This window comes from Bradyrhizobium sp. LTSPM299 (assembly GCF_000938235.1).
GTDB lineage: Bacteria > Pseudomonadota > Alphaproteobacteria > Rhizobiales > Xanthobacteraceae > Bradyrhizobium.
The window spans coordinates 172,896-285,477 of record NZ_JYMU01000007.1; the positions used below are offsets into that span (position 1 = coordinate 172,896).

111 protein-coding genes, 2 tRNA genes and 2 pseudogenes (1 of these 115 running past the window's edge) are annotated in these 112,582 nt (G+C 64.1%); 50 read left to right on the forward strand and 65 right to left on the reverse strand.

The genetic code is table 11. The features are described from left to right. The 4 genes from UP10_RS05275 to UP10_RS05290 form a co-directional block, all read left to right on the forward strand. Positions 1–1,417, forward strand: the 3' portion of a protein-coding gene (locus UP10_RS05275) for a PAS domain-containing sensor histidine kinase (RefSeq protein WP_044586316.1). Its footprint begins 1,085 nt before the window's first position; 1,417 of the gene's 2,502 nt are visible here — the last part of the coding sequence; its start codon lies beyond the left edge, outside the window; it ends in the stop codon at positions 1,415–1,417. Continuing rightward, positions 1,414–2,937: a tRNA (adenosine(37)-N6)-threonylcarbamoyltransferase complex ATPase subunit type 1 TsaE gene (gene tsaE / locus UP10_RS05280; protein WP_044586317.1), complete on the forward strand. Its 1,524-nt coding sequence runs from the start codon at positions 1,414–1,416 to the stop codon at positions 2,935–2,937. The genes UP10_RS05275 and tsaE overlap by 4 nt, the downstream gene beginning before the upstream one ends. An 85-nt stretch (positions 2,938–3,022) precedes the next feature. Further along, positions 3,023–3,340, forward strand: coding sequence for a PilZ domain-containing protein (locus UP10_RS05285; RefSeq protein WP_044586318.1), 318 nt, complete (start codon positions 3,023–3,025; stop codon positions 3,338–3,340). A gap of 124 nt (positions 3,341–3,464) precedes the next feature. After that, positions 3,465–4,187, forward strand: coding sequence for a nucleotidyltransferase family protein (locus UP10_RS05290; protein ID WP_044586504.1), 723 nt, complete (start codon positions 3,465–3,467; stop codon positions 4,185–4,187). Positions 4,188–4,207: 20 nt separating this feature from the next. Here UP10_RS05290 and UP10_RS05295 read toward each other — a convergent pair whose 3' ends face one another. After that, positions 4,208–5,221 (reverse strand): DUF2891 domain-containing protein, encoded by a 1,014-nt coding sequence (locus UP10_RS05295; protein WP_044586319.1) that lies wholly within the window; start codon positions 5,219–5,221, stop codon positions 4,208–4,210. Beyond that, positions 5,218–6,036: a hypothetical protein gene (locus UP10_RS05300; RefSeq protein WP_245321665.1), complete on the reverse strand. Its 819-nt coding sequence runs from the start codon at positions 6,034–6,036 to the stop codon at positions 5,218–5,220. Before UP10_RS05300 ends, UP10_RS05295 begins: the two co-directional genes overlap by 4 nt. A 194-nt stretch (positions 6,037–6,230) precedes the next feature. On the opposite strand from UP10_RS05300, the gene UP10_RS05305 reads away from it, so the two are divergent. The 4 genes from UP10_RS05305 (at position 6,231) to trxA (ending at position 14,298) form a co-directional block, all read left to right on the forward strand. Then, positions 6,231–7,151, forward strand: coding sequence for a LysR family transcriptional regulator (locus tag UP10_RS05305; protein ID WP_044586320.1), 921 nt, complete (start codon positions 6,231–6,233; stop codon positions 7,149–7,151). A 90-nt stretch (positions 7,152–7,241) separates the two neighbouring features. Beyond that, positions 7,242–10,388 (forward strand): double-strand break repair protein AddB, encoded by a 3,147-nt coding sequence (gene addB, locus UP10_RS05310; RefSeq protein WP_044586321.1) that lies wholly within the window; start codon positions 7,242–7,244, stop codon positions 10,386–10,388. Beyond that, entirely contained in the window at positions 10,382–13,861 is a 3,480-nt protein-coding gene (gene addA, locus UP10_RS05315; RefSeq protein ID WP_044586322.1) for a double-strand break repair helicase AddA, read from the forward strand. Before addB ends, addA begins: the two co-directional genes overlap by 7 nt. A 116-nt stretch (positions 13,862–13,977) precedes the next feature. Next, positions 13,978–14,298 (forward strand): thioredoxin, encoded by a 321-nt coding sequence (gene trxA / locus UP10_RS05320; RefSeq protein WP_044586323.1) that lies wholly within the window; start codon positions 13,978–13,980, stop codon positions 14,296–14,298. Between the two features lie 82 nt (positions 14,299–14,380). Here trxA and UP10_RS05325 read toward each other — a convergent pair whose 3' ends face one another. The 3 genes from UP10_RS05325 to UP10_RS05335 all read right to left on the reverse strand — a co-directional run bounded on the left by UP10_RS05325 (position 14,381) and on the right by UP10_RS05335 (position 17,298). After that, the gene (locus UP10_RS05325) at positions 14,381–15,964 is read right to left on the reverse strand and encodes a solute symporter family protein (RefSeq protein ID WP_044586324.1); all 1,584 of its coding nucleotides are present in this window, start codon (positions 15,962–15,964) and stop codon (positions 14,381–14,383) included. Between the two features lie 12 nt (positions 15,965–15,976). Next, entirely contained in the window at positions 15,977–16,267 is a 291-nt protein-coding gene (locus tag UP10_RS05330) for a DUF485 domain-containing protein (protein WP_044586325.1), read from the reverse strand. Positions 16,268–16,347: 80 nt separating this feature from the next. After that, positions 16,348–17,298, reverse strand: coding sequence for a LysR family transcriptional regulator (locus tag UP10_RS05335; RefSeq protein WP_044586326.1), 951 nt, complete (start codon positions 17,296–17,298; stop codon positions 16,348–16,350). Positions 17,299–17,462: 164 nt separating this feature from the next. Here UP10_RS05335 and UP10_RS05340 point away from each other — a divergent pair, with 164 nt between their 5' ends. Then, a complete protein-coding gene (locus tag UP10_RS05340) occupies positions 17,463–18,530 on the forward strand; it encodes a carbon-nitrogen hydrolase family protein (protein ID WP_044586327.1) in 1,068 nt (355 codons plus the stop codon). Here UP10_RS05340 and UP10_RS05345 read toward each other — a convergent pair. From UP10_RS05345 to rpsA, 10 genes are all read right to left on the reverse strand, one after another. Beyond that, positions 18,523–19,263 (reverse strand): metallophosphoesterase family protein, encoded by a 741-nt coding sequence (locus tag UP10_RS05345; protein WP_044586328.1) that lies wholly within the window; start codon positions 19,261–19,263, stop codon positions 18,523–18,525. The genes UP10_RS05340 and UP10_RS05345 overlap by 8 nt on opposite strands. A 144-nt stretch (positions 19,264–19,407) precedes the next feature. Beyond that, positions 19,408–20,751 carry a bifunctional folylpolyglutamate synthase/dihydrofolate synthase gene (locus UP10_RS05350; RefSeq protein WP_044586329.1) on the reverse strand — a complete coding sequence of 448 codons (1,344 nt, stop codon included), beginning with the start codon at positions 20,749–20,751 and terminating at the stop codon, positions 19,408–19,410. Further along, on the reverse strand, positions 20,748–21,689 hold the full coding sequence (accD, locus tag UP10_RS05355; RefSeq protein ID WP_044586330.1) for an acetyl-CoA carboxylase, carboxyltransferase subunit beta: 942 nt from the start codon (positions 21,687–21,689) through the stop codon (positions 20,748–20,750). The genes UP10_RS05350 and accD overlap by 4 nt, the downstream gene beginning before the upstream one ends. Before the next feature lie 105 nt (positions 21,690–21,794). Beyond that, a complete protein-coding gene (gene trpA, locus UP10_RS05360; protein ID WP_044586331.1) occupies positions 21,795–22,631 on the reverse strand; it encodes a tryptophan synthase subunit alpha in 837 nt (278 codons plus the stop codon). Beyond that, the gene (trpB, locus tag UP10_RS05365; RefSeq protein WP_044586332.1) at positions 22,628–23,845 is read right to left on the reverse strand and encodes a tryptophan synthase subunit beta; all 1,218 of its coding nucleotides are present in this window, start codon (positions 23,843–23,845) and stop codon (positions 22,628–22,630) included. The genes trpA and trpB overlap by 4 nt, the downstream gene beginning before the upstream one ends. A gap of 120 nt (positions 23,846–23,965) precedes the next feature. Then, the gene (locus UP10_RS05370) at positions 23,966–24,667 is read right to left on the reverse strand and encodes a phosphoribosylanthranilate isomerase (protein ID WP_044586333.1); all 702 of its coding nucleotides are present in this window, start codon (positions 24,665–24,667) and stop codon (positions 23,966–23,968) included. A gap of 76 nt (positions 24,668–24,743) precedes the next feature. Beyond that, the gene (locus tag UP10_RS05375) at positions 24,744–25,136 is read right to left on the reverse strand and encodes a LapA family protein (protein ID WP_044586505.1); all 393 of its coding nucleotides are present in this window, start codon (positions 25,134–25,136) and stop codon (positions 24,744–24,746) included. Between the two features lie 69 nt (positions 25,137–25,205). Next, positions 25,206–25,529, reverse strand: a complete 324-nt coding sequence (locus UP10_RS05380) for an integration host factor subunit beta (protein WP_044586334.1) — start codon at positions 25,527–25,529, stop codon at positions 25,206–25,208. Between the two features lie 172 nt (positions 25,530–25,701). After that, positions 25,702–26,679, reverse strand: coding sequence for a signal peptide peptidase SppA (gene sppA, locus UP10_RS05385; protein WP_044586335.1), 978 nt, complete (start codon positions 26,677–26,679; stop codon positions 25,702–25,704). 198 nt (positions 26,680–26,877) lie between these two features. After that, on the reverse strand, positions 26,878–28,587 hold the full coding sequence (gene rpsA / locus UP10_RS05390) for a 30S ribosomal protein S1 (protein WP_044537906.1): 1,710 nt from the start codon (positions 28,585–28,587) through the stop codon (positions 26,878–26,880). Between the two features lie 499 nt (positions 28,588–29,086). Between rpsA and UP10_RS43980 the strand changes: the two genes are divergently transcribed. Beyond that, positions 29,087–29,260, forward strand: coding sequence for a hypothetical protein (locus UP10_RS43980; protein WP_156179674.1), 174 nt, complete (start codon positions 29,087–29,089; stop codon positions 29,258–29,260). 90 nt (positions 29,261–29,350) lie between these two features. Here the strand turns inward: UP10_RS43980 and cmk are convergent, their stop codons facing one another. After that, complete coding sequence (gene cmk, locus UP10_RS05395; RefSeq protein ID WP_044586336.1) at positions 29,351–29,980, reverse strand: (d)CMP kinase; 630 nt, start codon at positions 29,978–29,980, stop codon at positions 29,351–29,353. Further along, positions 29,977–31,314 carry a 3-phosphoshikimate 1-carboxyvinyltransferase gene (gene aroA, locus UP10_RS05400; protein WP_044586337.1) on the reverse strand — a complete coding sequence of 446 codons (1,338 nt, stop codon included), beginning with the start codon at positions 31,312–31,314 and terminating at the stop codon, positions 29,977–29,979. Before aroA ends, cmk begins: the two co-directional genes overlap by 4 nt. A gap of 146 nt (positions 31,315–31,460) precedes the next feature. Here aroA and UP10_RS05405 point away from each other — a divergent pair, with 146 nt between their 5' ends. Both UP10_RS05405 and UP10_RS05410 read left to right on the forward strand, forming a co-directional pair. Beyond that, complete coding sequence (locus tag UP10_RS05405; RefSeq protein WP_044586338.1) at positions 31,461–31,871, forward strand: TIGR02300 family protein; 411 nt, start codon at positions 31,461–31,463, stop codon at positions 31,869–31,871. A gap of 93 nt (positions 31,872–31,964) precedes the next feature. Beyond that, positions 31,965–32,040 (forward strand) — tRNA-Ala (locus UP10_RS05410). 96 nt (positions 32,041–32,136) lie between these two features. On the opposite strand, the gene UP10_RS05415 is transcribed toward UP10_RS05410, so the two are convergent. After that, a complete protein-coding gene (locus tag UP10_RS05415) occupies positions 32,137–32,598 on the reverse strand; it encodes a MarR family winged helix-turn-helix transcriptional regulator (protein ID WP_044586339.1) in 462 nt (153 codons plus the stop codon). Positions 32,599–32,761: 163 nt separating this feature from the next. Between UP10_RS05415 and UP10_RS05420 the strand changes: the two genes are divergently transcribed. The 8 genes from UP10_RS05420 to UP10_RS05455 all read left to right on the forward strand — a co-directional run bounded on the left by UP10_RS05420 (position 32,762) and on the right by UP10_RS05455 (position 39,961). Then, a complete protein-coding gene (locus UP10_RS05420) occupies positions 32,762–33,187 on the forward strand; it encodes an organic hydroperoxide resistance protein (RefSeq protein WP_044537911.1) in 426 nt (141 codons plus the stop codon). Between the two features lie 168 nt (positions 33,188–33,355). Continuing rightward, complete coding sequence (locus tag UP10_RS05425) at positions 33,356–34,558, forward strand: CaiB/BaiF CoA transferase family protein (RefSeq protein ID WP_044586340.1); 1,203 nt, start codon at positions 33,356–33,358, stop codon at positions 34,556–34,558. Between the two features lie 196 nt (positions 34,559–34,754). Further along, positions 34,755–36,074, forward strand: coding sequence for a sn-glycerol-3-phosphate ABC transporter substrate-binding protein UgpB (gene ugpB, locus UP10_RS05430; protein ID WP_044586341.1), 1,320 nt, complete (start codon positions 34,755–34,757; stop codon positions 36,072–36,074). 64 nt (positions 36,075–36,138) lie between these two features. Further along, positions 36,139–37,020, forward strand: a complete 882-nt coding sequence (gene ugpA, locus UP10_RS05435; RefSeq protein WP_044586342.1) for a sn-glycerol-3-phosphate ABC transporter permease UgpA — start codon at positions 36,139–36,141, stop codon at positions 37,018–37,020. After that, on the forward strand, positions 37,020–37,868 hold the full coding sequence (ugpE, locus tag UP10_RS05440) for a sn-glycerol-3-phosphate ABC transporter permease UgpE (protein WP_044586343.1): 849 nt from the start codon (positions 37,020–37,022) through the stop codon (positions 37,866–37,868). Before ugpA ends, ugpE begins: the two co-directional genes overlap by 1 nt. 16 nt (positions 37,869–37,884) lie before the next feature. Continuing rightward, positions 37,885–38,964: a sn-glycerol-3-phosphate import ATP-binding protein UgpC gene (locus UP10_RS05445; protein ID WP_044586344.1), complete on the forward strand. Its 1,080-nt coding sequence runs from the start codon at positions 37,885–37,887 to the stop codon at positions 38,962–38,964. A 251-nt stretch (positions 38,965–39,215) separates the two neighbouring features. Then, the gene (locus tag UP10_RS05450; RefSeq protein ID WP_044537917.1) at positions 39,216–39,641 is read left to right on the forward strand and encodes an Hsp20 family protein; all 426 of its coding nucleotides are present in this window, start codon (positions 39,216–39,218) and stop codon (positions 39,639–39,641) included. A 50-nt stretch (positions 39,642–39,691) separates the two neighbouring features. After that, positions 39,692–39,961 (forward strand): BQ00720 family protein, encoded by a 270-nt coding sequence (locus tag UP10_RS05455; protein WP_044537918.1) that lies wholly within the window; start codon positions 39,692–39,694, stop codon positions 39,959–39,961. A 127-nt stretch (positions 39,962–40,088) separates the two neighbouring features. Here the strand turns inward: UP10_RS05455 and UP10_RS05460 are convergent, their stop codons facing one another. The 9 genes from UP10_RS05460 to UP10_RS05500 all read right to left on the reverse strand — a co-directional run bounded on the left by UP10_RS05460 (position 40,089) and on the right by UP10_RS05500 (position 48,937). Next, positions 40,089–40,373, reverse strand: coding sequence for a hypothetical protein (locus UP10_RS05460; protein WP_044586345.1), 285 nt, complete (start codon positions 40,371–40,373; stop codon positions 40,089–40,091). Positions 40,374–40,385: 12 nt separating this feature from the next. Beyond that, positions 40,386–40,601: a hypothetical protein gene (locus tag UP10_RS05465; protein WP_044586346.1), complete on the reverse strand. Its 216-nt coding sequence runs from the start codon at positions 40,599–40,601 to the stop codon at positions 40,386–40,388. An 81-nt stretch (positions 40,602–40,682) separates the two neighbouring features. Beyond that, positions 40,683–40,925, reverse strand: coding sequence for a hypothetical protein (locus UP10_RS05470; protein ID WP_044537920.1), 243 nt, complete (start codon positions 40,923–40,925; stop codon positions 40,683–40,685). 59 nt (positions 40,926–40,984) lie between these two features. After that, the gene (locus UP10_RS05475; RefSeq protein ID WP_044586347.1) at positions 40,985–42,283 is read right to left on the reverse strand and encodes a glycoside hydrolase family 130 protein; all 1,299 of its coding nucleotides are present in this window, start codon (positions 42,281–42,283) and stop codon (positions 40,985–40,987) included. Positions 42,284–42,316: 33 nt separating this feature from the next. Continuing rightward, positions 42,317–44,602: a glycosyltransferase family 4 protein gene (locus UP10_RS05480; protein WP_044586506.1), complete on the reverse strand. Its 2,286-nt coding sequence runs from the start codon at positions 44,600–44,602 to the stop codon at positions 42,317–42,319. 262 nt (positions 44,603–44,864) lie between these two features. After that, positions 44,865–45,137, reverse strand: a complete 273-nt coding sequence (locus tag UP10_RS05485) for a hypothetical protein (protein WP_044586348.1) — start codon at positions 45,135–45,137, stop codon at positions 44,865–44,867. Between the two features lie 217 nt (positions 45,138–45,354). Beyond that, positions 45,355–46,893, reverse strand: a complete 1,539-nt coding sequence (locus UP10_RS05490) for an AMP-binding protein (RefSeq protein WP_044586349.1) — start codon at positions 46,891–46,893, stop codon at positions 45,355–45,357. Between the two features lie 61 nt (positions 46,894–46,954). Further along, positions 46,955–48,085 (reverse strand): DUF5938 domain-containing protein, encoded by a 1,131-nt coding sequence (locus tag UP10_RS05495; protein WP_044586350.1) that lies wholly within the window; start codon positions 48,083–48,085, stop codon positions 46,955–46,957. Positions 48,086–48,133: 48 nt separating this feature from the next. Next, the gene (locus UP10_RS05500) at positions 48,134–48,937 is read right to left on the reverse strand and encodes an SDR family NAD(P)-dependent oxidoreductase (protein ID WP_044537925.1); all 804 of its coding nucleotides are present in this window, start codon (positions 48,935–48,937) and stop codon (positions 48,134–48,136) included. Between the two features lie 333 nt (positions 48,938–49,270). Here UP10_RS05500 and UP10_RS05505 point away from each other — a divergent pair, with 333 nt between their 5' ends. Then, positions 49,271–49,888 (forward strand): TetR/AcrR family transcriptional regulator, encoded by a 618-nt coding sequence (locus UP10_RS05505; protein ID WP_050043575.1) that lies wholly within the window; start codon positions 49,271–49,273, stop codon positions 49,886–49,888. A 71-nt stretch (positions 49,889–49,959) separates the two neighbouring features. Here UP10_RS05505 and UP10_RS05510 read toward each other — a convergent pair whose 3' ends face one another. The 10 genes from UP10_RS05510 to UP10_RS05555 all read right to left on the reverse strand — a co-directional run bounded on the left by UP10_RS05510 (position 49,960) and on the right by UP10_RS05555 (position 58,073). Beyond that, complete coding sequence (locus tag UP10_RS05510) at positions 49,960–50,304, reverse strand: HepT-like ribonuclease domain-containing protein (RefSeq protein ID WP_044586352.1); 345 nt, start codon at positions 50,302–50,304, stop codon at positions 49,960–49,962. Next, a complete protein-coding gene (locus UP10_RS05515; RefSeq protein ID WP_349643956.1) occupies positions 50,305–50,619 on the reverse strand; it encodes a nucleotidyltransferase family protein in 315 nt (104 codons plus the stop codon). Between the two features lie 47 nt (positions 50,620–50,666). Then, positions 50,667–51,128: a PTS IIA-like nitrogen regulatory protein PtsN gene (ptsN, locus tag UP10_RS05520; RefSeq protein WP_044586353.1), complete on the reverse strand. Its 462-nt coding sequence runs from the start codon at positions 51,126–51,128 to the stop codon at positions 50,667–50,669. A 230-nt stretch (positions 51,129–51,358) separates the two neighbouring features. Next, positions 51,359–51,958, reverse strand: a complete 600-nt coding sequence (hpf, locus tag UP10_RS05525) for a ribosome hibernation-promoting factor, HPF/YfiA family (protein ID WP_044586354.1) — start codon at positions 51,956–51,958, stop codon at positions 51,359–51,361. Between the two features lie 180 nt (positions 51,959–52,138). Further along, entirely contained in the window at positions 52,139–53,785 is a 1,647-nt protein-coding gene (rpoN, locus tag UP10_RS05530) for an RNA polymerase factor sigma-54 (protein WP_044586355.1), read from the reverse strand. Between the two features lie 91 nt (positions 53,786–53,876). Continuing rightward, positions 53,877–54,860 (reverse strand): LPS export ABC transporter ATP-binding protein, encoded by a 984-nt coding sequence (gene lptB / locus UP10_RS05535; RefSeq protein WP_044586356.1) that lies wholly within the window; start codon positions 54,858–54,860, stop codon positions 53,877–53,879. Between the two features lie 330 nt (positions 54,861–55,190). Continuing rightward, complete coding sequence (locus UP10_RS05540) at positions 55,191–55,835, reverse strand: LptA/OstA family protein (protein ID WP_044586357.1); 645 nt, start codon at positions 55,833–55,835, stop codon at positions 55,191–55,193. Positions 55,836–55,849: 14 nt separating this feature from the next. Further along, positions 55,850–56,581 (reverse strand): LptA/OstA family protein, encoded by a 732-nt coding sequence (locus UP10_RS05545; protein ID WP_044586358.1) that lies wholly within the window; start codon positions 56,579–56,581, stop codon positions 55,850–55,852. Further along, positions 56,578–57,306 (reverse strand): LPS export ABC transporter periplasmic protein LptC, encoded by a 729-nt coding sequence (lptC, locus tag UP10_RS05550; RefSeq protein WP_044537935.1) that lies wholly within the window; start codon positions 57,304–57,306, stop codon positions 56,578–56,580. Before lptC ends, UP10_RS05545 begins: the two co-directional genes overlap by 4 nt. A gap of 152 nt (positions 57,307–57,458) precedes the next feature. Next, complete coding sequence (locus UP10_RS05555; RefSeq protein WP_044586359.1) at positions 57,459–58,073, reverse strand: ribonuclease D; 615 nt, start codon at positions 58,071–58,073, stop codon at positions 57,459–57,461. A 237-nt stretch (positions 58,074–58,310) separates the two neighbouring features. Here UP10_RS05555 and UP10_RS05560 point away from each other — a divergent pair, with 237 nt between their 5' ends. The 5 genes and pseudogenes from UP10_RS05560 (at position 58,311) to UP10_RS05580 (ending at position 62,121) form a co-directional block, all read left to right on the forward strand. Continuing rightward, the gene (locus UP10_RS05560; protein ID WP_044586507.1) at positions 58,311–59,582 is read left to right on the forward strand and encodes an MFS transporter; all 1,272 of its coding nucleotides are present in this window, start codon (positions 58,311–58,313) and stop codon (positions 59,580–59,582) included. Positions 59,583–59,681: 99 nt separating this feature from the next. Next, complete coding sequence (locus UP10_RS05565; protein WP_044586360.1) at positions 59,682–59,936, forward strand: type II toxin-antitoxin system ParD family antitoxin; 255 nt, start codon at positions 59,682–59,684, stop codon at positions 59,934–59,936. After that, positions 59,933–60,232, forward strand: coding sequence for a type II toxin-antitoxin system RelE/ParE family toxin (locus UP10_RS05570; RefSeq protein ID WP_044586361.1), 300 nt, complete (start codon positions 59,933–59,935; stop codon positions 60,230–60,232). Before UP10_RS05565 ends, UP10_RS05570 begins: the two co-directional genes overlap by 4 nt. Before the next feature lie 90 nt (positions 60,233–60,322). After that, a pseudogene (locus UP10_RS05575) lies at positions 60,323–61,186 on the forward strand (translation factor GTPase family protein); the annotation flags it as partial. A 155-nt stretch (positions 61,187–61,341) separates the two neighbouring features. Beyond that, the gene (locus tag UP10_RS05580; protein ID WP_044586362.1) at positions 61,342–62,121 is read left to right on the forward strand and encodes an outer membrane protein; all 780 of its coding nucleotides are present in this window, start codon (positions 61,342–61,344) and stop codon (positions 62,119–62,121) included. A 129-nt stretch (positions 62,122–62,250) separates the two neighbouring features. Here UP10_RS05580 and UP10_RS05585 read toward each other — a convergent pair whose 3' ends face one another. Beyond that, complete coding sequence (locus tag UP10_RS05585; protein WP_044586363.1) at positions 62,251–62,976, reverse strand: helix-turn-helix transcriptional regulator; 726 nt, start codon at positions 62,974–62,976, stop codon at positions 62,251–62,253. Positions 62,977–63,096: 120 nt separating this feature from the next. Between UP10_RS05585 and UP10_RS05590 the strand changes: the two genes are divergently transcribed. Beyond that, positions 63,097–63,519 carry a nuclear transport factor 2 family protein gene (locus tag UP10_RS05590; protein WP_044586364.1) on the forward strand — a complete coding sequence of 141 codons (423 nt, stop codon included), beginning with the start codon at positions 63,097–63,099 and terminating at the stop codon, positions 63,517–63,519. Between the two features lie 211 nt (positions 63,520–63,730). Here the strand turns inward: UP10_RS05590 and UP10_RS05595 are convergent. Beyond that, positions 63,731–63,817, reverse strand: a tRNA-Leu gene (locus UP10_RS05595). A gap of 144 nt (positions 63,818–63,961) precedes the next feature. Between UP10_RS05595 and UP10_RS05600 the strand changes: the two genes are divergently transcribed. After that, a complete protein-coding gene (locus UP10_RS05600; RefSeq protein ID WP_044586365.1) occupies positions 63,962–64,930 on the forward strand; it encodes a complex I NDUFA9 subunit family protein in 969 nt (322 codons plus the stop codon). Between the two features lie 151 nt (positions 64,931–65,081). Here UP10_RS05600 and UP10_RS05605 read toward each other — a convergent pair whose 3' ends face one another. Beyond that, positions 65,082–65,888 (reverse strand): undecaprenyl-diphosphate phosphatase, encoded by an 807-nt coding sequence (locus tag UP10_RS05605; RefSeq protein ID WP_044586366.1) that lies wholly within the window; start codon positions 65,886–65,888, stop codon positions 65,082–65,084. 435 nt (positions 65,889–66,323) lie between these two features. On the opposite strand from UP10_RS05605, the gene UP10_RS05610 reads away from it, so the two are divergent. From UP10_RS05610 to UP10_RS05620, 3 genes are read left to right on the forward strand one after another with little or no spacing between them, the layout of a single operon-like run. Continuing rightward, positions 66,324–67,016 (forward strand): glutathione S-transferase family protein, encoded by a 693-nt coding sequence (locus tag UP10_RS05610; protein WP_044586367.1) that lies wholly within the window; start codon positions 66,324–66,326, stop codon positions 67,014–67,016. Next, positions 66,965–68,152, forward strand: a complete 1,188-nt coding sequence (gene queG, locus UP10_RS05615; protein WP_044586368.1) for a tRNA epoxyqueuosine(34) reductase QueG — start codon at positions 66,965–66,967, stop codon at positions 68,150–68,152. The genes UP10_RS05610 and queG overlap by 52 nt, the downstream gene beginning before the upstream one ends. A gap of 34 nt (positions 68,153–68,186) precedes the next feature. Next, the gene (locus UP10_RS05620; RefSeq protein WP_044586369.1) at positions 68,187–68,984 is read left to right on the forward strand and encodes an acyl-CoA thioesterase domain-containing protein; all 798 of its coding nucleotides are present in this window, start codon (positions 68,187–68,189) and stop codon (positions 68,982–68,984) included. Positions 68,985–69,083: 99 nt separating this feature from the next. On the opposite strand, the gene UP10_RS05625 is transcribed toward UP10_RS05620, so the two are convergent. Then, the gene (locus tag UP10_RS05625) at positions 69,084–69,551 is read right to left on the reverse strand and encodes a nuclear transport factor 2 family protein (RefSeq protein WP_044586370.1); all 468 of its coding nucleotides are present in this window, start codon (positions 69,549–69,551) and stop codon (positions 69,084–69,086) included. 25 nt (positions 69,552–69,576) lie between these two features. After that, positions 69,577–70,404, reverse strand: coding sequence for an alpha/beta hydrolase (locus tag UP10_RS05630; RefSeq protein WP_044586371.1), 828 nt, complete (start codon positions 70,402–70,404; stop codon positions 69,577–69,579). A 222-nt stretch (positions 70,405–70,626) separates the two neighbouring features. Between UP10_RS05630 and infC the strand changes: the two genes are divergently transcribed. After that, positions 70,627–71,166 (forward strand): translation initiation factor IF-3, encoded by a 540-nt coding sequence (gene infC, locus UP10_RS05635; protein ID WP_044586509.1) that lies wholly within the window; start codon positions 70,627–70,629, stop codon positions 71,164–71,166. Between the two features lie 109 nt (positions 71,167–71,275). On the opposite strand, the gene UP10_RS05640 is transcribed toward infC, so the two are convergent. Then, a complete protein-coding gene (locus UP10_RS05640) occupies positions 71,276–71,716 on the reverse strand; it encodes a hypothetical protein (RefSeq protein ID WP_044586372.1) in 441 nt (146 codons plus the stop codon). 251 nt (positions 71,717–71,967) lie between these two features. Here UP10_RS05640 and rpmI point away from each other — a divergent pair, with 251 nt between their 5' ends. Together rpmI and rplT are read left to right on the forward strand one after the other, a co-directional pair. Beyond that, the gene (gene rpmI / locus UP10_RS05645) at positions 71,968–72,168 is read left to right on the forward strand and encodes a 50S ribosomal protein L35 (protein ID WP_044537947.1); all 201 of its coding nucleotides are present in this window, start codon (positions 71,968–71,970) and stop codon (positions 72,166–72,168) included. A gap of 78 nt (positions 72,169–72,246) precedes the next feature. Continuing rightward, positions 72,247–72,606, forward strand: a complete 360-nt coding sequence (gene rplT / locus UP10_RS05650; RefSeq protein ID WP_044537948.1) for a 50S ribosomal protein L20 — start codon at positions 72,247–72,249, stop codon at positions 72,604–72,606. 2 nt (positions 72,607–72,608) lie between these two features. Here the strand turns inward: rplT and UP10_RS05655 are convergent, their stop codons facing one another. After that, positions 72,609–73,142 carry a hypothetical protein gene (locus UP10_RS05655; protein ID WP_349643957.1) on the reverse strand — a complete coding sequence of 178 codons (534 nt, stop codon included), beginning with the start codon at positions 73,140–73,142 and terminating at the stop codon, positions 72,609–72,611. Between the two features lie 30 nt (positions 73,143–73,172). Here UP10_RS05655 and pheS point away from each other — a divergent pair, with 30 nt between their 5' ends. From pheS to UP10_RS05675, 4 genes are all read left to right on the forward strand, one after another. Beyond that, the gene (pheS, locus tag UP10_RS05660) at positions 73,173–74,255 is read left to right on the forward strand and encodes a phenylalanine--tRNA ligase subunit alpha (protein WP_044586373.1); all 1,083 of its coding nucleotides are present in this window, start codon (positions 73,173–73,175) and stop codon (positions 74,253–74,255) included. Positions 74,256–74,364: 109 nt separating this feature from the next. Next, a complete protein-coding gene (pheT, locus tag UP10_RS05665) occupies positions 74,365–76,773 on the forward strand; it encodes a phenylalanine--tRNA ligase subunit beta (RefSeq protein ID WP_044586374.1) in 2,409 nt (802 codons plus the stop codon). Between the two features lie 202 nt (positions 76,774–76,975). Next, positions 76,976–77,752: a sulfite exporter TauE/SafE family protein gene (locus UP10_RS05670; RefSeq protein WP_044586375.1), complete on the forward strand. Its 777-nt coding sequence runs from the start codon at positions 76,976–76,978 to the stop codon at positions 77,750–77,752. A gap of 39 nt (positions 77,753–77,791) precedes the next feature. Then, on the forward strand, positions 77,792–78,733 hold the full coding sequence (locus UP10_RS05675) for an MBL fold metallo-hydrolase (RefSeq protein ID WP_044586376.1): 942 nt from the start codon (positions 77,792–77,794) through the stop codon (positions 78,731–78,733). Positions 78,734–79,167: 434 nt separating this feature from the next. On the opposite strand, the gene UP10_RS05680 is transcribed toward UP10_RS05675, so the two are convergent. Both UP10_RS05680 and UP10_RS05685 read right to left on the reverse strand, forming a co-directional pair. Beyond that, positions 79,168–79,845, reverse strand: a complete 678-nt coding sequence (locus tag UP10_RS05680; RefSeq protein WP_044586377.1) for a Dph6-related ATP pyrophosphatase — start codon at positions 79,843–79,845, stop codon at positions 79,168–79,170. Then, positions 79,845–81,260 carry a flavin monoamine oxidase family protein gene (locus tag UP10_RS05685; protein WP_044586378.1) on the reverse strand — a complete coding sequence of 472 codons (1,416 nt, stop codon included), beginning with the start codon at positions 81,258–81,260 and terminating at the stop codon, positions 79,845–79,847. The genes UP10_RS05680 and UP10_RS05685 overlap by 1 nt, the downstream gene beginning before the upstream one ends. A 211-nt stretch (positions 81,261–81,471) precedes the next feature. On the opposite strand from UP10_RS05685, the gene UP10_RS05690 reads away from it, so the two are divergent. Together UP10_RS05690 and nikR are read left to right on the forward strand one after the other, a co-directional pair. Then, entirely contained in the window at positions 81,472–82,359 is an 888-nt protein-coding gene (locus UP10_RS05690) for a YiiX/YebB-like N1pC/P60 family cysteine hydrolase (protein WP_245321668.1), read from the forward strand. 85 nt (positions 82,360–82,444) lie between these two features. Next, a pseudogene (gene nikR / locus UP10_RS05695) lies at positions 82,445–82,880 on the forward strand (nickel-responsive transcriptional regulator NikR). 6 nt (positions 82,881–82,886) lie between these two features. Here the strand turns inward: nikR and UP10_RS05700 are convergent. Then, positions 82,887–83,834: a hydroxymethylglutaryl-CoA lyase-like TIM-barrel protein gene (locus UP10_RS05700; RefSeq protein WP_044586380.1), complete on the reverse strand. Its 948-nt coding sequence runs from the start codon at positions 83,832–83,834 to the stop codon at positions 82,887–82,889. A gap of 7 nt (positions 83,835–83,841) precedes the next feature. After that, positions 83,842–85,011, reverse strand: coding sequence for a CaiB/BaiF CoA transferase family protein (locus UP10_RS05705; RefSeq protein ID WP_044586381.1), 1,170 nt, complete (start codon positions 85,009–85,011; stop codon positions 83,842–83,844). A gap of 106 nt (positions 85,012–85,117) precedes the next feature. On the opposite strand from UP10_RS05705, the gene UP10_RS05710 reads away from it, so the two are divergent. The 3 genes from UP10_RS05710 (at position 85,118) to UP10_RS05720 (ending at position 88,446) form a co-directional block, all read left to right on the forward strand. After that, a complete protein-coding gene (locus UP10_RS05710) occupies positions 85,118–86,044 on the forward strand; it encodes a LysR family transcriptional regulator (protein WP_044586382.1) in 927 nt (308 codons plus the stop codon). 124 nt (positions 86,045–86,168) lie between these two features. Further along, a complete protein-coding gene (locus tag UP10_RS05715) occupies positions 86,169–87,587 on the forward strand; it encodes an MFS transporter (protein ID WP_044586383.1) in 1,419 nt (472 codons plus the stop codon). A 106-nt stretch (positions 87,588–87,693) separates the two neighbouring features. Further along, positions 87,694–88,446 carry a sulfate transporter family protein gene (locus tag UP10_RS05720; protein WP_044586384.1) on the forward strand — a complete coding sequence of 251 codons (753 nt, stop codon included), beginning with the start codon at positions 87,694–87,696 and terminating at the stop codon, positions 88,444–88,446. Here UP10_RS05720 and UP10_RS05725 read toward each other — a convergent pair. The 6 genes from UP10_RS05725 to nth all read right to left on the reverse strand — a co-directional run bounded on the left by UP10_RS05725 (position 88,443) and on the right by nth (position 95,249). Further along, on the reverse strand, positions 88,443–89,927 hold the full coding sequence (locus UP10_RS05725; RefSeq protein WP_050043572.1) for a DHA2 family efflux MFS transporter permease subunit: 1,485 nt from the start codon (positions 89,925–89,927) through the stop codon (positions 88,443–88,445). The genes UP10_RS05720 and UP10_RS05725 overlap by 4 nt on opposite strands. A gap of 62 nt (positions 89,928–89,989) precedes the next feature. Next, on the reverse strand, positions 89,990–90,502 hold the full coding sequence (locus tag UP10_RS05730) for an isoprenylcysteine carboxyl methyltransferase family protein (RefSeq protein WP_044586386.1): 513 nt from the start codon (positions 90,500–90,502) through the stop codon (positions 89,990–89,992). Continuing rightward, on the reverse strand, positions 90,499–91,551 hold the full coding sequence (locus tag UP10_RS05735; RefSeq protein ID WP_044586387.1) for a type III polyketide synthase: 1,053 nt from the start codon (positions 91,549–91,551) through the stop codon (positions 90,499–90,501). Before UP10_RS05735 ends, UP10_RS05730 begins: the two co-directional genes overlap by 4 nt. A gap of 109 nt (positions 91,552–91,660) precedes the next feature. Next, on the reverse strand, positions 91,661–93,301 hold the full coding sequence (locus UP10_RS05740) for an MFS transporter (protein ID WP_044586388.1): 1,641 nt from the start codon (positions 93,299–93,301) through the stop codon (positions 91,661–91,663). Next, a complete protein-coding gene (locus tag UP10_RS05745) occupies positions 93,288–94,424 on the reverse strand; it encodes an HlyD family secretion protein (RefSeq protein WP_044586389.1) in 1,137 nt (378 codons plus the stop codon). The genes UP10_RS05740 and UP10_RS05745 overlap by 14 nt, the downstream gene beginning before the upstream one ends. 66 nt (positions 94,425–94,490) lie before the next feature. Then, positions 94,491–95,249 carry an endonuclease III gene (nth, locus tag UP10_RS05750; RefSeq protein ID WP_044586512.1) on the reverse strand — a complete coding sequence of 253 codons (759 nt, stop codon included), beginning with the start codon at positions 95,247–95,249 and terminating at the stop codon, positions 94,491–94,493. A gap of 22 nt (positions 95,250–95,271) precedes the next feature. On the opposite strand from nth, the gene UP10_RS05755 reads away from it, so the two are divergent. Together UP10_RS05755 and UP10_RS05760 are read left to right on the forward strand one after the other, a co-directional pair. Further along, positions 95,272–95,823, forward strand: coding sequence for a DUF2244 domain-containing protein (locus tag UP10_RS05755; RefSeq protein WP_044586390.1), 552 nt, complete (start codon positions 95,272–95,274; stop codon positions 95,821–95,823). Positions 95,824–95,936: 113 nt separating this feature from the next. Then, a complete protein-coding gene (locus tag UP10_RS05760) occupies positions 95,937–96,833 on the forward strand; it encodes a methylated-DNA--[protein]-cysteine S-methyltransferase (protein WP_044586391.1) in 897 nt (298 codons plus the stop codon). A 96-nt stretch (positions 96,834–96,929) separates the two neighbouring features. On the opposite strand, the gene UP10_RS05765 is transcribed toward UP10_RS05760, so the two are convergent. From UP10_RS05765 to dnaK, 8 genes are all read right to left on the reverse strand, one after another. Next, positions 96,930–97,553, reverse strand: a complete 624-nt coding sequence (locus tag UP10_RS05765; protein WP_044586392.1) for a 2,3-bisphosphoglycerate-dependent phosphoglycerate mutase — start codon at positions 97,551–97,553, stop codon at positions 96,930–96,932. Between the two features lie 26 nt (positions 97,554–97,579). After that, complete coding sequence (gene dapB / locus UP10_RS05770) at positions 97,580–98,392, reverse strand: 4-hydroxy-tetrahydrodipicolinate reductase (protein WP_044586393.1); 813 nt, start codon at positions 98,390–98,392, stop codon at positions 97,580–97,582. A gap of 59 nt (positions 98,393–98,451) precedes the next feature. Continuing rightward, entirely contained in the window at positions 98,452–98,748 is a 297-nt protein-coding gene (locus UP10_RS05775) for a DUF1330 domain-containing protein (protein WP_044586394.1), read from the reverse strand. An 18-nt stretch (positions 98,749–98,766) separates the two neighbouring features. Beyond that, entirely contained in the window at positions 98,767–99,477 is a 711-nt protein-coding gene (pyrF, locus tag UP10_RS05780) for an orotidine-5'-phosphate decarboxylase (protein WP_044586395.1), read from the reverse strand. A 6-nt stretch (positions 99,478–99,483) separates the two neighbouring features. Continuing rightward, on the reverse strand, positions 99,484–100,062 hold the full coding sequence (locus UP10_RS05785; RefSeq protein ID WP_044586396.1) for an NADPH-dependent FMN reductase: 579 nt from the start codon (positions 100,060–100,062) through the stop codon (positions 99,484–99,486). 45 nt (positions 100,063–100,107) lie between these two features. Continuing rightward, positions 100,108–100,707 (reverse strand): class I SAM-dependent methyltransferase, encoded by a 600-nt coding sequence (locus UP10_RS05790; RefSeq protein WP_044586397.1) that lies wholly within the window; start codon positions 100,705–100,707, stop codon positions 100,108–100,110. Positions 100,708–100,799: 92 nt separating this feature from the next. After that, positions 100,800–101,939 carry a molecular chaperone DnaJ gene (gene dnaJ / locus UP10_RS05795; RefSeq protein ID WP_044537974.1) on the reverse strand — a complete coding sequence of 380 codons (1,140 nt, stop codon included), beginning with the start codon at positions 101,937–101,939 and terminating at the stop codon, positions 100,800–100,802. 158 nt (positions 101,940–102,097) lie between these two features. After that, entirely contained in the window at positions 102,098–103,999 is a 1,902-nt protein-coding gene (gene dnaK, locus UP10_RS05800; RefSeq protein ID WP_044586398.1) for a molecular chaperone DnaK, read from the reverse strand. A 592-nt stretch (positions 104,000–104,591) separates the two neighbouring features. Between dnaK and UP10_RS05805 the strand changes: the two genes are divergently transcribed. After that, complete coding sequence (locus tag UP10_RS05805; protein ID WP_044586399.1) at positions 104,592–105,530, forward strand: hypothetical protein; 939 nt, start codon at positions 104,592–104,594, stop codon at positions 105,528–105,530. Between the two features lie 203 nt (positions 105,531–105,733). Next, the gene (gene pncA / locus UP10_RS05810) at positions 105,734–106,456 is read left to right on the forward strand and encodes a bifunctional nicotinamidase/pyrazinamidase (RefSeq protein WP_044586400.1); all 723 of its coding nucleotides are present in this window, start codon (positions 105,734–105,736) and stop codon (positions 106,454–106,456) included. A gap of 53 nt (positions 106,457–106,509) precedes the next feature. Here pncA and grpE read toward each other — a convergent pair whose 3' ends face one another. Then, on the reverse strand, positions 106,510–107,115 hold the full coding sequence (grpE, locus tag UP10_RS05815; RefSeq protein WP_044586401.1) for a nucleotide exchange factor GrpE: 606 nt from the start codon (positions 107,113–107,115) through the stop codon (positions 106,510–106,512). Positions 107,116–107,304: 189 nt separating this feature from the next. Continuing rightward, entirely contained in the window at positions 107,305–108,393 is a 1,089-nt protein-coding gene (hrcA, locus tag UP10_RS05820; RefSeq protein WP_044537979.1) for a heat-inducible transcriptional repressor HrcA, read from the reverse strand. A gap of 261 nt (positions 108,394–108,654) precedes the next feature. Between hrcA and rph the strand changes: the two genes are divergently transcribed. From rph to hemW, 3 genes are read left to right on the forward strand one after another with little or no spacing between them, the layout of a single operon-like run. Further along, positions 108,655–109,368 (forward strand): ribonuclease PH, encoded by a 714-nt coding sequence (gene rph, locus UP10_RS05825; RefSeq protein ID WP_044537980.1) that lies wholly within the window; start codon positions 108,655–108,657, stop codon positions 109,366–109,368. 11 nt (positions 109,369–109,379) lie between these two features. After that, the gene (gene rdgB, locus UP10_RS05830; RefSeq protein ID WP_044586402.1) at positions 109,380–110,015 is read left to right on the forward strand and encodes an RdgB/HAM1 family non-canonical purine NTP pyrophosphatase; all 636 of its coding nucleotides are present in this window, start codon (positions 109,380–109,382) and stop codon (positions 110,013–110,015) included. Beyond that, positions 110,002–111,159, forward strand: a complete 1,158-nt coding sequence (gene hemW, locus UP10_RS05835; RefSeq protein ID WP_044586403.1) for a radical SAM family heme chaperone HemW — start codon at positions 110,002–110,004, stop codon at positions 111,157–111,159. The genes rdgB and hemW overlap by 14 nt, the downstream gene beginning before the upstream one ends. A 5-nt stretch (positions 111,160–111,164) precedes the next feature. Here the strand turns inward: hemW and UP10_RS05840 are convergent, their stop codons facing one another. Next, the gene (locus tag UP10_RS05840; RefSeq protein ID WP_044586404.1) at positions 111,165–112,364 is read right to left on the reverse strand and encodes a penicillin-binding protein activator; all 1,200 of its coding nucleotides are present in this window, start codon (positions 112,362–112,364) and stop codon (positions 111,165–111,167) included. Positions 112,365–112,582 lie beyond the last annotated feature (218 nt).

Here is a 112,582-nt window from a genome sequence, read left to right on the forward strand (position 1 = left end):
CCGGCGGCTCGCCTTCTACAATGAGTCCTATCGGCGGCTGTGGGGCCTCGATGAGGCCTTCCTCGACGGCAATCCCGATGATTCCAGCATCCTCGACCGGCTGCGCGCCAACCGCAAACTGCCAGAACAGCCGGATTTCCGCGCCTGGAAGGCCAAGCTGCATGAGGCCTATCGCGCGGTCGAATCGGAGACCTACACCTGGTTCCTGCCCGATGGCCGCGCGGTCAGCGTCGTCACCACGCCGAACCTCGAGGGCGGCATCACCTATCTGTTCGACAACGTCACCGAAAGCCTCGACCTCGCGCGCCGCTTCGACGGCCTGACGCGGGTCCAGCGCGAAACCCTCGACAACCTCGCCGAGGCGGTCGCGGTGTTCGGCAGCAACGGCCGTGCCCAACTGTTCAATCCGGCGTTCGGCAAGATGTGGAAGCTGTCGTCCGACGCGCTGCACGGGGAGCCGCATATCGAGGCGGTGGAAGCGCTGTGCAAGCCGCTCTATGACGATGCGCTGACCTGGCGCGCCTTGCGCGAATCGGTCACCTCGATCGAGAACCGAGCGCAGGTCGCACTCAAGCTGGAGCGCAAGGACGGCAGCGTGCTGGACTGCATGACCATCCCGTTGCCCGACGGCGCGACGCTGCTCACCTTCCAGGACATCACCGACACCGAAAATATCGAGCGCGCGCTGCGCGAGCGCAACGAGGCGCTGGAGGCGGCCGACCAGATGAAGGTGGACTTCGTCCACCACGTCTCCTACGAGCTGCGCGCGCCGCTTACCACCATCATCGGCTTCGCGCATTTCCTCAGCGATCCCTCGACCGGGCCGCTGACGCCGAAGCAGGCCGAGTATCTCGACTACGTCACCAAATCGACCAACGCGCTGCTGGCGCTGACCAACAACATCCTCGATCTCGCCACCATCGACGCCGGCGCGATGCGGCTCGAGCTCGGCCCGGTCAATATCGGCCAGGCGATCGAGGCCGCCGCGGAGGGTATCCAGGACCGGCTCGCGACCGATCGCATCGCGCTCAAGGTCAACGTCGAGCCCGGTACAGGCGGCTTCGTCGGCGACGAACGCCGCGTGGTCCAGGTGCTCTATAATTTGCTCGCCAACGCCGTCGGCTTCTCGCCGCACGACTCGACCGTCACGATCAGCGCGCAGCAGACCGAGCACAGCGTCGTGTTCGCCGTCACGGATTCCGGGCCGGGCATCCCGCCCGAGATGAAGGACAAGGTCTTCAACTGGTTCGAGAGCCATTCCCACGGCTCGCGGCACCGCGGCGCAGGGCTCGGCCTGTCGCTGGTGCGCTCCTTTGTCGAACTGCATGGCGGCCAGGTGCGCGTCGATTCGACCGTCGGCAAGGGCACCACCGTGACCTGCGACTTTCCGACCGCGCACCGCAACGCTGCGGAATGATCGCGACCTCGACATTCTCGGTCGCGCTCGCGAACGAAACCGCGACATCAGAGCTGATGGCCGACCTCGCGCTGCTGATCGGCGCCGGCGACGTCATCACGCTCTCGGGCGATCTCGGCGCCGGCAAGACCGCAGCGGCCCGCGCGCTGATCCGTTACCTAGCCGACGACGAGACGCTCGAGGTACCGAGTCCGACCTTCACGCTGGCGCAAAGCTACGAGCTGCCGTCATTTCCGCTTGTCCACGCCGACCTCTACCGCATCAACGATCCAAGCGAGCTGGAAGAGATCGGGCTGGCACCGCTGCCGGACGACATCGTGGCGCTGATCGAATGGCCGGAGCGCGCGCCCGATGCATTGCCCGAGGACCGCATCGACATTGCGTTCAGCCATCGCCCGGCGCTGGGATCGAACGCGCGCGCAGCCGAGATCACCGGCCGCGGCACGGCCGCGGCGAAAGTGACGCGGCTGAAGTTGTTGCGTCATTTCCTCGACAAATCGGGCTATCTCGCTGCCAGGCGCGAGCGGATGCCCGGCGATGCCTCGACGCGCTCCTATGCGCGGCTGCACGACGACAATGGCAGCGTCATCCTGATGAACTCGCCGCGGCGACCGGATGGTCCGGCGATCTATCACGGAAAGTCCTACAGCGCGGCGGTGCATCTCGCCGAGGATGTCAGGCCGTTCGTCGCGATCGGAAATGGCCTGCGCAAGCACGGCTTCTCCGCGCCCGCGATCCGGCACACCGATCTCGAATCCGGGCTTCTCATCACCGAGGATTTCGGCAACGCCGGCGCGATCGAAGGCGATCCGCCGCGGCCGGTCGCCGAGCGCTATGAGGCGGCGATCGACATGCTGGCGGCGCTGCATCGCGAGACTCTGCCCGAGACGCTGCCGCTGACGGCCGAGGTGAGCTACGACATTCCGGTTTTCGATGTTGACGCCTGGCTGATCGAAATCGGGCTGATGATCGAATGGTACATGCCCGATCGTGGCGTGCAGCCGAGCGAACAACTCCGCGCCGAATTTGTCGCGATGTGGCGCGCATTGCTGGAAAAGCCCGCCGCCGCACCACGGACCTGGGTGATCCGCGATTTCCATTCGCCGAACATCATCTGGCTCACTGAGCGCACGGGGATCCTGCGCGTCGGCATCATCGACTTCCAGGATGCGTTGCTGGGGCCCGCGGCCTACGATGTGGTGTCGCTGCTGCAGGACGCGCGGATCGACGTCCCCGAACAGCTCGAACTGTCGCTCCTGACCCGCTACATCAAGGCGCGGCGCACGACCGACGAGAGCTTCGATCCGGCCAGCTTTGCCGAGCTCTACGCGATCATGTCGGCGCAGCGGAACACCCGTCTGCTCGGCACCTTCGCCCGGCTCAACCGGCGCGACGGCAAGCCGCAATATCTCAAGCACCAGCCGCGGATCTGGACCTACCTCAACCGGTCCCTGGCCCACCCCGCGCTCGCCGCGGTCCGGGACTGGTATGCGGTCAACGTCCCTCCTCCGGTACCGTAGTTTACCGATTGTTAGCCAAGGGCCGCCTAATCTGACGCCGGCTGTGTTCCATTCAGGGGCCGCCGGTTTGGAGCAGGACCACACGATGGCGGCGGAACGACGCAGGGGCGAGCGCGTCACATTTGAGCGCGGGTTTGCGGCTCACATGATGGGCATCGACGGCACCTGGCGGCGCGACTGCACCATGGAAGACGTGTCGGAGACGGGCGCCAAGCTCACCGTCGAGGGCTCGGTCGTAGGCCTGCATTTGAAAGAATTTTTCCTGCTGCTGTCGTCCACAGGATTGGCCTATCGCCGCTGCGAGCTGGCATGGGTCAATGGCGATCAGATCGGCGTCAATTTCCTGAAACAAGGCGACAAGAAGAAGAAAGCGGCCAAACGCGGCGCGCAAGCTGACGTTTGAACCTCTATCGCCGTTGCCGTCTTAAGGCCGTCATGTCCGATGACTATGGCGTCTGATCGATATGCTTGCCGAATCGCCGTGATATGATCGGCGTAGAGAGATCATGATCGAGACTGTCCGGAAGATGCACGTCACCCCCCACAAAGCCATGGTGCTTGCCGCGGGCCTCGGCGTGCGCATGCGCCCTTTGACCAACACGATGCCGAAGCCGCTGGTGAGCGTGGCGGGCCAGCCGCTGCTCGACCACGTGCTCGACAAGCTCGCCGGCGCCGGCGTCAGCGAAGCCGTTGTCAATGTGCATTACCTGCCCGACCAGATCATCGAGCACGTCAAGACCCGCAGCCGCCCGCGCGTGATCATCTCCGACGAGCGCGACCAGGCGCTCGGCACCGGCGGCGCGGTCGTCAAGGCGTTGCCGCTGCTTGGCGAGGCGCCGTTCTATCATCTCAACGCCGATACGATGTGGATCGACGGGGTACGCTCCAATTTGGCGCGGCTCGCCGAAGCCTTCGACCCCGCGCGGATGGACATCCTGCTGCTGATGGCGCCGACCACCTCAAGCATCGGCTATAGCGGCCGCGGCGACTACGCGATGCTGCCCGACGGCGCGCTGCGCAAGCGGCGGGAGCACCAGGTGGTGCCGTTCGTCTATGCCGGCGCCGCGATCATGTCGCCAGCACTGTTTGCCGATGCCCCCGCCGGCGAGTTCTCGCTGACGAAAATGTTCGACCGTGCCAACGACCAGGAGCGGCTGTTCGGCCTGCGCCTCGACGGCGTCTGGATGCATGTCGGAACCCCCGACGCAATCCAGGCCGCGGAGGAAGCCTTCCTGGAAAGCGTCGCGTAAGCCGGTCTGACGCCTCGGAATCAATGATCGTCGTCGATGGCGAGGACGGCGAAGCTCGCCAGCCAATGTTCGCCCATATAGTCGCCGGCAATATGCGGCAGGCCGACGTCGAGATGGCGTCGTGCGGCGTCCTGCAGGATCGGGCGGCGGGTATCGCTTTCCGGCAACGCTTCGGCCAAAGCACGCCAGCACCACGCGCGGCTGAGATTGAGCCCATCGAGATGGGCAATCTTGCCGTCCGTGCGGTCGGTGACGGTCGCCGGCCGGAACAGCGTTGCGGGTTCGTGCCGCGCAAGTCGCGGCAGGAAACGATCGAACCAGGGCAGAAACGCATCCGGCGCCAGCAGGCGGCGCATGCACTCCGCTTCGATGAGCGCAGAGGACTGGAAATCGTCTCCACTTGGTTCGCCCCAGGCCGGGCAATCCTCATCCGCCCCGTACCAGCGCTGGGCCGTTTCAGCTAAGAGGGCGCTGAGCGCGCTGTCCTGCGTCGCGGCGGCATAATCGGCGGCCATGCGCAGCCCGAAAGCTGTGTTGAAATGCGTGCCGACGCGCACCGGATAGGTAGCGAGCGGCAGGAAATCGCGAAAGCGCTGCGCGAAGATGTCGGCAAGCGGGGCTACTCGCTCGCGCCAACGCGTCTCGTCGAGCAAAGAAAGTTCTGCCGCGAGCTTCAGCAGCCAGCCCCAGCCATAGGGCCGCTTGAAGCCGCGCGCCGTCGGCGCCGCGAGGTAGGCGCATTCGGCGGCGATCTTCTCGGTGACGAACTGCTCGTCGAACAGCGCGCGGATCTCATCGGCAGCTTCAGATCGCGGATGGCGACGCAGCAGTCGGGCGAGCAGCCAGTAGCCGTGGACGCAGGAATGCCAGTCATAGCTGCCGTAGAACACCGGATGCAGGTCGCGCGGCGTGCGCGCGTCCTGCGGCCCGGCCAGCGTATGGTCCGGCTTATTGGGATATTCCCGTTGCACATGGCCGAGGGCGATGCGGGCAAAGCCGACGGCAAGGTCTTCGTTAAGGATCGTGGCGCTCATGCTGCAGAATGTTCCTTTCGCCTGCGCCGAACAATGATCTCGATCAGGCGCGGTGTCATGTAGATCGGAAACTGTGTGGCCGCGAAGAACGGCGCCGTCATCGGCGACACCGCCGTGCCCATGGCGGACCAGACCAGCCCGACATTTCGGTTGCCGAGAATGAGCCCGGTGGTCAGCCGTTCGGCCAGGCTGCCCGGGGTGAGCAGGGCACCAAGCACTTGCAGGGCAAGATTGCACGCGAAGACAAGGCCGACACACATGAGCGCGGCTGCCGGCTGCGCCTCGATCTGCGCCCGCACGCCCGCCATGGTGGCAATGGCGAAAAGCAGCAGCGCAGCAAGTACAGCAGCGTCGATGATGCACGAATGCTGCACCAATTGTGCGCCGGCTTGGTGGCGCAGCAGCAGTGCCACCGCGCCCGCGCCGCCGACCAGCAGGGCCAGCCGCGTCGCCAGCGCCATCGGATCGAGCGTGAGGCCCGCGAACCCGGCTGCGATCAGCGGCACGGTGATCGGCGCGACGACCATCGACAGCAGCGTGACGGCAAGTGGGATGGTCGCATCGAAGCCCAGCATGCGCGCGACCGCCGCCGTGCCGCTCGACGGCGGCGCGCAAACCGACAGCACCAGCGCAACAATCAACTCTGCGCGACATCCGGCGCCGCGCGCTGCCAGGCCGACCAGCAGCGGACAGGCCAGCATGGCGAGCGCCGGCAACAGCAGCCAAACGGTCGGCCGACGCAAAGCTTGACGGAAAGCCCCGCCGTCGACCTGAAGAAAGGTGCCGAGGACCAGAACGAAGATCGCGGCCACCATCAGCGGGCGTACGGCACCGCCAAGGAGGGGAAGGCCAGCCCGGCCAGGACCCCGAGGATCAGCAATGTCGGTCCGCGAGGCATCCAGCCCGCGAACGCCCGCCTCAACCCGTTCCGCCGTGTCGTCATGTCCGGAGCGTAGGCGCTCACAAATCATTGTTGAAATTGATTGTTACTATACACATTATTACTTCCATGAATTTAGCTGCCGTCGATCTGAACCTGCTGGTCGCCTTCGAGGCGCTGATGGAGGAGCGCCACGTTACCCGCGCGGCTGAGCGTGTCGGGCTTGCCCAGCCGTCCATGAGCAGCGCGTTGAGGAGACTGCGCGCGCTGTTTGCGGACGAATTGTTCCTGCGCGCCGGCGCCGGCATGCAGCCGACCGAGAAGGCGCTGGCGCTCGCAGGGCCGATCAGGGAAGCGCTGCAGCAGATCCGGAGCGTGCTCGCGCCCGATCACGGCTTCGATCCGTCCACGGCGCGACGGCGCATCACGATTGCCGTGACCGATTACGGCGATCTGGTCCTGGTGCCGGAGCTGATCCGTCTGTTGCGCCGAGAGGCACCCGGCATCGACCTTGCCGTTCGCCCGCTCACCGATGCGACCGCGGCTCTCGCAAAACTCGAACGCGGTGAACTCGATGCGCTGATCGGCGGCCATTTGCCGGATTCACCGCGCTGCGTTCGGCATCGGCTGTTCGAGGAGCGCTTTGTCTGCATCCGCGACGCGACACGCGCGAATGGCACGGAGAATCTGAGCCTCGCGGACTATGCGGCCTTGCCGCACGCTCTGTTCTCGTCCGCCGGTGGCGACGGCCTGCCAAGCGTGATCGACGCTCTTCTCGCGCGCCACGGACTGAAGCGCCGGGTGGCGATGACGCTTGCGCATGTCGTCGCCGTCCCCTTTGCGGTCGCCGGCACCGATCTCGTCGCCACGATGGCCGAGCGCGTCGCACGACGCTTCACGCATGTCGCCGGCATTGCCGTCATCACGCCACCTTTCGAGATCCCCGCCTTTGCAATCGATCTCGTCCATAGCCAACGCGCCAGTGCAGATCCGGCGCTGCGGTGGTTTCTGGATGCCGTCAGCCGCTGCACCCGTCGGCTCCGGGGCTGACGCAACGCCGGCCCAATGTGGGTGACGACAGGGGTGGCTAATGGCGGTCGGCGCTCCCTATATTGGCGCCTGTTCCGAATCAGGCAGCCCATGCGCGTTTTCAGCGTTCCCGTCTCCGCGCCGTTCCTGCGCACCGTTGTCTCGGCCCTGGTCGATGGCCGGCTGGTCGCGGGATTCGAGGCGCGCAACGACGCCGCGAAACTCGCCAATGCCACGCTCTATCTGCCAACCCGGCGCGCCGGCCGGCTGGCGCGCGAGATTTTCCTCGACGTGCTCGATTCGGACGCCGCGGTGCTGCCACGCATCGTCGCGCTCGGCGACATCGATGAAGACGAACTCGCCTTCGCCGACCCGTCCGAGGAGGTTGGCGGCACCGCGCCGCTCGACATTCCACCAAAACTCGGCGAACTTGAGCGCCGGCTGACGCTGGCGCATCTGGTCGCGGCCTGGGCCAAGACCCCGGTGTCGTCGCCGCTGGTGGTCGGCGGCCCGGCCTCGACGCTGCAGCTCGCCGGCGATCTCGCGCGTCTCATGGATGACATGGTGACGCGTGGCGTCGACTGGCGCGCGCTCGACAGACTGGTACCGGATCACCTCGATAAATATTGGCAGCATTCGCTCGAATTCCTGCGCATCGCGCGCGACGCGTGGCCGAACTATCTGAAAGAGATAGGCAGGATCGAGCCGGCCGCACGGCGCGATCTCCTGATCGAGGCGGAGGCGGCGCGGCTCACCGCACATCACGCCGGCCCGGTGATCGCGGCCGGTTCGACCGGTTCGATGCCGGCGACCGCAAAATTCCTCCATGCGGTGGCGAAGCTTTCGAACGGCGCGGTGGTGCTGCCGGGGCTCGACACCGATCTCGACGAAGAGTCCTGGCAAACGATCGGCGGCGAGCGCAATGCGGATGGCCGGTTCTCTACGCCGCCGTCGTCGAACCATCCGCAATTTGCGATGCATGCGTTGCTCGACCGCTTCGGCATCAAACGACGCGATGTCGAGAGTCTCGCGGCGTCAGCGCCGCTCGGCCGCGACGTGCTGGTGTCGGAAACGATGCGGCCGTCGACCGCCACCGCACAATGGCACGACCGGCTGGAACGGCCGGAGATCGCCGAACGCATCTCCGCCGGGATGACCAACCTTGCCGTGGTCGAGGCGCCCAATCCGGAGATGGAGGCGCTGGCGATCGCGGTGGCGATGCGCGAGGCACGGCATCTCGGCAAATCGGCCGCGCTGGTCACGCCGGATCGCGCACTGGCGCGTCGGGTGATGGCCTCGCTGACGCGCTGGAATCTGGAATTCGACGATTCCGGCGGTGACGCGCTGATGGAGAGCTCGCCCGGCGTGTTCGCCCGCCTCACCGCGGAGGCCGCGGCCAGAGGACTGGAGCCGCCGACATTGCTCGCGCTGCTCAAGCATCCGCTGTTTCGGCTCGGCGGCGCACATGGCGCGTTGAAAGGCGCGATCGAAGTTCTGGAGCTGGCACTGTTGCGCGGCACAAGGCCACAGGCCGGCAGCGCCGGCCTCGCGCGCGATTTCGCGCGCTTCCGTGCCGAGCTCGTCAAACTTAACAGCGGCGAGACGTCCTCGCTGCATCGGCAGGAACAGCGTGCGCGCTTGCGAGACGGCGATCTCGATCAGGCACAGGCCCTTATCGCAAAACTGCAAGCGGCGCTGGCGCCGCTCGAGGGCATGGCGTCGTCAAAACCTTACGACTTCGCCGAGTTGGCATCGCGCCATCGCGAGGCGTTGCTGGCGTTGTCCTCTGACCAGCACGGCGTCGCCAGCGTGTTCGAAGAGCGTGCCGGCGCGGCCTTGGCCGCGTCGTTCGACGATCTGCTTGCAAAACAACAGCCGAACGGGCTGGCGACGCCGCTTGCCGACTATCCCGAAGTGTTTCAGACGGCATTTGCGGACCGCATGGTGCGGCGGCCGGAGTCCGCTCGCGCGCAGCTCAACATCTTCGGCCAGCTCGAGGCGCGTCTCACCGAATCCGACCGCGTCATTCTCGGCGGACTGGTCGAGGGCGTCTGGCCGCCGGCGCCGCGGATCGATCCCTGGCTGAGCCGGCCGATGCGGCACGAACTCGGGCTCGACCTGCCGGAGCGGCGCATCGGCCTCTCCGCGCATGACTTCGCGCAACTGCTCGGCCATGACGAGGTGATCCTCACCCACGCCGCCAAGGTCGGCGGCGCGCCGGCGGTCGCCTCGCGCTTCCTGCATCGGCTGGAAGCGGTCGCGGGCGAAGAGCGGTGGAAAGCGGCGACAACGGCCGGCGAGGTCTATGTGCAATATGCCGCCGAGCTCGATCGTCCCGACGAGGTCGAGCCGGTTCCGCAGCCGGAGCCCCGGCCGCCGCGCGAGACCCGGCCGTTGAAAATGTCGGTCACCGCCATCGAAGACTGGCTGCGCGACCCCTACACGATCTACGCACGCTTCATCCTGAAGCTCGACCCGCTCGATCCCGTCGACATGCCGCTGTCGGCAGCCGACCGCGGCTCTGCGATCCATGAAGCGCTCGGCGAATTCACGCAATCCTATGCCGACGCGCTGCCCGCCGACACCATGCGCACGCTGCGCGAAATCGGCGGCAAGCACTTCGCGCCGCTGATGGAGCGCCCCGAGGCGCGCGCGTTGTGGTGGCCGCGCTTCCAGCGCATCGCCGCATGGTTTGCCGAATGGGAGACCGCACGGCGCGGTCAGATCGCTGCAATCAAGGCCGAGACCCGGGGCGAGATCGGAATCCCGCTCGACGATATCAGGACCTTCGTGCTCTCGGCGCGCGCCGACCGCATCGAGCGGCGTGACGACGGCAGCTTTGCGATCCTCGATTACAAGACCGGCCAGCCGCCCACGGGAAAACAGGTGCGCATGGGCCTGTCGCCGCAGCTCACGCTGGAAGCAGCGATCCTGCGCGAGGGCGGCTTTGCCGATATTCCCGCCGCCTCCTCGGTCGGCGAACTCGTCTATGTCAGGCTGAGCGGCAACAATCCGCCGGGCGAACAGCGGTCCCTGGAACTGAAGATCCGCCCCAACGACACACCGCAGCCGCCCGATGAGGCCGCCGACAGCGCGCGTCACAAGCTGGAGGCGCTGATTCGTGCTTTCGACGACGAGCAACAGGCCTACACCTCGCTGAACCTCTCGATGTGGGCGAACCGCTACGGCGCCTATGACGATCTCGCCCGCATCAAGGAATGGTCCGCCGCCGGCGGCCTGGGGATCGAGGAATGGTGAAGGCACCTCGCCCGATTCCGCCCGCAGTGCGCGACGCGCAGGCCCGCGCGTCCGATCCGAAAGCGTCCACCTTCGTGTCGGCCAATGCCGGCTCGGGCAAGACGCATGTGCTGGTGCAGCGGGTGATCCGCCTGTTGCTCAACGGCGTGCCGCCGGAAAAAATCCTCTGCATCACCTTCACCAAGGCCGCCGCCGCCAACATGGCAGAACGCGTGTTCACGACGCTCGGCCACTGGGTGACGCTGGATGACGCCGCGCTCGATGACGCGATCCGCGATGCCGGCATCGCCCACCCGAATCCAAAGCTCCGGCGCGACGCGCGAAAACTGTTCGCCTGCGCGCTGGAAACGCCGGGCGGCCTGAAAGTGCAGACCATCCACGCGCTGTGCACCCGGCTGCTGCAGCAGTTTCCGTTCGAGGCCAACGTGCCGGCGCGCTTTGCCGTGCTCGACGACCGCGACCAGAACGAGATGATGGAGCGTGCCAACCTGGCCGTTTTTCTCGACGCCGCGCGCAATCCCGACAGTCCGATCGGCCGCGCGCTGATGACCGCGATGGCGAACGCCGCCGACGTTACCTTCAAGGACGTGGTCCGCGAGGCCTGTCTCAGTCGCGACCATTTTATGGCCTGGACCGATGCCGCCGGCAGCGCGGCCGCGGCCGCCGCGCAGATGTCGGCCGCGCTCGGCGTCGCTCCCGACGATCGCATCGAGGACGTCGAGCGTGAGATCATCGACGGTCCCTATCTCGCGCGTTCGGGATGGGAAGGAATCGCAGCCGTTCTCGACACCGGCAGCAAGTCCGATCAGGACCAGGCGGCGCGGCTCCGCGCCGCGCTGGTGTTCACCGACGCCGCGCGGGTCGATGCCTATCTCGCCGTGTTCCTGACCGAGGCCGATCGCGCGCCCCGCAAGTCGGTGGTGACGAAGAAGTTCTCCGACAACAACCCCGCGATCGGCCGCCTGTTCGAGGCCGAAATCCGCCGTATCCTGCCGCTCATCGAGCGTCGCCGCGCCGTGGTCGCCCGCGACCGCACCGAGGCGCTGATCCATATCGCCACCGCGGCAGCCGCGAACTACCGCCGTGAGAAGCTGGAACGCGGCCTGCTCGACTATGACGATTTGATCGACAAGACGCTCGACATGCTCGACCGCGTCTCCTCGGGCTGGGTGCATTACAAGCTCGATCGCGGCGTCGATCACGTGCTGATCGACGAGGCGCAGGATACCAGCCCCCGGCAGTGGGACATCGTTGCGCATATCATCTCGGAATTCACTTCGGGTGCCGGCGCGCGCGACGGCCTGATGCGCACCGTGTTTGCGGTGGGTGACGAGAAGCAGTCGATCTTCTCGTTCCAGGGCGCCGCACCGCGCGAATTCGACTTGCGCCGCCGCGAGCTGCAAAGGCGGTTCGAGGATGCCGGGCTGAAATTCGATCCGGTCTCCTTCACCTATTCGTTCCGCTCGGGGCCGACGATCCTGCATTCGGTCGACCATGTATTTCGCGAGCAGGAGATCTTTCGCAGCATCCACGCGGTCGAGAACGGCTATCCGATCCACAACGCGATGGCCGACGCCGGCCCGAGCCTGATCGAGCTCTGGGATCTCGCAGTGGCCGACGACCGCCAGGACATCGAAGGCTGGCGCGCGCCGTTCGACGGCGTCGCGATAACGAGCCCCGAGGTGAAGCTGGCAAAGCGGATCCAGGCCGAGATCAAGCGCCTGGTCGAGAGCGGCACCATGACCGGCAGCGAAGGCGCGCGCCGCCCCTTGCGTTATGGCGACATGCTGATCCTGGTGCGGCGGCGAGGTAATGCCTTCGATGCGGTGATCCAGGCGCTGAAGCACGCCGGCGTCCCGGTCGCGGGCGCTGACCGGCTGAAGCTGACCGAGCACATCGCGATCATCGATCTGATGAACCTCGCCGATGCATTGCTGCTGCCGCAGGACGATCTCGCGCTCGCGGTGGCGCTGAAGAGCCCGCTGTTCGGCCTTACCGACGACGATCTGTTCAAGCTGGCCTGGCAACGCTGCGGCTCGCTGCGCGACGCGCTCGCCAAGCACGCGCCGACCGATGATCGGTTCTCGGCCGCGCTTCGACGTCTCGAACAATGCGAGCGCCGCTTTGCCGACGAGACGCCGTTCGCCTTCTACGCCCGGCTGCTCGGCGGCGATGGCGGTCGCGCGCGCATCCTGCGGCGGCTCGGGCATGAGGCCAACGACGCGCTCGACGAATTTCTGGAGCTCGCGCTGGGCTATGAGCGCAAGGCGCCGGCCTCGCTGCAAGGCTTCGTCGCCTGGCTGCGCGCGGCCGACACCGAGGTGAAGCGCGACATGGAGATTTCGCGCGACGAGGTCCGTGTCATGACCGTGCACGGCGCCAAGGGCCTCGAATCCGCGGTGGTGTTCCTCGTCGACACCACGACCTCGCCGTCGGATACGCAGCGGCTGCGGCTGATCCATCTGCCGCAGGGCAACGCCGCGCCGCATGCACCCGGCGTCGTGGTGTGGGCGGGCAAGAAGGCAGAGGACCCGCCCGGCGTCGCGGACGCGCGCAAGGCGATGCTCGGCGACACCGAGGATGAGTACCGCCGCCTGCTCTATGTCGCGATGACGCGCGCCGCCGACCGGCTGGTGGTCGGTGGCTGCATGCCCGGTAACATGAACAGTGTTCGGAAATTCTCCTGGTACGATTTGATCACCAAGGGTCTCGCCAGTTCCGGGCTCAAGCTCGAGGAGCTGGAGACGCCGGCCGGCAAGGTGATGCGCTATTCTCGACCGGAGGACGTCGCCGATGCCACCGGCGCGGCGGCGGCAGCGGCAGCGGTGCCACTGGCGCTGCCGCCATGGCTGCGCGCCCCGGCCGCGCCCGAAGCCTCCACGCCAAGTCTGTTGCGCCCCTCCGATCCCGCTGACCATGACGGCCAGCAGGTGCGGACCGGCGAATCCGTCCTGCTGCGCGCCCGCGCCCTGCAGCGCGGCACGCTGGTGCATCGGCTGCTGCAGTCGCTGCCCGATGTCGCCGCCGAGCGGCGCCACGACGCCGCGCTGGCCTATCTCGCGCGCAATGCCGATGGTTGGAGCGACGACGAGCGCGCGGCGCTCGCAGCCCAGGTGCTTGGCCTGATCGCGGATCCGCGCTTTGCCCCGGTGTTCGCGGCCGGAAGCCGCCCCGAGGTCTCGATCGTCGGCCGGCTGGAGCTGTCAGGCCAGCCAAAGGCGCTGGTCTCCGGCCAGATCGACCGGCTGGTGGTGACGCCCCAGGAGGTTCTGATCGTGGATTTCAAGACCAACCACGCCCCGCCGAAAACCGCCGCCGAGGCCCCGAGGGGCTATGTCAGGCAGCTCGCGCTGTACCGCGCGGTGCTGTCGAAGCTTTATCCCCAGCTAGCCGTCCGCGCCGCGCTTTTGTGGACCGAAACACCTGAAATGATGGAGATTTCCGCCCCCGCGCTGGACGCCGGGCTGGCATAAGATCAGGACAGCGTGACCGAGCTTGACCCGGCAAGGGGGCGTTCATACGTTTGCCGCATGCTTTCCGGGCCGATTCTCCGTCGCGCCCTTATGTTTCAACCGAACGAGGTACTCCCATGGCCGTTGGCAAGGTTTCTGACGCCGATTTCGAAGCCGAAGTGCTCAAGGCGACCGGGCCGGTGGTCGTCGACTTCTGGGCCGAATGGTGCGGACCGTGCCGCATGATCGCGCCCGCCCTTGACGAGATTTCCGGCGCGATGGGCGACAAGATCAAGATCGTGAAGCTCAACGTCGACGAGAGCCCGAAGACCGCGTCGAAGTATGGCGTGATGTCGATCCCGACCCTGATGATCTTCAAGGGCGGCGAGATGGCCTCGCGTCAGGTCGGCGCCGCGCCGAAGGCGAAGCTGCAGCAGTGGATCACCGCTGCGGTCTGATCCGTTTCGAATTTGCTGATTGTGAAACGGCCGGCATATCGCCGGCCGTTTTGTTTTTGTGATCGGCTTCCGCGATCCGAATTCAGGCCGCGCTCATCGTCTGGCCCTCTCCGTTGGCGTGCGGCTGGAGCGGTCCGAGCAATATGCGCCGTTGCATCTCATCGAAGGTGGAATCCGCGTTCTTCTCCCGTGTCACCAGCGAGAGGAGGATCGCCACGGCGAAGGAAAGCGGCATGCTGATGATAGCTGGATTGCGCAGCGATACGAACCACCATTGATGCTCGATCTGGGCGATCGGCTTACCGATGAGATCAACCTGGATGGTCGGCGAGAGATAGATCAGGACCAGCGAGCTCAGCGTGCCCACGAGAATGCTGGCGACCGCTGCCGGCGTCGTGAAGCGCCGCCACGTGATGGCGAGAACGAGCGAAGGGAAATTGGCCGCGCAGGCGATCGAGAAGGCGAGCCCAGCCATGAAGGCGACATTTTGACCTTCGAAGGCGACGCCTAGAATGATCGCAAGGATGGAAATGCCGACGGCCGCCACGCGCGCCACCTTGAGCTGCTCGGACTGGGAAGCCTCGCCGTTCCTGACCACGTTGGTCCAGACGTCGTGGCAGATCGTGGCGACGCCCGACAGCGTCAGGCCGGCGACCACCGCGAGCATCGTCGCGAAGGCAACCGCGCAGATGAAACCGAAAAAGGCGTTGCCGCCGACGGCGAGCGCCAGCAGGGGCGCTGCCATGTTGCCACCGCCTCCGGCCTTCGCCACAACGTCGGGCCCGATCAGGACCATCGCGCCAAAGCCGATGATGAACACCATCAGGTGAAAGACGCCGATGATCCCCGTCGCATAGAGGATCGACAGCCGCGCCGCCTTGGAATCCTTCACCGTATAGGCCCGCATCAGCACATGCGGCATCGCCGCGGTCCCGAACATCAGGCCGAGCCCGAGCGAGATGGCATCCCATTGGCCCGAGACCACCTTCGATCCCGGCTGCAGCACCTGGGGACCGTATTTCTCGGATGCTGCAGCGAACAGTTTCAGCGGGTTCATGTCGAAATGGGTCAAGACGAGAAATGCGAGCACCATGCCGCCGCCCATCAAGAGCACAGCCTTGACGACTTGCACCCATGTCGTCGCCAGCATGCCGCCGAACAGGACATAGATCAGCATGACGCTCCCGACCACGACCACGGACCAAGTGTAAGGCAGGCCGAACAGCAGTTTGATGAGCGACCCCGTCGCGACCATCTGGGCGATCAGATAGAACAGGATCACGGCGAGCGTGCCGACAGCGCCGGCCAGGCGCACCGGCCGCTGCGACAAGCGATAGGCCACGACGTCCGCAAAGGTGAAACGGCCGACATTGCGCAAGGGCTCCACGATCAGGAACAGGATGATCGGCCATCCGACCAGCCATCCGATGGAATAGATCATGCCATCGAACCCGTTCGATGTGACGATGCCGGCAATGCCGAGCAGGGCACCTGCGCTCAGGAAATCGCCCGCCAGCGCCCAGCCATTCTGCCACGGTGTGATCTGGCCGCCGGCGGCAAAGAAATGCTCGGTGGTGCGCGTGCGCCGGGCGGCCCAATAAGTGATCGCCAAGGTTAGTGCCATGAAAGCGAAGAAGAACCCGATCGAAAGCGTGCTGCTGCCCATTGTCGCTTCCCCTTAGCGAAGATTCTGGATGCCGGGGTCGAACACGTGGTTCGCCCACAGCACGTAGATCAGGCAGAGCAGGAATGAGGAGATGATGACCAGCGGGCCGAGTACGATGCAAAGCGACAAGCCCGGGGTCAGGATGGTGCCGAGCAGCGGCTTGTCGAACGCAAACAGCCCCATGAAACCGAAATAGATCACGATCATCGCGGCGCTGAGCACCAGCGCGACCGACAGCCGCTTCCTGGCCAAAGCGACGCCGCTCGGCATCGGATCGGCTTTCCCGGGAATAACCGCGTTCATATTGCTTCCTCAAAACTTGCGAAATGCGCGTTGCCCTGCGCTCATCCGTCAAGCTTCAGCCGCGCCCTCCGGGAAGGGAACTACGGATTTTTGCAATCTTCCGTGCGCGGCTGCGGCACGGCGTCCGCAAGCGTCACCTGCATATCCGGATCCCGCTTCAGGGTGTTCTTGAGAAAGGCGCGGACGGCGCGGATGCGCGGGGCGAATTGCAGGTCGCCGTGAACGTTCAGCCAGACTTCGCGCGCGGTCGTGGCAATGCCGGGGAGCACGGGAATGAGGTCCGGCCGGTTGTTCGTGGCGAAGCTCGGCAGCATGACAATGCCGAGACCACCCGCCGCTGCGTTCATCTGCGCGATCATGCTGTTGGAATGGAACGCGACTTTCGGCTCCTCGATGACGTCGGCGAGCCAGCGCACCGATTCGACCTGGATCAGGTCTCCGACATAGGACACGAACCAATGGTCCTGCAGGTCGCGCAGGCTTGCGGGCATGCCGTGGCTGTCGAGATAGGCCTGGCTTGCAAACAGGCCGAGCCGGAATTTGCCGATCCGCTCCGAGATCAGGCCCGGTCCGGGAGGCTGGAAGAATGAAACGAAAAGGTCAGCCTCGCGCTTGTGGACATAGACCGTCTGCGCCGAGGTGATGAGCTCCACGGTCAGTTGCGGCGCGGTGCGGCGCAGATTGGCGAAGCGCTCGGCCAGATAGAGCGAGGCGATTCCCTCCATGGTGGCGAGGCGCACCGTCCCGACCAGGGCCTCGGTGTCGCCGGCGCTGGCTTCCTCGCGAATGGCGATCACCGCGCTCTCGACCCGCTCGGCATGGCGCAGCAGCCGCTCGCCGATCTCATTCAGCTTGAGACCCGTGCGGTGGCGCTCGAACACCGCAACCCCGAGCGACGCCTCCATCTGGGCGATCCGCCGGCTGACAGTGGAGTGGTCAAGCCGCAGCCGCTTGGCCGTCTGGCTGAGATTTCCGGCGCGGGCAGCATGGAGAAATACCCGCAAATCGTCCCAGTTCAGGGTATCGAACATTCTGGTCTCCGGTTTCGGCGTCCTCTTCTGCCCTCGGCAACGCAATTCCCGTTCCAAGGCGAGGCTTCCGATCCTCCGCAACGAGCCTTGCGACAATTCCGATGCGCTTGACGAGGGCCGCAATGATACCGCTTCGGTCCCTTTTGGTGCCGGATTTTTCAGCCATGCTTCCTCGCTTCAAGGCGGCCGCCGTCCACGCCGCACCTGTCTTTCTCGATCGCCGGGCTACAACCGAAAAGGCGGTTGCAATCATCCGCGAGGCCGCCAGGGCCGGCGCCGAGCTGATCGCCTTCCCCGAAACCTATATTCCGGCCTTTCCGGTCTGGGCCGCGCTGTGGCCGCCGATCGACAATCACGATCTGTTCGTTCGCATGGCGGAGCAGTCCGTGCTGGTGGACGGCCCCGAAGTCGCGCAGCTCTGCGCTGAGGCCCGCGCGCTCGGCGTCACCGTCTCGATCGGGATCAGCGAACGTTCTGCCGTCAGCGCCGGCGGCTTGTGGAATTCCAACCTGTTAATCGGCGAGACCGGCGATATCCTGGTGCACCATCGCAAGCTGGTGCCGACATTCTATGAAAAGTTGGTGTGGTCATCTGGCGATGGCGCGGGGCTCAAGGTCGCGGAGACGCGCCTCGGCCGGATCGGCGGGCTGATCTGCGGCGAAAACACCAACCCGCTGGCACGCTTTGCGCTGATGGCGCAGGGCGAGCAGGTGCACGTCTCGAGCTGGCCGCCGATGTGGCCAACACGACGTCCGCAAGGCGGCGGCAATTTCAACAATGTCGCCGCCAACCGCATCCGTGCCAGCGCCCATTGTTTCGAAGCCAAGGCGTTTGGCATCGTGACCGCCGGCTACATGGACGCAGTCATGCGCGCCTTCTTGATCGAACGCGATCCCACAATCGCAGAGGTGATCGACCATACGCCGCGCGCGTCGAGCTTTTTCGTCGATCCGACCGGCGAAGTGTTTGGCGACGTGCTGCAGGATGAGGAGGGCATCGCGTATGCGCAGCTCGACCTCAATCGCTGCATCGAGCCGAAGCAGTTTCACGATGTCGTCGGCTACTACAACCGCTTCGACATCTTCGATTTGACGGTCGACCGCACGCGGCTGGTCCCCGCGCGATTCCGCGACGAAGAGCCGCCGGTAGCGGAACAGCCGGCGCGAAACGAAGCGCGTCACGGCGGCGGTGCCCTATCGTCATCATTCAGCGACTCGACGAAAGCTACCTGATCCATCCCGTCGCCAGCGCCGACGCCATCTCGGCCTTGCCGTGCTGCCGCGCCAGCGCCGCCATCGCCTCGTGGTCGTATGGGATATGGCGGAAGGTCACCTGCCAGTCGCCATCGACCTGTTCGAGGATCGCATAGCGCGCGTCGGGCGAGCCGGCCTCGACGACATGCGGGTGTGGATGGGTGTCGCGATAGCCGGGCGAGCCGACGCTGCCGGGATTGACGATCAGCCGGCCGTCGCGAAGCCGGACCGCACTGGCGATGTGGGTATGGGCGCAGAGGATCAGCTTCTGCGCCACGCCAACGGCCCTCGCCTCGATCGATTCCAACGACGACATGCAGACCTCGCCGTTCGGCAGCACCGTCTCTAGCCAATAGGTTTCGTCATCCGCGGGCGTTGCGTGGCACAGAAAGACCTGGTCGCGATAGACTGAATTCGTCGGCAGCGTGCGCAGCCAGTCGAGATGCCGCGGCTCGAGTTGGGTATGGACCAACCGTTCCCATGAGCCCATCTTCTCATGTGGGCGGTCGATCAGATAGCGGTCGTGATTGCCGAGCAAATGGACCGCGCCGAGCTCCATCAGGATATCCACCGTCGGCCGTGCATCGAGCGGTCCGCTCAGCATGTCGCCGAGATCGACGATGTCGGAAATCCCCTGCGAGCGAATGTCCGATAGCACGGCTTGAAGCGCGAGGTGATTGCCGTGGATGTCGGCGATGGCCGCAAAACGCATGATCTCAATCGTCCCCCTTGCGTGCCCCGGACGCAGCGCAGCACGCAGTGGCGCGCTGCTGAGCCGGGGCCCATTGCGTCGAGATGGGTCCCGGCTCTGCGGAGCATCGCTACGCGCTGCACCGCGTCCGGGACACGAGATGGATCATGCAGGAGGCGTGCCGTTGGCGGCAAGCACCGGACCGGCGAGATAGAGCGAGCCGGTGATCAGGATCCGCGGCGGCACCTCGTAGGCCAGCGCGGCGAGCCGCTGCAGCGCGACGTCGACCCCGGTTGCATTCTCGACGCGCATGCCGAGCGCGCGGGCGGCATCGGCGAGCCGATCCGGCGGCATGCCGTTGTCACGTCCAGGCACCGGGACTGCGATGATATGGCGCGTCAGCCCGGCGAAGTTGGCGAGGAAGGCACCCGCGTCCTTGTTGCCCATCATGCCGGCAATGACGACCAGCGGCCGCGACACGCGCTCCTCGAGATCGCCGAGAGCTGCCGCGGCGACCCGGCCACCTTCGGCATTGTGCCCGCCGTCGAGCCAGATCTCGCAGCCTCGCGGCCCCTGGCTGACGAGCGTTCCGGAGACCAGCCGCTGCATCCGCGCCGGCCATTCGGCAGTGACGATGCCGGTCTCGTAGGCCGCGATGTTGAGCTTGAACGCGTCGATTGCACGCAACGTCGCGATCGCCAGTCCCGCATTGTCGAACTGGTGACGGCCGAACAGTTTTGGCGCCGCGAGATCCATCAAGCCGCGCTCGTCCTGATAGACCAGCCGGCCGCGCTCGACGCTGACATGCCATTGCTGCCCAGCCGCGTGCAGCGGCGCGCGCATGCGATTGGCCTGCGCCTCGACCACCGTCATCGCTTCCGGCGCCTGCTCTGCAGAAATCACCGGCACCTTGTGCTTGATGATCGCGGCCTTCTCGCCGGCGATCAATGGCAACGTGTCGCCGAGGAACTCCATGTGGTCCATGCTGACGGGCGCGATCACGCAAGCCAGCGGCGTCTCGACCACATTGGTGGAATCCAGCCGGCCACCGAGGCCGACCTCGAGCAGCGCGACGTCAGCCGGGTGCTTCGCGAACAGGCTGAAGGCAACAGCCGTTTCCATCTCGAAGATGGTGACGGGGTTGCCGGCGTTGAGGCGCTCGCAATGTTCGAAGGTCGCGCGCAGCTCGTCGTCGCCGACGAGCTTACCGCCACCCACTGCGCCCAGCCGGTAGCATTCGTTGATCCGCACCAGATAGGGCGAGGTGAAGACGTGGACGCGCAGGCCGGCGGCCTCCAGGATCGCGCGCAAATAGGCGATCGTTGAACCCTTGCCGTTGGTGCCGGCGACATGGATGACCGGCGGCAGCTTGCGCTCGGGATGGTCGAGCCGCTCCATCAGCGCGAGCATGCGATCGAGGCTGAGATCGATGCGCTTGGGATGCAGCGCCGACACCCGCGCGATCAGCGCCTCGAACGAGGGCTGCGATGAGGCGGCGCTCGCGGTCACGCGTGGGGCGCAGCCGGCACCGTCTCCGGCGCCGTGACGATCTGGGCCGGCTCGGTGACGACGACCGCAGGCTTCGACGGGGTGTCGAGCGCCGGCGATTTCGTGAACAGGCGGCACAGCCGCGCCAGCGTGGCCCGCATCTCGTGGCGGTGCACGACCATGTCGACCATGCCGTGCTCGCGCAGATATTCGGCGCGCTGAAATCCCTCGGGAAGCTTTTCGCGGATGGTCTGCTCGATCACGCGCGCGCCGGCAAAGCCGATCAACGCGCCGGGTTCGGCGATCTGAACGTCGCCGAGCATCGCATAGGACGCGGTGACGCCGCCGGTGGTTGGATTGGTCAACACGACGATGTAGGGCTGCTTGGCCTCGCGCAGCATCTGCACGCCGACCGTGGTGCGGGGCATCTGCATCAGCGACAAAATGCCTTCCTGCATCCGCGCGCCGCCAGAGGCCGCGAACACGACGAAGGGCGACTTCTTCTCGACCGCGAGCTCGAGCCCGCGCACCATGGCCTCACCGGCGGCCATGCCGAGCGAGCCGCCCATGAAATCGAAATCCTGCACCGCGATCACGACGCCGGCGCCCTCGAGCTTGCCGTAACCGACCTTGATCGCGTCATGCAGCCCGGTCTTGGTGCGGGCGTCCTTGATGCGGTCGACGTATTTGCGTTCGTCGCGGAATTTCAGCGGGTCGGCCGTGACCTCAGGCAGCGCGACGTCAAACCAGGTCTCGTTGTCGAAGGTCGACTTCAGCCGCGCCACCGCGCCCATGCGCATGTGGTAATTCGAACCGGGAATCACGAACTGGTTGGCCTCGACGTCCTTGTAGAACACCAGCTGCCCGGAATCCGGACATTTGATCCAGAGATTCTCCGGCGTCTCGCGGCGCAGGATGTTGCGGATCTTCGGCCGGACAACGTTGGTGAGCCAATTCATGGTTCGCTCCGACATGCGGGTCGGTCCCGCATCATATGGATATATGGCGGGCCGGCCGAAACCCGGCAAGCTGCCATCAGCGGCGTTGTTGCCGCAAATTGTGGCTTATTCTGCGGCCTGTTTGGCGCCCCGGACCCCCTGGGCCAGCGACGACACGAGATCCGCCACCGCCGTCACAGTCCTGGACGTCGCGCGGCCCTCGGCATCCAGACTGTCCTTGATGGCATCGACCAGGGCGGTGCCGACCACCGCGCCGTTGGCGTTTTCGGCAATCGCGCGCGCCGCCTCGGGCGTACGTATGCCGAAGCCGACACAGACCGGCAGCTTGGTATGCCGCTTGATGCGGGCGACAGCTTCCCCAACCGCATTCGTGTCGGCCGATGCGCTACCGGTGATGCCGGTGATCGAGACGTAATAGACGAAGCCCGAGGTGTTCGCGAGCACCGCCGGCAGGCGCTTGTCGTCGGTGGTCGGCGTCGCCAGCCGGATGAAGTTCAGCCCCGCCTTCATCGCGGGGATGCAGAGCTCTGTGTCTTCTTCCGGCGGCAGGTCGACGATGATCAGGCCGTCGACGCCGGCAGCCTTCGCGTCCACCAAAAATGTGTCGACGCCGTAGATGTAGATCGGATTGTAATAGCCCATCAGCACGATCGGCGTAGCATCGTCGTCCTTGCGGAAGCCGCGGACCATCTCCAGCGTCTTCCTGAGCGTCATGCCGGCTTTCAGCGCGCGCAGGCCCGCGGCCTGGATCGACGGGCCGTCGGCCATCGGATCGGTGAAAGGCATGCCGATCTCGATGATGTCCGCGCCGGCCTTCGGCAGCGCCTTGATGACGTCGAGCGCAGTCTTGGGGTCGGGATCGCCGGCCATCACGAAGGTGACGAAGGCGGAGCGGCCCTGCTTCTTGAGCTCGGCGAAGGTAGCGTCGATACGGGTGGTCACGTCTTCCTGCCCTTCAAGATGTCGCCGACCTGCGGCACGTCCTTGTCGCCGCGGCCAGAGAGATTAACCACCATCAGATGATCCTTCGGCCGCCGTGGCGCGAGCTCCGGCAATTTCGCGATGGCGTGCGCCGATTCCAGCGCGGGGATGATGCCCTCCAGCCGCGACAGCAGCTGGAAGGCAGCCAAGGCCTCCTCGTCGGTCGCCGAGAGATATGTCACGCGGCCGGTCTCATGCAGCCAGGAATGCTCGGGGCCGATGCCGGGATAATCGAGCCCGGCCGAGATCGAATGCGCTTCCTCGATCTGGCCGTCGCCGTCCATCAGCAGATAGGTGCGGTTGCCGTGCAGCACGCCCGGGCGGCCGCCGGCGATCGATGCCGCATGCAGCTGCGTCAGCCCATGGCCGGCCGCCTCGACGCCAAAAATCTCGACCGAGGGATCGTCGAGGAACGGGTGGAACAGGCCCATCGCATTCGAGCCGCCGCCGATACAGGCGATCAGCGAGTCCGGCAGCCGGCCCTCGGCCTCTTGCATCTGCGTGCGGGTCTCATGGCCGATGATCGACTGGAAATCGCGCACCATCATCGGATAGGGGTGGGGACCAGCGACCGTGCCGATGCAGTAGAACGTATTGTGCACGTTGGTGACCCAGTCGCGCAGCGCGTCGTTCATCGCATCCTTCAGCGTGCGCGCGCCCGACTGCACCGGGATCACCGTGGCGCCCAGCATCTCCATGCGGATCACATTGGGCTGCTGCCGCGCGACGTCGACCGCGCCCATATAGACAACACATTCGAGCCCAAAGCGGGCGCACAGCGTCGCGGTCGCAACCCCATGCTGGCCGGCGCCGGTCTCGGCGATGATGCGTTTCTTGCCCATCCGGCGCGCGACCATGATCTGGCCGAGCACGTTGTTGACCTTGTGCGAGCCGGTGTGGTTGAGCTCCTCGCGCTTCAGATAGATCTTGGCGCCGCCGAGATGCTCGGTGAGCCGTTCGGCGAAATAGAGCGGCGAGGGCCGGCCGACATAGTCCTTCAGATAGCCGTTCATCTCGGCCTGGAACGCCGGATCGGCCTTGGCTTCGGCATAGGCCTTTTCCAGCTCGAGGATCAGCGGCATCAGCGTTTCCGCGACGAAGCGTCCGCCGAAAATGCCGAAATGCCCGCGCTCGTCGGGCCCGCTGCGGAAGGAATTGGGCAGGTTTGGATTCATCGAACCATCAGTTCTTCTTGCCGCGTCGCGGCGCTGTTTCCACTCCCTCGCCCCGCTCTTGCGGGGAGAGGGTTGGGGTGAGGGGTCTCTCCACTTGCTCGATCATCGTGGCAATGCCCCTCACCCGCCCGCGCGTTGCGCGGTCGACCTCTCCCCGTAAACGGGGAGAGGTGAAGAAGGGTCGGTTGCGCGCGCGGCGCGGATGAAGGCGCGGATCAGTTCGGGATCCTTGATGCCGGGCGAACGCTCGACGCCCGACGACACATCGACGCCGCCGGCACGGGTGACCCTGACAGCCTCGGCGACGTTGTCGGCGGAGAGCCCGCCCGAGACCATATACGGCAAAGCGAGATCGAGATTTTCCAGCACGTGCCAGTCGAAGGTAGCGCCGAGCCCGCCGGGCCGCGTGGCCTCCTTCGGCGCGCGGGCATCGAACAGGATGCGGTCGGCGACACTGGCATAGCCTGGCAGCGGGGCGAGGTCGGCCACAGTCTCGACCGGCAGCGCCTTCATCACGGGCAGCCCGAATTTCTGCTTGATGTCGCGCAGCCGCGCGACGGTTTCCTTGCCGTGCAATTGCAGGATATCCGGCCGCAGCGTCTCGATGATGTTTTCGAGCGTGGCGTCGTCGGCATCGACTGTGAGCGCGACCTTCACCGCGCGGCCCTTGGCGCGGCTGCCGAGATCGCGCGCGACCTCGAGGCTGATGTGGCGGGGCGACGGGGAGAAGAACACGAACCCGACCATATCGGCACCGGCCGAAAGCGCGACGTCGAGCGTCTCGCGCGTGGACAGGCCGCAGATTTTGACGAGCAGGGACATAGTCTTGGAACGGGTCTCACAAACGGGCTTTCGGGCAGCCGGAACCGGGGCGCGCCCCGGTCCGACGGGGCGGGTTCTACAACGTCGCGCCCTGCTTGTCTCGCCCGGCGGACCCGTAAAAGCCGATCTGGGCCGGGCCTGGAAGCCGCTGCGCGTCGCCCCGGGAGGCGACCGCCGCGGCCCTGAGATCGGCCACCTCGGCGCGGGCCTGACGGGCATCAGCCTCGTGCTGCCGGGCCGCGCGGCGCCAGCGCCCTTGCCGGAACCAGGTGGCCATGCCGCCAGCGATCACGCCCAGGATCGCGGAGACGATGATGACGACAAACAGCGGCAGCGTGACTGCAATCGCCGGCGAGGTGGAATTGAAGGGATCAAACGACACCGTCACCCAATGATGGTTGGCGACCGCGAAGATGATGGCGATCAGTCCGAGCGGGATGACGACCAGTGCCGTGAAGAACTTTCGCATGACCATCTCTCGGTGCGATGGAGAACGCACGGGCGCACAGCCCGCAGCACGGCAGCGCCTGATGTCGCGCTACGCGTCGGCCTTCGGCGCGTCGACCTCGGACGCATCCGCTTCGTCGCGATTGAGACGCTCGCGCATCTCCTTGCCGGTTTTGAAGAAAGGCACGCTCTTCTGATCGACCGGCACATGCTCGCCGGTCCGCGGATTGCGGCCTGCCCGCGCCGGGCGGTGCTTGACCGAAAACGCGCCAAAACCGCGCAGCTCGACGCGGTCGCCACGTGCCAGCGCAGCGACGATCTCATCGAGAATCGCGTTCACGATGTTCTCGACATCCCGCTGATAGAGGTGCGGGTTGTGCTCGGCGATACGCTGAACAAGTTCGGATTTGATCATTGACAGTGGGATCCGGGATATCGCGGAAGTCCATTTCCGTGAAAATGCCTTGCACTGTCAAGACGCTAAATCAATTTTGGGTGCTGTGAAATCGCGTGACAAATAGCCCAAACAGGGCATGTGGCAATTCCCGCAGAGCGGGAAGCGCCTAAAAGGCACGCCTCCGTGCAGATCAGTTGGTTCCGGCCGGGCTCCACAGGGCCAGCATGCCGTCGAGCCCAAACCGGTCGACCGCCTGCACCATCCCGCCCTGCTCGATCCGCCGCGCTATGGCGCCGAGACCGAGCGCATCTGCTGTCACGGACGCCGCGGTGCGCAGGAATGTCAGGTCGCCGAAGCGCGGATTGAGCTTGTAGTCGCGCACCGGCAGGTCGCTCTTGACCTTCTTCTCGGCGACAAGCCAGGCGATCGCGGTGTTCTCGTCGCCAAGCTGGTCGATCAGCTTGAGATCGACCGCCTGCCGGCCGGTGAAGACGCGTCCGTCCGCGACCTTTTGCAGCAGCGCGTCATCCATGCCGCGCCGCTCCTTCACCAATCCACGGAACCATGCATAAGAGTCCTTCACCAGCGCGTCGATCGCGTCATGCGCTTCCGGGCTGGTCGGCTCAAAGCCGTTCGGCGCCGCCTTCAGCGGCGAAGATTTGATTTCTTCCATCTTCACGCCGACGGTCTTCAGCAGTTCGGACACGTTAGGGAACTGGAACAGCACGCCGATCGAACCGACCAGCGAGGTCTGCTGCGCGACGATGTGGTCGGCCGCGATCGCGGTGATGTAGCCGCCCGACGCGGCCAGCCCCTCGACGACGACAACGAGCGGCTTCTTGGCCTTCAGCTGCACCAGCGAGTCGTAGAGCTGCTCGGAGCCCGCGGTGGTGCCGCCGGGCGAGTTGACGTGCACGATGACCGCCGCGTATTGCGACGTCTCGAGCCGCTTCAGCGCCTCGACGCGCTCCTGGTCGCTGCGGATCAGCCCCTCGATGGTGACGCGCGCGATCGCACCTGGTGCTGCGAACATGCCGCGCCCGCCACTGGCGATCACAGCCACACCGACAATGGCCGCAATCGCAACGAGAGCGGCGGTGACGCGCCAGAACGTCAGCTTGCGCCTGATACGGCGGCGATCGACGATCACGTCTGAATCCAGCGACATCGAATCTCTCCAAATACGTCCCGCGCGTTTTGCAGTCGCAGCGTCACTATAGCCCTAATCAAATACATCAATTGCGGTGCAATATGAAGAAAACAAGGCTCGCAGAACCGTAGCCGGGACGGGAGCCAACGGGACCCGCAAAACAAAAGGCCCCGGCGTGCGCCGGGGCCTCGTTGATCACTCGGATTGAGCGAACGCTTACTTGTCGCCGCCGCGATTCTTCAGCGCGGTGCCGAGGATGTCGCCAAGCGTGGCTCCCGAATCGGAGGAGCCGTACTGCGCGATGGCTTCCTTCTCTTCGGCGACTTCCAGCGCCTTGATCGAGACCTGCACCTTGCGGGCCTTCTTGTCGAACTGGATGACGCGGGCATCGACCTTCTCACCGACGGCGAAGCGTTCGGCGCGTTGGTCGTTGCGGTCGCGGGCCAGCTCGGACCGCTTGATGAAGGTGGTGAACTCGGTGCCCGAGATCCGGACCTCGATGCCGCTTTCCTTGACCTCAAGGATTTCGCAGGTCACGACAGCGCCCTTCTTGACGTCGCCCGGCTCCGCGAAGGGGTCGCCTTCGAGTTGCTTGACGCCGAGGGAAATGCGCTCCTTTTCGACATCGACATCGAGCACCACGGCCTTGACCATGTCGCCCTTCTTGAAGTTGTCGATGACCTGCTCGCCCGGAAGCTTCCAGTCGAGGTCGGACAGATGCACCATGCCGTCCACGTCGCCGTCGAGGCCCAAGAAAAGTCCGAACTCGGTCTTGTTCTTGACTTCGCCTTCGACCGTGGAGCCGACCGGGAATTTCTCGACGAACACTTCCCAGGGGTTGCGCATGGTCTGCTTGAGGCCGAGCGAGATGCGGCGCTTGACCGAATCGACTTCGAGAACCTGCACTTCGACTTCCTGCGAGGTCGAAACGATCTTACCGGGGTGCATGTTCTTCTTGGTCCACGACATCTCCGAGACGTGGATCAGGCCTTCGATGCCCGGCTCCAGCTCGACGAACGCGCCGTAGTCGGTGATGTTGGTGACGCGGCCGGTGAATCGGGCGCCGAGCGGATACTTCGCCTCGATGCCCTGCCACGGATCGTCCAGCAGCTGCTTCATGCCGAGCGAGATGCGGTGGGTCTCGTGGTTGATCTTGATGATCTTGACCTTCACGGTCTGGCCGATCGTCAGCACCTCGGTCGGGTGGTTGACGCGCCGCCAGGCGATGTCGGTGACGTGCAGCAGGCCGTCGATGCCGCCGAGATCAACGAACGCACCGTAATCGGTGATGTTCTTGACCACGCCGTCGATCACCTGGCCCTCTTCGAGGTTCTGCACCAGTTCCTGGCGCTGCTCGGCGCGGGTCTCTTCGAGAACCGTGCGGCGCGACACCACGATGTTGCCGCGGCGGCGGTCCATCTTGAGGATCTGGAACGGCTGCGAGTTGTTCATCAGCGGCGCAACGTCGCGGATCGGACGGATGTCGACCTGCGAGCGCGGCAGGAAGGCGACCGCGCCGTCGAGGTCGACGGTGAAGCCGCCCTTGACCTGGTTGAAGATGACGCCGTTGACCTTTTCGTTGTTCTGGAAGGCCTTCTCGAGCTTGCCCCAGCTCTCTTCGCGGCGCGCCTTGTCGCGCGACAGCACGGCTTCGCCGAGCGCATTCTCGATCCGGTCGAGGAACACCTCGACGGTGTCGCCGACCTTCAGATCGCTTTCACGGCCGGGGCCGGCGAATTCGCGCAGCGCGACGCGGCCTTCGGTCTTCAGGCCGACGTCGATGACGGCCATGTCTTTCTCAATTGCAACCACCGTGCCCTTGATGACGGAGCTTTCCTGCAAATTGCCGCCGGCAAAGGACTCATCGAGCATCGCGGCGAAATCGTCGCGGGTCGGACTATAGGAAGCAGCAGAATTCGAAGCCATTTGTTCTCCAGATGCGGAATCTCGCCGGCTGTTAGGGTTGTTGGGCGCACCGCGCGTGAAGTGTCAGGGTTCCGCAAACCCTGACGACCGCTCGTTGCGGGAGGCGCAACAGCGGGCCGGCAGTAAAACTGCACGTTCGGTACGTTTGATTGATCCGGGACCTGAAACGAGAATTATCGACTTCAAGACCGGGAGCGGGCGTTCCTCCTGATGCGGCTGGGGCTAAAACCCGTCACCGGCCCGCTCGGACACAGCCTCGACATGGTCGATGGTGGCCCGGACGGCGCTGATATAGCCCCGAGGCCGCTTTTGGGCAAGCTGGAAATGCCCAATTTACGAGGCTTTAAGCCTGATAGCGCCCTCAAATCCTGCATTTCAACGCGTTGTTGACCGCGCCAAGTGAAATGACCGGCGTCGGACTTCGGTGAGGCTTGGGCCGGAACCCACCCTTAAGCAGGCCCCCACAGGATGACACCGTTCAAAACAGGGGGGTTACCCAATGAAAAGCTTTGTGGTGCTGGCGGCGATTGCCGTCCTGACTCTGGGAAATGCCGTCGCCGCGATGCCTGGCGCCGTTTCGACCGAGCATGCTGCTTCGATCCAGGTCGATCAGCCGCTTCTGACGATGGCCGATCAGGAGCTACCGTTCGACCGCTACTGGTCAAAGAACTGATCCATCGGGACGTTATGTAGCCAGGACGTTATGTAGCAAAGAGCGCGATGACCCTGTCATCGCGCTCTTTGGCGTGAAGCACTGGCTGAATCAGCGCTTGGCGCGAACCGCCTCGACGATGGCGATGGCGGCGCGGACGCCGGCCTCGATGTCGAGATAGGAATTGTCCAGCGTGTGGGCGTCCGGCGCCGCACGCAACGGCGCAGTCGATCGGTTCTGGTCGCGCTCGTCGCGCTTGAGGATATCGGCCAGCACGGCGTCCTCGTCGGCGTCCTCGCCGCGCGAGCGGGCCTCCAGCGTCCGTCGTTGGGCGCGCACCCGCGGGTCGGCGATCACGAAAATCTTCACGTCGGCATCCGGGCAGATCACCGTGCCGATGTCGCGGCCATCGAGCACCGCGCCGGGCGGATCGGCGGCGAACTGACGCTGGAAGCTGACCAGCGCCTCGCGCACCCGGGGAAACGCCGAGACCACAGATGCGGCATCGCCGACCTTCTGCGTCTTCAGCACCGGATTGCCGAATCTCTCGGGATCGAGCTCGAGCGCCGCGGCTACCGCCAGCGCCTCATCGTTGAGGTCGGCGCCCGCCTCCATCAGCGTATGGGCGACGGCGCGATAGATCACGCCGGTGTCGAGATGGCGATAGCCGTAATGATGGGCGAGCCGCTTGCCGAGTGTGCCCTTGCCCGAGGCGGCGGGACCGTCGATGGCGATGATCATGAGAAATCCGCTCCGAGCGAACGCATCATCGGGATGAAATCCGGAAAGCTGGTGGCGATGAAGGCGGTGTCGTCGACTTTGACCGGCTTGTCGGAGGCGAGGCCCATCACCAGCGCCGACATCGCGATGCGATGATCCATGTGGGTCGCGACCAGGCCGCCGCCCTCGACATGGCCGCGGCCTTCGACGATCAGATCGTCGCCGGAGACTTCGACCTTGACGCCGTTGACCCGCAGCATGTCCGCGGTGGCCTCGAGCCGGTCGGATTCCTTGACACGCAATTCCTGCAAGCCGCGCATGATCGTGGTGCCCTCGGCGAAGCTCGCTGCAACCGCCAGCACCAGATATTCGTCGATCATCGAGGGCGCGCGCTCCGGCGGTACCTCGACGCCGCGCAGCTTCGAGGCCCGCACGCGCAACTGCGCCATCGGCTCGCCGGCGTCGCCGCGCACCTCGCTCTCCTCGATCGACGCACCCATCTCGCGCAGCGTTGTGAACAGGCCGGTGCGCAGCGGATTGGTCATGACGTCGGAGAATACGACGTCGGAGCCGTCGACGATCAGCGCCGCCACGATCGGGAATGCCGCCGAGGACGGATCGGCCGGCACCACGACGTCTGCGCCGTGCAGCTCGGGCTCGCCTGACAGCGTGATCCTGCGGCCATGACTGCCTTCCTTCTCCGACGATATCTCGGCGCCGAAATGCTTGAGCATCAGCTCGGTATGGTCGCGGCTGGCTTCCTGCTCGATCACGGTCGTCATGCCGGGTGCAGATAGCCCCGCCAGCAGCACCGCGGACTTGATCTGGGCCGAGGCGACTGGCGTCTTGTAGACGATCGGCACCGGATAGCGCGCGCCGCTCAGCGTCAGCGGCAACCGGCCGCCTTCCCTTATATCGCTGGTCCTGGCGCCCATCAGTTCCAGCGGGTCGAGGATCCGGCGCATCGGGCGGGTGCGCAGCGAGGCGTCGCCGTCGAACACTGCCGTGATCGGGCATCCGGCGACCGCCCCCATCACCAGCCGGCAGCCGGTGCCGGAATTGCCAAAATCGAGCGCGGTGGCCGGCTGCGCGAAGCCACCGACGCCGACGCCCGAGACCGTCCAGGCGAACGGGCCGGTTCGCTCGACCCTGGCGCCCAGCGCCTGCATGGATTTGGCCGTATTGAGCACGTCCTCGCCTTCCAGAAGGCCGGAAATGCGGGTTTGGCCAACCGAAAGCGCTCCGAGGATCAGGGCGCGGTGGGAAATCGATTTGTCCCCAGGAACGCGGACCTTGCCGGCCAAGGGGCCGCTCGCGCGGGATTCCAGCGGGGTCGGGGTGTCAGAATGAGCCAATATTGTGTCCTCTCGCGCCGCGGCAGGTATCACATAGGCAACACCGCGTCACGCGCCCGTCGAATGCGCGCAAAGCGCTATTGACAGCAGCGCCTCAACTAGCCAAGTGAAGCACCGTTTTTCAGCAAAATTCCCAGGATCACCACGTGGCCAAGTCCGATCTCGGAACCAAACGCATTTGCCCGACGACGGGCAAGAAGTTCTACGACCTGAACAAGAGTCCGGTGATCTCGCCCTACACCGGCGAAGTCGTGCCGATCGCGCCAGTTGCCCCGCCGCGAGGCCGTGCCGCTGCCGCCGCGGCGGCGCCGACAGCCGCAGCCGACACGCCGGAGCCGGCGGAAGCCGAGGAATTGGTCTCGCTCGAGGAAGCCGATGCCGAGGAGAACTCCGGCAAGGTCAAGGCCGTGGTTCCCGAATCCGAGGACGACATCGAGGCCGATGAGACCATCGACGACGATGATGACGATGATTCGACCTTCATCGCCGACGAGGAAGAGGGCGATGAGGACGTGACCGACATCATTGGTGACGTCGGAGGCGACGAAGAGACTTGAGATCGACCCAGAACTGTGTTCTGGGTCTCCCCCGCGAGTCGCCCAAGACCCGCGGGAGCACGGTCCGAGAGACCATGCCGCTAGTACTGTGACGGGGCCATAGCTCAGCTGGGAGAGCGCTTGCATGGCATGCAAGAGGTCGGCGGTTCGATCCCGCCTGGCTCCACCAGCCTTCGCTGGCTTCGCCAGCTTCGGCGCGGCAAGCCCTCTCGTAGCGAAGGCTGCCGCGGCGTAGCCCGAAGGGCGAAGCCGGGCTCTCGCCCCCTTACTCCTTCAGCACCGCATTCAGCCGGTCGCGCAGCGCGACGATCTCGTCCTTCATCGCCAGCAATTCGCCGACCGAGCAGGCTGACGCCGCCAGGATCGACTGCGGCACGGCCTTGGCCCTGTCGCGCAGCGCGTGGCCCTGCGGCGTCAGCGCGATCAGCACCTGGCGTTCGTCCACAGTGCTGCGGGTTCGCTTGATCAAATCCGCCGCCTCGAGCCGCTTCAGGAGCGGCGTCAGGGTGCCGGAGTCCAGAAACAGCCGTTCGCCGATGTCCTTGAGCGGAACGCCGTCGCGCTCCCACAGCGTCAGCATCACCAGATATTGCGGATAAGTCAGGCCGAGCCGGTCGAGCAGCGGCTTGTAGACGCGGTTGAACGCATGCGCGGTCGAATAGACCGCGAAGCAGATCTGGTTGTCGAGCCGCAGCGCCTGGTCCGCCGCGGTTTGTTTCCTGACCATGGGAGATCCCGTCAAAAGCTGTCACATTCCGCGTTCATTCTGGGCCGCCTGAAGCCGCGATTCAATTGCGAACAATTAAATGTGAGGCCATCTATTTTATATTGCATACAATCTAATTGCGTGCAATACATTATCCATCGAAACCAAGCCAAGGGAGACCACCATGTCTGTGAACGTGCTCTACAAGACCAGCGCCAAGGCCACCGGCGGCCGTGACGGCCATGCAGCGACCCTCGATGGCGCGCTCGACGTCAAGCTCACGACCCCGAAGGAGCTCGGTGGTGGCGGCGGCGCCGGCAACAATCCCGAGCAGCTGTTCGCGGCCGGCTACGCCGCCTGCTTCATCGGTGCCATGAAATTCGTCGCCTCGCAGGGCGGCCCCAAGGTTCCCGCCGACGCCGCGGTGACCTCGACCGTCGGCATCGGCCCGCGCGCGGCCGGCGGCTTTGGCCTGACCGTCGACCTCGCCGTCTCCCTGCCCGGCCTTCCCCACGCCGAGGCCGAGGCCCTGGTCGAGAAGGCCCACCAGGTGTGCCCCTACTCGAACGCGACCCGCGGCAATATCGACGTCAAGCTGACCGTCGTCTAAGTCAAGGCCGATCTCGGAAATCCATTACACGGAATGGCCCGCCCCACGGCGGGCCATTTGCGTTGCGGCGGCATGTGCCTTTGCACGCCAGCCCATTGCTGGCGCTAGCGAACACCGTTAGCTCTGGGACCCCTAATTGACGATCCCATCTGAGCGAAGGTTGCTTCCATGAATACCCCAGCGGCTTTGGGCGCGATGACCGGACTGCGCGTGATCGATCTGACGCGCGTGCTCGGCGGCCCCTACTGCACCCAGATCCTGGCCGACCACGGCGCCGACGTGATCAAGGTCGAACCGCCCGCCGGCGATGAAGTCCGCGACTGGGGCCCTCCGTTCCACGAGGAGGACGCCGCCTATTTCGTCGGCATCAACCGCAATAAGCGCTCGATCGGCCTCGATCTCGCCTCCGAGGGCGGCCGCGCCGTGCTGATGAAGATGCTCGAAACCGCCGACGTGCTGATCGAGAACTTCAAGCCGGGTACCCTCGACAAATGGGGCATCGGCAACGACGTACTGCGCGCCAAATTTCCGCGACTCGTGCATTGCCGCATCTCCGGCTTCGGCGCCGACGGCCCGCGCGGCGGCAATCCCGGCTATGACGCGATCATCCAGGCGATGACCGGCATGATCGCTGCGACCGGCTCGCCCGAGAGCGGACCGATGCGGATTGGCGTGCCGCTGGTCGACATCACCACCGGGCTCTATGCGGCGATCGGCATCCTGATGGCGCTGTCGGAGCGGCAGCGCTCGGGTCTCGGCCAATTCCTCGAGACCACGCTGTATGAGACCGGCCTTGCGATCATGCATCCGCACACCGCGAATTATTTCATGCATGGCAAGCCGCCGTCGCTGACCGGCAACGAGCATCCCAACCTCGTGCCTTACGCGATCTTCCCGACCAGGACCGACAACATCTTCATCGGCGTCGGCAATGACGGCACCTTCCGCAAGCTCGCCAAGGAGATCGGCAAGCCCGAGCTCGGCACTGATCCGCGCTTTGCCCGCAACAAGGACCGCATCGCCAACCGCGACGCGCTGCGCGCCGAGTTGGCCGCCGTGTTCAGCCAGCACGAGGCCGAGCCGCTGTGCAATCGCCTGCTCGCCGCGGGCCTGCCGGCAGGGCCGGTGCAGAAGATCGACCAGGCGCTGACCAACCCGCACACCATCCATCGCGGCGACGTCATCGAAAAGGATTGGTACAAGGGCGTCGCCTCGCCGATCCGGCTCGAGCGCACCAAGCCGAGCCTGCGCCGCACGCCGCCGAAGTTCAGCCAGCACTCCGCGGAAGTGCTCGGCGAGTTCGGCTACTCGAAGGACGAGATCAACGCCCTGGTCGACAAGGGCGTGGTCTGCCCCACGCGCAAGCGCTGATCGCACCTCTGATGCGGCGCAGCGTCACCCCTGACGTTGCGCCGCACGCGCGCGGCCGCAAGCTCCACTTTTTTACCGCTTCCCACCGACCTCGCTTCCCCCCTACGATCGGCTGGCTTATACGGTCATTTGAACGTCATCCGGCGCTGCTAGGCGCAACGGCTTATCGATGGCGATCCCAAGGGAGGAATTTTTGATGGGTTTTCGGCAATTTGGCGCTGCGGCAGCGGTCGCGGTCACACTGGCATTCGGCGCCTCGCCCGCGCTGGCCGTCACGGAAATCCAGTGGTGGCATGCGATGACCGGCGCCAATAACGACGTCATCGTCAAGCTCGCCAACGACTTCAATGCCGCACAGAGCGATTACAAGGTCGTCCCGACCTACAAGGGCAGCTATCCCGATACGATGAACGCCGGCATTGCCGCGTTTCGCGCCGGCAGCGCGCCGCACATCATGCAGGTGTTCGAGGTCGGCACCGCGACCATGATGGCCGCTACCGGCGCCGTCAAACCGGTCTACAAGCTGATGGCCGACGCCGGCGAGAAGTTCGATCCCGGCAACTATCTGCCCGCGATCACCGGCTACTATTCGACCTCAAAGGGCGAGATGCTGTCGTTCCCCTTCAACTCGTCGTCGACGGTGATGTGGGTCAATCTCGACGCGTTCAAGAAGGCCAACATCGCCGAGATTCCGAAGACCTGGCCGGAGGTGTTCGATGACGCCAAGAAGCTGAAGGCGGCCGGCTATGCCACCTGCGGCTTCTCCGGATCCTGGGTCACCTGGGTCAATCTCGAGCAGCTCTCGGCCTGGCACAACGTGCCGCTCGCCAGCAAGGCCAACGGTCTCGACGGCTTCGACACGGTGCTCGAATTCAACGGCCCGCTGCAGGTCAAGCATCTCGAGAACCTGATCGAGCTGCAAAAGGACAAGACCTACGACTACGCCGGCCGCACCAACACCGGCGAGGGCCGCTTCACTTCCGGTGAATGCCCGATCTACCTGACCTCGTCGTCGTTCTTCGGCAACGTCAAGGCGCAGGCAAAGTTCAACTTCACCGCGGCGCCGATGCCCATTTATCCCGACGTCAAGGGCGCGCCGCAGAACTCGATCATCGGCGGCGCCTCGCTCTGGGTGATGGGCGGCAAGTCGGCCGAGGAATACAAGGGCGTGGCGAAATTCCTGACCTTCCTGTCGGACACCGACCGTCAGGTCTGGATCCACAAGGCCTCGGGCTATCTGCCGATCACCAAGGCCGCCTATGCCAAGGCCAAGGAAGAGGGCTTCTACAAGGACCAGCCCTATCTCGAGACCCCGCTGCTCGAGCTGACCAACAAGGAGCCGACCGAGAATTCCCGCGGTCTGCGCCTCGGCAACATGGTGCAGCTGCGCGATATGTGGTCGGAGGAAATCGAGCAGGCGCTGGCCGGCAAGAAGACCGCCAAGCAGGCGCTCGATGCCGCCGTCGAACGCGGCAACCAGATGCTGCGGCAGTTTGAAAAAACCGCCGTTCACTGAGATGACACACTAGACCGATGACCCGGCAGGCCGCATCATGCGGCCTGCCATTTTTCAAGATGTCATGCAAAAGCAATCCGTTTTCCAATCAAAGCTGTTGCCCTACGCGCTGGTTGCCCCGCAGCTCGCGATCGTCCTGATTTTCTTCTACTGGCCGGCCGCGCAGGCCGTGATCCAGTCGTTCCTGCTGCAGGACGCCTTCGGTCTTTCGACGACCTTCGTCTGGTTCGAGAACTATCTCGAACTGTTCAAAGACGCGGCCTATTTCGAAGCGATCGTCAGAACCTTCGCGTTCTCGTTTGCGATCGCCTTCTCGTCGCTGTCCTTTGCGCTGCTGCTCGCGGTCATGGCCGACAAGCCGCTGCGCGGCGTCACGCTCTACCGCACGCTCCTGATCTGGCCCTATGCGGTGGCGCCGCCGGTCGTCGGCGTGCTCTTCATCTTCATGCTGCATCCCTCGCTCGGCGTGCTCTCGCGCTATCTGCGCGCGCTCGGCGTCGATTGGAATCCGCTGCTCGACGGCGACCAGGCGGCGTTCCTGATCATCCTCGCCGCCGCCTGGAAGCAGATCTCCTATAATTTCCTGTTCTTCCTCGCCGGCCTGCAGGCGATTCCGAAAAGCGTGTTCGAGGCCGCCGCGATCGACGGCGCCCGTCCGATGCGGCGGTTCTGGACCGTGACCTTTCCGCTGCTGTCGCCGACCATCTTCTTCCTTTTGGTCATCAACATCGTCTACGCCTTCTTCGACACCTTCGGCATCATCGACACGATGACCCGCGGCGGCCCCGGAAAATCAACCGAAACGCTGGTGTACAAGGTCTATTCCGACGGCCTGCTTGGCGGCAATCTCGGCTCCTCGGCCGCGCAGTCGGTCATCCTAATGGTCATCGTCATCGTGCTGACGGGAATCCAGTTCCGCTTCGTCGAACGCAAGGTGACCTACTGATGGTCGAGGAAGAAGGCATTCGCCGCTACGTCGCTCACGTCATCCTGTGGATCGGCATCGCGATCGTCGCGTTCCCGGTCTATATCGCCATCGTCGCCTCCACCCAGGACAACGCGGCGATCGCCAACGGCCAGATGTCGCTGTTGCCGGGCGGCCATTTCTTCGAGACCTACTACCAGACGCTGTTCGTGGGCACGAGCGGTTCGACCCGCGAGCCGGTCCTCAACATGATGCTGAATTCGCTGATCATGGCGATGATGATCGCAGTCGGAAAGATCGCGATCTCGATCATCTCAGCCTACGGAATCGTCTATTTCCGCTTCCCGTTCCGGATGCCGATCTTCTGGATCATCTTCATCACCTTGATGCTGCCGGTCGAGGTCCGCATCTATCCGACCTACAAGATCGTCGCCGACCTGCATCTGCTCGACAGCTACGCCGGCCTGTCGCTGCCGCTGATCGCCTCCGCCACCGCGACGCTTCTGTTCCGGCAGTTCTTCATGACGGTGCCGGATGAGCTGCTGGAGGCGTCGCGGATCGACGGCGCCGGCCCGTTTCGCTTCTTCTGGGATACGCTGCTGCCGCTGTCGCGCACCAACATGGCGGCGCTGTTCGTGATCCTGTTCATCCTGGGCTGGAATCAGTATCTCTGGCCGCTGTTGATCACCACCCGCGACGACATGCAGACCATCCAGGTCGGCATCCGCAAGATGATCACCACGACCGATGCGCTGACCGAATGGCCCGTGGTGATGGCGACCGCTTTGCTTGCGATGCTGCCGCCGATCTTCGTCGTCGTCGCGATGCAGAAATTGTTCGTGCGCGGATTGGTCGAGACGGAAAAGTAATTCCAAGAGAGAGTTCATGGCAAACGTCACGCTGCGCAACGTCCGCAAGACCTATCCCGGCGGCTTCGAAGCTATCAAGGGCGTCAACGTCGATGTCGGTGACGGCCAATTCTGCGTGCTGGTCGGACCAAGCGGTTGCGGCAAGTCTACGCTCCTGCGCATGGTTGCAGGCCTTGAAACTATTTCCAGCGGCGAGATCGATATCGGTGGCCGCATCGTCAACCAGATCGAGCCCGCCGATCGCGACATCGCAATGGTGTTCCAGAACTACGCGCTCTATCCGCATATGAGCGTCTACAACAACATGGCCTACGGCCTGCGCAACCGCGGCATGGCGGAGGCCGAGGTCAAGACCCGGGTCGATGAGGCCGCGCGCGTCCTCGAGCTGGCGCCGATGCTGGAGCGCAAGCCGCGACAGCTCTCCGGCGGCCAACGCCAGCGCGTCGCGATGGGCCGCGCCATTGTGCGGCAACCAAAAGTGTTCCTGTTCGACGAGCCGCTGTCGAACCTCGACGCCAAGCTGCGCATCGCGATGCGGGTCGAGATCCGGAAGCTGCAACGCCGCCTCAGCACCACGTCGATCTACGTCACCCATGACCAGCTGGAGGCAATGACACTCGCCGACATCCTCGTGGTCATGAACGGCGGCCAGGTCGAGCAGATCGGCAACCCGCTCGACGTCTACCAGAAGCCTGCGACCACCTTCGTCGCCTCCTTCATCGGGGCACCGCCGATGAATTTGATGCCGCTCGGCTCGGACGAGCTGAAATCCCAGATCGCAGGCCCCGATGGCGCCGGCATCCTCGGGATCCGGCCGGAGGATTTTGTCCTCTCCAGTGAGACCGCATCCGGCGGCGTCGCGCTCGACCTGACGGTCGAGGCGATCGAACATGTCGGCGCCGAGACCTTCGTCTATGGCAGCCGCCAGCGCGCGGAGCAGGGGGTCGCCGCCAACCCGGGCGAACTGCCGCCCGGCGAGGTGATCGTCCGGGTTCCCGGCGCCACCGGACCCGCCATCGGCGAACAGATCCGGGCGCTTGCCCCCCGCGACAAATTGCACCTGTTCACGGCTGACGGCCGGAAACGGGTCGGCTGAGAGTCCCGCACGTGGTCATCCCGGGCGGCACGCGCGAGCGGTAACTCCCCTTGATTCCGGCTCAGGCGCTCGGCCGGCCTGCCTGCCATGACGGAAAAGCAATGTTCAAGAGCAATTAAGCCTGATTCCTGAGATGCTTGAACCCCGTCCAAATCACCCCCATATTGACGATTGACCGGAGGCCAAACGGGCCCGCCGGTTGCATGGGGTGCCGCAAGGGCCCCTCAAAGTCGCTTCGAGAGGACTTTGTAATGTCTCGTGTTCCATCGTTGTCCAGTCCGTTCCTTCTAGGGTTCGACGAAATCGAGCGTGCGCTCGATCGGGTCGTGAAGGGCGCTGACGGCTATCCTCCCTACAACATCGAACGGTGTGACCGGTCCAACGGTGCACCCGAACGCCTGCGCATCACGCTGGCGGTGGCCGGGTTTACCCGCGACCAACTCGATGTGACCATTGAGGAAAACCAGCTCGTTATCCGCGGCCGCCAGCAGGACGACAAGGCCCGGCAATACATCCATCGCGGCATCGCCGCGCGCCACTTCCAGCGCACCTTCGTGCTGGCGGAGGGGATGCATGTGCTGGGCGCGGATCTGAAGAACGGGCTGTTGTCGATCGACCTCGCCAGGCCAGAACCTGAACGGGTCGTTAAGACAATCGCTATCAATGAGCACGAATAATAGAAACCAGGAGCGGACTCGACCGCTTATCTGACTGAGGAGTCGAGACCATGAGTGACATGAGCACCACCACCATCGAATCCGACAGCGTCACGCCGGAAGCACTGGCCCATCTGGGCGAGGGTCATATCGCCTATGTGAAGCAGGTCCGTTCCGAGGATGTGCCGGGACTGTTTCCCGAGGCACCCAAGATTGCGCCGGGCCTCAAGCTGTTTGCGCTTCACGCCGCCGACGGCACCCCGATCATGCTGACCGACAGCCGCGAAGCCGCCGTCGCGAACGCCTGGAGCAACGAGCTACAGGCCGTCAGCGTCCACTGAGCGCCGGCTGACAGTTCATCCGCGAGTTCAGATGCGCGGGCATGCCTCGACACCGGTCGAGGCGGCCCGCGCATTTTTTTGTGGGTGACCTGCGACGCGACAGAGCATGATGCGATCTGCTTCGCGATTAGCCCAAACCGACACGCGTCCTCAGGTCCGGCCTCTCGGTGAGCACCTGGACCAGCCAGGACACACATCGTTCGGCGGTGTCCAGGGCATCAGTTGCTGAAGCGTAGCTAACGCCCGAATAATACTGGACGGGCGTCCATTGCCCGGCATCTTCGATGTCCCGCCTGAATTCCTCGAATCCGTAGCTGCCATCCGATCTGGAAAACATATCCACGCATCTGTCGTGCTCGACATTTTCGATGCTGACGAAGACGGTCCATGACTTGTCGATGCGCTTCGACATGAAGCTCTCTTCTCAGCCTTTGTCGCCCTTTGACCCATCCAATGCAGAGTTTTCTCCGGCGATGGCGCGGTCGATGGCGTCGATCAGCGTTTGAAGCTCGACGAACTTGTTGCGTGCGCGTTCGGCCTTTTCACGATCAAACGGAGCCGCCAGCACTTTCGCGTGCGTGTCCCTGTCCTCGATCATGCGGCCACGGGCCTTCTTCAGTGTTTCAAGTCGCTCGTTCACCCGGGATCCTCCGCAATAGCTTGTCGCTTGCAACTTGGAGCATGATGACACGTCGAGGATAAGTCATCATCTCCTAACGACTCAATCGAAGGCAGCCGGGAGATCACCCTTCCGGAAGAACACCGTAGGCTCATCGTCATAATCGCCAAACTCGGGATCGCCGGTGGACGAGAACGCGACGACGGCGAGCTTGCTCAAAGCCAGTCTCTCCGCCGTTCGCAGAGCTCCACTTGCCGACTTGCAGACGATTGGAGAGTCGGGCTTCAGATATCCGCCCTTGCCCGCATTGAATGCCTGCACGACGTAGGTTGTTTCGCGGGCCATGAACGCTCCTTTGACCTGTCGGGAAACGCGGTTGACGCCAACGATTGCGAAAGCCGCGCTCAGCGTTTCATCGATTCCATAAGCGCGGAAATCTTGATGGTTGCGAAACTGGAGAAGGTGTCCGACACGGCATAAGGCAAAACAATCAGGTCATTGTGCCTCATCGCACCGCAGGTATAGACGACGTTGGGAACATAACCTTCGCGCTCGGATGGTTCAGGCCGCAACAGCGGCTCGCTCGAGCGCGCCAGCACCTTCGATGGGTCGCGCTTGTCGAGCAGCGCCGCCCCGATCGAGTATTTGCGGACCGGGCCGACACCGTGCGTCAGCAGCAGCCAACCTTCATCAAGCTCGATCGGCGACCCGCAATTGCCGATCTGGACGAACTCCCAGGGAAATTGCGGCTTCAGAATAGCCTGACCGTCCTCCCACGAGTAGAGGTCGCCCGAATAGATCAGATACAGGTTCTCGTTATCCTGTCGTGCGATCATGGCATACTTGCCGTCGATCTTGCGCGGGAACAGCGCCATGCCCTTGTTGCGCGCCGCAGCACCCCGCAAAGGCGACAGTCGGAACGACATGAAATCGCTGGTCTCGATCAACTCAGAACGGATCGCCCGTCCGCTGTAGGCCGTGTAGGTCGCGTAGTAGGTCTTCCGATCGCCGTCGGCAAATTCAACAAAGCGTACATCCTCGATGCCGTTGGACTGGGATTCGGTCACCGGAAAGATCACGCGCTCGCTTAGATCTTCCTCAGGCTTGAAGATCAATTCGACAGACTCGCCGTCCGGCCCGGAGACACGATTGGAAATCCGGGGAACCGAGGCGAGGCGAGCCGTCGGATCAACAGTCAGGCTGCCATCGGCCTCGATCGCTCCCGTTCGAAATGTCAGTGACGACACATGCCCTTCGCCGATCGCACGCAGGCTGATGATAACGCGCGTGCCGCCCTTCGGCGCATCAGATTGGTCGGGATGCGGCACGATGCTGGGATTGAACAAGGCGGAAGCTTCGAACGAATATTCGCTGAGAAAATAGGCGCCCACCAGCTGACGCTGGGTCTTCGAGAACACGCCGTGGGCCGCAAGAGCGTCTTCCATCTCATCCGCGCGGGCCTCGAAGGTCGCCAACAAATTCCGATGTCGACCCAGGAAATTATCCAGGACGTCGGCGAGCTGAGCGGCGACGGCCTCCGAATCGAGTGCGAGAACCCGGTCGACGATATGATTTGCGCGCATCTTGTCGGTCGGATTCAGATCGCGCGGTTCAGTCGTCGGCTTGAACGGCCGCACGATGACCCGTGCGGGATCGGGGCGCAAATAAAGCGCCTGCCGGTTCAGGAAGGTAGCTTGTGACACGGTATCCTCGGCTTGCTGGAATAGGAGTGAAATTCAGGCGCCCACAGCGCGCAAGGCAGCGGGCTTTGTCAGGCTGGTACTCACGCGCGCAAGCTGACGCATCTCGGCGAGTCCGAGGAGATAGCAAACAACCGACTCGCCCCCGCGGTTTTCATTGGCGCGATCGGGGTGCAATCCGTCGCGGCAACTCCCGGTGTGCGGATCGACCAGCGCCACGGACAGATCGTTGCTGCCGAGAAACCAGCCGAACGCGCGCGCTGCCATGGCCTTCCATTCGGAATCGCCGCTCGCGCGCCACGCCGTCAGGCAGGCGGCGATCGTCGCCGTCGCTTCGACGGGCTGCTGATCGAAGGCACGGGGCTGTTGCCGCTGCTCGCCGAAACCGGCGGTGCCGACCGGCCGGAAATGACCTGCCGGTGTCGTTTGTTGCGTCATGAGCCAGCGCAGAGACCGCAATCCGGCATCGAGGTATTTTGGCGTTTTCGTCGCCATGCCTGCAAGCATCAAGGCCTGCGGCAGTCGCGCGTTGTCGTAAGCGAGCCCGTCCTCAAACCACACCCAGTCCGGCGTCTCGACCGACGCCAGACAGGACATCAACCTGTCGGCGAGAGAATGCCGGACTTCCCTGGCGTGGAGATCGTCCAGAGCGACGACGCAATAAGCGTCCAGGCCCAGAAGCGCGAAAGCCCACGCTCGGGGCGAACGGAAGCTCTCCACGGTCGGCAATGCCTCGGCGAACAAGGCCGTGGCCCAGCGGCGCCGCGATGGACTTGCATCACTGCGCGCGGCCTCCCCCAAGGCCCATAGCGTTCGCCCGTGACTGTCTTCGGAGCCCCGGTCTTCAAGCCAGGTTCGATTGAAGCCCATGAAGTTGCGAAAATGCCTGGTGTCAGGGTTCCAAGCATGCTGCACGAAAGCCGCAAAGCGGGTCGTCAAGACATCGGGCAGCGGCTGTTCACCTGGATTGTTCAGCGCGCAGGCCAGCAGCAAGGCGCGAGCATTGTCGTCGACGCAATAGCCGTGCGCGCGATCGGGCACCGAATGGACCGCGTGCTGGTATAGGCCCGTATCGTCGCACATCGACAGGAAATGGCCGATCTGCATATCCGGCGGCGCGGGACCGCGTGGTTCCGGCGCGCCCATGTCGGAGCGCGCGAAGATCTTGGGCCGGTTCGCTTGCCGTGCATTCTCGAAGACGGACATGTAGCGCTCGGCGGTGCGCTCCCACGTCATCGTTCGGCTCGCGGCATAAGCGCGCCTGGACATCGCCTGCCGGCGAGCGTCGTCGGTAAGCAATTTTGCGATTTCGCTGCCGATCGCCGAAGCGTCGCCAAAAGGCACCAGAACGCCGCATCCGTCAGCCAGCAGCTCCCGTGCATGCCAGTAGGGCGTGGAAACGACCGGCTTGCCCAGTCCGAAGCTGTAGGCCAGGGTTCCCGACGTCATCTGCGCCTCGTTGAGGTAGGGCGTGACATAGACGTCGCACATCGAGATGAATTCGAGCAGCGTGGCGAGATCGACGAACCGGTCGAGAAACACGACGTGGTCGTCGATCCCGAGTTCGCGCACCCGCGCCTTCAGGCCCTCGCGATAGGCCTCGCCCTGGTTTCGAACCAAATTGGGGTGCGTTGCTCCGAGCACGACGTACACCGCATTCGCACAGCGTTTCAGGATCGACGGCATGGCGTCGATCATGACTTCAATGCCCTTGTTCGGTGACAGCAGGCCAAACGTCAGGATGACCGACTTTCGCTCAAATCCCAGCCTCGCCTTCGCTGCATCAGGCTCGACAAAGGCGACGTCGGGAATGCCGTGGGCGATGACCTCGATCTTGTCGTCCGGCACCCGATAGACGTCGCGCAATAGCTCGCGGCCCTTGTGGGCCATCACCACGACCTTCGACGACGCATCGACGATACGTTCCATCACCGTCCGTTGCTTGACCGTGGGATTGGCCAGCACGGTATGGAACGTCGTCACGACAGGCATGGTGAGGCGCGACAACAGCACGAGGATATGGGCACCGGCTTCACCGCCGAAAATCCCGAATTCGTGCTGCAGGCACACGGTGTCGAACTGACCGGCGTTGAGGAAATCCGCGGCGCGCGTGTAGTCTTCGATGTTGCCGTCTTTAATCTGAAAAGCGACCGCCGGAGGATAATCATAGGCTTGACCGCGATCGGTCATTGCCACGATGCGAGCCTCCAAATCCGGACACGACACCGATATCGCGTTCCGCAGGTCAGTCGTGAAGGTTGCAATTCCGCATCGACGAGGCAACGAGTTGCCGATAATGGCGATACGGCGGAGCGGCGTCATGCGGGCGATCTGTACCGAGGCATGCTCGATTGTCATGAATTGTCCTGACCCGTAACGCGCACGCCGAAGCGACATGCCGTTGGTCGATTTCGTTCGGGATATCTGGCGTGGCTAAGACATAGCGTGGCGAAGAAATGGCGCTTCGCGACAGGCGCTGTCGCAACGATCCGACTACGTCATCTCATCAAGTGGCTACTCGCGCACCCGATAGCAACCTTTGCGTAGGGCGGTACCCTCTCCGTCTCCCGCTTCCGCGCAGACCTCAACAACCGCGGCAGATATTCTTGAGCTTCGCCGCGATCCGGGCGTCTTCTGCAATCAACGGATCATTGTATGCGGCACGCGGCACGCTGTTATTGGCCGCTGGTGGCTCCTTCGGCTTCGGAGGATACGCAACGTCGTAACAGGCGAGACGCGGGCCCGTGCCTTCGATCGTGCGACAGTTCGGTTCTGCGGCGAGCGCGCCTTGCGCGAATGTACCGAGCGCGAATGCGACGACAAGCGTATTCATGTCGGCCAGACGAAATCGCGGCACGCACGCTCCTCCTCTTTGGCGGGAGCGTTTCGTTACCCTCAGTCACCGATCGAAGCCGTGGGAAGGACGGTGATGGCGCGACACTACGCCGACGTTCAGCGAATAGCGAGCTTTAAACGCAGTGCGATATCGAAGGCGATTTCGGCGTAACGGACCTGGTTTTTGTTTTGACGCGTTTTCTTTACGCGAACCGATATCCACTCCGCTCGAAAGCGCTCTAACTGCTCAAAAGGGCGGCGAGCCGCGCCCGGATGTCGGGCTTCAGCACCTTGCCGACTTTGGAGCGCGGAAGGTCGTCCCAGACCTCGATCTGCTTCGGCGCCTTGACGCTGCCGATCCGCTGCTTGACGAAACCGGCGAGCTCCGTCGCATCGATGCTGTGACCGGCGCGGGGTTGTACCACGGCGACGATCCGCTCGCCCCATTTGTCGTCGGGCAGACCGATCACGGCGCAATCCTGTACCGACTGATGGGCGCGCAGCGCATTCTCGACCTCGATCGAATAGACGTTGAAGCCGCCGGTGATGATCATGTCCTTGGCGCGATCGACAAGGAAGAGATAGCCGTCCTCGTCGAGGTAGCCGATGTCGCCGGTGTGGTGCCAACCATGTGTCGAGGCCTCGGCTGTGGCTTCGGGGTTTTTGTAATAGCCGTCCATCACCAGCGAGCCGCGCACCACGATCTCGCCGCGCTCACCCGCCGCCAGCAGATGGCCATCGCCATTCATGATGCCGGCCTGGACCAGCGGGCTGATCCGCCCGGCCGAGGCGAGGCGCTCCATCGCGATCGTGCCGTCCGGATTGTAATGCTCGTCGGGCGCCATGGTCGAAATCATCATCGGCGCCTCGGTCTGGCCGAACAGCTGAGCCATCGGCCCGATCCGTCGCAGCGCCTCCGCAAGCCGCGTCGCCGAGATCGGCGCCGCGCCGTACCAGAAGCATTGCAAGGAGGTGAGATCAGCCGAATCGAGATTCGGATGGTCGAGCAGCATGTAGATCACGGTCGGCGGCAGGAAGGTGTGCGTGACGCGGTAACGCGCGATCAGCGTGAGGAACTCGCCGATGTCAGGGTGGTGCATGATCACGATGCGGCCGCCGCGGGTCATGATCGGGAAACACAGTACACCAGCAGCGTGGGTCAGGGGCGCCAGCGCGAGATAGATCGGGCGGCCCTTGAATGGATAGCCGATTAGCGTCAGCGCGGTCATCGTCTCGATGTTGCGGCCCGACAGCATGACGCCCTTGGGCTTGCCGGTGGTGCCGCCCGTGCCCGGGATCATCGCGAGATCGTCGACCGCCGCGCGCTGGTAGTGATCGTTGGCGAGGCCGTTGAGCCAATTTTCGAACGATGGCGCGAACGGTAGCTCGGCATCGAGGCAGACCAGCGCGCGCAGCTTCGGCAGGTCGGACCGCACCGCCTCGACCATGGCGGCGAAGCTGGAATGAAACAGCAGCAGGCTGCAATCGAACGCGTCGAGGATGAACTTGTTCTCGGCGGCCTCGTTGCGCGGATTGATCGGGCACCACACAGCAGCCGCGCGCGAGATGCCGAACACGCAGGCAAAGGCGATCGGATCGTTGCCGGAGAGGATCGCGATTTTCTCGCCGGGCGCGACGCCGGAACGATCGAGCCCGCGCGCGATACAATAGCTCAGCTGCTGGACTTCGCGATAGCTGAGGTCGCGGCCATCCATCGTCAGGCATGGCGCATCGGCGCCGAGCGAGGCGCCTTTGTCGAGATAGTCGATGAAGCGCATGATCAATCCCCGCGGGACGGAAGCAGGTGGCGCGTATGATCGCGCCACCCACTTTGATGCTTCAGTCGTGCACGGTCAGGATCGGCTTGCTGACCAGGCCGAAGCTGCGCAACTGCCCGAGCAGCTCATGATGGCCGAACGCCTGGCAGCCGGAGGCGAATCCGACGCGCTTGGGCGGCTGCTGCAGCAGGTGCGCCGCGGCATAGGCCTGCATCAGGCCGGTCTGCTTGTAGTTGCTGTTGCCGTTGATGACGCAATGCGCGCGCCCCAGCGGACCGGACGCATACACCGAATCCATCGACTTGTTGACGCGCGGATTCTCGCGCGGCGGCATGCTGTTCATCACGCCGGCGGCGGTCTGCGCCAACGCGGCGTAGCGTTCGTCAGGCTTCATGTCCTTGGTCGCATCCAGCGCGGCAGCGACGATCTGCGGCACGGCCTGCATCAGCCCGCGGTTGAAGACGCCGCCCAGCACCTTCACGTTGGCCACGCGCGGATCGCGCTTGAACCACACCGGGTGCGAGGTGCCGCCCCAGGGCAGCGCCAGAGCCAGTTCGTGCTGGCCGGGGATGGCGAGGCTGTAGAGGCCGGCATCGGGCTGGTGCTCGACATACTTGTTCTGCTCCAGGTAGTAGGCCTTGGCCATCGCGGCGTTGACCAGGATGGTCGCCGTCGAGGCGATGGTCGGGCTGCCGCCCCAGAAGACGGCGATGTCCAGCGTGTCGAGGCCAGGCGTTTCCAGGCACAGCTGCGCGGCGATCTCGCCGGTGGTGTACATCTGCGCAATGCCCGGCGCCAGCAGCAGGCCGGCATTTGCAAACTTCGCGCCCCACTCCTGTTCGAGCGTGATCAGCCAGTCCTGCTCGCCGGTGGTGTCGGTGTAGTGGCATCTGGAAGCCCAACAGGCCTGCACCACCTCGCCGCCGAACTTGGCGAAGGGGCCCACTGTGTTGAGCACCACCGAGGCGCCATTGAACAATTCGGTCAGCGCGGCCACGGTGTGCGGCACCTCCACCACCTCGTAGTCCGCGGTCTCGATGCCGGCCACGTTCGCCTTCATTGCACCGTTGAGCTTCTCGGCACTGCGGCCGGCGGCGATGAAGGGAATGTTGTACTCGCGCAGATATTCGCACACCAGCCGGCCGGTGTAGCCGGAAGCGCCATAGACGATGACGGGCTTCTTCTCGCTCATTGCGATCCTCCAGAATGATTGTTGTCGTGTTGATTGTTACATGCCCAGCTACATACCCATGCCGCCGTCGACCGGCAGTCCGATGCCGGTGATGAAGCGCGCCTCGTTCGAGCAGAGGAACACTGCGGCATCGCCGATATCGGTAACCTCGGCGAGTCGGCCGAGCGGTGTCTGCTCGACCACAGAGCCGACTGCCGCGTTGATGTCGGCCGCGAGCCCGACCTGAACGATGTCGTTGGCGAGCTGCATCCCCATGTCGGTCGGAATCAAACCGGGATAGATGCAGTTGACGCGCACGCCGAAGCCGAGCTTGCCGGCTTCCATGGCCGCGACCCGGGTCATGCGATCGACCGCGGATTTGGTGCCCGAATAGACCGCGATGCTCGGGAAGGCGATGGTTGCCGCGACCGAGGAGATGTTGACGACCGCGCCGCCCTTGCCTGCCGGCCCGCCCGGCCGCATCGCGCGCAGTGCGTGTTTCATGCCGAGCACGGTGCCGACGATGTTGACGTTGCACATCCGCAGCGCGTCTTCCGCCTTGACCTCGCTGACCAGCGAGGTGATCTCGATGCCGGCGTTGTTGATCAGGATGTCGAAGCCGCCGAGCGTTGCGACCGTCGCGGCCACGGCCCTTTCCCATTGCGCGTCGTCGGTGACGTCGAGCTTGACGAAGCCGGTCTTCACGCCGGTTTTCGCGATCTCGCCGGCCGTGGTCTTGCCGACATCATCGAGAATGTCGCCGATCATGACCGCCGCACCAGCCTTTGCCAGCGCCTGCGCGATGGCCGCGCCGATACCCCGGGCGCCGCCGGTGATCAGGGCTGTCCTGCCTTCAAGGCTCTTTCCACTCATGACGTAGTCCTCCCTTTGCTGGTTGTTGATTGGTGCTGCGGTGATTGGCGGCATGTGCGGGTGGGCTGACGTGATCGCAGCCGAGCGCGGTGTCGGCGGAGCGCAGCATTGGCGCTTCCCGCGACGGATTTCCTCCCTGTTTCGGTGTCTTGACGACTGTCCAAATTATTGAACCGAGCCTCAGCCAGAAACTGGACACTTGTCAAGCGCCAATTTGACAAGTGTCCAAGAGAATGGTTGTGAGAGGATGGAGTGCGCCGCACGTGGCGCGGTATAAGTCGTTGCAAGAACGGCCGAGAGGGAATGCATTAGATGGCGCGGCAAGCGACGCGAGTGACTCAACGGGTGGCGGTGGCGACCGAAGTGCTGCGCGATGAGAAATTCAACGCGCGGCGGATCGAGCTTGCTGAAGCCGCGTTGGAAACGCTCGGGGAGCTCGGCTTCGCGCGCACCAGCCTGCGCGAGATCGCGCAGAACTCGGCGTTCACGCACGGCGTGTTTCATTATTACTTCAGCGACAAGCTCGACCTGATCTGCTGCTGCGTCCGTCACTACAAGGCGAAATGCGTGACGCGGTATGACGAGGTGGTGACATCGGCGCAAAGCCGCGACGAATTGACGGAAGGCTTCCTCGCCAAGCTCGCGGCGACGCTGCAGGACGAAGCCCGCATGCACCGTCTCTGGTACGATCTGCGCTCGCAGGCGATGTTCGAGGCAGCGTTCCGCAAGGACGTGCTCGAGATCGACAAGAGCCTGGAGGCAATGATCTGGCGGATTGCCTCGCGCTATGCCGAACTGGGCGGCACACGGCCGGCGTCATCTCCGGCCGCGCTCTATGCACTGTTCGACGGCCTGTTCCAGAGCGCGCTGCTCAAGCACCTCGCCAATGACGAGACAGCCGTCCCCGAACTGCTCGACGAAGTCCGCCGTCTGTTGCCGACAATCTGCTGAGCATTGCAACCTGCAACGAGCGACCGTGCTGGGTGTGCTACCCCCAAAGGCACAGCGGCTCTGGGTGCGCGCTATCTCAAGGATTCCCTGAGAACGAGCAACGCCACCTTGAGCGGCGGCAGATCGTCCTTCACTGCCTTCCAGATGATCGTGGCATCAACGCGCTGGTAGTCGTGGTGCAGAATATTGCCAATGCCGGCAATGTCCTTCCAGCGGACATCCTTATGCTGCGCTTTCAGATCGCCGCTGAGATGGCGGCTCGCTTCCGAAATGATTTCTATTCCGCGCTCGACTGCGGAACGCAGCAGCCATGAGCGCTCGTAGTCGCGGATTGTCTTGCCTACAAGCGCCTTATCGATCCCACGAATTGCTTCGAGCATATCGTGGATGCGCAGCAACGGCGTTCGCGCGATCATTCAGAAAACCCGCGTCGCCTCGGCCTCGATCTGCTTGCGTAGCAGCGGATGGAGCCCCTTGCGGGTGGTCAGATCGACCGGAACACCCAGGTTTTCCTCGAGCATTCGCTTGGCCGCGACCAGATCCAGGACGTTGAAACGTCCGCGAGGATCATAGTCGACGAAAAGATCGAGATCGCTCTTCGCCGTGGCCTTGTTGCGAGCCGTTGAACCGAACAGGTAAAGCGACGTGGCTCCGAGCGCCTTGAGATGGCGTCGGCCTGTCCGCGCAACCTTCTGAGTGCTTCGGTTCTCGTCATACCGCTGTTCTATCACGGCCGGCGCAATGCGAGCAAAAGGTCGTTAAGCTGGACCTGCGAGAGCTACGCCGCGCTCGCCGGCGGCAGCGCCAGCACCGAGTAGATCGCCTGCGCGTCACGGGAGGCACGCAGCTTCTTGGCGACGTCCTGGTCGCGCAGCAGGCGGGCGATCCGTGCCAGCGCCTTGAGGTGGTCGGCGCCGGCGCCTTCGGGCGCCAGCAACAGGAAGATCAGGTCGACCGGCTGGCCGTCCATGGCTTCGAAATCGATCGGGCGATCGAGGCGGGCAAACAGCCCGAACAGCTTTTCGAGCTTGGGCAGCTTGCCATGCGGAATCGCGACGCCGTAGCCGACGGCGGTGGTGCCGAGCTTCTCGCGCTGCAGCAGCACCTCGAAAACGGCGCGCTCATTCTGCCCGGTCAGGCTCGATGCGCGCGCGGCAAGTTCCTGCAGCGCCTGCTTCTTGCTGATGACTTTCAAAGTCGGGAGAATCGCCTCGGGTGCGACCAGATCGGTAATCGGCATGGGACGTTCCGAGGTGAATGAAACCGTCAGGTTGCGAAATAGGCGTTACAGCGGTGGTGTCAAGAATGTGTGGTGGGAGATGGCCTTAGCCCGGGTCCCGGTTGGCAGGGCTTCTACTCCAACGCATTGGCAGTGCCAACACCTGCAAACCCTGTTCCACCCCTTATCCCTTGGGGCGGCGGACCATAAGCAGGGCTGGCTTCCGCCGTCAATGCCATGCGTCATATATCTCAGGGGTTAACCGCCGGAGGGTCGACCCAGCCGACATTGCCGTCGGTGCGGCGGTAGATGACGTTCACCCGGCCGCTACCGCCGTGCTGGAAAACCAGGCAGGCGGCGCCGCTCAGGTCGAGCTCCATGACGGCTTCGCTGACCGACAGCCGCTTCAGCGCGGTGGTCGCCTCCGCAATGATCACCGGGCTGTACTCGGTGACCTCGTCGTCGCTCTCGGGCGCCTCGATGACATAGCTCGGCGCGTCGAGCCCGACCCCGTTCAGTTCGGCGAACGCGGTGGCGGCAGCATAGGTCTTGCGGGCCGAGCGGTCCTTCAACCGGCTCTTGTAGCGGCGCAGGCGCTTTTCGATCATCAACAGCGCCGCGTCGGCGCTGGCATAGGCGTCGGCCGCGTTGGATTCCGCTTCCAGCGAGATGCCGGAATCCAGATGCAGCGCGCAATCGGTCCGGAAGCCGAAGCCGTCCTTGCTCAGCGTGATGTGACCGGAATAGTTGCCATCAAAATACTTTCGCAGGACCTCGTCGGTGCGGTCGCCGACGCGCGCGCGAAGCGCTTCGCCGATGCTGATGCTCTTTCCCGAGATTCGAAGGGTCATTTGATGCCTCGATTGCTGGATGCCTCGATCACTCGCTTGCTGGAGCATGATGCTTTCGGAATGCGACGACCTGCCTTTCTGGATCACGCTGCAAGGAGAACAAGGGGAGTTGAGAGTATCGCGATTTGACGCGAACGCAACGAGTCGGTGATCCGGATCGGATCATGCTCAAAAAGTAACCTAAACTGCAGCCGTATCGCGCGACCGGTCCGGAGCGGAGGCAGGGGCCGAAAGGGCATTACCGAGCATGCTCTGTTTGTCACGGCGGCGCTGCACCGAGGACGGTATCCGCATCGCTTCGCGATACTTCGCGACGGTGCGGCGGGCAATATCAATGCCGGACACCCGCAAACGTTCCACGATCGTGTCGTCTGACAGGATTGCCGCCGGCGCTTCGCCGTCGATCAACTGCTTGATGTGGTGCCGCACCGCTTCTGCCGAATGCGCTTCGCCGCCGTCGGCGGACGCGATCGACGCGGTGAAAAAATACTTCAATTCAAAACTGCCGCGATTGGTCGCCATGTACTTGTTGGCGGTGACGCGCGACACCGTCGATTCATGCATCTGGATCGCGTCGGCGACCGCCTTCAGATTGAGCGGCCGCAGATGCGCGACGCCATGGGTGAAGAAGCCGTCCTGCTGGCGGACGATTTCGGTCGCGACCTTCAGGATGGTACGGGCGCGCTGGTCGAGCGCGCGCACCAGCCAGGTCGCGTTCTGCAGGCAATCGGTGAAGTACGATTTGTCACCGTCCTTGCGGATCGTCTTCGACAGCTCAGTGTAATAGGTCTGGTTGACCAGCACGCGCGGCAGAGTGTCGCTGTTGAGTTCGACATGCCAGCCGCCGTCGGGACCCGGACGCACATAGACGTCGGGCACCATGGTTTGCGTCTTCGCGGCGCCGAACTTCAGGCCGGGCTTCGGATTGAGCCGGCGGATCTCCGCGATCATGTCGGTGATGTCGTCATCATCGACGCCGCAGAGCTTTCGCAGACTGGCGATGTCGCGCTTGGCGAGCAGGTCGAGATGCTCGACCAGCGCCTGCATCGCGGGATCGTAGCGGTTGAGCTCGCGCAACTGGATCGCGAGGCACTCGCTCAGGTTTCGCGCGCAGACGCCCGGCGGGTCGAACTTCTGCAACGTCGCGACGACCTCGTCGACCGCCTGCTGCGACGCGCCGAGCCGTTCGGCGGCCTGGCCGAGATCGGCCGGCAGGTAACCGGCGTCGTCGACCAGGTCGATCAGATACTGCCCGATCATGCGCTGCGCCGGCGCCGAGAAGGCGACCGCGAGCTGCTCAGCGAGATGGTCGCCCAGCGTCATCTCGGCGGCGACGAAGGCTTCGAGATTGTAATCGTCGTCGCTGGAGGCGCCGCCACCCCATTCGGTGTAGACCGCCGGCGGCGCATCCTGCGCGGCGCGCGCGGCGGCTTCGGCGGGCTCTTCGGTGAAGACGTTGTCGAGGCCGGTATCCAGCGTCTGTTCGATCTCGGTGCGGGTCCCGAGGTCGCGGTTCATCCACTCCTCCTGGCCGGGCTCGAAGGCGTCGCCGCTGGCACCGCCGGCCAGGTCGCCACCGTCATCGCCGTAGCTCGTGGAACCGTCGCCATCGGCGTAGTCGGACCGCTCCATGGCGGGTTCGCCCGCCACCGGCGCCTCGGGGCCGTCAGCCCCCCGGTCGAGCAGCGGATTGCGTTCCAGCTCCTCCTCGACGAAGGCCGACAGATCGAGGTTCGACAGCTGCAGCAGCTTGATCGCCTGCATCAGCTGCGGCGTCATCACCAGCGACTGCGATTGTCGGAACTCTAGTCTTTGTGTCAGTGCCATGGAGGCAAGAACGGTCCCAAAAATTGGCTCGATTCTTGCTTATCCTACTCTTCAGCCGATGTACACGGCTTGACGGACCAGAAAGTTGCGCCTAGAGGCGGAATTCCTCGCCAAGGTAAAGGCGACGTACGTCCGGATCATTCACGATCTCATCCGGGCTGCCCTCCGTCAAGATTTCCCCGGCATAGACGATATACGCACGGTCGGTGAGGCCGAGCGTCTCGCGGACATTGTGGTCGGTGATGAGCACGCCGATGCCGCGATTGGTGAGATGGCGCACCAGATCCTGGATGTCGCCGACCGCGATCGGGTCGATCCCCGCGAACGGTTCGTCGAGCAGCATGTAATTGGGGCGCGTCGCCAGCGCGCGGGCAATTTCGACGCGGCGGCGCTCGCCGCCGGACAGCGCGATCGACGGGCTTTTGCGCAGGCGCGTGATGTTGAATTCGTCGAGCAGCGAATCCAGCTCGTGCTCACGCTTCTTCGCCGAGGTCTCGACGACCTCGAGCACCGCGCGGATGTTCTGTTCGACGGTCAGGCCGCGGAAGATCGAAGCTTCCTGCGGCAGATAACCGATGCCGAGACGGGCGCGCTGGTACATCGGCAGCTTGGTGACGTCGTGGCCATCGAGTTCGATCGCACCGCGATCGGCCTTGATCAGCCCTGTGATCATGTAGAACACGGTGGTCTTGCCGGCGCCGTTGGGCCCGAGCAGGCCGACCGCTTCGCCGCGGCGCACATAGATGCTGACGCCACGCACGACCTGGCGGCTGCCAAAACTCTTTTCCACGCTATGCACAGCCAGGTAGCCCGGCTTTTTGATCAGGCGCGGCGCGGTGGCGCCATTGCTCTTCGCACGCGGCTTGTCGGCGCGGGTTGGTTCGGGCGACGGCTGGGGTCGCAACTCGACGCCGGGAACCGCGGCGGCGCGCGCCATCGGCGGCGCATCACGCACCGGGCTCGCCAGCATATCGCCGTACGAATCGCCGAGCGCCGTGATGTCGTCGTGCGAGCGCGCAAATCCGGCACTGCGTTTCGCAGGGCGCCGCCGGAACATGCCGAGTAAATCCACCATCCCCGCTTCGCTTTAGCCCTCTTAAGGTGATCCCGCGACCTTGCCTGCGGACCAATTGATTCGCACGCGCACCTCGCCAACATGATCCGGAAAAGTGGATACCGGCTTTCCCCCGACAAACGCGAAACGCATTTGCGCGGCGATCATGCTCAAACAACGGCAAAGCGCGATATCAGCGCTTTGAATGACTGGATGCCCCTTGCTCCGGCCGACGCCACGATCCCCTCAGATGCGCCTCACAGCCGAGCCGCCCCAGTAGATACAGGCTCACGGGACGAGCTTCAACCTCGCGGCCGCGAGATATTATATAACATGCTGATATATATTGGTTTATTTTGATTTCCCGGGATTCGGCGAAGGCAGCGCGGATCCCGCCGCATTGCCACAATCCTGTCCCTGACCGACCAATGCCTGCACCTTGCCGCTGTCGGATTCCACGCGCGAGACGCCGGTGGTCATGTCGACCAGCAGCCGATCGCCGCGCACCACATTCTTGCACTGGGTCAGCACCACGCCGCCGAGCATGGTGATCAAATTGGCCCTGGTATCGAAGATCGCGGTCTCGCCGGTGACGACCTGATCCTTCTGGGTGACGACGACATTGCCCTTCGCCACCAGCCGCTTGATCGACGAGGCACCACCGGGACCGGGGGTCGCCGACTGCATCGGGGCGCCGCCCTTTGCGGCCTTGGCGTCCGCTGGGGGCGCCGGCGGCTGGGTGGATTTGTCCTCGTAGAACGCGACCAGCGTCTTCGAGATCATGGTGGTGTCGCCCTGCACCACCTTCACATTGCCGGCAAAGGTGGCCTCCTTCTTCTTGTCGCGCATTTCGAGCGAGGCCGCTTCGATCCGGACCGGCTGGTCGCGATTCTGCGCGAAGCCTTGCATGGCGTTCGGCACGGAGGCTGCGCCCTGCGCACGCGCCTCGTCGAACGCAATCAGCGCGAGGACGCAGATGGCGGCAAGAACGCGCAGAAAAGCCTCCTGATCTACTTGGGTTTACCTTGGCTTCCCGGGAGCAGGGACGGGAGCGCCGGTGCCGCGCCGGGGGTGGCCGGCGTCCCGCAGCCCTGGTTGGGCTGCCCGGCCTGGTTCTGGATGAACAGCCCCTGCACCTTGCCGCTGTCGGATTCCACGCGCGAGACGCCTGTGGTCATGTCGACCAGCAGGCGGTCGCCGCGCAGCACGTTCTTGCACTGGGTCAGCACCACCTGGCCACCGCTGCCACCGAGCATGGTGATCAGGTTGGTCTTGGTGTCGAAGATCGCGGTCTCGCCGGTGACGACCTGATCCTTCTGGGTGACGACGACATTGCCCTTCGCCTCCAGCCGCTTGATCGACGAGGCGCCGCCGGGACCGGGGGCCGCCGCCGGCATCGGGGCAGCGGCGCCCTTCGCGGCCTTGGCGGGCGCGGCAGGCGCCGCCGGCTGGGTGGATTTATCCTCGTAGAACACGACCAATATCTTCGACGTCATCGTGGTGTCGCCCTGCACCACCTTCACGTTGCCGGAGAAGGTCGCTTCCTTCTTCTTGTCGCGCATTTCGAGCGAGGCGGCCTCGATCTGGATCGGCTGGTCGCGGTTCTGCGAAAAGCCCTGCATAGCGTTGGGTACGCCCGTCATCGTCGAGCTCTGCGCGGATGCAGCGTTCGCCGCGATGAGCGCGAGCAGGAAGGCCGCGATGGCCGTGACGCGCGGAGAAAATCTCATCATCAGGATCATTTCGGGTTGGCTGATTTGCGCGTCTTCGGCGCCGGCGGAGGAGGCGGTGCCGGCTCGGCGGCAGGTGGATTGTTGTCGCCGAGCTTATCGAGATTCATCACGACGTTGCCCTCGAACCGGACCAACTCGCCGCTGTTGTAGATCCGCAGCCTGTCCGATGTCAGCGTGCCGTCGAGCAGCTTGACGTCGACATGCTCGTCCGAACTCACGTCACCCTTGTTGATGTCGACGAGCGCCGACGTCAGCTTCGCCTCATAGCCGGTGGACGATTGCAGGAAGATATCCTGGCGAAGGTCGAGCATCTGCTTCTTTTGGTCGAAGAAACCGGTGCGCGCGTCCATGATCACCGTCGACTGATCCTGTTGCGCCACCTTGGCGCGGATGGTTTTCAACTCGAGATGATCGGGATCGGTAACGTCCTGGATCGCGGCCTTGGCCCACATTTCGTAGGGCCGCCCGTCAGCCGAGAAGCCGGCGAGATGCGGCGCTTCCATCGTGATCTTGGTGCCGGAGACCACGAGATTGTCCATCTCGACCGGCAGGTTGGGCATCAAGGCGCGGAACGGATTGACGACCGAGACGAAGACGATCGCCGCCATCGACACCACCACCGCGGCGGGAACGGCGACGCGCAAGATCCGCACCATACGGCTGTGACGCGCGGCCGCGGCAAAGCGCGCCTCGAGACCCACGACGTCATAGGCTGGATTCTGGACCGAACTCACACTTGCTCCCGAGGCGCGAAATCGCACCCCATTCTACCCGCAGCTGTCCAAATATGCAGCTAACGCCTTGCGTCGCGCCCCGGAGCGGGACCTCGCGTGAACAGTTTGGCCGAAACGGGGCGGAAATCGCCCCCCGCTCCCAAAATCGCCATTCAGGAATGGGCGAAGATGTCCTCGGCTTCCCAGCCGTCGAGATCGAGACGGGCGCGGGAGGGGAGGAATTCGAAGCAGGCCTTGACGAGGTCAGTCCGCCCCTCGCGCGCCAGCATGACGTTGAGCCGCTCACGCAGCGCATGCAGGTGCAGCACGTCGGAGGCCGCATAAGCGAGCTGGGCCTCGGACAGGCTCGGCGCGCCCCAGTCGCTCGACTGCTGCTGCTTCGACAGGTCGACGTTCAGGACTTCCCGCACCAGGTCCTTGAGGCCATGGCGGTCGGTATAGGTGCGGGTCAGGCGCGAGGCGATCTTGGTGCAGTAAACGGGGGTCGGCATCACGCCGAAGGCGTTGTAGAGCACGGCGACGTCGAACCGCGCGAAATGGAAGATCTTGGTGATATCAGGATTGCCCAGCAGCGCCTTCAGGTTCGGCGAATCGGTGTGGCCCTTCGGAATCTGGATCACGTCGGCGGTGCCGTCGCCGTTCGACATCTGCACCACGCAGAGCCGGTCGCGATGCGGATGCAGCCCCATGGTCTCGGTGTCGATCGCAACCGAATCGGTATAGCGGGACAGGTCGGGCAGGTCGCCGCGATGCAGGCGGATGGTCATGAAAAACAACCTCGGGTTCCAAATGTCGATTCGGGCGAAACACTAGCGTCCTAAGGCTCGAAGGGCGAGCGGGTAGACGGCCTGCGGACAGGTCAAACCGGGCTTTTCGCCGTGATTTTGCCGTTGGCCATCGCATTTCGGCATACGGCTTTGCTTCCCCATGCCGATGAAATCGTCCCGCTCGCACCCTATCTGTTGCCGGCCCCTCGCCCGCCGGCCTCCAATGAAATGAGCCACATGTCCGAACAGACCATCGCTGCGCCGATCGACGACCCGCAAGAGCTGGAGCGCGGCTTTTCGCGCTACCAGTCGGTCCTGATTGCGCTGCTCGCATTCACCCAATTCACGATCATCCTCGATTTCATCATCATGTCGCCGCTCGGCGCCATCCTGATGCCCGCGCTCAACATCACGGCCGGGCAATTCGGCGTCGCGGTGTCGGCCTACGCCTTCAGCGCGGGACTGGCGGGCATCCTTGCAGCCGGCTTTGCCGACCGCTTCGACCGCAAGCGCCTGCTGCTGTTCTTCTATGCCGGTTTCACGCTTGGCACCCTGCTCTGCGCGCTGGCGCCGAACTACCATGTGCTGCTGCTCGGCCGGATCGTGACCGGCTTGTTCGGCGGCGTGATCGGCTCGGTCGTGCTCGCCATCGTCACCGATTTGTTCGCGCTGCATCTGCGCGGCCGCGTGATGGGCTTCGTTCAAACCGCGTTTGCCGCAAGCCAGGTGCTCGGTATTCCCGCCGGCCTGTTTCTCGCCAATCACTGGAACTGGCACATTGCCTTCTTCGCGATCGTCGGCCTGTCGATCGCGGCGATGGTCGTCATCGCGTTCATGATGCAACCGGTCGACGCGCATTTGCGGCTGAAGCCGGACCACAATCCCTTTCATCATCTGATCGCGACCATCGGACAGCCGCGCTACACGCTGGCCTTCCTGGTCACGACGCTGCTGGCGACCGGCGGATTCATGCTGATGCCGTTCGGCAGCGCCTTCACCGTGCATAACCTCGGCATCGATATCGTGCACCTTCCGACCATCTATCTGGTCACCGGCCTGTTCACCATCGCCATCGGGCCGCTGGTCGGCCGTGCGAGCGATGCGTTCGGTAAATATCCGACTTTCGTGTTCGGCAGCGCGGTGTCCGTGACCATGGTGCTGATCTACACCCATCTCGGTCAGGTCTCGTTGACGACGGCGATCGTCGTCAACGTGCTGATGTTCGTCGGCATCTTTTCGCGCATGATCCCGTCGCAGGCGCTGATGTCGGCGATTCCCGATCCGAGCCAGCGCGGCTCGTTCAGCGCGATCAGCGCATCCGTGCAGCAACTCTCCGGCGGGCTCGGCTCGGTGTTCGCCGCCGCGATCATCGCGGAGAATGCCGACGGCTCGCTGTTGCATTTCGAGCGGATCGGATACGTCGTCGTGACGACGTCGATCATCTCTGTCATCGCGATGTATTTTGTGCAGCGATCGGTCGCGAAGCGGAGCGGCAAGCGCGTGGTCTGACGGACAGGCGTTTGGGCTCGTAACCTGTTGACCTACCCTTGAAATATGGCCTATCAATAATAGTTATTGGCAGATCAAGACGATGGTTGGAGAAGCCGCATGGCAATGAGTGCGGATCTGGGTGAAGTGCTCGAAGGCTTCGTGAACCAGCTTGTGGCCTCCGGACGCTACCAATCCAAGAGCGAGGTGCTGCGCGAAGGCGTTCGCCTCGTTCAGGAGCGCGAAGCACGGCTGGCTGTGCTGGATGCTGCGATCGCGCGCGGGCTGGCTGACGTGGATGCAGGCCGAGTGAGCCCGAGCTCCGAGGTGTTTGATCGTCTGGAAGCGAGATTTGCCGAGACCAAGGGCACGTGATCGTCGTCGTCACCGCGGAGGCCGCCGCCGACATCGAGCAGATCGCGAGCTATGTCGCGGAGCAAAGCCCGAAGAATGCACTCAATCTTGTTCGCGAATTGCGCGAGAGGTGCGAATCGTTGGTGGACGCTCCGCGTGGCTATCCCTTGGTCCCGCGCTATGAGCATTTGGGCATTCGCCGGCGCCCGTTCGGCAATTTCCTGATCTTTTATCGCGTTGGCGCGGATACGATCGAAATCATCCACATCCTGCACGGCGCCCGAGATTACGAACCGCTGCTGTTTCCTCAAAAATAATCGCTGGCCATCACGGTCTCATCGTGACTCGTTCCGTGTTATGCTGCTTGGCGGAACGAAGCGATGGTGGATCACGTGGTACAACCCTTGCTTATCGAGGTTGCGATCGAGCCAAAGTCAAAGGCCGACCGAGAGAAACTCGATGCTGCACTCGCTGAGCTTGCCGCAAAGGATCCGTTGTTCCGCGTATCGATCGATCACGAGTCCGGCCAGACGATCCTCAAGGGCGTGAGCGAGGAGCAGCTCGCCGCCAAGATCGACCTCCTCGAGCATACCTACAAGGTCGATGCCCGTATCGGCGCGCCGCAGGTGGCGTTCCGCGAGCGTGTCACCAAGCGCGTCGAGCACAGCTACACGCACAAGAGGCAGGGGGGCCACAGCCAGTTCGCTTCCGTCACCCTCGTGATCGAGCCGAACGAGCCCGGCAAGGGCAATGAATTCGAGTCCAGGATTGTCGGCGACGCAGTGCCGGCGGAATACATCCCCGGCGTCGAAAAGGGTCTTGGGAGCGTGCTGTCCTCGGGCGTGGTCGCCGGCTTCCCGGTGGTCGACGTCAAGGTGCAGTTGATCGATGGCAAGTTCCACGACGTCGACTCGTCGGCCTTCGAGATCGCCACGCGCGCCTGCTTCCGCGAAGCGCTGACGAAGGGCAAGTCCGTTCTGCTCGAACCGATCATGAAGGTCGAGGTGGTGACCCCGGAGGATTGCGCCGCCCGGGTCATTCGCAACCTCAACCTACGACGCGGCAGCAATCTGAGCCAAAGCGGGCACAGCAACGGCATCACCATCACCGCGATAGTGCCGCTCATGAGCTTGTTCGGTTACGTGAACGACCTGCGCGCTATGAGCCAGGGGCGCGCAACCTTTACCATGCAGTTCGACCACTACGCCGAGGCGCCGTCGAACCTTGGGAGTGACCCGCCGTTTCGGCCCGCCATCGGAATGCGCGCCTGAGGTACCCTCAGCGGCCAACTCAGCCCCCGTTCTTTTCGTTGCACTCAAGCAACACCCCACGGAAAAGCAAATCCAGTGGTACGCCAAACTGTCGCACCCTGAGGTTTCATGGCAGAAATCGGGCGGCAATATTTTGGGAATGCTGGGGAATGGGAATGCATCGTTTTGCGATCTTCGGACTTGGGCTGCTTTCGATTGTGGGCGTGTCAGGCACGGCATCGGCCGCTGACCTTGCGGCGCGGCCCTACACCAAGGCGCCGGCTCTCGCATCCGTCTACGACTGGAGCGGCTTTTACATCGGTCTCAATGGCGGCGGTGGGTCGGCCCACGGCTGCTGGGACCTCACCAGCGTGGCCGGTGTCGCGATCGCGCCCGCCGCAAGGGAGGGCTGCAACACCGGGACCGGCGCATTGGCCGGCGGTCAGATCGGATATCGCTGGCAGTCCGCGAATTGGGTGTTCGGCCTCGAAGCCCAGGGCGATTGGGCTGACCTGAAGGGAACGAACGCGAGCCTGACGGCATTCATTCCCTACAACAACCAGACCAAGGTCGAGGCCATCGGCCTGTTCACCGGCCAGATCGGTTACGCCTGGAACAACGTCCTCGTCTATCTGAAGGGCGGCGCTGCGGTCACCGACAACAAGTACTCGAGCTACTTCCCCGTCGGCAACATCTTCGCCGCGGCCGGCGTCCCCTGGAATTCGGCAAGCGACACCCGTTGGGGCGGCACGGTGGGAGCCGGACTCGAATTCGGCTTTGCGCCGAACTGGTCGGTGGCGCTCGAATACGACCACCTGTTCATGGACAAGCCGAACGTCACGTTCCCGGCCACCGCCATCGCGGTCGGCCGCGCCGACAATATCGGCCAGAGCGTCGACATCGGAACGATCCGCCTGAACTACCGCTTTGGCGGTCCGGTCGTTGCGAAATACTGAACGGCGTCTCGTCGTCTGATCTGTCGCAACAATCAAAGCCCCGGTATTGCCGGGGCTTTTTTTCTTTATGCCGCAGTCGATGGTGACACGAAGCAAGCGTCGCGAACATGCTCGGCCCAGGGCGGCATCTCAGATGACGACTGCGGGCCGCAACGTGCGCGAGGCCGCCCGCTTTCCCTTGGCGTCTTGTTTCAGAAAATCCTCTGCCGTCTTCCCTGGTTCAGCCTCAAACCTCGTTTCCAGAGGCACGAAGTCAGACATCCGATCGACACGGAACACACGAAATCCGTTGCGCAGTTCGCACCAGGCGGCGAGCAGCCAGACCGGGCCATAAAACGCCATGATCAAGGGACGTGCGACGCGTTCCGACGTTCGGCCGTCGAGGTCATGATAGGTGAACCGTATCTTGCGTTGATCGCGCATCGCGTGACGCAGAGCCGTTTGATCGATCGTGATGGTTTCACGGGCATGGTCGGTCGGTACCCACAGCCGGACCAAGCTTAGCTGCCGTTGCAACGCGGCGGGCGAAACGGCTGCGACCTTGTCCATCGCACCGGCAGCCGCCGCGGCGAGTTCAGGATCGGCCCAGGACTGCACGATGCGCGCTCCGAGCAGCAACGCTTCGATCTCGTTCTCATTGAACATCAGCGGCGGCAAATCAAAGCCCGGGCGCAGAATGTAGCCAACACCGGGCGCACCGTCGATCGGAACGCCTCTCGAAACCATGTCACTTATGTCGCGGTAGATCGTGCGTTCGGAGACCTCCAGGCGAGCGGCAAGGTCGGCCGCGCGCGTCGCCTGCTTTTTTCGACGCAGTATCTGGATGATCTCGAAGAGACGGTCGGCGCGGCGCATTCGTTGAGCCTCAGAGTGGCAATGCACCGGATGCTACTCCTGACAGTCTCCTGACACCACGCTGTCAGGAGCGCTCTTGTAAGAAACGACCACAACGCAAGCGGCGGCGGGAGGTGCTCGATGTCAAACCAATCCGGGATACGCGATCTATTCGACCGGTGGGAACTGGTCTGGCTCGAAGGCCAATATGATCTCGTCCCAAGCTGCGTTGGAGCCCACTACGTCAGGCACGATGAGAACGGCGACCGGACGGTGACGCGCGAGGCCTATGCGGAGGAGCTTGCAGCCATCCGTCAAGACCGCAAGGACATCCGCGTCGTGGTGTACGACCATTCCTTCACCTACGATCGCGCCTGGTTCCGCTTCTCGTTCAAATGGATTGATACCAGGACCGGTGAGCCGCACAGCCGGGCGGGCATCCAGTCGTACCGCATCGAGGGCGCCAGGCTGGTCGAGACCTGGATTTCGATGCAACCGCTCGGCTCGACATGGGGTGACGCAGTCGCCCAAGAGCATTGGACAAGTCCGAGGCCGATCAAATAGGGCCACGGTGCGCCCGCTCTTGCGTGGCTCTCGGCGGCCGAGCGGCCGAGCGGTCGAGCGGTCTGCGCACCAAGGACCGGCGACGCGACACGAGCCGCGAAGCACGCGCTGCCCCGTTGTTCACCAATTTATCAAACGGGATACCGGCGTGACCTGCCGGTGAGCACTTCATCTCCCGCAATCGAGCGATTTCAATCGCTTGGAGAGGGGGTGGTGCCCAGGAAAGGACTCGAACCTTCACGGCCGTTAAGCCACTGGCACCTGAAGCCAGCGCGTCTACCAATTCCACCACCTGGGCGTGGGCGCGTTACTAAAGTTCGGTCGCGCGCTTGTCAAATTCGCGAATGGGAATTCTTATACGCTGTACAGGGTGAGGCCGATGGCGTATCGCCAAACGGCTAAGTCCCCTCAATAACTCTCGAATCCGGCAGGAATGGACCCCATGACTTCGAACCTGGAAACAACAGTCACGGTCTTCGGCGGATCGGGTTTTCTGGGGCGGAACGTGGTCCGGGCGCTGTGCAAGCGCGATTATCGGGTCCGCGTCGCGGTGCGGCGGCCTGAGCTGGCCGGTCACCTGCAGCCGCTGGGCAAAGTCGGCCAGATCCACGCGGTCCAGGCCAATGTCCGGTACCCCGCCTCCGTCGAGGCGGCGATGCGCGATTCGGACATCGCGATCAATCTGGTGGGCATCCTGACCGAGGGCGGCGGGCAGACCTTCGACGCCGTGCAGGTGAAGGGGGCCGAGACCATCGCCAAGGCGGCCGCCGCGGCCGGTGCCCGGATGATCCATGTCTCGGCTGTGGGCGCCGATGAAAATACGCTCTCCAGCTATTACCGTTCCAAGGCCGCCGGCGAGGCGGCGGTGAAGGCGGCGGCGCCGTCGGCCACCATCGTGCGGCCGTCGCTGATGTTCGGACCCGAGGACCAGTTCACCAACCGATTTGCGGCGCTGGCGCGGATGTCGCCGGTGCTGCCGCTGGTCGGCGGCGGGGTCAACAAATTGCAGCCCGCCTATGTCGCCGATGTCGGGCGGGCGGTGGCTGACATCGTCGAGGGCAACGCCAAGCCCGGCGCGACGTACGAACTCGGCGGGCCGGAAGTGCTGACCATGCGCGAGGTGATGGAGATCATCCTGGAGATCACCCAGCGCGACCGCATGCTGGCGCCGCTGCCGTTTGGCCTCGCCAAGTTACAAGCGCTGGTGCTCCAATTTGCACCGGGTGCGTTCAAGCTAACGCCGGACCAGGTGGCGATGCTGCGCTCGGACAATGTGGTCTCGGAGGCCGCGAAGACAGCCGGGCTGACATTCGAGGGTCTCGGCATCACGCCCGACTCGATGGAAGCCATCGCCCCGCAATATCTGTGGCGCTTCCGCGCGACCGGGCAGTTCCAGAAGAAGAGCGCGTAGCTTTTCGTCGTCCCGGCCAAGCGAAGCGCGAGCCGGGACCGTAACCACGACTGTCCGAGTTCTGCAAAGCCGGGGCCACAGCTCTACGTAACCAACAGAGAGCTGTGGTTATGGGTCCCTACTTTCGCAGGGACGACAGCGGAATTCTTGATTACTTCCCCATCGCCAGCGCGATCAGGCCGAGGGTGCCGACGACCACGCGCCACCAGGCGAAGAAGGTGAAGCCTCGGCGGGTGACGAAGTTGAGGAATGCGCGCACGACGATCAGCGCGGTGATGAACGAGACCACGAAGCCGACTGCGATCAGGCCGAGATTGTCGGTCGTGAAGTCGCCGCGGTTTTTGTAGAAATCATAGGCGAACGCGCCGATCATGGTCGGGATCGCGAGGAAGAACGAGAACTCCGCCGCGGCGCGCTTCTCCGCGCCCAGCAGCATCGCGGCGACGATGCTGGCGCCGGAGCGCGACACGCCGGGGATCATGGCGAGGCACTGCGCAAGGCCGATCCAGAAATACATCAGCAGCGGAAACCGCGTGGCCTCGTCCTCGTGCGGATGCAGATCGAGCTGATCGACCCACATCAGGACGGCGCCGCCGACGATCAGGGAGAAGCAGACCACCCACGGATTGAACAGGTATTCCTTGATGTACTTGCCGGCAATCAGGCCGATCACCACCGCCGGCAGGAACGCCACCAGCACGCCGATGACGAAGCGCCGGTCGTCGGGGTTGGAGAACATGCCGAGCGCGACCCGCCACAATTTGGCGAAATAGAGCACGACGATCGCGAGGATCGCGCCGAGCTGGATCAGGATCGCAAAGCTCTTCCAGAAATTGCCTTCGCCGAGATCGAAGAAGCGTTCGGCAAGCAGCAGGTGGCCCGTCGAAGAAACCGGCAGGAACTCGGTGACGCCCTCGACAATGCCGAGAATCACCGCCCGCACCATATCCGTCATCATGATCTGGCCTGCCCCATGTCTGGAGAGAAGTCTGGAGAGAAGTCTGGAAAAACCGCGCCCTTCTCGCCTATTCCCCCATTTGCTGCAATCGCAAAAAAACGCCAAACAGGGTTGCCTGATCGGTTTGCTGGGCTATAGAGCGTTTTCAAGCGAAAGCCTGTTCCGGACTTGATCCGGGATGGCTACCGGTTCGCGTGAAGAAAACGCGGCAAAACCAGAATCCAGAGCTCCGTTCCGATTCCATCGGAACGGAAATAGCTCTAGCGTTTTTGTGACCCGCATCCTGCGCGGGAGTGGCTACCGGTTCGCGTGATGACGCGACATAGAGGTGATCGAGGTTTCGGCCAAATCACAGGTTCAAGTCACACACGTCACACAGGCTCAGGCCACACAGGTTGATGGTTTCTTAAGCGCCGCGACACTACCAAGGACTCCATGTACACGCTGTATCATCACCCGTTCTGTCCGCATTCGCGCTTCATTCGCCTCGTGCTCGGCGAATACGGCCTCGATCTGCGCCTGGTGGAGGAACGGGTCTGGGAGCGGCGCGAGGCGTTCCTTGCGCTCAATCCGGCGGCGACCACGCCGGTGCTGATCGCCGAGGGTCTTCCGCCGATCCCCAGCGCGCCGATCATCGCCGAATATGTCGACGAGGCGCATGGGCTGGAGGCCGGCGAGCGGCGGCTGCTGCCGGCGTCGATCGCCGAGCGCGTCGAGGTGCGCCGGCTGATGGCGTGGTTCAACGAGAAGTTCTTCGAGGAGGCCTCCAACCCGTTGGTGACCGAGCGGATCTACAAGCGCTTCATGAGCGAGGAGAACGGCGGCGGCGCGCCGGCCGCCGACGTGATGCGCGCGGCCAAGGTCAATGTGCGCTATCATCTGAGCTATATCGGCTGGCTGGCGAAGACGCGGAACTATCTGGCCGGCGACCGGCTGACCTACGCGGACCTCGCCGCCGCGGCGCATCTTTCGGCGATCGACTATCTGGGCGACGTGCCATGGAGCGAGGACGACGCGGCAAAGGCGTGGTACGCGCGGGTGAAATCCCGGCCGTCGTTCCGCCCGCTGCTCAGCGAATGGCTGGCGGGGGTGCCGGCGTCGCGGACCTATGTGGACCTCGACTTCTGAACCAAGCGGTCAGGCTTTCTCCCGATGATCTCAAAGCGGCGCTGACGCGCGAAGCGCGCGCGCTCGGTTTCGACCAGATCGGGGTCATCGATCCCGGCGCCACCGCGCAGGCCGGACAGTATTTCCTCGAATTCCTCGACTCTGGCGGCCATGGCGACATGGATTGGCTGGCCGCCAATCCGGCGCGGCGCGCCGATCCGCGCGTGCTGTGGCCCGGCGTGCGCTCGATCATCATGCTCGGCGTCAATTACGGACCCGACACCAATCCGCTTGAGAGCCTCAAGCGCCGCAGCTCGGGCACGATTTCGGCCTATGCGCAGGGCGACGATTATCACGACGTGATCAAGAAGCGGCTGAAGACGCTGGCGCGCTGGCTCGCCGCCGTTAGCGGCGACGAGCTGAAAGTGTTCGTCGACACCGCCGCCGTGATGGAGAAGCCGCTGGCGCAGGCCGCCGGGATCGGCTGGCAGGGCAAGCACACCAACCTCGTCTCGCGCGAGTTCGGCTCGTGGCTATTCTTAGGGGCAATCTTCAGCGCATCCGACCTGCCGCGCGACAGCGGCGACACCGATCATTGCGGCAGCTGCCGCGCCTGCCAGGACATCTGCCCGACCGCAGCGTTTCCCGCGCCCTACAAGCTCGATGCGCGGCGCTGCATCTCCTATCTCACCATCGAGAACAAGGGACCGATCCCGCACGAATTTCGCAAAGCCATCGGCAATCGCATCTATGGCTGCGACGATTGCCTCGCCGTATGCCCGTGGAACAAGTTCGCGCAGGAAGGACGCGAAGCCAAACTCGCCGCGCGCGACGAATTGCGTGTGCCGGCGCTTGCCGATCTTGCGCGGCTCGATGATCCCGCCTTCCGCGCGCTGTTCTCGAAATCGCCGGTCAAGCGCATCGGCCGTGACCGCTTCGTGCGCAATGTGCTGATCGCGATCGGCAATTCCGGCGATGCTGATCTCGCCGGCGACGCGCGGCGGCTGCTCGATGACGCGAGCCCGCTCGTGCGCGGCGCCGCGGTGTGGGCGTTGTCGCAGTTGATCGGGCGCGATGCGTTTGCGGCGCTGGCGTTACGGGCTGATGGCGAGCCGGACAGCACTGTGCAGCGGGAATGGCTGGCGGCGGCCTCTTGATTTCACCAAAACATTTCCGTCATGGTCGCAAGCCATGACAAATCAGCCCTTCTTTACCAGGCTCGGCGACGGCTTCATGCCGACAGCTGTTGCGAACGGACCGTGGAGTCCGGAATCCCTGCACGGCCGCGTCGTGATCGGCCTGCTTGCTTTCATCATCGAGGAGCGCCACGGCTCCGACGATTTCGTCCCGGCGCGGCTCACCGTCGACATGTTCCGCCTGCCCAACATCACGACGCCGATCGAGGTGACGACGAAGCTCGTGCGCGACGGCATGCGCATCAAGGCGATCGAGGCCGAGTTTGTCTCCGGCGGCACCAGCATGGCACGCGCCTCCTGCCAATTATTGCGCAAGACGGAAAATGCCCCGGGCAATGTGTGGTCGCCGCCAAACTGGGAGGTGCCGGCGCCATCAGACATTCCGAAGCCGACCGATCCGAGGCTCGGCATGAACGGCAAATGGGAGACCCGGCCGATCACAGGCCATATGGGCTCGCTCGGTCCGCGCCGGCTCTGGATGAGCGAGGTGCGCGAACTGGTCGAGGGCACGCCGATGACGCCGTTCGTCCATGTCGCCACGGGTGCCGATTTCGCCAGCCCGTTCGCCAATGCCGGCGACCAGGGGCTCGGCTACATCAACAGCGACGTCACGATCTATCTGCATCGCCTTCCGGTGACCAACTGGATCGGCTTCGAAGTGGTGAACCATCACGCCACCGACGGTGTCGCGATCGGCGAATGCTGGCTCTACGACGAGAGGGGACCGATCGGCACGTCGACGGTCGCAGCGCTCGCCCAGCGCAAGCCGATGACAAACCCGCCGCCGCCGTAACCTTTCGTCATTCCGGGGCGCGCGAAGCGCGAACCCGGAATCTCGCGCCGCGACCTCTGGATTCCGGGTTCATCGCTGCGCAATGCCCCGGAATGAAAGCTAGGCTAGATGCCGCTTCATCTCCGGTCGTGCTTTCAGCGCGGCACCCTGCCTGGCCATGATCTTCGCGAGCCGCTCCGGCGCGAAATTCAGGTCGACGAAGGCCGGCGCGGTGTTGGCGACCTCATGATACTCTGTGATCTTGCCATCGCGCAGCCGCATGATCGCGACGCCCTCGAACATCGCCCGCGCGCCCTTCGCTTCGGCCAAGGTCGAGCGGTAGCTGAACGTGTAGCGCGCATAGAGCGTCTCGCCGTCACTGACGGGCGCGTGCATGTCCCAGCGGAAATCGGTCGCGGTGCGGTAGAACCAGTCGTCGATCATCACGGCGATTTTGGTGTGTCCCGCGAACGCGCCATAGAACACGTCGTGATAGACGCCGTCCTCGGTGAACAGTTTCGCGAAGGCCTTGCCGTTGCGCTGCTCGACCGCGTCGCAGAACGCGCGCAGCATTTTTATCGTATCCATTGGCGTTGCTCCCTTTGAGGGAAGATTACCCGATCTCCGCCACCGCGGCGATGATGCGCGCGATGTCCTGCGGCCGCGACAGGCGGTGATCGCCGTCCTGGATCATGGTCAGCACGACGTCCTCGGCCGGCAGCCGGTGCACCAGCGCGAAGGCGTGCTTCCACGGCACATCCGGATCCTGCGCGCCCTGCAGGATGCGCACCGGCCAGCCGACATCGATCTGGCTGCCGAGCAAAAGATGGTTGCGGCCCTCCTCGATCAAATTGCGGGTGATCGGATAGGGCGTGCCGTCACCATATTCCGACGGGCGGAGCCAGGCGCCGTTGGTTTCGATCTCGGCGCGGATCTCGGGCGAAAACCCCTTCCACATCAGTTCCTCCGTGAAATCGGGCGCCGGCGCGATCAGCACCAGGCCTGCGAGCGACGCAGCGCCGTTGCCGCCAGCATGGTTCCGTTTGGCGATCTCGCGCGCCAGCAGCAGCGCCATCCAGCCGCCCATCGAGGAACCGATCACCACCTGCGGCCCGCGGCAGAACTGCGTAAACACCGCCACGCTCTCCTCGAGCCAGCGGCCGATCGTGCCGTCGGCGAACTGCCCGCCGGATTCGCCATGCCCGGAATAGTCGAACCTGATGCAGGCGCGGCCGTGCTCGGCGGCCCAGCCGTCCAGCGCGATCGCCTTGGTGCCCGTCATGTCGGAATTGAACCCGCCGAGCCAGAACAGGCCGGGCGCGTCCCCTGCGCTGCCGGGATCATTGCCGTTTCGGGCGCGCACCGCGATCCGGCGTGCCCTGCTGCCCTCGCCGACCTCGATAAAGGCGAGTTCCTCAGTGGATGCGGCAGCTTGGCTCATGGTTCGGTCACTCGCGCGTCAGATACTCGCTTTTCAATGAGCTGACGGCATCGGTCAACGGCTGTGGCCTTGCGCAGCGCGCAGCAGCGCTATATCTGCCGGGCGTGACCAAAATGCCTCGCATTTGACGGTTTTGCGGCGTAACTAGCGAGTTCGCTTGCCCGTGGCAGCGTCTTGCTTCAAAATATCCGCCTTCCCTTTCACAATCTTGGAGAGCTACCCATTCGCCGTCCCAATAGAGCCCCGCCGACAGTCGCCAAAGACGGGCCGCGCACCAATGATGAGATTCGCAACGCACAGATCCAGCTGATCGATGTGGATGGTGTCAACAAAGGCACCGTCGAAACCGTGGTGGCCATCAAGATGGCCATGGATGCCGGTATGGATCTCGTGGAGATTTCGCCGAACACCAGTCCTCCGGTCTGCAAGATCATGGACTACGGCAAGTACAAATATTCTGCGCAGAAGAAAGCCGCCGAAGCCCGCAAGAAACAGAAGGTCGTCGAGATCAAGGAGATCAAGCTCCGCCCGATGATCGACGATCACGATTATGACGTGAAGATGCGCGCGATGCAGCGCTTCTTCGAGGAAGGCGACAAGGTCAAGATCACCTTGCGCTACCGCGGTCGTGAGATGGCGCACCAGGAGATCGGTACCAAGCTGCTGGACAAGGTGAAGGCCGACGTTGCCGAATTCGCCAAGGTCGAGCAGGACGCAAGGTTCGAGGGCCGCCAGGTTGTGATGGTGCTGGCGCCGCGCTAATTCGAATTTGTTCGATTGCCGAGAGAAAGCGGCCCGTCAGATCGTCTGACGGGCCGTTTCTTTTTCGTAGCCCGGATTTCGCTGCGCTCCATCCGGGCTACGAGACCACCTAGGTCCGCGTCGCCTGCCAGGTGCCGCTGCAGCGGTCGCCCGAGATTTCTCCGCGCCAGGTCCCGGCGCCGTTGCCGGCCGCGAGCCGACCGCCGCCGCTGGCATGGGAGCGGCCGACCGAGACGTTGACCGCGACGCTGCCGGCGCGGTTGACCGCGCCCGAGACCCGTCCGCCACCGGCCGACGAGACCCGGCTGCCGGTTACCGTGAACGGGACGCTGTAACCGGAGCTGCAGGTGCCCTGCGTGGTGGCAAAGACCACGTTCCAGACGCCGTCATAGGCGCCGCCACGCGCCGGCCTCGCCTTGGCCTCGGCGGGGCCTGACATCATCCCGACCGCAAGGCAGGCCAGCAAAGGGAGCGCCCGCAGGGCGCGGGAGGGCCGCAAAACAGCAAAAAGGGAACTTGCAAGAGAACTTGGTCGGGAGAAATGGGTCATGATTATCGCACCTTCGGTGACTGCAATGCCCCTCAGTCACGTCAGCCGGCGCCCCGGTTCATCGTTGCAAAACTGCTTTTCCTCTGTCATAAGCCCGGCTTCGTCGACCGGCTGATCAAGGGCTGCCGTGGCGACGTCTGTGCGGGTTCTTTCAATTCGGGAAAAACCTTAGCACTTCCAACGCTCTAACGAGCATTTTAGCCGACCGAACGCCTTTTGGGCGATATTCGTGTTGGCCATAGGAGAGCCAAATGCCCAAGCTGAAGACCAAGTCGGGCGCTAAAAAGCGCTTCAAAGTGACTGCCACCGGCAAAGTAATGCACGCCCAGAGCGGCAAGCGCCACGGCATGATCAAGCGGACAAAGAAGCAGATCCGTCAGCTCCGCGGCACCCGCGTGCTGTTCAAGACCGACGGCGACAACGTCAAGAAGTACTTCTTGCCGAACGCCTGATCGCGTCCATCCGCTTGAATCCGGCCGCGTCCGCGCAGGCCAACCAGTCACCTCTTTAGAATCCAAAGGATTTCCGTCATGTCACGCGTCAAACGCGGTGTGACCTCTCACGCCAAGCACAAGAAAGTCTACAAGGCCGCCAAGGGCTTTCGCGGCCGCCGCAAGAACACCATCCGCGCCGCCAAGCAGGCCGTCGAAAAGGCCGGCCAGTACGCCTTCCGCGATCGCAAGCGCAAGAAGCGCACCTTCCGCGCGCTCTGGATCCAGCGCATCAATGCCGCGGTTCGTCCGTTCGGCATGACCTACAGCGTCTTCATCAACGGCCTCTCGAAGTCGGGCGTCATGGTCGACCGCAAGGTTCTGTCGGATCTCGCGATCACCGAGCCGGCGGCATTCCAGGCGATCGCCGAGAAGGCCAAGGCCGCGCTGGCGGCCTAAAGCTAGCGAGCCTTCGGGCTCGCGGCCTTCAGCGCCTTCTGCGAATAACGCTGTGACACCTCTGCCCGGCAAAACGCGGTGAACGAGCGGTACATGGTGCCGCTCTCGTTCGCGTATTTGGCGTCGCACCGCTTCAGCTGGCCCGCATAGGCCTTTTTCTGCGCTGCCCCGACGCGAGGCAGGAAATCCGCCTCGCATTTTTGCTCGACGATGGCGCCGAACTGCACGTCAGGGCTGGCGCCATATTCACACGCTCGAAAAATCTTCATCGCGCGGTCGCAGTTTGGCGCTGCCTGCAGCGCCGCAATGATGACATCCCCCTCGGTCGATTGGGCGGGACACTCCTCGGTGGCGGCCCTTGCCGCGCCGAGGGCAGACAGCACCGCCAAAGCGGCCAGGCAAGATCGCAACACCATCGCGTGGGCCTCCCGATACTCCCCTTGGTCCCACGTCTCGATCAGGGGTTCAACGCCGCCGATCATCAGCCCGAAATGACCGGCTTTTTGCTTGACGTTATAGCCTTTGGGCGGCGACAACCCAGCGGCTTTTGCAAACAGAGAATGCCAGTGTCCGACCTCGCAACGCTCGAAACATCCATCCTCGACCAGATCGCCGCCGCCGGCGACGAAGCCGCCCTCGAGGCGGTCCGCGTCGCCGCCCTCGGCAAGAAGGGCTCGATCTCCGCTTTGCTCGCGACGCTCGGCAAGATGTCGCCGGACGAGCGCAAGACGGAAGGCGCGAAAATCAATCTCGCCAAGGATGCGGTAACGCAGGCGCTGACCGCGCGGCGCGACGTGTTGAAGTCCGCCGCACTCGATGCGCGCCTTGCATCGGAAACCATTGATGTCACGCTGCCGCTGCGCGAGACGCCGGCGGAAGCCGGCCGCATCCATCCGCTGACCCAGGTCTGGGACGAGGTCACCACGATCTTCGCCGACATGGGATTTTCGGTCGCCGAAGGTCCTGACATCGAGACCGACGATTACAATTTCACCAAGCTGAACTTCCCCGAAGGCCATCCGGCGCGGGAGATGCACGACACATTCTTCTTCAACCCGAAGGAAGACGGCTCGCGCATGCTGTTGCGCACCCACACCTCGCCGGTGCAGGTGCGCACGATGCTGACCCAGAAGCCGCCGATCCGCATCATCTGCCCCGGCCGCACCTATCGCATCGACTCGGATGCGACGCACACGCCGCAATTCCACCAGGTCGAAGGCCTCGTCATCGACAAGGGCTCGCATCTCGGCCACCTCAAATGGATCCTGCACGAGTTCTGCAAGGCGTTCTTCGAGGTCGACCACATCAACATGCGCTTCCGGCCGTCGTTCTTCCCGTTCACCGAGCCGTCGCTCGAGGTCGACATCCAGTGCCGCCGCGACAAGGGCGAGATCCGCTTCGGCGAGGGCGAGGACTGGATGGAGATCCTCGGCTGCGGCATGGTGCACCCGAACGTGCTGCGCGCCTGCGGCATCGATCCTGATGTCTACCAGGGTTTCGCCTGGGGCATGGGCATCGACCGCATCGCGATGTTGAAATACGGCATCGCCGATTTGCGCCAGATGTTCGAGAACGACGTCCGCTGGCTCAATCATTACGGCTTCAAGCCCCAGGACATCCCGACGCTGGCGGGGGGATTGAGCTCGTGAGTCTCACCCTCGCTGCCATCGCGGAGAGAGCCCCCATCCTAACCCTCTCAGCGCGAGCGAAGCTCGTCGCGACCCGCAAGCGGGAGAGGGGACAAGAGAAGCCAACGTCATGAAATTCACCCTCTCCTGGCTGAAGGATCATCTCGAGACCGACGAGCCGCTGGACAAGCTCGCCGACAAGCTCACCATGATCGGGCTCGAGGTCGAGAACATCGAGGACAAGGCCAAGGCGCTTGCGCCGTTCACGATCGCGCGCGTCATCTCGGCCGAGCAGCATCCGAATGCCGACCGCTTGCGCGTCTGCACGGTCGACACCGGCGATGGCGGCGCGCCGGTTCAGGTGGTGTGCGGTGCGCCGAATGCGCGTGCGGGGCTGATCAGCGTGTTCTCACCGCCCGGCACCTACATCCCCGGCAAGGACATCACGCTTGGCGTCGGCACCATCAGGGGTGTCGAGAGCCGCGGCATGCTGTGTTCGGCGGCCGAGCTGCAGATTTCCGAAGACCATGACGGCATCATGGAGTTGCCGGCCGATGCACCGATCGGCAAGGGTTATGCCGCGTGGGCCGCGCTTGGCGATCCCGTGATCGAGATCAATTTGACGCCGAACCGGCAGGACTGCACCGGCGTGCATGGCATTGCGCGCGACCTCTCCGCCGCCGACATGGGCAAGTTCAAAGACCCCGGCATCAAGCCGATCAAGGGCGAATTCCCCTGCCCGGTGCAGGTGACGGTGGAAGACGCCACGCTGTGCCCGGGCTTCGCGCTGCGCCTGGTGCGCGGGGTGAAGAACGGCCCGTCGCCGGACTGGCTGCAAAAGCGCCTGACTTCGATCGGGCTCCGTCCGATCAACGCGCTGGTCGACATCACCAATTTCATGACCTACGACCGCGCGCGTCCACTGCACGTGTTCGACGCCAAGAAGGTCAAGGGCAATCTCACGGTACGCCGCGCGAAAGACGGCGAGACGCTGCTCGCGCTCGACGGCCGCACCTACACGCTCGACAGCAATGTTTGCGTGATATCGGACGAGCACGGCGTCGAATCGCTCGCCGGCATCATGGGCGGCGAGGCCTCTGGCTGCGACGAAGATACCACCGACGTGCTGATCGAATCGGCGCTGTGGAACGAGATCAACATCGCGCAGAGCGGCCGCAAGCTCGGCATCAATTCGGATGCACGCTATCGCTTCGAGCGCGGCGTCGATCCGGCCTTCATGGTGCCCGGGCTCGAGCTCGCAACCAAAATGGTGCTCGATCTCTGCGGCGGCACGCCGTCCGAGAATATCGTGGTCGGCAAGCAGTTCGGCGATGACCGCATCATCGATTTTCCGCTCGCCGAGGTGAAGCGACTCGCCGGCATCGAGGTGCCGTTGGTCGAGGTCAAGCTGATCCTGAGCCACCTCGGCTTCATGCTGGCCGGCAACGGCCCGGTCGTGAAGGTCGCGATCCCGTCCTGGCGCACCGATGTGCAGGGCAAGGCCGATATCGTCGAGGAGATCGTGCGCATCGTCGGTGTCGACAAGGTGCCGATGACCCCGTTCGAGCGTGGCGAGGCGCCACGCAAGCCGGTGCTGACGCCGCTGCAGAATCGCACCCGCCGCGCCAAGCGCGCGCTGGCCGCGCGCGGCATGGTGGAGGCCGTGACTTATTCGTTCATCACCAGGCCTGCCGCCGAACTGTTTGGCGGCGGCCAGGCCGAGCTCGTGCTTGCCAATCCGATCGCGGCTGATTTGTCCGACATGCGGCCGAGCCTGTTGGCGGGCCTCGTCGCCGCCGCGCAGGCCAACATCAACCGCGGCTATCCTGATGTCGCACTGTTCGAGGTCGGGCAGGTGTTCCGCGGCGACAAGCCCGAGAACCAGCTCATTGCCGCCGCCGGCGTGCGCCACGGCTATGCGTCATCCAGCGGGATCGGCCGCAACTGGTCGGGCTCGTCGACCACTGGCGCGATGGACGCCAAGGCCGACGCCTTCGCCGTGCTTGCTGCGGCTGGCGCGCCGATGCAGGCGCTGCAGATCTTATCGGGCGGCCCGGCCTGGCTGCATCCGGGACGCTCCGGCACCATCCAGATCGGTCCGCAGAACGTGCTTGGCAGTTTCGGCGAGCTGCATCCACGCGCGCTTGAGGCGCTCGGCGCCGACGGCCCGATGATCGCCTTCGAGGTCATCCTCGAGCGCATTCCGGACGGCAAGCAAAAGCCGACCCGCGCCAAGCCGCTGCTCGATTTGTCCGCATTCCAGCCGGTGTCGCGCGACTTCGCCTTCATCGTCGACCGCAGCGTCAAGGCGGGCGACATCGTCCGTTCCGCGCAGAATGTCGACAAGAAACTGATCACTGGCGTCACCGTCTTCGACGTCTATGAAGGCAAGGGCATCGATCCCGACAAGAAGTCGATCGCCATCGCCGTGACGATCCAGCCGCGCGAAAAAACGATGACCGACCAGGAGATCGACGCAGTCGCGGCGAAGGTTGTCGCCGAGGTGACGAAGCGGACCGGCGGCACGCTGCGGGGGTGATGTTTCTCCCCCTCTCCCCGTTCTTACGGGGAGAGGGTTGGGGTGAGGGGCTCTCTCCCCGTACGGACTGGTAGACGTACTCGCGGAGACTCCCCCTCACCCGAAATTCAAGCTCTGCTTGAATTCCGACCTCTCCCCGCAAGCGGGGCAAGGTGCAGCTGAGATTGCGGCCCAGAACAAGAAAAGCCATTACGCCCATCGCATGACCCCACTCAGCCTCATCCCCTCCGACATCTCAACCAACGTCGCACTCGCGATCTGCGCTATCGCCTTCATCTCGGGCACCGCGCGCGGATTTTCCGGCTTCGGCTCGGCGCTGATCTTCATGCCCTTGGCGAGCAGCATCGCGGGTCCGCGGCTGGTCGCAGCGCTGCTGCTGCTGATCGACTTCGTTGCGGCAACCCCGCTGCTGCCGAATGCCTGGACCCACGCCGATCGCAAGGCGACTGCGATCATGGTCGCCGGTGCGTTCGTCGGCGTTCCCATCGGTACCTATTTCCTCACCGTGCTCGATCCCGTCACCACGCGCTGGATCATCTCCTGCTTCGTCGCCGCCCTGCTGCTGCTGCTGCTGTCGGGCTGGCGTTACCACGGCAAGGATCACGTCGCGCTGTCGGTCGGCGTTGGTGGTCTCTCCGGCTTCTGCAGCGGTTTGGCGCAGACCGGTGGACCGCCGATCGTCGCCTACTGGCTCGGCCGCCCGGTCTCATCGATCATTTCCCGTGCCAATATCGTGCTGTTCTTCGGCGCCTCCGACTTCTTTTCGCTGGTCAGCTACTGGTTCACCGGACTGATCACGATCGACTCGATCAAATTCTCGCTGATCGTCGGTCCGGTCTATGCCATCGGCGTCTGGTTCGGCGCGTCGCTGTTCGGCAGAGCGAGCGAGAATGTGTTCCGCGCGATCTGCTACGCGCTGATTGCGGCCGCCGTCATCGCCGGCCTGCCCGCGCTTGATGGCATTTTGCGCGGCGGCTAGGTTGCGTCACCATAACGAGAATACGACGGGGAGAGACCGATGATCGACCGCCGCAATGCGTTGAAGCTCGCGCTCGGCAGTGCCGCTGTGCTCGCCGCTCCCGCCATGCTTGCGCAAACCGCAAAGCCGCGCACCCGGATCGTATTCCTCGGCACCAAGGGCGGCCCGCGGGTCGGCGTCGGTCCATCAAATCCTGCCAACCTTGTCGTCGTCAACGGCACCCCGTTCGTGATCGATTGCGGCATGGGCGTCAGCCACCAGCTCGTCAGCGCCGGCGTGCCGCTGGAATCGGTGAAGTACATCTTCATCAGCCATCATCACTCCGACCACAATCTCGAATACGGCAACCTTGTCTACAACGCCTGGGCAACCGGGCTGTCGACCCCGATTCACTCGTTCGGGCCGAACGGCATCGAGGCGATGACGAAGACCTATTGGGAGCTGAACAAATTCGACATCGAGACCCGCATCGAAGATGAAGGCCGCCCCGATCTCCGCAAGCTTCTGATCGCGAAAGACATCACCGAGGACGGCGTGGTGCTGCAGACCGATGATGTGAAGGTGACGGCATTTCGGACCCCGCATCCTCCGATCACTGACAATTTCGCCTACAAGTTCAAGACGCCGGACGGTACCATCGTGTTCTCCAGCGACACTGCCTACAATCCCAAGCTCGCGGAGTTCGCGCATGGCGCCGACGTCCTGGTGCACGAGGCGATTTATCTCCCCTGGGTCGACAAACTGGTGGCGCGCGTCAAGAACGGCGCCACGTTGAAAAAACATCTGCTCGAGAGCCACACCTCCGCCGAGGACGTCGGCCGCATCGCTGAGGCCGCCAACGTCAAGGTGCTGGTGATGAGCCACCTCGTACCCGGCGAACTCGATGTGACCGACGAGGACTGGAGCCGCGAGGCCAGAAAGCATTTCAAAGGCCGCCTCATCGTCGCCCGCGACCTGATGGAGCTGAAGCTGCCGGTGTGAGGCGGCGAGCGCTATCGTCTCGCGTAGTCCGTGAACAAAGCAAGACTCCTTGAGGTCAGCAGGCTCCCTCCCTCCTTGCGGGCAGGGGCGCAGTGCCAAAATATCGAAAACAACCCCATGCAAAGTAGGCGCTCGACACGACAACTTGACATGTCGGGCAAATCGGCGGCATTATTCCATTATACCGAAATCGTGCAAGCGCCCCGCGCCCGGACTCACAGACCACGCCACAAATTCGCTGTCGTCCCGGGCTTGCCGCCTCCGCCAAGGCTCCGGCGCGCCCAAGGTCGCAAGCCCCGTCGAAGCCTTGGCGTAGACGGGACCCGGGACCCATAACCACAAATGCGAATTGCCTTGCGACGCTGGAACGACGAGTCCCATTCACAACATCGGCCGCGGAGGTTGGGTCCCTGCTTCCGCAGGGACGACAGCGGTTATGTGGCAGGCGCCATCACCAAATCGCAATACGCATAGCCGTCGCGCTCGACGCGTTCACCGGTTATGAGAGCAAGTGGACGCGCAAACATCGGCCCCGCCACGACGCAGGTGTGAAACTCGCCGTTCTCGCCACAGGGATCGACGTTCGCAGGCAAATCGGCCAGCAACCGCGCATCGAACTTGCGGCCGGCGAACTCGGCCGGAAGTTTTTTCATATCCACCGTGGCGAGCCAGGCTTCGAGCCCGCTTGCGAGCATCGCCTCGGCGAGCGCCGGCGTCGGCCGCTCCCACAATGGAAACACCGGCGTGATGCCGGTGCCGGCGAGCTTCTGCTCGCGATAGGCGCGGATATCGGCCAGGAACAGATCGCCGAAGATCATGTGGGTGACGCCGTCACGAACGGCCTGCGCCACCGCTTCCCCCATCCGCGCCTCGTAGACCTCGTTCGGGCAGGGATAGGGTATCGGCACGATCAGCTGCGGCAGTCCCGCCGCATCGCACTGCGCGTGCAGGATCTCCTGACGGACGCCGTGGATCGAGACGCGGCCAAAGGTCTCGGTGACGGTCGTCAGCGCACTGACAATCTCGAACTCGCCGGCGCGCCGCACCTCGTGCAGCGCGAACGCGCTGTCCTTGCCGCTCGACCAGGAGATCAGTGCCTTTGGCGGTGACATCAGTTCATCGGCGAGGCTGTGTGAGAGCGCCCACGGTGCGACCGCGGCTTCGCGGCCGGTGCGGCGGCTTCGGGCGCCGCGTCCTTGAGCGCACCGATCCGCCGCAGCGCGGCCTCAGCGGCGCGCTCGCCGCTCTCCCAGGCGCCGTCAACGGTGCCCCACAGCGTCTCATGCGTGGCTTCGCCCGCCAGATACAGGCAGCCGATCGGCTCAGTCAGGATCTTTCGCGAGGCTTGCGCGCCCGGTGCGGCGGCCGACATCGCACCGAGGATGAAGGGCTGTGCATTCCAGCGGGTCGCGGTCGTCTTCTTCACGGCGGCGCCGATCTCGCTGCCATAGAGCTTGCTCAACCATTCAACCGCGAACGCGCCCATCGCCTGCTCGCCCTGCGCGGACAAATCGCGGCCAAAAGAGCCCGCGACATCGATCGTGCACAGCGACGAGCCGCCGATATTGCCGTAAAGGAGGGCCGTCCGGGTCGAATTGCTCTGCTCGATGATGACGTCGTCGCGCGACAGCCCGAGCGGGTTGCCGGGGAGTTGCAGCGCAATGCGATCGTAGCTGCCGAGGCTCAGTTTCGCCGCGGCATCGAGCGTGCGCTTCGGGATGTCGGGGCCGAATTTGATGTTGCCACTCGTGAGCACATTGCTCGACACGGTGACGATGGCGGCTCGCGCGTTGATCTTGCCGGAAGGCGTCTCGACCACCACGTCGCGATTGCTCCACAGAATCCGCTGCGCGGGTGTCGAGAGCGCCAGCGGAAGCTGCTCGCCGAGCTTGGCGATCAGGGCCCCCAAGCCCTGCCGGCAGGCAATCGCGCCGTTGCGGTCCTGCGCACGGACCTTGTCGACGGCGGAGACGTCCTTCAGATCCTTGCCGCTGAAGCCGGCGCCGAGCAGAAACTCGGCCGTGCCGGCCCAATCGCCGAGATCCTTCGGCAACGCTGCGGCGCAGGCGATATCGGCCCTGCGCGAGGCATCGTCGATGGCGCGATTGGTGCGCACCAATGCGGCCAGAAACTCCTCGGTCTCGCCGGGACGGGCATAGCGCCGGCCGATGCGGATCTTCTGGCCCGCGGGCGCCGTGACGATCTCGAAGCCGGCGGCGCGAGCCAGCCGGATCACCGGATTGGTCTCGGGATTATGCATCCAGCGCGCGCCACGATCGAACGGTACGTCGAAGCTCGCCGCATCGGTCTGGCAGCGCCCGCCAATCTGGCCTGCGGCCTCCACCACAATCACCTTGCGGTTCGCGGCTGCAATCCGGCGCGCCGCGGCAATGCCCGCGGCGCCCGCGCCGATCACGACAATGTCAGCCTCGCGCGGCAACGGCGCAGCCAGGACCCGGCCACTGAGCGCTGGCGCAGACGCCAGTGCTGCGGACGCCGACAGGAAATCGCGGCGGGTCATTGTCATGGCGAGATCACTGGCGAGATCACTGGCATGGTTTCCGGGGACTTGCAGCAAAGGGGAACGCTTCGCGAACTTAGCCGTATCTCACCGATCGCAGCAACCGTCATGGTAAATCAATCATGATTGATCCGCGTCATGCATGAACTAAATTGAAACGGCTTGCGACCATGCTAAGGGAACACAAGCGGTCGTAGAACCGCTGGGGGAGATTCCAATGGGGGTCGTGCTCGATACCGTCGGCCAATGGATCGCGGGGTACCTTCAAAAGGAGGTCCCGGGTTACGAGCCGTTTACGCCGAGCGATCCGGAACATCTGCGCGGCATCATCCAGCCGGGCGACGTTCTGCTGGTCGAAGGCAACAACCGGATTTCCGGCATCATCAAATACCTGACGCAGTCGACCTGGTCGCACGCTGCGCTCTATGTCGGGCCGATCGACGGTGCGTTCGAAGCCGACGGCGAGCAGCATATGCTGATCGAGGCCAATATCGGCGAGGGCGTGACCTCAGCGCCGCTGTCGAAATATTTCCCATACCACACAAGGATGTGCCGGCCGGTCGGACTGTCCTACGAGGACCGCACCACGGTGTGCCGCTATGCGATCAACCGCATCGGCTTCGGCTACGACACCAAGAACATCGTCGATCTCGCACGGTTTCTGTTCCCGCTGCCGATCCCGCAGCGCTGGCGACGGCGCATGATCGCGTTCGGCTCCGGCGATCCGACCAAGATCATCTGCTCGGCGCTGATCGCGCAGGCCTTCGACGCCGTGCGCTACCCGATCCTGCCCAAGATCACACGCGCCGCCAGCCGCAAGGCGCGCCGCGAGATCCTGCATATCCGCGATTCCTCGCTCTACATGCCGCGCGACTTCGACATCTCGCCCTATTTCGAGGTCGTCAAACCCACCATCGTGCACGGATTCGATTACACGGCTCTGCACTGGGCCGACAAGCAAAAGCCGCTCCAGGAGGTAGCAGGCGAATTCAGCGTGTTTCCAGAATGCAACTCGCCGCCGCTTGCTCCTGAAGAGATTGACGAGGAGGCACCGATTCCGGTTGCGGAAGTAACGCGCGTCGCCGCGGAGCCGGCGCTGGTCTAGCGCGTCGCGGGCCGTCGCACGACTGTGCCATCGCATGAGACCTGCTACAGTCACGCGACGATCGCCCAGCCAACACGGATAATCCGTGCAACGGATCACCATCACCATCGAGGATGATTTGCTCGCGGAGATCGACGCTGCCGCCGCAGCGCGCGGCTACCAGAACCGCTCTGAGATCATCCGCGATCTCGCCCGCGCCGGCCTGCAGCAGAGCGCGGAGGAGATGCCTTCAGGGCAATGCGTGGCGACACTGGTCTATGTCTATGATCACGCCGCGCGCGATTTGTCGAAGCGGCTGGTGCAGAATTTCCATGGTCACCACGATTTGTCGCTGGCGACGCTGCACGTCCATCTCGACGACGACAGCTGCATGGAGGTGACGGCGCTGAAGGGCGCCAGCGGCGAGGTCCGACATTTCGCCGACCACATCATCGCCACGCGGTGTCCGCTACGGCCGCGTGGTGATGATCCCGACCGCGTCAGGAAAGAAACCGCGCAAGCGCGCGCATCACCACGATTAGATCCGTTTATGCCGCCCGTGCCTTGGCCCCAGATGGCAGCCCGGCGCGCGCGAGACCCCCGTACAACGCCTCGTTCGGCATCTCGGACTTGAGAATCGAACGCACCGCGATCAGACGGTCGAGATCGATGCCAGTCGGAAATCCCTGACTCTCGCAGAGGAACACGAGATCCTCGAACACCGCATTGCCGGTCGCGCCCGGCGCGAACGGGCAGCCGCCGAGGCCACCCAACGAGCCGTCGAGCACGCGGGCGCCTTCGTCGAGCGCGGCGGAAGCATTCGCGATGCCCATGCCACGGGTGTCGTGCAGATGAACGCAGACCGGCTTCACGCCCGCGATCCTGACCGCGCCCCGCGTCAGCTCGCCGACCTGTTTCGGGCCGGCATAGCCGACCGTGTCGGCGATCGCGACCATGTCGACGCCGGCCTCGTAAAGCTGCTCGGTGAGGCGCAGCACCTCGGTCGGATCGACAGGACCGACGATCGAGCAGCCCAGCGCCATCGAGATCGCGGCATTGACCAGCGGCTTGTGGGCGCTGGCGTCACGCAGCTCGCAGAGCCGCTTGATGTTCGCGATCGCAGATTCGCGCGAACGATTGGCATTGGCCTGGCTGTGCTCCTCGGTTGCCGAAACGACAGAGGCGATCTCGGCGACGCCCGAGGCCAGCGCCTCGTTGACGCCGCGCTCGTTCAGCGCCAGCGCGACGCCGTGCGCACCGGGCAGCGACGCGACGGTCGCGATGACGTCCCTGACATCGACGAACTGCGGAAAGGTCTTGGCCGGCAGGAACGAACCGACCTCGAAATGCCTGACGCCGGCGGCGTATTCATCGCGCACCCAGCGCTGTTTGGCCGATGTCGACGGGAATGTCTTCACCAGCTGCAGGCCGTCGCGCAGGCCGACCTCGCGCAGGCTCACTCGGTCGTTCGGATAGATATCATGGACGCGGGTCATGGCAGCCTCACGCAGCGTTTCCGGTTGATGAGCGTTTCGGTTGTTCGAGCTCGGCGCGAACGTCGTCGGTATCGGCACCAAGCGCCGGCACTTTCAGGCCCTCACCGATATTGCAGCCGTTCCACTCGACCGGCAGTGCCGGCACGCGGAACGGCTTGCCGTCGGCGTTGACATTGTTGACGAGGCCGCCCGGGCGCAACACATGCGGGTCCTGCAGCAGATCCTCGGGCCGGTTGATCGGCGAGAAGCAGATGTTGAGCGCGTCAAGCCTGGCCGACAGCTCCGCCACATTCCAACGTTTGACCACCTCGGCGACGCGCGGAATGATCCGGTCCCGCGCCATGATGCGGTCCGTCGTGGTGCGCAGCGTCGGATCGTCGGCGAATTCCTGCAGGCCGAATTCGCGGCAGAAGCTTTGCCAATGGCCTTCGGTGACGACGCCGATGAAGATGCGATCGCCGCCGGCGGCGTCGAAAATATCGTAGATCGGCCAGGCATGCTCGCGCTCCGGCATCGAGCGCGGCTTGCGGCCGGTCATCTCGTACTCGACCATGTGCTGGGCGACCAGGAACAGGCAGTTCTCGAACAGCCCGATACGGATGTCGGCGCCGTTCCTGTTGCCGCCGCGCTTCTGATAGAGCGCGGCCAGGATCGCGATCGCGCCGAACATGCCGCCCATGATGTCGTTGGCGGAGGAGCCGACGCGCTGCGGCTTGTCGCGGGTGCCGGTCATCGCCGCGAGCCCCGACATCATCTGCACGACCTCGTCGAGCGCCGGGCGATGCTCGTAGGGGCCGGACAGAAAGCCCTTGTGGCCGGCGACGATCAGATCCGGATATTTCTTGCGCAGCTCCTCGGCGCCGAGGCCCTGCTTCTCGAGCTGGCCGTCGCGAAAATTCTCCAGGAACACGTCGGCGCTGGCGAGCAGCCGGTGCATCATCTCGCGGTCTTCGGGTTTCGCGAGATCGAGCACGACGCTGCGCTTGCCGCGGTTGAACAGCGGGAAGAACGAGACACCCATGCCGCCGAGCGAGCGGGTCTTGTCCCCGGCCGGGGGCTCGACCTTGATCACCTCGGCGCCCAGTTGCGCCAGGACCATGCCGCAGGTCGGACCCATCACCATGTGGGTCATCTCGACGACCCTCACGCCTTCCAGCGGCAATCCGCTCCCGGTCATCAGCTTCTCCGTGCTCGCTCTTCCCTGAGATTAGGCTTCCGCTCGCTATCTGAAAAATATAATCTGTCGAATAGTGCATTCGCGGTTCTAGAACGCTCTGGTTCCCATGGACTCCCGCCAGCTTCGCTATTTCATCGCGGTTTACGAGCAGCGCAACCTGTCGCGGGCGGCGGACCAGGTCAATGTCGCGCAATCGGCGCTCAGCCACCATATCGCGAACCTCGAAGCCGAATTCGCCACACCGCTGTTCGAGCGCAAGCCACGCGGCATGGAACCGACCGCGGCCGGGGAACGGCTCTACGAGCATGCCCGCATCATCCTGCGCGCGATGGCCGCGGCCGAACGCGAGATCAAGGAAGGTGGCGGCGCGATTGCCGGCGACATCTCGATCGGCATGGCCAATTCCGGGATGAAGGCGATCGGCGTGCCGCTGATGCGGACCGTGCTGACGAAATATCCGAACCTGAAGCTGTCGCTGACCGAAAGTCTCTCCGGTGCGACGCTGCTGCATCTGATGAGCTCGGAGGTCGACCTCGCGCTGGTCTACAACCCGCCGTCGGAGAAGGACCTGATTGCCGAACCCGTGCTGGAAGAGCAGATGTTCTGCGTCGGCACCGAGAAGCTGATCGGCAAGACCAAGGCGCCGATCAGCCTGGAGGAGGTGGCTCGTCTACCACTGATCCTGCTGCGGCAAGGGTTGTCGGCCCGCGCGCTGCTTGACGACCCCGTGCCGCTGAAGCGGCTGGAGGCCAACGCCATCATGCATCTCAATTCGACCAGCGGCATGATCGGCGCGCTCACTGCTAGCTTGGGCTGCACGATCGCAACCACTCATTTCGTGAGCGAGCCATTGAAGGCCGGGAAACTGGTGGCGCGCGAGGTGATCGACCCGCAGCTGACCCGCACGCTCTATCTCTGCCGCCTCCGCAACCGCCCGATGACCTACGCCATGGAGGAAATGTGCCGGCTGATCCGCGCCCTGATCGCCGAACAGGTCGGTCGCGGCGCCTGGGAAGCGACTCTCCTCATCTGAGTTCTAGAATATCGAACGATTGCTTCGATATGTTCGTCTGGATTTCTGGCTCCCGGCTGCCAAACATCCGATTGGACCGCCTTCGGAAGAAGGGCGGCCATTGGCCTATTCGGGGAGGATCACGATGAGCGCCGTCGATCTCGGCTCGGTTGCCGACCTTGCCAGCACCACAAGCCAGCCCGACGAGATTTCACGGCGGCTCGAGGCATTGCCCGCCTCGCCCTACGTCTGGCGGCTGGTGATCCTGCTCTCGCTCGGCGGCTGCTTCGAGATGTATGACCTCTTCTTCACCGGCTATATCGCGCCTGGACTCAGCCGCAGCGGGTTGATGACCGCAACGACCCAGGCGTTCTTCGGCTTCTCCGGCATCGGCGCTTTCGTCGCCGCGACCTTCGCCGGATTGTTCGTCGGCACCTTCTTCCTCGGCTTCCTCGCCGACCGGTTCGGACGACGGGTAATCTTCACCTTCGCGCTGCTCGGCTACAGCGCGGCATCGGTGGTGATGGCGTTTCAGACGACGTCAGAGGGGTTGCTGCTGTGGCGATTCATCGCCGGGATTGGCATCGGTGTCGAGATCATCACCATCGATGCCTACATCACCGAACTGGTGCCAAGCTGGATGCGCGGCCGGGCCTTTGCGATCAACCAGTCCGTGATGTTCATAGCGATCCCGATCGTGGCGTTCCTGTCATGGTGGCTGGTGCCGCTGCAACCTTACGGGCTCGATGGCTGGCGCTGGGTGGTGCTGATAGGTGCCGCCGGCAGCATGGTGATCTGGGTGTTGCGGCTATTTGTGCCGGAAAGCCCGCTCTGGCTGGCACGCCACGGCCGGACCGAACAAGCCCTGAAAATCCTGGCGTCGCTTGAAGCCTCCGCGGGCGTCGACAACGCGCGGTCAGGTGCAATCGCCAACAGAGGGCCCGCACGTACGCCGGCGAAGGTTGGTTTCGCCGAGTTATTCCGGCCGCCTTATCTTTCGCTCGTCGTGATGTTCATGGTGTTCAATTTCTGCCAGGCGTTCGGCTTCTATGGTTTTGCCAATTGGGTGCCGACGCTCCTGGTCGAAAAGGGCATCACTGTCACCAAGAGCCTGGAATATTCCTTCATGGTCGCGTTCGCCTATCCGATCGCGCCCTTGCTGGCGTCAAGCTTCGCCGACCGGCTCGAACGCAAATGGATCATCTGCGGGGCGTGCGTGGCGATCATCGCGTTCGGTGCAGCGTTCTCGCAATTCACCGCCCCTGCCCTGCTGATCCTGAGCGGCGTTCTGCTGACGGCGGCGAACACGACGATGTCGTATGCCTATCACGCCTATCAGACCGAGGTGTTTCCGACCGCAATTCGCGCCCGCGCCTCGGGCCTCGTCTATTCGATGAGCAGGATCAGCGCGATGTTCTCAGGCTTCATCGTCGCCTATATGCTGCGCATCGGCGGCGTCGGCGGCGTGTTCGGCCTGATCACCTCGGCCATGATCCTCGTGATCATCGTCGTGGCGACGTTTGGCCCGAATGTCCGGGGCAAGCCGCTCGACGCGCTTTCTTGACGCCAACCGATGTCCAAACCGCTCTAACCGCGACACAAACGGCACTTGCCGAAGCCATATTGGGTGTCTACCTCTCGCGGGGACTTTTTGGAGAGGTAACCCGGTCATGTTGGACGCCGCCGTCAAGGCGATTTTGCAAATCCTGTCGCCGCCGATGCGCTCGATCCTGTGGCGCTCGATCGGGCTTGCGCTCGTGCTGATCACCGTGCTGGCAATCGGATTGCAGCGGCTGCTGAGCTGGTTTGCCGAATACGGCTCGGTCTGGGCCGAGGCCATGCTCGGCCCCAACTTCCATACCACGCTGACTGTCGTGTCCTGGATCGTCTCGATCGCCGCTGGCCTTGGCGTCGTGCTCGGCGCCGTCTTCCTGATGCCTGCAATCACCTCGCTGGTGGCGAGCCTGTTTGTCGACGACGTCGCCGACCATGTCGAGCGCGAGCACTATCCGGCCGAGCAGCCCGGTGTGGCGCTGCCATTGGCGATCGCAATGACTGAAGGCGTCAGGACGGCGTTGCTGACCATCCTCGTCTATCTGGTGGCACTCCCATTCGTACTGTTCGCCGGCGCCGGCTTCATCGTGTTCATCGTCGCAACCGCTTGGCTGTTGGGGCGAGAATATTTCGAGCTCGCGGCGATGCGATTCCGTTCGCCCGCGGATGCGAAGGCGATGCGCAAGGACAATGCCGCGACCGTCTTCACCGCGGGCCTGTTCATCGCAGCCTTCGTCTCGATCCCGATCGTCAATCTTGCGACCCCGCTGTTCGGCATGGCCTTCATGGTCCACATGCACAAGCGGCTGTCAGGCCCGCGGCCGGAACTGTTGGAACCGAGGCGGCGGAGCGATGTCTCTGTCGTCTAGGCCGTCTCTGGCGGCGCCCGATCGTGCGCGAATGGCACCAGCAGCAATCCGACGATCGCCACGCAGGCGAGCATCGCCCATGCCTCGTTGACGGTAAGCGCCAGCGACGCCCTCTCAACCAGCGGACGGACAAATGCCACGGCGGCTTCGGTCGGTGGTCCCAGCGGGCGGTCGATGAGCATCTTCGGATCGAGCCCGATAGCCTGCGCCGCGGTGATATCTCCTGCCAGCAGCCGCACGCGAAAATCTTCCGCGTAACCCGGGCTTCGGCCGTAGAGGATCGTATCGATCAAGGTGATCCCGATCGCTCCGCCCAGATTGCGCGCCAGATTGAACAGTCCGCTGGCGTCGGCGACCTCGGTTTCAGGCAACGCGCCCAGCGCGATCCGTGTCGGCGGCAGCAAGCAGAACATGATCGCGACGCCGCGTATGAGCTGCGGCCAGAACATCTCGTCGAAATCAGTGGTCCGCGGCTGAAAGGCGCTCAGGCTCAAGCCGAGCGCAAACAGGCCAAAGCCGATGCCGGTCAACAAACGCGCGCCGATGCGGCCTTCGAGGATCGCGGCAAGTGGCGCCGCGACGAGTTGCGCAATTCCCGTTACCAGCATGATGGCGCCGATCTCGAAAGCATCGTGCCGCCGGACGAAGCCGAGAAAGACCGGCATCAGATAGACCGAGCCATACAGGCCGACACCAAGGCAAAAGCTCAGGGCGCAGCCGATCGCGAACGAACGCCGCCTGAACGTCGACAACCGTGCGATCGGATGCGTTGCACGCAACGTGCGCCGGATCAGGACCGCCATCCCGACAATGCTTCCTGCCAGCGGGCTCACGCAAAGCAGCGAAGCCCAGCCAAGTTGCGGCGCTTCCTTGAGCCCGATCTCGAAGCTTGCGAGCGCCGCCGCGAGCAGGACAAGCGAGCACCTGTCCAGCTTCGATAATTCGTGGAGATCTCCGGCAGCACGCGGAAGCAGAAATGGAGCGCCTGCGGCTGTAATTATTCCCGGAACGACATTGATCAGGAACAACCACGGCCACGACCAGGTCTGCGTGATCCAGCCGCCAACGACAGGTCCGACGGTTGGGGCAAACACCGCAACGACGCCGCCGATTGTGGTGGCCACCGCGTGGAGACGCGCCGGAAACAGCGTGAACACCGCAGAGAACACTGCCGGGATCAAGACACCGCCGGAGAATCCCTGCAACACACGAAATATCAGCAGCAAGGCAAGGCTGCCGCTGAAAGCACAGCCGATGGACGCGACAGTGAACAGGCTCACGGCCGTCACGAACAGCCAACGCAGCGACAGCGCGCGCGTGAACAACCCGGTCAGCGGGATCGCGATCACCTCCGCAATCAAATAGGCGGTCTGGATCCAGCTCATCGCAGCTGACGAGATCGCGAGCGCGCGCTGGATCGTCGGCAGCGAGGTTGCGACGACCTGGATGTCCAGGATGGCCATGAACATGCCGAGGCACATCAGGAGGAATCCGGCCCACGTCGCGACGGATGGGCTGTCGGCTCGATGCTCCCCCCGCTCGCTCATGGCGCACCGGTGCGCGGACGGCCGGGAACGGAAAGCGTGCGCGTCTCGACGCCGATCCGGACCGCGAGCACTGCGAGATTGAGGATCGTGAAGATGACCGCCAGCCGTGGCAGATGCAGCGCGAGTGGAAGCAGCGCGATCTCTCCGATGACGACGGCATAGTTCGGATGCGAGAGATACCGGTAAGGCCCCGATGCGACCAGCGGCTCGCCCGGCAGCACGATGATCCGCGTGGTCCATCGCGGACCGAGGGTGGCGAGGATCCATAGCCGCAAGCCCTGCAGCGCCAGGTAGACCGTGAGCGCCGCCAGGTTGACGTCCTGTTCGCGGCCCCACGCCCACAGGGCGATGAGCCAGGCAGCATGGACCGAGACGACGAGCGGATAGTGGTTTGCGCCGACTTCGACGGCGCCGCGCGCCAAAAGCCGCCCCGTATTGTGCCGTGACAGCACGAGCTCGCCCAGACGCTGCAGCGTGACCAGCGCGAGAATGATCGACGCCAGGCTCACTCCGCGTGCCGCAGCGCGACGCAGCTCACGGTGAAGCCGGGTCCGAGGGCTGTCAACAATGAGCGCGGTGGCAGGCCCTTCGCGCGCGCCCGTTCGAGGACGAAGAGAGCGGTCGGGGCCGACATGTTGCCGCAATCGGCAATGACATCGCGCTCGTGGTCGAGCGTGCCCTGATCGAGCGCCAGCGCGCGCTCCAGCGCCACGATGACTTTGGTGCCGCCGGGATGGCAAAGGAAACGGTCGATATCGTCGACCGAAAGCTCCATCCGCGCGAGGATTTCGGCGACCGCCGGGCCGAGATGCTGGCGGACAAAGTCGGGAATGGTCCGCTGAAAGACCACGCCGAATCCTTCCGGATCGACCGTCCACCCCATGACGTCAAGCGTATCGGGCCAAAGCTTTTCGCCGGACGCCTCGATCCGCGTCGTCCCGCCGTCGCCGGCGCGCAGCACGACCGCCGCGGCACCATCGCCGAACAGGCTGGCGGCGACGATATTCGCCTTGGTGAGCTCATCATGCCGGACCGCGAGCGTGCAAAGCTCGAGCGCGACCAGCAACACGTTGGCGCCCGGCCGCGCTTCCGCAAGCCGCGATGCGATCGACAACCCCGACACACCGCCTGCGCAGCCGAGACCGAACACCGGCACGCGCGACACATCCGCCCGCAGGCCGAGCTTGCCGGCCACGCGCGCCTCCAAGGTCGGCGTCGCAATCCCTGTCGAGCACACTGTGACCACAACATCGATGTCGCCGCCGGTCAGGTCGGCCTGGGCGATCGCCTTGCGCGCGACATCGACGAACAGTGATTCCGCGCCTTCCAGGAACGCCTGCGTCCGCTCCGGCCAGCCGCGCCGCTCCAGATACCATTCGATCGGTTTCACGCCGTAACGATGCCGGATGCCGGTGTTGGCGAAGAGGCTCGAAAGCGTTTCGAATTCCGGATAGCGGTCGGCCAACAGGCCACGCGCCGCCTGCAGGATCTGCCCTTGATGGAACAGATGCGGCGGAACCGCGGATGCCACGGAAACAAGGGCGGCCGTCTGCTTCATAATGCTTGTCCTGGATTGGTCCCCGCTACGTGAAACCACCGGGCAAGCCGAATATTTCAGGAGTTGCCGACATCGGGCCCGAGCCGGCAGTCAACATAAATTGAATGCTTCAGCTGCGAACCGCAGCGATCTTCACGCCGCATTTGCGCAGCACGTTCTTCGCAAAACCAAACGGCGCCGGCGTAAACGGACCCGGCGGTGCGCGCGCGATCAGCGCAACCACGAAGAGGGCCGTCATCGCCAGCCAGAAGCACAGCCAGAACCCGTCTGCATAGGCCAGCACATTCGCCTCGCGCTGCACCCGCGCGGCAAGCGTGCCGACGGCCCTCCCCATGGCGGCCCCTGCGCCATGACCGGAAAAGCCCTCCGCCAGCTCTTGCAGCAAGCGTCTGACGTCGACATCGCCGCTCTGGACATGCTGTCCGAGATAGTTCGAGTGAATTTGCTCGCGGACCCGCAGCCACGTGCCCATCAGCGCGACGCCGATTTCCGCACCGCCAAGCCGCATGATCTGGATGTAGGCCGCGAACGAGGTCGCGCGCGACGGATCGGAGTTCGACAATGCGAGGATGATGATCGGCAGCAGCGTGAACGCCTGCCCGACCGATTGCAGCAGCACGATGCCGATGAAATCCTCTCGCGCCCAGACGTGGGTCAACTGCGTGCCGCAGAGATTGGCGGCGGCAAACGCCGAGAATCCAAGCACGAGGACGGTGCGTGCATCGAAGTGCCGGAGCAGATAGATCGAGATCGGCACCAGCACGAACATCGGCAGTGCGCCATAGGTCAACAGCAACGCGCCCGACTGCTCCGGCCGCAGCGCCGGGATGGCGCCGAGGAAATTCGGCACCAGCGACGAGTTGGAAAGGCTGGTCAGCGTGTACAGCAGGATGGCGACCAGCGAGAGCCCGATATTGCGCGAGAACAAGATATTGAAATGCGCCCAGGGGCGGTCCACCAGGGTCTCATTGATCATGAAGCAGACGATCAACACGCCGCCGCTGATCAGGAGCGCCGTCACCGTGCCCGATCCCAGCCAATCCAGCCGATTGCCCTGGTCGAGACCGGCATAGACCATCGACAGGCCCGCACCGAGCAGCAGCATGCCGCCCCAATCGGCATGGCGCACCAGGTCGCGATTGACCGGATCATTGGGGGTGCCGAGATGCACCATCAGTCCCATCAGCGGCGCAACGATCACGCTCTGCCAGTAGATCCACTGCCAGCCGAGATGCTCGACATAGAAGCCGACCAGCGAGCTCGACGTATCCAACGCGAATCCGACACGGATCGAATAGAGCGAAATCCCCAGCAGCCACCAGCGGATCGGCAAATTGCGGAGAATGATCATCAACGACGCCGGCACGAAGGTGCCGAGCAGCATGCCGTGGACGATGCTCAGCGCGATCAGCGTCGTGAAATCGTGGACGAACGGAATGATCAGCGAGATCACCGCATAGACGAGGCTCGGGATCCCAAGCACGCGCCGCAGCCCGAACGCGGTGGCGAGCCAGGCCACCGCGGGCGCGACCAGGATCTGCGAGCCGATGCCGGCAGTCGAGAGCCAGGCGCCCTCGTCGAACGAGAGCAAGAACGCGCCGCGCAGATCGGGCAGGCCGACCGAGGTCAGGCGGCTGTCGAAATTCGTGAGAAATGATCCGAGCAGAACCGCAACGACGGCAAATATCGGCTGGGGCGCGACGCCGCCGCGCGAGATCGGGCCGCGATCGCGATCGTCACCTTCCGCCATCCGTGACCGCTTCGCTGGTGTTGATGTCGGTGACGACGGACATGCCCGGCAGCAGGCGCTCGAGCAGCGGCTGGTTCTTGTCGAACTGGATCCGCACCGGAATGCGCTGCACCACTTTGGTGAAATTGCCGGTGGCATTGTCGGGCGGCAGCAGCGCGAATTGCGAGCCGCTCGCCGGCGCGATCCGCTCGATGCGGCCTCGCAGCCTCTCGCCCGGGAATGAATCCACCGTGATCTCAACCGGCTGACCCGGCCTGACGCGCGTCAGCTGCGTTTCCTTGTAGTTGGCGATCACGTAGACATTCGGCAACGGCACCACATTGACCAGGTTGGTGCCGATGTTGACGTAATCGCCCGGCTGCACCTGCCGCTCGCCGGTGACGCCGTCGAATGGCGCGGCGATCCTGGTGTAGCCGAGCTTGAGCTTGACCGCGGCGAGTTGCGCCTTGGCGCCGTCGATATCGGCGGCGCGCTGTTTCTTGGTCCCTTGCAGCACCTCGAGCTGATGACGCTGGGCTGCGATCACCGCGCGGCTTGCACTGACATCGGCCTGCGCCTTGGCATAGGCAGCGGTGGCCTGCTCGAACTTTTGTCGCGTGCCGGCTTCGGTTTGCGACAGCGACTGCTGGCGCTCCTGCTCCTGGTGCGCCTCGATCGCCTGTGCCTCCGCGGACAGCCGCGCGGCTTCGGCCTGCGCGATGGTCGCGTATTGCAGCTCGACCTGGTTGCTGAGGTTGTCGAGCGCGGCCTGCGCGCCGACCACACCGGCCTCGGCCTGCGCGACCTGCGCCTGATAGTCAGCCGGATCGATCTGCACCAGCAGATCGCCGGCCTTGACGCGCTGGAAATCGGTGACGGCGACGGTGAGAACCTCGCCCGCGACCCGGCTGGAGAGCTGGGTCAGATCGGCGCGAACATAGGCGTCATTGGTGCTCTGGATCGTGGCGCTGCCAACCCAGGCGTCCCAGCGCACCGTTGCCAGCACGATGAATGCCAGTGCAACCAGCACCGCGAACAATGGAATCGCGAAACGACCCCAGAACCCGCTTGCCGTGGCTTGCGGCTTTGCGGTTGGCGCGGCCGGACTGGCCGGTGGCGGGGTGGTTTGAACCTGCTCTGTCACGACACTCCCCTCACTCACGCTCCGGACCGCCGGACGAGGTTACAAGCACACCATGTCAATCATGCCTCAGACGCTCTTCTCCGGCCAACGGCAAAGATCGTTGATCAGGCATACCTCGCAACGCGGCGTGCGCGCGAGGCAGGTGTAGCGGCCATGCAGGATCAGCCAGTGGTGAGCATGCAGCATGAACTCCGGCGGGATCACCTTCTCCAGCCCGAGTTCGACCTCTAGCGGAGTCTTGCCGGGTGCCAATCCAGTACGGTTGCCGACGCGAAACACATGGGTGTCGACCGCCATCGTGTGCTCGCCGAACGCCATGTTGAGCACGACATTGGCGGTCTTGCGGCCGGCGCCGGGCAGCGACTCGATTTCGGCGCGGGTGCGCGGCACTACGCTGCCGAATTCGGCGATCAGCTTCTTCGAAAGCGCCATGACGTTTTTGGCCTTGTTGCGATAGAGCCCGATGGTCTTGATGTGGTCGCGCACCTTGTCCTCGCCGAGCGCGAGCATCTTTTCCGGTGTGTCGGCGATCGCGAACAGCGCGCGGGTCGCTTTGTTGACGCCGGCGTCGGTCGCCTGTGCCGACAGCACGACCGCAACCAGCAGCGTGTAGGGATTGAGATGCTCCAGCTCGCCCTTCGGCTCAGGATTGGCTTTGCGGAACCGGCTGAAGGCCTCGTAGACCTCCGCCGTCGTCCACGGCTTCGGTTTTGCGACCCTCTTTGCCGCGGGTTTTGGCAGCGGCTTTGCCGTCTTCGCGGTCTTCTTCGGCACGGACCGAACGCTTGATGTCTTGGTGCCTTGAGAGCGGGTGATTTTGGCCATGATCGGGATATACTGATACGCCATGACCGCAGGCAACGATTTTGATCCCAAGAACGATCTTGAGAGTGATCTTGAGGCCAACGACCTCGAGCCGAAACTGTTCTCGGCATTGCTGACACCGCACCGTTCGCTCAACCGCACCGGCTTCGTGGTTCTGATGTCAGCGGTGACTGCGATCAGCTTCATTGCCGGCGCGGTGTTCTGGTGGCTGGGCGCCTGGCCGATCTTCGGCTTCTTCGGCCTCGACGTGCTGGTGATCTATTGGGCGTTCAAGGTCAATTTCCGCACCGCGAAGGCGAGCGAGGAGATCACCGTGACGCTGTCGGAGTTGCGGGTGCGCCGGATCAGCCACCGCGGCCACGTCATGGAATGGGTGCTCAATCCGCTCTGGGTGCAGTTCGAGCAGATCTCGCACGAAGAGTTCGGCATCGAGCGGCTTTTTCTGGTCTCCAGGGGCCGCCGGGTCAGCGTCGGCAGCTTCCTTGGACCGGACGAAAAGGCCAGTTTTTCCAAAGCCTTGATGGCCGCACTGAATGCCGCCAAGCGCGGTCCGACCTACAACCCTATCAATTAGGCTTTTTTGTTTGAGCATGATCTTGTCGGAAAACCGGTTCCGACTTTTCCGGATTATACTCCTTGTCGGAAACCGGGTGGTTTGGACGCGCGATGGCTCCTAAATCAGATCCCATGATGACACTCGCCATACATGACCAGCGCCTGACCAAGCCGGGCCCGCAGAACGCCGCGTTACGCGACTATGATTCGGTGCGGCGCGCGATCGCCTTCATCTCGGACCACTGGCGCGCGCAGCCGACCATCGAGGCGATGGCCGACGCCGCAGCCGTCACTCCGGATGAGCTCCACCATCTGTTCCGCCGTTGGGCCGGGCTGACGCCAAAGGCCTTCATGCAGGCGCTGACCCTGGACCACGCCAAGGGCCTGTTGCGCGATTCCGCCAGCGTGCTCGATGCGGCGCTCGACTCCGGCTTGTCGGGCCCGGGCCGGCTGCACGATCTGTTCGTCACGCACGAGGCAATGTCGCCCGGCGAATGGAAGCATGGCGGCGCCGGCATGACGCTGCGCTACGGCTTCCATCCCTCGCCGTTCGGCACCGCGATCGTGATCGCGACGGACCGCGGATTGGCAGGGCTCGCCTTCGCCGATCCAGGCGACGAGCAGACGGCGTTTGCCGACATGACGCGGCGCTGGGCGAACGCGACCTTTGTCGAGGACACCGACGGTACCGCCGCGCTGGCGCAGCGCGTCTTCGACAAACAGCTGTGGCGGCCGGATCAGCCGTTGCGCGTGGTGTTGATCGGCACCGATTTCGAGGTGCGGGTGTGGGAAACGCTGCTGAAGGTCCCGATGGGCCGCGCAGTCAGCTATTCCGACATCGCCACCAAGATCAGCAATCCGAAGGCCTCGCGCGCCGTCGGCGCCGCGGTCGGCCGCAACCCGGTGTCGTTCGTGGTGCCTTGCCATCGCGCACTCGGCAAGAGCGGGGCGCTGACCGGCTATCACTGGGGCATCACCCGCAAGCAGGCGATGCTCGGCTGGGAAGCCGGCCAGGTGGGGTTGCACTAAGTCCGTAGGGTGGGTAAAGGCGCTCTTGCGCCGTGCCCACCATCACGAGCAATGCAGGTAGTGGTGGGCACGCTTCGCTTTGCCCACCCACAAACCTCAAGCCGCCAAATCGACCTTCGACGCAACCGTGGAATCGGCATTGAGCCGATAGACCACCGGCGCGCCGGTCGCGAGCTCGCGCTTGAGGATCTGCTCGGGCGTCAGCTTTTCCAGCACCATGATCAGCGCGCGCAGCGAATTGCCGTGGGCTGCGACCAGCGTGCGCTGGCCGCGCAACACGCCAGGCAGGATCTCCTGCACATAATAGGGCAACGTGCGTGCCAGCGTGTCCTTCAGGCTTTCGCCGCCGGGCGGTGGAACGTCGTAGGAGCGGCGCCAGATCAGCACCTGGTCCTCGCCCCATTTCTTGCGGGCGTCATCCTTGTTGAGGCCGGAGAGATCGCCATAGTCGCGTTCATTGAGCGCGAGATCTTTGGTCGTCGGCAAACCGGTCTGGCCGATCTCGGCCAGCATCAGTTTCAGCGTGTGCTGGGCGCGCGTGAGATCGGAGGTGAAGGCGACGTCAAATGACAGGCCCTGCGCCTTCAGCTTGCGCCCGGCTTCCTTGGCCTCGTTGACGCCCTGTTCGGTGAGATCAGGATCCTTCCACCCGGTGAAGAGATTCTTCAGGTTCCATTCGCTCTGGCCGTGCCGGACCAGCACAAGAAGACGATCGCTCATTCCACGGTTTCCGTTCTCAGCTTGATTTATTCACCCAGTCCCAGCACGTCGGCCATCGAGTACTGGCCCGGCTTCTTGCCGTGGGCCCACAACGCCGCCTTCAGCGCGCCTTGCGCGAACAGCGCGCGATCCTCGGCATGGTGCGACAGCGTGAGGCGCTCGGACGGACCGGCAAAGATCACGCTGTGATCGCCGGCCGCGGTACCGCCGCGCAGCGACGCAAAGCCGATGTCGCCAGCGCGCCTTGCGCCGGTCAATCCATCGCGGCCGCGCGCGGAACGTTCCGCCAACGCGATCTGGCGTCCGGCCGCGGCGGCTTCGCCGAGCATCAGGGCGGTGCCCGACGGCGCATCGATCTTGGACTTGTGATGCATTTCAAGAATCTCGATGTCGAAGCTCTGGTCGAGCGATTGCGCGACGCGCTTGACCAGCGCCGCAAGCAGATTGACGCCGAGGCTCATGTTGCCCGACTTCACCACGATGGCGCGATTGGTAACGCTCTTGATCACGGCATCGTCCGACGGCGAGAGGCCGGTGGTGCCGATGACATGAACCAAACCGCGCTCGGCTGCGATCGCGACATTGGCGATGGTCGCGGCCGGCACCGTGAAATCCAGGATGCCGTCGGCGTTGGCCGACATCGTCCAGAGGTCGGCCGACAGCGCGACGCCATTGGCCGGCAGGCCGGCGAGCACGCCGGCGTCTTTGCCCAACAATTCGGAGCCCGGCGCTTCCAGCGCGCCGACCTGAACTGCCCCGGGGGTTTCGGAAATCACCCGCGCCAGCGTGCGGCCCATCCGGCCGCCGGCTCCCGCAACAATCAGACGCATGTCAGCCATGGCTCACCTCTGATGGCCGTATAGCGGGCGGAGGCTGTTCCGGCAACCGGACCGGCTGCCTACGGACTGTCGTAGCCTTCGATGATAATGAGATCGGCCAGCGAATGCGGCTGCCGTACCTTGATGTTGGCCTGGTATTCCGGCGAGTTGTAGCAGGCAAGCGCCGTCTCGTAGTCGGCGAATTCGATCACGACATTGCGCGAGCGCTTCTCCCCTTCGGGATTGATGAATCTGCCGCCGCGAACAATGAACTTGCCGCCGAATTTCTGGAAGATGGCCGGGTTGGCCGCCATGTAGGGCTTGTAGCCCTCCTCATTGTGAACGTCGACGCGTGCAACCCAGTATCCCTTCGCCATATTCTTCTCCTTTGTCGTTCAGGTGAGCGCCTGTGCGATTTCGGCCTGGATGGCCTCCGCCGCGGCCTTCGGATCCGATGCTTCCGTCACCGGCCGTCCAACAACCAGATAGTCAGCGCCGGCTGCAATCGCACGGGCCGGCGTCATGATGCGCTTCTGGTCGCCGGTGGCCGATCCCGCGGGCCGGATGCCCGGCGTCACCAAGTTGATCTGGTCGCCGACGATCTTGCGCAGGGCGGAAGCCTCTTCGGGCGAGCTGACAATGCCGTCGACGCCGAGCGCCTGTGCCTGCTGGGCGCGCGCGGCGACGAGATCGGCAACGTTGAGACGATAGCCCGCGGCATGGAGATCGCTGTCGTCGTACGAGGTCAGCACGGTGACTGCGAGGATCTTCAAGGTAGAGCCTGCGCGCGCCTCGACCGCAGCCTTCATGGTCTGCGGATAGGCATGCACGGTGAGAAAGGTCGCGCCGAGCTTCGCAACGCTCTCGACACCGCGCGCGACCGTGTTGCCGATGTCGTGCAGCTTGAGATCGAGGAAGACCTTCTTGCCGCTGCCTGCAAGCTGCTTCGCCAGCGGCAGGCCGCCGGCATAACCGAGCTGATAGCCGATTTTGTAGAACGTCACGCTGTCGCCGAGCCTTTCGATCATCGCCTCCGCCGCTGCCACGGAGGGCAGATCGAGCGCCACTATCAACCGGTCTCTTGGAGCAATCCTGGCTGGCTGCATGTCACCTCACATCATGCGTTGGGAATGGTCGATCAACTGCCGCACCAAAGCCCGCATCGCTTCGATGTCGGCGTGATGCTTCAGGCGATCCATATCGTCATAGGCCTGTTCGGCGAATGACAGCGCGAGCTGGTTCGGGATCACGGTCGCCTGGCACGCCGACAGGATCAGCCGCAGCGCCGCCAGCGCGCGCGTGCCGCCGAGCCGGTTACCGGACGCCGCTGCGATCGCGAAGACGCGGTCGCGGAACACCTGGCCGCGGGCCTCGTGCGGATCCTGCACGCGGCTCACCCAGTCGATCGTGTTCTTCAGCAGCGCTGGTACCGAGGAATTGTATTCCGGCGTCACGATCAGCACGCCGTGATGGGCGCCGATCATTCGCTTGAGGTTGACGGCATTCTGCGGCACGCCCGATTTGGCCTGCAGGTCACCGTCATAGATCGGCAGCGGAAAATCGGCGAGCGAGATGCGGGTGACGTCGGCGCCGAGCTGCGCCACTTCCCGCGCCACGACGGCCGCCAGCTTCGCATTGAGCGAACCTGATCGAAGCGATCCCGGGATCACGAGGATTTTCAGCGCGGACATTTTGAAATCGCGGGTTCCGGCGAGCCCGCGCGACGGCGCAGGGCGTCAGCCCTTGCGATACACCCAGACCCGGGCCGGCGGAAGGTTCATCCAGATTCGCTCGGAAGCTTCTGTGGACACGCCCGGCAGCGACTTCGGAATCGGGGGGACGACCGAATAGGTGAATTGAACGAAGGGAGCGCCGGGCGCCAGCGCCACGAAGGCATCGCGGATCAGCCTCAGGCGCGTCAGCATCGGCTTGGTCACGAGGGGCAGGCCTGAGACCACGGCGGAAGCGGGGGACTTCAGGACGTCCCACAGCGCATCTCGGAGCTTATAGGCGTCGCCCTGGACGACCTTGGCTTGCGGGTAGCGCTCGCGAAGCAGCGCGCAGAATCCGGGATTGTATTCGACCAGGACGAGCCGCTTCTGATCGACGCCGTGCTCGATCAGTGCGTTGGTGATCGCACCGGTCCCGGGCCCAAGTTCGACGACCGGCCCTTCCGCCTTTGGATCGACATATTGTGCCATGGTGCGGGCCAGCAGTCGCCCCGAGGGCATCACCGCGCCCATGTGCAGCGGTTTCTCGATCCATGAACGGAGAAAACGAACCTCGTCGTCAAGACGGAGGGGTTTCTTCAACGCACGCACGGACGATTGGGGCATATCGCTTCCAGGCGGGACCGCACAACCGAGCGGTTGTCAGAAAACAGTCACAAAGACGTATATGTCAGAGCCGTTACGGTCAAGCATAACGACTACTGCGGCGCGGCGCGGTTTCCGAAGAAGTCCTTGACCTTAGAGAAGAAACCTGCGGCCTCGGGTTGGGTTGCACCGGACGACAGTTTTTCGAACTCCATCAGCAATTCTTGCTGTTTCTTGGTCAGATTCTGCGGCGTTTCGACCATAACCTGGACATACATGTCGCCGGTCTGGCGGGACCGCAGCACCGGCATACCCTTTGATGCAATGCGGAATCGCCGGCCGGACTGCGTGCCGGACGGCACTTTCACCTTGGTCTTGCCCTTGTCGATGGTCGGCACCTCGAATTCGCCGCCGAGCGCGGCTGCGACCATCGAGATCGGCACGCGGCAATGCAGGTCAGCGCCGTCACGTTGGAAGAACTGGTGCGTGGTCAGCGACAGGAAGATGTAGAGGTCGCCGGGCGGGCCGCCGCGAACGCCGGCCTCGCCTTCGCCGGCCAGGCGAATCCGCGTGCCGTCCTCGACGCCCTGGGGAATGTTGACCGACAGCGTCCGGTCGCGCGTCACCCGGCCGGAACCGACGCAGGAGGCGCAGGCGTCCTCGATCATCTGGCCGCGGCCCTGGCAGCCGGGGCAGGTGCGCTCCAGCGTGAAGAAGCCCTGCGCCTGCCTGATACGTCCGGCCCCGCCGCAATGCGAGCAGGTCTTCGGCTTGGTGCCGGCCTTGGCGCCGATTCCCGAACAGGATTCGCAGGTGACCGAGACCGGAATCTCGATCTGCGCGGTCTTGCCCAGGAAGGCTTCCTCGAGCGTGATCTCCATGTTGTAGCGCAGGTCGGCGCCGCGCTCGCGGCCACCGCTGCCACGGCGCTGCCCGGCCATGCCGAACAGGTCTTCGAAGATGTCGGAGAAGGAGGAGGCGAAGCCGGCGCCGAAGCCCGGACCGCCGCCTCCCATGCCCTGCTCGAAGGCGGCATGACCGAAGCGGTCATAGGCGGCGCGCTTGTCGCCGTCCTTCAGCACTTCATAGGCTTCGTTGATTTCCTTGAAGCGGACCTCGCTGGAGGCATCGCCCGGATTCTTGTCCGGATGCCACTTCATTGCGAGCTTGCGGAAAGCCGCTTTCAGCTTGGGCTCGTCCGCGTTCCGCTCGACCTCGAGGGTCTCGTAATAGCAGCGCTTGGTGGTGGACATCCTTCAATTCCGTCCGAAGTTCGGAGCCATCGCCGAGGATCGCGATAAGGATCGCACCTGTCTGCAGGATGCAGCGATCGCCTTAAAAAAAAATGACCCCCACTCCTCCGAGACGCGTCGCGTGCTCATTGGCGTGAGGGTCATGATCTCAAGCCCGCTTAAGCAGACTTCTTGTTGTTCTTGTCGTCGTCGACCTCGGTGAACTCCGCGTCGACGACGTCATCCTTTGCAGCGTCCTTGGCCGCATCGGCCTCGGCCTGCTGCTTGTACATCGCCTCGCCGAGCTTCATCGAAGCCTGCGCCAGCGTCGCGCTCTTGGCCTTGATCGCCTCGGCGTCGTCGCCCTTCAGCGCTTCCTTGAGGTCGCTGACGGCGTCCTCGATGGCGCGGCGCTCGTTCTCCGGGATCTTCGCGCCGTGCTCGGCCAACGCCTTCTCGGTCGAATGCACCAGGCCATCGGCGTGGTTCTTGGCGTCGACTGCCTCGCGGCGCTTCTTGTCCTCGACCGCATTGGCTTCGGCGTCCTTGACCATCTTGTCGATGTCGGCCTCGGACAGACCGCCGGATGCCTGGATCCGGATCTGCTGTTCCTTGCTGGTCGCCTTGTCCTTGGCCGAGACGTTGACGATGCCGTTGGCGTCGATGTCGAAGGTCACCTCGATCTGCGGCATGCCGCGCGGCGCCGGCGGAATACCCATCAGGTCGAACTGGCCGAGCATCTTGTTGTCGGCCGCCATTTCACGCTCGCCCTGGAAGACGCGGATGGTGACGGCGCTCTGGCTGTCCTCAGCCGTCGAGAACACCTGGCTCTTCTTGGTCGGGATCGTGGTGTTGCGGTCGATGATGCGGGTGAACACGCCGCCCAGCGTCTCGATGCCCAGCGACAGCGGGGTCACGTCGAGCAGCAGCACGTCCTTGACGTCGCCCTGCAGCACGCCGGCCTGGATCGCAGCGCCGATCGCAACGACTTCGTCGGGATTGACGCCCTTGTGCGGCTCCTTGCCGAACAACTGCTTCACCACTTCCTGAACCTTCGGCATGCGCGTCATGCCGCCGACCAGCACCACTTCGCCGATTTCGGCGGCGGTGAGGCCCGCGTCCTTCAGCGCCTTGCGGCACGGCTCGATGGTCTTCTGGACGAGATCGTCGACCAGCGCCTCGAACTTGGCGCGGGTCAGCTTCATCGTCAGATGCTTCGGACCGGTCTGGTCAGCCGTGATGAACGGCAGGTTGATTTCGGTCTGCGTGGTCGAGGACAGCTCGATCTTGGCCTTTTCGGCGGCCTCTTTCAGGCGCTGCAGAGCAAGCTTGTCGTTGCGCAGGTTGATGCCCTGTTCCTTCTGGAACTCGTCGGCGAGATAGCCGACCAGGCGCATGTCGAAGTCCTCACCACCGAGGAAGGTGTCACCGTTGGTCGACTTCACCTCGAACACGCCGTCACCGATCTCGAGGATCGAGACGTCGAAGGTGCCGCCGCCGAGGTCGTACACGGCGATCGTGCCGGTCTTCGTCTTGTCGAGACCGTAAGCGAGCGCGGCAGCCGTCGGCTCGTTGATGATGCGCAGCACTTCGAGGCCGGCGATCTTGCCGGCGTCCTTGGTGGCCTGACGCTGTGCGTCGTTGAAATAGGCGGGAACCGTGATGACGGCCTGATCGACCTTCTGGCCGAGATGCGCCTCAGCGGTCTCCTTCATCTTCTGCAGAATGAAGGCCGAGACCTGCGAGGGCGAATAGGTTTTGCCGTCGGCTTCGACCCATGCGTCGCCGTTCGATGCCTTGACGATCTTGTAGGGAACGAGCTTCTTGTCCTTCTCGACCATCGGGTCGTCATAGCGGCGGCCGATCAGGCGCTTCACCGCAAAGAACGTACGCTCGGGATTGGTTACTGCCTGGCGCTTCGCCGGCTGGCCGACAAGGCGTTCGCCATCGTCGGTGAAAGCAACGATCGACGGCGTGGTGCGCATGCCCTCGGCGTTTTCGATGACCTTCGGTGTTTTGCCATCCATTACGGCGACGCACGAATTCGTGGTGCCGAGGTCGATCCCAATGACCTTACCCATGGTTTTTCATATCCTTGTTGCTACGGCAGGCTGGTTGGGCCCTGACGGCACCCCGAACCGAACCCCCAGACGTTCACATACTCGCGATATTGCGACGGTGAGCCTGATATAGGAGAGAGGGTCCTGCCCGCAAGGACTGGACGCAACGTTGAGGCCTGAAAAGACTGACGTTTGAAAGATTGTGTCAGCTCGGGGCCCGCGCCGGCTCAACCTCTAATCAAGTTAACAAATAGGCAATGTTGCCGGGCGCGATCAAGCGCGATCCACACCACGCGCACAGGTCACGCGTGTTGAGTGAACGCTCACAACGGGCCGGACACGCAACCGGCTCGCCGGTGACCGGGCGCGCTATTTGGCCGCCGGCCGTTGTGCCGCCAGCGCGATTGTTTCACCGAGAAATGTCGGGAAACCCGGGAAAGGGCCGCCTTGTCTGGCGAAAAACCCGTGGAATCGTGACGGCAGAGCGGAAACGAAGATCAGGCGGACCTGTTGCAGGGCCATCAAAACCGCTAAAAGCGGGCCGACTGATGCGGCCCACCCAGCCCTGCACTGGCCCTTTGAGCGGCCTCCAAGCAAACCCGGTAGATCCTTCATGACGCCCTTTCGAGTTCTCGCTGCGGTTGCTGTGCTGATTGCCACCACCTGGTCCGCTTTCGCTGATGACGTGGTGTTTCCGCCGGGTGCCCATGTCGGCATGAAGCCGCTGGTCGGCCTCGTTCGCGCAAAGTCCTTTATCGGCTTCGAGACCGAGGACCAGGGCGTCAAGGTCCTGATCGCCGATCTGCCCCCGGATGCCTATGGCGAGGTCGTCAACGCCTTCAAGGCCAATCCCGCCGGCAGCGGCGGCATCAAGCCCGAGAGCCTCGAGACCCCGGCAGGACTCGCCTATTATACCGTCGAGAGCGCACGGGACGGCGCGACCAATGTGCGCCGCTACTCCATGATTTTGCCCGGCCCGACCTTCTCCGGCTACATCGCGGTGCAGGTGCCCGAGAACGCCGCCAGGATCTACACCGACGACGCCGTACGGCAGATGTTCGCCACCGCCGTCATCCGCAACGAAGTGCCGGTCGACGAGCAGCTCGGCATGATGCCGTTCAAGATTACCGAGCTGAGCAATTTCAAGACCGTCCGCATGGTGGCGCCCGGCGCGGCGCTGATGCTGGCCGACGGCGACGAGAAGACCGGCTTCGAAACCAGGCCCTTCATCCTCCTCGGCATCATCGGCTCGACCGCGGCCTCTCCCGACGATCGCGGCCGCTTCGCCCAGCAGATTGCCACCACGATTCCCGGCGTGCGCGATGGGCACATCACCATGTCGGAGCCGATCCGTATCGACGGCCAGGCCGGCTACGAGACACGGATCGACGCGATCAGCGGCAAGGACAACACGCCTGTCACCATCGTGCAGTGGCTGCGATTTGGCTCGCAGTCGTCGATGCGCATCATCGGCAGCTCGCCGCGCACCGACTGGGAGAAGGCATTCCCGCGCTTCCGCGCGGTGCGTGACGGAATCCAGCCACGCGGCTAAAGCCGCTTCCGTTCCGATGGAATCCGAACGGGGCTCTCGATTCCTGATTTGATGTGTTTTCTATACGCGAAGTCCGGGACCGGCTTTCGCTCGAAAACGCTCTGGTCGAAGTTTCCGCAGCGCCCGCCGAAAAATCGGACTTTCGTTTGTACGCAAACGGAACTAGCCTCCTCGCACGGTTCACCCCAGCGAGGAGAGGCACGATGTTGGATCGACGGCAGGTTGTTGCAGGTCTTGTTACAGGTCTTGGCGCGGCGGCTCTTGCAACCCTGGCTCCGGGCGAGCTTTGGGCAGCAGCGATCAAGCCCGATGACGGCTCGGCGCTGCTGGTGATCGATGTCCAGAACTGCTTCCTGCCCGGCGGCAGCCTGGCGGTGAAGGACGGCGAGCAGGTGGTGCCGATCATCAACAAGATGGCCAAGAGCTTTGCCAATGTGGTGATGACGCAGGACTGGCACACGCCCGGACACATCTCCTTCGCCTCGGTCCATTCCGGCAAGAAGCCGTTCGAGACGATCGATCTCGCCTATGGCAAGCAGGTGCTGTGGCCCGACCATTGCGTGCAGGGCACCGACGGTGCCTCGCTGTCGAAGGATCTCGCGATCCCGCAGGCCGAGCTGATCATCCGCAAGGGTTTCCACAAGGACGTCGACAGCTACTCAGCCTTCACCGAGGCCGACGGCAAGACCTCGACCGGCCTTGCCGCCTATCTGAAGGCGCGCAACGTCAAGCGCGTGTTCGTCGCCGGGCTCGCTACTGATTTCTGTGTGGCGTGGACCGCGCTGGACGCACGCAAGACCGGCTTCGAAACCTATGTGGTGGAAGACGCCTGCCGCGGCATCGACACGCAAGGATCGCTTGCGAAGGCCTGGACCGACATGGCCAAGGCCGGCGTCAAGCGGATCCAGTCATCGGACATCACTTAAGGTTTCTTGACGTCAGTCTTGGCGCAAGATCGTCTCGCGCGATGTCGAAACGATCAGGCCGTGAGATCGGCAGCCGGGGCGGCTTTGGCGCCGCCCTTGGAGACGCCCACCAGGGCCGGGCGCAGGATGCGCTCGCCGATCATGTAGCCGGCCTGCATGACCTGCACCACGGTGCCTGACGGTACCGACACATCGGGCACCTCGAACATCGCCTGCTGGAAATTCGGATCGAACTTCTCGCCGATCGGATCGAACTTTTTCACGCCGTTCTTTTCCAGCGCGTTGAGCAGCGAGCGCTCGGTCAGCTCGACGCCTTCGATCAATGCCTTCAGGCCGGGATCGGCGGCTTCCTTGGCCTCGGCCGGAACCGCATCGAGCGCGCGCTGCATATTGTCGGCGATATCGAGCACGTCGCGGGCGAAGCCGGTGATCCCGTAGGTCTTGGCGTCGGCGACCTCGCGGCGGGTGCGTTGACGAAGATTCTCCATCTCGGCCAGCGTACGTAGCATCTTGTCGCGCGTCTCGGCCAGTTCCTTGCTTAAGGCCTCCGTCGATCCGACCTCGGGATCGTCGGGCATGATGTAGGGCTTGGAGACCATAGGCTCGCCCGTCGGCGCCGGATTCTCGGTATTGTCATTGGTCCGGTTCGGATCGGTCATGGCTTGCCTTCTCGAAAAAACACGCGTCGTTCAAATCTTGGGGATTGGCTGGCCCGGATATCGTGCTTTCGACGACGAAAATCAAGCGCAACATAGCGTTTTCGAGCGAAAGCCTGTCCCGAACTTGACCCGGGACGGCCCCCGGCTCGCGCGAAAAAACGCGTCAAATGAAAACCAACTTCCGTCCGGTCAGCCGCCCAGGATCTGGCTGACGATACGCGCGGCGTAATCGACGGTCGGGATCACCCTGGCATAATTCAGCCGCGTCGGGCCGATCACGCCGAGGACACCGACGATCCGGCCATGGGCATCGCTGTAAGGCGCGATGATGGTCGAGGAACCCGACAGCGAGAACAGCTTGCTCTCCGAGCCGATGAAAATCCGCACCCCCTCGCCACGTTCGGCGCGGCCGAGCAGGTCGATCACGCCGCGCTTGGTCTCGAGATCATCGAACAGCGACTTGACGCGCTCGAGATCATCGAGCGCATGCAGATCCTCCAGCAAATTGGCGTGGCCGCGCACGATCAGCTGCCGGTCTTCGTTCTCGCCGCCTGACCAGCTCGCGATGCCGGCCGCCACCACCTTCTGCGTCAACTGGTCGAGCTCGGCGCGGTTCTGCGTCAAGGCGGTCTCGAGCTCGAGGCGCGCTTCGGCCAGGGTCCGGCCACGGATCCGCGCGTTGAGGAAGTTGGTCGCTTCCGTCAGCGCCGAAGAGGGAACCCCGGGCGGCAGGGCCAGCACCCGGTTTTCGACCTGGCCGTCTTCGCTGACCAGCACGACCAGCGCCTTCTCCGGTTCCAGCCGCACGAATTCGATGTGCTTCAGCCGCGCGTTCGATTTCGGCGTCAACACCACGGCCGCGGCGCGGGTCAGCCCCGACAGCCGGGTCAGCGCTTCCCCGAGCGCCGCCTCGACCGATTGCGCGCGGCCGACCGAGGCGAGCTGGGTCTGGATCGATTGGCGCTCCGCCTCGGTGAGGTCGCCGACCTGCATCAGGGCGTCGACGAAGAAGCGCAGGCCGAGTTCGGTCGGCAACCGGCCGGCGGAGGTATGCGGCGCATAGATCAGGCCGAGCTGCTCGAGATCCGACATCACGTTGCGGACCGACGCCGGCGACAGCGGCAACGCAATCAGGCGCGAAATATTGCGCGAGCCGACGGGCTCGCCGGTCGCAAGATAGCTTTCGACAATTTGACGAAAAATGTCGCGCGAGCGCTCGTTGAGCTGGGCAAGCCCCGCATGCGGCGTGATCAGGCTGATCGGATCGTGGTGAGCCACGCACTACTCCCTCACAATTGCCCCTAATCTGTCGATCCGCGAGGCCCGTGACAAGCAGCCATTCAGACCAAATGGCCAGGCCGAAAACCCTTGCCGCTGCCCGTTCCCCCTCCTACAAGCACGGCTTGAGCACGATCCGGAAGAATTGTAACCGGTTTTCCGAAAAGGTCGTGCTCAAACAAAACGTTAGAGCGCGATGACGATTCGAGACAAGTCGTCACGCTCCGGCACCTTACTCTCGGATTTTTCGGAGGATTCCCCATGCGGCCAAGCCGCCGTGCGCCCGATGAACTGCGTCCCGTGTCGCTGGACCGCGGCGTCGTCAAATATGCCGAGGGCTCCTGCATGGTGAAATTCGGCGACACCCATGTGCTGGTGACCGCCACGCTGGAGGAACGGCTGCCGCCGTGGCTGAAGGGCCAGGGCCGCGGTTGGGTCACCGCCGAATATGGCATGCTGCCGCGCGCCACGCTGGAACGCACCCGCCGCGAGGCGTCCGCCGGCAAGCAGGGCGGTCGCACCGTCGAGATCCAGCGGCTGATCGGCCGCTCCCTCCGCGCCGCGGTCGACCTGGAAGCGCTGGGCGAACGCCAGATCACCGTCGATTGCGACGTCATCCAGGCCGATGGCGGCACCCGTACCGCCTCGATCACCGGCGCATGGGTCGCGCTTGCGGACTGCATCAACTGGATGAAGACCCGCAACATGTTGAAGGCCAACGTGCTGCGCGACAACGTGGCGGCGATCTCCTGCGGCATCTACAAGGGCACGCCGGTGCTCGACCTCGATTATGCCGAGGACTCCGAAGCCGATACCGACGCCAATTTCGTCATGACCGGTGACGGCCGCATCATCGAGGTGCAGGGCACCGCCGAGAAGACGCCGTTCTCGCAAGACGAATTCCTGGCGCTGATGGCGCTGGCGCGCAAAGGTGTCGCGCGTCTGGTCGACTTGCAAAAGCTCGCGGTGGCGTAGTCAGATTGGCCATGCACCGCCGAATCACCGGAAAGCTCGTGATCGCCACCCACAATCCCGGCAAGCTCGCCGAGATGCGGGAGCTGCTGGCGCCGCACGGGGTGGAAGCGGTGTCGGCCGGCGAGCTTGGCCTCGCCGAGCCTGAGGAGACCGGCGAGAGCTTTCGCGCCAATGCGGCGATCAAGGCGATCGCAGCCGCAAAGGCTGCGGGATTGCCGGCCTTTGCCGACGATTCCGGCCTCGTGGTCGACGCGCTCGACGGCGCACCCGGTATCTATTCGGCGCGCTGGGCCGGCGAAACCAAGGATTTCATGGCGGCGATGACCCGGATCGAGCGCCTGCTGCAAGAGCGCAGCGCCACCACGCCGGACAAGCGCAAGGCGCACTTCGTCTCCGCGCTGTGCGTGGCCTGGCCCGACGATCATCTCGAAGAGGTCGAGGCCCGGGTCGATGGAACCCTGGTCTGGCCGCCGCGCGGCACCGCCGGCTTTGGCTACGATCCGGCCTTCCTGCCTGACGGTCACGGGCGTACCTTCGGCGAGATGACCAGCATCGAGAAGCACGGCCTGCCGCCGATCGGGCTCGGCCTGTCGCATCGCGCCCGCGCCTTCGTCAAGCTCGCGGAGATCTGTCTTGAGCCACGCTGAGCGAAGAGCCTTCGGCGTCTACGTGCACTGGCCGTTCTGCCTGTCGAAATGCCCGTATTGCGATTTCAACAGCCATGTCCGGCATGCGCCGGTCGACGAGGATCGCTTCGTGCGCGCCTTTGCCCGCGAGATCGAGACCACCGCCGCACGCGTGCCGGGGCGCGAAGTCTCCTCGATCTTCCTCGGCGGCGGCACACCCTCTCTGATGCAGCCGCAGACCGTCGGCGCCGTGCTCGATGCGATCGGCAAACACTGGTCAGTCGCGCGCGATGTCGAAGTCACGCTCGAAGCCAATCCGACCAGCGTCGAGGCGACGCGCTTTCGCGGCTATCGCGCAGCCGGCGTCAACCGCGTCTCGCTCGGCGTGCAGGCACTTGACGATGGCTCGCTGAAGGCGCTTGGACGCCTGCACACCGCGCGCGAGGCGCTCGATGCGGTTGCGATCGCGCGCACCGTGTTCGACCGCTATTCCTTCGACCTGATCTATGCCCGCCCCGACCAGACCCCGCAGATGTGGGCAAGCGAATTGAAGCAGGCGATCTCGGAGGCGGCCGAGCATTTGTCGCTCTATCAGCTGACGATCGAGGAAGGCACGCCGTTCTTCGGACTGCATGCCGCAGGCAAGTTGAAGACGCCTGATGAGGCGACGGCGCGCGCGCTCTACGACGTCACCCAGGAGGTCTGTGCGCGCGAGGGAATGCCGGCCTACGAGATCTCAAATCACGCGCGCGCAGGCGCAGAGTGCAAACACAACCTCGTTTATTGGCGTGGCGATGAATATGCCGGCGTCGGACCGGGCGCACATGGCCGTCTCGACATCGATGGCGTCAGGCACGCGACCGCAACGGACAAGCGTCCCGAGGCGTGGCTATCGAAGGTCGAGGAGCGCGGCCACGGTGTCATGACCGACGATCGCCTCAACAGCGAGGAGCGCGCCGACGAATTCCTGCTGATGGGGCTGCGGCTCGCGGAAGGGATCGATCCCAAGCGCTATGCGGCACTGTCCGGCCGCCAGCTCGATCCGCACCGGATCGCCACGCTGCGCGAGGAAGGCGCGATCGCCGTCGACCCCGACGGACGGTTGCGCGTAACGAAGTCGGGATTCCCGGTGCTCGACGCTGTCGTCGCAGACCTGGCTGCTTAAAGCCTTTACGCGCCAAAACTCTTCGGCGAGCCGGCGACCGGCGTGCCACCGCCCGATGCCACCTTCATGACCGCAAGACCGCGTTCGTTGGTGCCGTCAGCGCGGAAGCGGAACAGGCCGTCGATGCCGGCAAAGCCGGATGGATTGGTCAGGGTTTCCGCCGAAAAGCGCTGCGCACCTTGGGTGCGCGCGAGTGCTGCAACGAGGGCCACCGCGTCATAGGCAAGCGTCGCGGTGCGCACCGGCTCGCCGCCGAACTTGGTGCGGTAGCGATTGGCGAAGCTGCGGAAACCAGCCGGATCGGGCGCTGCATAAAGGCCGCCCTGCAAAACCGGGCTCGCGAACACCCGCGGATTGTCCCACAGCCCGGTTCCGAGCAGCTGGATGTTGCGCAGATTGGAGCCCGCGGCGGTCAGCGCATCCGCGGTCGCGACGACCGAATCACCGTCATCGGCGAGCAGCAGCGCGTCGGCCGAGCCGAGTGCCTGCGCCACTGTGCGTGCCGGCGTGGCGCGATCGGCGCCGTATTTCTCGAAGGCGACGACGCGTCCGTTCTTGCGGCCGACGGCCTGTTTGAACGCGGCCTCGACCACGTTGCCATAGGCATTGTCGGGCACCATCGCCGCAAACGAGCGTTTTCCGGTGCCGGCGGCATAATCGACGATGCGATTGATGTCGGATTCCGGCAGAAAGCTCAGAAGAAACACGCCGCGCGAGGCCACGCTCGAATCGGTCGAGAACGCGATCACGGACGTGCCGCGCGGGCGTGTCAGCTGCGCCGTGGGCGGCACCGAGCCGGCAAACAACGGCCCCAGAATGATCTCGGCCCCTTCGGACAACGCCTGCTGGGTGCCCTGCGCCGCGCCCTGTGGGCTACCGCCATCGTCCTTGATCAGGAGCTGGATGTTCGGGTTCTGAAATTCTGCCAGCGCCATTTCGGCAGCGTTCCGCATCGACTGTGCGGCGACGGCGGCATTGCCAGACGCTGACAGCGGCAGGATCAGGCCGACCTTGACCTGCCCGGTTCCGACCGCCTGCGGCTGCTGCTGGGGACCGGCGGGCCCGGCATCCTGACCGCCAAACTGGCTCAGACTCTGCTGGATACCCGAGCAGGCCGACAGCAGCGGCGCACCAACGATGAGGCCAAGCGCTGTCCGCCGGGTCGCGCCCGACGGCGGGGACTTGCGGTTATGCGGGCCTGCCATCGTCTCTCTTCTCTTGACCGACCGTGATCGGCCAGGATTCCATCCAGCCCTGATAAAGGGGGGTGGATTTGGGCATATTGTCGGCGAATAGTTAACCAAAACAAAAGGATTATGGCCTTGCGGCGCCGTTGCCGGGGCTTGCCATTCTCGGCGCTTCGGCGGGCTTTCGACCGGCCCTGTCGGGATGTTGGCGAAAGCGCCGCCATCCCTCTAGATTG

Excerpts from the sequence above, each read along its gene's own strand:
- UP10_RS05610 (WP_044586367.1), top strand. The coding sequence starts at position 66,324 with ATGTACACGCTGTATCATCACCCGTTCTGTCCGCATTCGCGCTTCATT.
- rpsA (WP_044537906.1), bottom strand. The coding sequence starts at position 28,587 with ATGGCTTCGAATTCTGCTGCTTCCTATAGTCCGACCCGCGACGATTTC.
- lptB (WP_044586356.1), bottom strand. The coding sequence starts at position 54,860 with ATGGTGGATTTACTCGGCATGTTCCGGCGGCGCCCTGCGAAACGCAGT.
- addB (WP_044586321.1), top strand. The coding sequence starts at position 7,242 with ATGCGCGTTTTCAGCGTTCCCGTCTCCGCGCCGTTCCTGCGCACCGTT.
- rplT (WP_044537948.1), top strand. The coding sequence starts at position 72,247 with ATGTCACGCGTCAAACGCGGTGTGACCTCTCACGCCAAGCACAAGAAA.
- UP10_RS05420 (WP_044537911.1), top strand. The coding sequence starts at position 32,762 with ATGTCTGTGAACGTGCTCTACAAGACCAGCGCCAAGGCCACCGGCGGC.
- UP10_RS05495 (WP_044586350.1), bottom strand. The coding sequence starts at position 48,085 with ATGAGCGAGAAGAAGCCCGTCATCGTCTATGGCGCTTCCGGCTACACC.
- UP10_RS05710 (WP_044586382.1), top strand. The coding sequence starts at position 85,118 with ATGGACTCCCGCCAGCTTCGCTATTTCATCGCGGTTTACGAGCAGCGC.
- UP10_RS05545 (WP_044586358.1), bottom strand. The coding sequence starts at position 56,581 with ATGATCCTGATGATGAGATTTTCTCCGCGCGTCACGGCCATCGCGGCC.
- dnaK (WP_044586398.1), bottom strand. The coding sequence starts at position 103,999 with ATGGGTAAGGTCATTGGGATCGACCTCGGCACCACGAATTCGTGCGTC.
- UP10_RS05380 (WP_044586334.1), bottom strand. The coding sequence starts at position 25,529 with ATGATCAAATCCGAACTTGTTCAGCGTATCGCCGAGCACAACCCGCAC.
- trpB (WP_044586332.1), bottom strand. The coding sequence starts at position 23,845 with ATGAATCCAAACCTGCCCAATTCCTTCCGCAGCGGGCCCGACGAGCGC.
- UP10_RS05510 (WP_044586352.1), bottom strand. The coding sequence starts at position 50,304 with ATGATCGCGCGAACGCCGTTGCTGCGCATCCACGATATGCTCGAAGCA.
- UP10_RS05640 (WP_044586372.1), bottom strand. The coding sequence starts at position 71,716 with ATGACCCATTTCTCCCGACCAAGTTCTCTTGCAAGTTCCCTTTTTGCT.
- UP10_RS05340 (WP_044586327.1), top strand. The coding sequence starts at position 17,463 with ATGCTTCCTCGCTTCAAGGCGGCCGCCGTCCACGCCGCACCTGTCTTT.
- UP10_RS05620 (WP_044586369.1), top strand. The coding sequence starts at position 68,187 with ATGACAAATCAGCCCTTCTTTACCAGGCTCGGCGACGGCTTCATGCCG.
- UP10_RS05460 (WP_044586345.1), bottom strand. The coding sequence starts at position 40,373 with ATGTCGAAGCGCATCGACAAGTCATGGACCGTCTTCGTCAGCATCGAA.
- UP10_RS05300 (WP_245321665.1), bottom strand. The coding sequence starts at position 6,036 with ATGGTGGCCGCGATCTTCGTTCTGGTCCTCGGCACCTTTCTTCAGGTC.
- UP10_RS05760 (WP_044586391.1), top strand. The coding sequence starts at position 95,937 with ATGATGACACTCGCCATACATGACCAGCGCCTGACCAAGCCGGGCCCG.
- dapB (WP_044586393.1), bottom strand. The coding sequence starts at position 98,392 with ATGGCTGACATGCGTCTGATTGTTGCGGGAGCCGGCGGCCGGATGGGC.
- UP10_RS05555 (WP_044586359.1), bottom strand. The coding sequence starts at position 58,073 with ATGACCATCCGCCTGCATCGCGGCGACCTGCCCGACCTGTCCCGCTAT.
- UP10_RS05560 (WP_044586507.1), top strand. The coding sequence starts at position 58,311 with ATGTCCGAACAGACCATCGCTGCGCCGATCGACGACCCGCAAGAGCTG.
- ptsN (WP_044586353.1), bottom strand. The coding sequence starts at position 51,128 with ATGCCGATTACCGATCTGGTCGCACCCGAGGCGATTCTCCCGACTTTG.
- dnaJ (WP_044537974.1), bottom strand. The coding sequence starts at position 101,939 with ATGTCCACCACCAAGCGCTGCTATTACGAGACCCTCGAGGTCGAGCGG.
- UP10_RS43980 (WP_156179674.1), top strand. The coding sequence starts at position 29,087 with ATGAAAAGCTTTGTGGTGCTGGCGGCGATTGCCGTCCTGACTCTGGGA.
- UP10_RS05670 (WP_044586375.1), top strand. The coding sequence starts at position 76,976 with ATGACCCCACTCAGCCTCATCCCCTCCGACATCTCAACCAACGTCGCA.
- UP10_RS05625 (WP_044586370.1), bottom strand. The coding sequence starts at position 69,551 with ATGGATACGATAAAAATGCTGCGCGCGTTCTGCGACGCGGTCGAGCAG.
- UP10_RS05455 (WP_044537918.1), top strand. The coding sequence starts at position 39,692 with ATGAGTGACATGAGCACCACCACCATCGAATCCGACAGCGTCACGCCG.
- sppA (WP_044586335.1), bottom strand. The coding sequence starts at position 26,679 with ATGTCGCTGGATTCAGACGTGATCGTCGATCGCCGCCGTATCAGGCGC.
- tsaE (WP_044586317.1), top strand. The coding sequence starts at position 1,414 with ATGATCGCGACCTCGACATTCTCGGTCGCGCTCGCGAACGAAACCGCG.
- UP10_RS05490 (WP_044586349.1), bottom strand. The coding sequence starts at position 46,893 with ATGCGCTTCATCGACTATCTCGACAAAGGCGCCTCGCTCGGCGCCGAT.
- UP10_RS05425 (WP_044586340.1), top strand. The coding sequence starts at position 33,356 with ATGAATACCCCAGCGGCTTTGGGCGCGATGACCGGACTGCGCGTGATC.
- UP10_RS05415 (WP_044586339.1), bottom strand. The coding sequence starts at position 32,598 with ATGGTCAGGAAACAAACCGCGGCGGACCAGGCGCTGCGGCTCGACAAC.
- ugpE (WP_044586343.1), top strand. The coding sequence starts at position 37,020 with ATGGTCGAGGAAGAAGGCATTCGCCGCTACGTCGCTCACGTCATCCTG.
- UP10_RS05705 (WP_044586381.1), bottom strand. The coding sequence starts at position 85,011 with ATGACCGGGAGCGGATTGCCGCTGGAAGGCGTGAGGGTCGTCGAGATG.
- UP10_RS05630 (WP_044586371.1), bottom strand. The coding sequence starts at position 70,404 with ATGAGCCAAGCTGCCGCATCCACTGAGGAACTCGCCTTTATCGAGGTC.
- UP10_RS05755 (WP_044586390.1), top strand. The coding sequence starts at position 95,272 with ATGACCGCAGGCAACGATTTTGATCCCAAGAACGATCTTGAGAGTGAT.
- UP10_RS05840 (WP_044586404.1), bottom strand. The coding sequence starts at position 112,364 with ATGGCAGGCCCGCATAACCGCAAGTCCCCGCCGTCGGGCGCGACCCGG.
- UP10_RS05590 (WP_044586364.1), top strand. The coding sequence starts at position 63,097 with ATGTCAAACCAATCCGGGATACGCGATCTATTCGACCGGTGGGAACTG.
- ugpB (WP_044586341.1), top strand. The coding sequence starts at position 34,755 with ATGGGTTTTCGGCAATTTGGCGCTGCGGCAGCGGTCGCGGTCACACTG.
- UP10_RS05685 (WP_044586378.1), bottom strand. The coding sequence starts at position 81,260 with ATGACAATGACCCGCCGCGATTTCCTGTCGGCGTCCGCAGCACTGGCG.
- UP10_RS05680 (WP_044586377.1), bottom strand. The coding sequence starts at position 79,845 with ATGTCACCGCCAAAGGCACTGATCTCCTGGTCGAGCGGCAAGGACAGC.
- UP10_RS05285 (WP_044586318.1), top strand. The coding sequence starts at position 3,023 with ATGGCGGCGGAACGACGCAGGGGCGAGCGCGTCACATTTGAGCGCGGG.
- UP10_RS05735 (WP_044586387.1), bottom strand. The coding sequence starts at position 91,551 with ATGAAGCAGACGGCCGCCCTTGTTTCCGTGGCATCCGCGGTTCCGCCG.
- UP10_RS05740 (WP_044586388.1), bottom strand. The coding sequence starts at position 93,301 with ATGGCGGAAGGTGACGATCGCGATCGCGGCCCGATCTCGCGCGGCGGC.
- UP10_RS05305 (WP_044586320.1), top strand. The coding sequence starts at position 6,231 with ATGAATTTAGCTGCCGTCGATCTGAACCTGCTGGTCGCCTTCGAGGCG.
- nth (WP_044586512.1), bottom strand. The coding sequence starts at position 95,249 with ATGGCCAAAATCACCCGCTCTCAAGGCACCAAGACATCAAGCGTTCGG.
- UP10_RS05325 (WP_044586324.1), bottom strand. The coding sequence starts at position 15,964 with ATGGGCAGCAGCACGCTTTCGATCGGGTTCTTCTTCGCTTTCATGGCA.
- UP10_RS05335 (WP_044586326.1), bottom strand. The coding sequence starts at position 17,298 with ATGTTCGATACCCTGAACTGGGACGATTTGCGGGTATTTCTCCATGCT.
- UP10_RS05500 (WP_044537925.1), bottom strand. The coding sequence starts at position 48,937 with ATGAGTGGAAAGAGCCTTGAAGGCAGGACAGCCCTGATCACCGGCGGC.
- rpmI (WP_044537947.1), top strand. The coding sequence starts at position 71,968 with ATGCCCAAGCTGAAGACCAAGTCGGGCGCTAAAAAGCGCTTCAAAGTG.
- UP10_RS05370 (WP_044586333.1), bottom strand. The coding sequence starts at position 24,667 with ATGTCCCTGCTCGTCAAAATCTGCGGCCTGTCCACGCGCGAGACGCTC.
- pheT (WP_044586374.1), top strand. The coding sequence starts at position 74,365 with ATGAAATTCACCCTCTCCTGGCTGAAGGATCATCTCGAGACCGACGAG.
- cmk (WP_044586336.1), bottom strand. The coding sequence starts at position 29,980 with ATGATCATCGCCATCGACGGTCCCGCCGCCTCGGGCAAGGGCACACTC.
- UP10_RS05585 (WP_044586363.1), bottom strand. The coding sequence starts at position 62,976 with ATGCGCCGCGCCGACCGTCTCTTCGAGATCATCCAGATACTGCGTCGA.
- UP10_RS05330 (WP_044586325.1), bottom strand. The coding sequence starts at position 16,267 with ATGAACGCGGTTATTCCCGGGAAAGCCGATCCGATGCCGAGCGGCGTC.
- UP10_RS05765 (WP_044586392.1), bottom strand. The coding sequence starts at position 97,553 with ATGAGCGATCGTCTTCTTGTGCTGGTCCGGCACGGCCAGAGCGAATGG.
- UP10_RS05295 (WP_044586319.1), bottom strand. The coding sequence starts at position 5,221 with ATGAGCGCCACGATCCTTAACGAAGACCTTGCCGTCGGCTTTGCCCGC.
- grpE (WP_044586401.1), bottom strand. The coding sequence starts at position 107,115 with ATGACCGATCCGAACCGGACCAATGACAATACCGAGAATCCGGCGCCG.
- UP10_RS05675 (WP_044586376.1), top strand. The coding sequence starts at position 77,792 with ATGATCGACCGCCGCAATGCGTTGAAGCTCGCGCTCGGCAGTGCCGCT.
- rdgB (WP_044586402.1), top strand. The coding sequence starts at position 109,380 with ATGCACCGCCGAATCACCGGAAAGCTCGTGATCGCCACCCACAATCCC.
- UP10_RS05480 (WP_044586506.1), bottom strand. The coding sequence starts at position 44,602 with ATGACGCCGCTCCGCCGTATCGCCATTATCGGCAACTCGTTGCCTCGT.
- pyrF (WP_044586395.1), bottom strand. The coding sequence starts at position 99,477 with ATGCAGCCAGCCAGGATTGCTCCAAGAGACCGGTTGATAGTGGCGCTC.
- UP10_RS05775 (WP_044586394.1), bottom strand. The coding sequence starts at position 98,748 with ATGGCGAAGGGATACTGGGTTGCACGCGTCGACGTTCACAATGAGGAG.
- hpf (WP_044586354.1), bottom strand. The coding sequence starts at position 51,958 with ATGACCCTTCGAATCTCGGGAAAGAGCATCAGCATCGGCGAAGCGCTT.
- UP10_RS05600 (WP_044586365.1), top strand. The coding sequence starts at position 63,962 with ATGACTTCGAACCTGGAAACAACAGTCACGGTCTTCGGCGGATCGGGT.
- accD (WP_044586330.1), bottom strand. The coding sequence starts at position 21,689 with ATGAATTGGCTCACCAACGTTGTCCGGCCGAAGATCCGCAACATCCTG.
- UP10_RS05720 (WP_044586384.1), top strand. The coding sequence starts at position 87,694 with ATGTTGGACGCCGCCGTCAAGGCGATTTTGCAAATCCTGTCGCCGCCG.
- ugpA (WP_044586342.1), top strand. The coding sequence starts at position 36,139 with ATGCAAAAGCAATCCGTTTTCCAATCAAAGCTGTTGCCCTACGCGCTG.
- UP10_RS05805 (WP_044586399.1), top strand. The coding sequence starts at position 104,592 with ATGACGCCCTTTCGAGTTCTCGCTGCGGTTGCTGTGCTGATTGCCACC.
- rph (WP_044537980.1), top strand. The coding sequence starts at position 108,655 with ATGCGGCCAAGCCGCCGTGCGCCCGATGAACTGCGTCCCGTGTCGCTG.
- UP10_RS05785 (WP_044586396.1), bottom strand. The coding sequence starts at position 100,062 with ATGTCCGCGCTGAAAATCCTCGTGATCCCGGGATCGCTTCGATCAGGT.
- UP10_RS05345 (WP_044586328.1), bottom strand. The coding sequence starts at position 19,263 with ATGCGTTTTGCGGCCATCGCCGACATCCACGGCAATCACCTCGCGCTT.
- pncA (WP_044586400.1), top strand. The coding sequence starts at position 105,734 with ATGTTGGATCGACGGCAGGTTGTTGCAGGTCTTGTTACAGGTCTTGGC.
- UP10_RS05470 (WP_044537920.1), bottom strand. The coding sequence starts at position 40,925 with ATGGCCCGCGAAACAACCTACGTCGTGCAGGCATTCAATGCGGGCAAG.
- UP10_RS05565 (WP_044586360.1), top strand. The coding sequence starts at position 59,682 with ATGGCAATGAGTGCGGATCTGGGTGAAGTGCTCGAAGGCTTCGTGAAC.
- UP10_RS05290 (WP_044586504.1), top strand. The coding sequence starts at position 3,465 with ATGCACGTCACCCCCCACAAAGCCATGGTGCTTGCCGCGGGCCTCGGC.
- UP10_RS05450 (WP_044537917.1), top strand. The coding sequence starts at position 39,216 with ATGTCTCGTGTTCCATCGTTGTCCAGTCCGTTCCTTCTAGGGTTCGAC.
- trxA (WP_044586323.1), top strand. The coding sequence starts at position 13,978 with ATGGCCGTTGGCAAGGTTTCTGACGCCGATTTCGAAGCCGAAGTGCTC.
- UP10_RS05725 (WP_050043572.1), bottom strand. The coding sequence starts at position 89,927 with ATGTGCCTCGGCATGTTCATGGCCATCCTGGACATCCAGGTCGTCGCA.
- UP10_RS05445 (WP_044586344.1), top strand. The coding sequence starts at position 37,885 with ATGGCAAACGTCACGCTGCGCAACGTCCGCAAGACCTATCCCGGCGGC.
- UP10_RS05580 (WP_044586362.1), top strand. The coding sequence starts at position 61,342 with ATGCATCGTTTTGCGATCTTCGGACTTGGGCTGCTTTCGATTGTGGGC.
- UP10_RS05790 (WP_044586397.1), bottom strand. The coding sequence starts at position 100,707 with ATGCCCCAATCGTCCGTGCGTGCGTTGAAGAAACCCCTCCGTCTTGAC.
- UP10_RS05715 (WP_044586383.1), top strand. The coding sequence starts at position 86,169 with ATGAGCGCCGTCGATCTCGGCTCGGTTGCCGACCTTGCCAGCACCACA.
- addA (WP_044586322.1), top strand. The coding sequence starts at position 10,382 with ATGGTGAAGGCACCTCGCCCGATTCCGCCCGCAGTGCGCGACGCGCAG.
- UP10_RS05605 (WP_044586366.1), bottom strand. The coding sequence starts at position 65,888 with ATGATGACGGATATGGTGCGGGCGGTGATTCTCGGCATTGTCGAGGGC.
- UP10_RS05690 (WP_245321668.1), top strand. The coding sequence starts at position 81,472 with ATGGGGGTCGTGCTCGATACCGTCGGCCAATGGATCGCGGGGTACCTT.
- UP10_RS05375 (WP_044586505.1), bottom strand. The coding sequence starts at position 25,136 with ATGCGAAAGTTCTTCACGGCACTGGTCGTCATCCCGCTCGGACTGATC.
- rpoN (WP_044586355.1), bottom strand. The coding sequence starts at position 53,785 with ATGGCACTGACACAAAGACTAGAGTTCCGACAATCGCAGTCGCTGGTG.
- UP10_RS05700 (WP_044586380.1), bottom strand. The coding sequence starts at position 83,834 with ATGACCCGCGTCCATGATATCTATCCGAACGACCGAGTGAGCCTGCGC.
- queG (WP_044586368.1), top strand. The coding sequence starts at position 66,965 with ATGGCTGGCGGGGGTGCCGGCGTCGCGGACCTATGTGGACCTCGACTT.